This is a genomic window from Pseudomonas sp. IT-P44 (genome assembly GCF_949768225.1).
GTDB lineage: Bacteria > Pseudomonadota > Gammaproteobacteria > Pseudomonadales > Pseudomonadaceae > Aquipseudomonas > Aquipseudomonas migulae.
Genome location: NZ_CATKQM010000010.1, coordinates 1 through 112,850, shown reverse-complemented (window position 1 = coordinate 112,850; position 112,850 = coordinate 1). Strand labels below are relative to the sequence as shown.

The 112,850-nt window shown below is 57.8% G+C and carries 107 protein-coding genes and 6 pseudogenes (1 of these 113 running past the window's edge); 44 read left to right on the top strand and 69 right to left on the bottom strand.

The window, feature by feature from the left end:
• Nucleotides 1-1,186, top strand: partial view of an RHS repeat-associated core domain-containing protein gene (locus tag ACM6IO_RS05755; protein ID WP_414911119.1) — the 3' end only. 1,691 nt of this gene lie to the left of the window's left edge; only the last 1,186 of its 2,877 coding nucleotides appear in the window; its start codon lies off the left edge, out of view; it ends in the stop codon at nt 1,184-1,186.
• Nucleotides 1,187-1,232: 46 nt separating this feature from the next.
• Here ACM6IO_RS05755 and ACM6IO_RS05750 read toward each other — a convergent pair.
• Nucleotides 1,233-1,463: pseudogene (locus ACM6IO_RS05750) on the bottom strand (ABC transporter permease); the annotation flags it as partial.
• A 125-nt stretch (nt 1,464-1,588) separates the two neighbouring features.
• Here ACM6IO_RS05750 and ACM6IO_RS05745 point away from each other — a divergent pair.
• On the top strand, nt 1,589-4,378 hold the full coding sequence (locus tag ACM6IO_RS05745) for an RHS repeat-associated core domain-containing protein (RefSeq protein WP_414911118.1): 2,790 nt from the start codon (nt 1,589-1,591) through the stop codon (nt 4,376-4,378).
• A gap of 77 nt (nt 4,379-4,455) precedes the next feature.
• Here ACM6IO_RS05745 and ACM6IO_RS05740 read toward each other — a convergent pair.
• Nucleotides 4,456-4,686, bottom strand: a pseudogene (locus tag ACM6IO_RS05740) (ABC transporter permease); the annotation flags it as partial.
• Between the two features lie 125 nt (nt 4,687-4,811).
• On the opposite strand from ACM6IO_RS05740, the gene ACM6IO_RS05735 reads away from it, so the two are divergent.
• Complete coding sequence (locus tag ACM6IO_RS05735) at nt 4,812-7,505, top strand: RHS repeat-associated core domain-containing protein (RefSeq protein ID WP_414911117.1); 2,694 nt, start codon at nt 4,812-4,814, stop codon at nt 7,503-7,505.
• Between the two features lie 73 nt (nt 7,506-7,578).
• On the opposite strand, the gene ACM6IO_RS05730 is transcribed toward ACM6IO_RS05735, so the two are convergent.
• The 11 genes from ACM6IO_RS05730 to ACM6IO_RS05680 all read right to left on the bottom strand — a co-directional run bounded on the left by ACM6IO_RS05730 (nt 7,579) and on the right by ACM6IO_RS05680 (nt 19,244).
• Nucleotides 7,579-8,223: a methionine ABC transporter permease gene (locus ACM6IO_RS05730; RefSeq protein ID WP_008032501.1), complete on the bottom strand. Its 645-nt coding sequence runs from the start codon at nt 8,221-8,223 to the stop codon at nt 7,579-7,581.
• The gene (locus ACM6IO_RS05725) at nt 8,213-9,334 is read right to left on the bottom strand and encodes a methionine ABC transporter ATP-binding protein (RefSeq protein WP_414911116.1); all 1,122 of its coding nucleotides are present in this window, start codon (nt 9,332-9,334) and stop codon (nt 8,213-8,215) included. Before ACM6IO_RS05725 ends, ACM6IO_RS05730 begins: the two co-directional genes overlap by 11 nt.
• 2 nt (nt 9,335-9,336) lie before the next feature.
• A complete protein-coding gene (locus tag ACM6IO_RS05720) occupies nt 9,337-10,146 on the bottom strand; it encodes a MetQ/NlpA family ABC transporter substrate-binding protein (RefSeq protein ID WP_414911115.1) in 810 nt (269 codons plus the stop codon).
• A gap of 120 nt (nt 10,147-10,266) precedes the next feature.
• Nucleotides 10,267-11,625 carry an LLM class flavin-dependent oxidoreductase gene (locus ACM6IO_RS05715; RefSeq protein WP_223452788.1) on the bottom strand — a complete coding sequence of 453 codons (1,359 nt, stop codon included), beginning with the start codon at nt 11,623-11,625 and terminating at the stop codon, nt 10,267-10,269.
• On the bottom strand, nt 11,625-12,818 hold the full coding sequence (locus tag ACM6IO_RS05710) for an SfnB family sulfur acquisition oxidoreductase (RefSeq protein WP_223415274.1): 1,194 nt from the start codon (nt 12,816-12,818) through the stop codon (nt 11,625-11,627). Before ACM6IO_RS05710 ends, ACM6IO_RS05715 begins: the two co-directional genes overlap by 1 nt.
• Nucleotides 12,819-12,841: 23 nt before the next feature.
• Nucleotides 12,842-14,083: an SfnB family sulfur acquisition oxidoreductase gene (locus ACM6IO_RS05705; protein ID WP_192417251.1), complete on the bottom strand. Its 1,242-nt coding sequence runs from the start codon at nt 14,081-14,083 to the stop codon at nt 12,842-12,844.
• 389 nt (nt 14,084-14,472) lie between these two features.
• Nucleotides 14,473-15,237, bottom strand: a complete 765-nt coding sequence (locus ACM6IO_RS05700; protein WP_414911114.1) for a hypothetical protein — start codon at nt 15,235-15,237, stop codon at nt 14,473-14,475.
• Between the two features lie 475 nt (nt 15,238-15,712).
• Entirely contained in the window at nt 15,713-16,468 is a 756-nt protein-coding gene (tcyN, locus tag ACM6IO_RS05695) for an L-cystine ABC transporter ATP-binding protein TcyN (protein ID WP_192226725.1), read from the bottom strand.
• A 4-nt stretch (nt 16,469-16,472) separates the two neighbouring features.
• A complete protein-coding gene (tcyL, locus tag ACM6IO_RS05690; RefSeq protein WP_008032482.1) occupies nt 16,473-17,138 on the bottom strand; it encodes a cystine ABC transporter permease in 666 nt (221 codons plus the stop codon).
• Nucleotides 17,138-17,938, bottom strand: coding sequence for a cystine ABC transporter substrate-binding protein (gene tcyJ / locus ACM6IO_RS05685; RefSeq protein WP_008032479.1), 801 nt, complete (start codon nt 17,936-17,938; stop codon nt 17,138-17,140). Before tcyJ ends, tcyL begins: the two co-directional genes overlap by 1 nt.
• A gap of 313 nt (nt 17,939-18,251) precedes the next feature.
• Entirely contained in the window at nt 18,252-19,244 is a 993-nt protein-coding gene (locus tag ACM6IO_RS05680) for a D-cysteine desulfhydrase (RefSeq protein WP_008032477.1), read from the bottom strand.
• A gap of 192 nt (nt 19,245-19,436) precedes the next feature.
• On the opposite strand from ACM6IO_RS05680, the gene epsC reads away from it, so the two are divergent.
• Nucleotides 19,437-20,363, top strand: a complete 927-nt coding sequence (gene epsC, locus ACM6IO_RS05675) for a serine O-acetyltransferase EpsC (protein WP_008032476.1) — start codon at nt 19,437-19,439, stop codon at nt 20,361-20,363.
• Nucleotides 20,364-20,790: 427 nt separating this feature from the next.
• Nucleotides 20,791-22,746: a choline transporter BetT gene (betT, locus tag ACM6IO_RS05670; RefSeq protein ID WP_192227008.1), complete on the top strand. Its 1,956-nt coding sequence runs from the start codon at nt 20,791-20,793 to the stop codon at nt 22,744-22,746.
• Between the two features lie 2 nt (nt 22,747-22,748).
• Here betT and ACM6IO_RS05665 read toward each other — a convergent pair whose 3' ends face one another.
• Nucleotides 22,749-23,009 (bottom strand): hypothetical protein, encoded by a 261-nt coding sequence (locus ACM6IO_RS05665; RefSeq protein ID WP_008032471.1) that lies wholly within the window; start codon nt 23,007-23,009, stop codon nt 22,749-22,751.
• A gap of 149 nt (nt 23,010-23,158) precedes the next feature.
• A complete protein-coding gene (locus ACM6IO_RS05660) occupies nt 23,159-23,899 on the bottom strand; it encodes an SDR family oxidoreductase (protein WP_414911113.1) in 741 nt (246 codons plus the stop codon).
• A gap of 127 nt (nt 23,900-24,026) precedes the next feature.
• Here ACM6IO_RS05660 and ACM6IO_RS05655 point away from each other — a divergent pair, with 127 nt between their 5' ends.
• Nucleotides 24,027-24,917, top strand: a complete 891-nt coding sequence (locus ACM6IO_RS05655; protein ID WP_008040163.1) for a LysR family transcriptional regulator — start codon at nt 24,027-24,029, stop codon at nt 24,915-24,917.
• Nucleotides 24,918-25,051: 134 nt separating this feature from the next.
• On the top strand, nt 25,052-26,089 hold the full coding sequence (mgrA, locus tag ACM6IO_RS05650; RefSeq protein ID WP_414911112.1) for an L-glyceraldehyde 3-phosphate reductase: 1,038 nt from the start codon (nt 25,052-25,054) through the stop codon (nt 26,087-26,089).
• 134 nt (nt 26,090-26,223) lie between these two features.
• On the opposite strand, the gene tauD is transcribed toward mgrA, so the two are convergent.
• The 7 genes from tauD to ACM6IO_RS05615 form a co-directional block, all read right to left on the bottom strand.
• Nucleotides 26,224-27,066 carry a taurine dioxygenase gene (gene tauD, locus ACM6IO_RS05645; protein ID WP_207285582.1) on the bottom strand — a complete coding sequence of 281 codons (843 nt, stop codon included), beginning with the start codon at nt 27,064-27,066 and terminating at the stop codon, nt 26,224-26,226.
• A 55-nt stretch (nt 27,067-27,121) separates the two neighbouring features.
• The gene (gene tauC, locus ACM6IO_RS05640) at nt 27,122-27,955 is read right to left on the bottom strand and encodes a taurine ABC transporter permease TauC (RefSeq protein ID WP_008032267.1); all 834 of its coding nucleotides are present in this window, start codon (nt 27,953-27,955) and stop codon (nt 27,122-27,124) included.
• A complete protein-coding gene (gene tauB / locus ACM6IO_RS05635) occupies nt 27,952-28,746 on the bottom strand; it encodes a taurine ABC transporter ATP-binding subunit (protein WP_008040159.1) in 795 nt (264 codons plus the stop codon). Before tauB ends, tauC begins: the two co-directional genes overlap by 4 nt.
• 16 nt (nt 28,747-28,762) lie before the next feature.
• Nucleotides 28,763-29,740, bottom strand: coding sequence for a taurine ABC transporter substrate-binding protein (gene tauA, locus ACM6IO_RS05630; RefSeq protein ID WP_008032265.1), 978 nt, complete (start codon nt 29,738-29,740; stop codon nt 28,763-28,765).
• Nucleotides 29,741-29,985: 245 nt separating this feature from the next.
• Nucleotides 29,986-31,569, bottom strand: a complete 1,584-nt coding sequence (gene gshA, locus ACM6IO_RS05625; protein WP_192226737.1) for a glutamate--cysteine ligase — start codon at nt 31,567-31,569, stop codon at nt 29,986-29,988.
• Nucleotides 31,570-31,862: 293 nt separating this feature from the next.
• Nucleotides 31,863-32,246, bottom strand: coding sequence for a PaaI family thioesterase (locus tag ACM6IO_RS05620; protein WP_008019061.1), 384 nt, complete (start codon nt 32,244-32,246; stop codon nt 31,863-31,865).
• Nucleotides 32,246-34,570 carry a Tex family protein gene (locus tag ACM6IO_RS05615; protein WP_414911111.1) on the bottom strand — a complete coding sequence of 775 codons (2,325 nt, stop codon included), beginning with the start codon at nt 34,568-34,570 and terminating at the stop codon, nt 32,246-32,248. The genes ACM6IO_RS05620 and ACM6IO_RS05615 overlap by 1 nt, the downstream gene beginning before the upstream one ends.
• Nucleotides 34,571-34,930: 360 nt before the next feature.
• On the opposite strand from ACM6IO_RS05615, the gene ompR reads away from it, so the two are divergent.
• Together ompR and ACM6IO_RS05605 are read left to right on the top strand one after the other, a co-directional pair.
• A complete protein-coding gene (gene ompR / locus ACM6IO_RS05610) occupies nt 34,931-35,671 on the top strand; it encodes a two-component system response regulator OmpR (RefSeq protein WP_008032260.1) in 741 nt (246 codons plus the stop codon).
• Between the two features lie 103 nt (nt 35,672-35,774).
• Nucleotides 35,775-37,088, top strand: coding sequence for an ATP-binding protein (locus tag ACM6IO_RS05605; protein WP_192226739.1), 1,314 nt, complete (start codon nt 35,775-35,777; stop codon nt 37,086-37,088).
• 142 nt (nt 37,089-37,230) lie between these two features.
• On the opposite strand, the gene rimK is transcribed toward ACM6IO_RS05605, so the two are convergent.
• A complete protein-coding gene (gene rimK, locus ACM6IO_RS05600; RefSeq protein WP_007949201.1) occupies nt 37,231-38,136 on the bottom strand; it encodes a 30S ribosomal protein S6--L-glutamate ligase in 906 nt (301 codons plus the stop codon).
• Entirely contained in the window at nt 38,133-38,579 is a 447-nt protein-coding gene (locus ACM6IO_RS05595; RefSeq protein ID WP_177318178.1) for an ATP-dependent zinc protease, read from the bottom strand. The genes rimK and ACM6IO_RS05595 overlap by 4 nt, the downstream gene beginning before the upstream one ends.
• A 247-nt stretch (nt 38,580-38,826) precedes the next feature.
• Between ACM6IO_RS05595 and ACM6IO_RS05590 the strand changes: the two genes are divergently transcribed.
• Nucleotides 38,827-39,234, top strand: a complete 408-nt coding sequence (locus ACM6IO_RS05590; RefSeq protein ID WP_008025063.1) for an RNA-binding S4 domain-containing protein — start codon at nt 38,827-38,829, stop codon at nt 39,232-39,234.
• Nucleotides 39,235-39,395: 161 nt separating this feature from the next.
• Here ACM6IO_RS05590 and ACM6IO_RS05585 read toward each other — a convergent pair.
• Nucleotides 39,396-39,636, bottom strand: a pseudogene (locus tag ACM6IO_RS05585) (phosphoesterase); the annotation flags it as partial.
• Nucleotides 39,637-39,739: 103 nt separating this feature from the next.
• On the opposite strand from ACM6IO_RS05585, the gene hslO reads away from it, so the two are divergent.
• Complete coding sequence (gene hslO, locus ACM6IO_RS05580; protein WP_414911110.1) at nt 39,740-40,642, top strand: Hsp33 family molecular chaperone HslO; 903 nt, start codon at nt 39,740-39,742, stop codon at nt 40,640-40,642.
• A gap of 179 nt (nt 40,643-40,821) precedes the next feature.
• Entirely contained in the window at nt 40,822-42,363 is a 1,542-nt protein-coding gene (locus tag ACM6IO_RS05575) for a phosphoenolpyruvate carboxykinase (RefSeq protein ID WP_008025058.1), read from the top strand.
• Between the two features lie 46 nt (nt 42,364-42,409).
• Here ACM6IO_RS05575 and ACM6IO_RS05570 read toward each other — a convergent pair whose 3' ends face one another.
• The 8 genes from ACM6IO_RS05570 to ACM6IO_RS05535 all read right to left on the bottom strand — a co-directional run bounded on the left by ACM6IO_RS05570 (nt 42,410) and on the right by ACM6IO_RS05535 (nt 49,147).
• A complete protein-coding gene (locus ACM6IO_RS05570; protein ID WP_414911109.1) occupies nt 42,410-44,545 on the bottom strand; it encodes a DEAD/DEAH box helicase in 2,136 nt (711 codons plus the stop codon).
• Nucleotides 44,542-44,907: a Hachiman antiphage defense system protein HamA gene (locus ACM6IO_RS05565; RefSeq protein WP_414911108.1), complete on the bottom strand. Its 366-nt coding sequence runs from the start codon at nt 44,905-44,907 to the stop codon at nt 44,542-44,544. The genes ACM6IO_RS05570 and ACM6IO_RS05565 overlap by 4 nt, the downstream gene beginning before the upstream one ends.
• An 8-nt stretch (nt 44,908-44,915) precedes the next feature.
• A complete protein-coding gene (locus ACM6IO_RS05560; RefSeq protein ID WP_414911107.1) occupies nt 44,916-46,199 on the bottom strand; it encodes a dsDNA nuclease domain-containing protein in 1,284 nt (427 codons plus the stop codon).
• Nucleotides 46,200-46,789: 590 nt separating this feature from the next.
• Nucleotides 46,790-47,278: a helix-turn-helix domain-containing protein gene (locus ACM6IO_RS05555; protein WP_414911106.1), complete on the bottom strand. Its 489-nt coding sequence runs from the start codon at nt 47,276-47,278 to the stop codon at nt 46,790-46,792.
• An 82-nt stretch (nt 47,279-47,360) separates the two neighbouring features.
• Nucleotides 47,361-47,714 (bottom strand): DUF1493 family protein, encoded by a 354-nt coding sequence (locus ACM6IO_RS05550; protein ID WP_414911105.1) that lies wholly within the window; start codon nt 47,712-47,714, stop codon nt 47,361-47,363.
• 32 nt (nt 47,715-47,746) lie between these two features.
• A complete protein-coding gene (locus tag ACM6IO_RS05545; protein ID WP_414911104.1) occupies nt 47,747-48,070 on the bottom strand; it encodes a YhfG family protein in 324 nt (107 codons plus the stop codon).
• 84 nt (nt 48,071-48,154) lie between these two features.
• Nucleotides 48,155-48,451, bottom strand: a complete 297-nt coding sequence (locus tag ACM6IO_RS05540) for a hypothetical protein (protein WP_414911103.1) — start codon at nt 48,449-48,451, stop codon at nt 48,155-48,157.
• Between the two features lie 420 nt (nt 48,452-48,871).
• Nucleotides 48,872-49,147, bottom strand: coding sequence for a hypothetical protein (locus ACM6IO_RS05535; protein WP_008025051.1), 276 nt, complete (start codon nt 49,145-49,147; stop codon nt 48,872-48,874).
• Between the two features lie 297 nt (nt 49,148-49,444).
• On the opposite strand from ACM6IO_RS05535, the gene ACM6IO_RS05530 reads away from it, so the two are divergent.
• From ACM6IO_RS05530 to ACM6IO_RS05515, 4 genes are all read left to right on the top strand, one after another.
• On the top strand, nt 49,445-49,948 hold the full coding sequence (locus ACM6IO_RS05530) for a hypothetical protein (RefSeq protein WP_008040133.1): 504 nt from the start codon (nt 49,445-49,447) through the stop codon (nt 49,946-49,948).
• Between the two features lie 313 nt (nt 49,949-50,261).
• Entirely contained in the window at nt 50,262-52,196 is a 1,935-nt protein-coding gene (locus tag ACM6IO_RS05525; protein ID WP_414911102.1) for an ATP-dependent DNA helicase RecQ, read from the top strand.
• A gap of 238 nt (nt 52,197-52,434) precedes the next feature.
• Entirely contained in the window at nt 52,435-53,661 is a 1,227-nt protein-coding gene (locus tag ACM6IO_RS05520) for a 3-hydroxyacyl-CoA dehydrogenase NAD-binding domain-containing protein (protein WP_414911101.1), read from the top strand.
• 174 nt (nt 53,662-53,835) lie between these two features.
• Nucleotides 53,836-54,267: an acyl-CoA thioesterase gene (locus tag ACM6IO_RS05515; RefSeq protein WP_192226755.1), complete on the top strand. Its 432-nt coding sequence runs from the start codon at nt 53,836-53,838 to the stop codon at nt 54,265-54,267.
• Between the two features lie 70 nt (nt 54,268-54,337).
• On the opposite strand, the gene ACM6IO_RS05510 is transcribed toward ACM6IO_RS05515, so the two are convergent.
• The 4 genes from ACM6IO_RS05510 to ACM6IO_RS05495 all read right to left on the bottom strand — a co-directional run bounded on the left by ACM6IO_RS05510 (nt 54,338) and on the right by ACM6IO_RS05495 (nt 59,342).
• Nucleotides 54,338-54,823, bottom strand: coding sequence for a glycine zipper domain-containing protein (locus ACM6IO_RS05510; RefSeq protein ID WP_008025043.1), 486 nt, complete (start codon nt 54,821-54,823; stop codon nt 54,338-54,340).
• Between the two features lie 351 nt (nt 54,824-55,174).
• The gene (locus tag ACM6IO_RS05505) at nt 55,175-57,523 is read right to left on the bottom strand and encodes an FdhF/YdeP family oxidoreductase (protein WP_008025041.1); all 2,349 of its coding nucleotides are present in this window, start codon (nt 57,521-57,523) and stop codon (nt 55,175-55,177) included.
• Nucleotides 57,520-58,359, bottom strand: a complete 840-nt coding sequence (gene fdhD / locus ACM6IO_RS05500) for a formate dehydrogenase accessory sulfurtransferase FdhD (protein WP_192226757.1) — start codon at nt 58,357-58,359, stop codon at nt 57,520-57,522. Before fdhD ends, ACM6IO_RS05505 begins: the two co-directional genes overlap by 4 nt.
• Nucleotides 58,360-58,454: 95 nt before the next feature.
• Entirely contained in the window at nt 58,455-59,342 is an 888-nt protein-coding gene (locus ACM6IO_RS05495; RefSeq protein WP_008025038.1) for a LysR family transcriptional regulator, read from the bottom strand.
• Nucleotides 59,343-59,477: 135 nt separating this feature from the next.
• On the opposite strand from ACM6IO_RS05495, the gene lysM reads away from it, so the two are divergent.
• Nucleotides 59,478-59,918 (top strand): peptidoglycan-binding protein LysM, encoded by a 441-nt coding sequence (lysM, locus tag ACM6IO_RS05490; RefSeq protein ID WP_414911100.1) that lies wholly within the window; start codon nt 59,478-59,480, stop codon nt 59,916-59,918.
• Nucleotides 59,919-60,043: 125 nt separating this feature from the next.
• On the opposite strand, the gene yrfG is transcribed toward lysM, so the two are convergent.
• On the bottom strand, nt 60,044-60,706 hold the full coding sequence (gene yrfG, locus ACM6IO_RS05485) for a GMP/IMP nucleotidase (protein WP_414911099.1): 663 nt from the start codon (nt 60,704-60,706) through the stop codon (nt 60,044-60,046).
• Between the two features lie 90 nt (nt 60,707-60,796).
• Here yrfG and nudE point away from each other — a divergent pair, with 90 nt between their 5' ends.
• Together nudE and cysQ are read left to right on the top strand one after the other, a co-directional pair.
• Complete coding sequence (gene nudE, locus ACM6IO_RS05480) at nt 60,797-61,363, top strand: ADP compounds hydrolase NudE (protein ID WP_008040117.1); 567 nt, start codon at nt 60,797-60,799, stop codon at nt 61,361-61,363.
• On the top strand, nt 61,360-62,187 hold the full coding sequence (gene cysQ / locus ACM6IO_RS05475; RefSeq protein ID WP_192417226.1) for a 3'(2'),5'-bisphosphate nucleotidase CysQ: 828 nt from the start codon (nt 61,360-61,362) through the stop codon (nt 62,185-62,187). The genes nudE and cysQ overlap by 4 nt, the downstream gene beginning before the upstream one ends.
• Before the next feature lie 131 nt (nt 62,188-62,318).
• Here cysQ and ACM6IO_RS05470 read toward each other — a convergent pair whose 3' ends face one another.
• The 7 genes from ACM6IO_RS05470 to rfbB are packed head-to-tail and all read right to left on the bottom strand — an operon-like array spanning nt 62,319 to nt 69,416.
• Entirely contained in the window at nt 62,319-62,774 is a 456-nt protein-coding gene (locus ACM6IO_RS05470) for a thioesterase domain-containing protein (RefSeq protein WP_414911098.1), read from the bottom strand.
• 31 nt (nt 62,775-62,805) lie between these two features.
• Nucleotides 62,806-64,200 carry a sigma-54-dependent transcriptional regulator gene (locus tag ACM6IO_RS05465; RefSeq protein ID WP_414911097.1) on the bottom strand — a complete coding sequence of 465 codons (1,395 nt, stop codon included), beginning with the start codon at nt 64,198-64,200 and terminating at the stop codon, nt 62,806-62,808.
• Nucleotides 64,197-66,005, bottom strand: coding sequence for a sensor histidine kinase (locus ACM6IO_RS05460; protein ID WP_032832528.1), 1,809 nt, complete (start codon nt 66,003-66,005; stop codon nt 64,197-64,199). Before ACM6IO_RS05460 ends, ACM6IO_RS05465 begins: the two co-directional genes overlap by 4 nt.
• 36 nt (nt 66,006-66,041) lie before the next feature.
• On the bottom strand, nt 66,042-66,911 hold the full coding sequence (gene rfbD / locus ACM6IO_RS05455; protein WP_192227010.1) for a dTDP-4-dehydrorhamnose reductase: 870 nt from the start codon (nt 66,909-66,911) through the stop codon (nt 66,042-66,044).
• An 8-nt stretch (nt 66,912-66,919) separates the two neighbouring features.
• Nucleotides 66,920-67,465: a dTDP-4-dehydrorhamnose 3,5-epimerase gene (rfbC, locus tag ACM6IO_RS05450; protein WP_008040112.1), complete on the bottom strand. Its 546-nt coding sequence runs from the start codon at nt 67,463-67,465 to the stop codon at nt 66,920-66,922.
• On the bottom strand, nt 67,465-68,337 hold the full coding sequence (gene rfbA, locus ACM6IO_RS05445; RefSeq protein WP_008040111.1) for a glucose-1-phosphate thymidylyltransferase RfbA: 873 nt from the start codon (nt 68,335-68,337) through the stop codon (nt 67,465-67,467). The genes rfbC and rfbA overlap by 1 nt, the downstream gene beginning before the upstream one ends.
• Nucleotides 68,334-69,416, bottom strand: coding sequence for a dTDP-glucose 4,6-dehydratase (gene rfbB / locus ACM6IO_RS05440; protein ID WP_008040110.1), 1,083 nt, complete (start codon nt 69,414-69,416; stop codon nt 68,334-68,336). The genes rfbA and rfbB overlap by 4 nt, the downstream gene beginning before the upstream one ends.
• Before the next feature lie 177 nt (nt 69,417-69,593).
• Here rfbB and ACM6IO_RS05435 point away from each other — a divergent pair, with 177 nt between their 5' ends.
• The 4 genes from ACM6IO_RS05435 (at nt 69,594) to ACM6IO_RS05420 (ending at nt 75,258) form a co-directional block, all read left to right on the top strand.
• The gene (locus tag ACM6IO_RS05435) at nt 69,594-72,506 is read left to right on the top strand and encodes an aminotransferase (protein ID WP_414911096.1); all 2,913 of its coding nucleotides are present in this window, start codon (nt 69,594-69,596) and stop codon (nt 72,504-72,506) included.
• 301 nt (nt 72,507-72,807) lie between these two features.
• Nucleotides 72,808-73,686 carry an N-carbamoylputrescine amidase gene (gene aguB, locus ACM6IO_RS05430; protein WP_223434907.1) on the top strand — a complete coding sequence of 293 codons (879 nt, stop codon included), beginning with the start codon at nt 72,808-72,810 and terminating at the stop codon, nt 73,684-73,686.
• A 4-nt stretch (nt 73,687-73,690) separates the two neighbouring features.
• The gene (aguA, locus tag ACM6IO_RS05425) at nt 73,691-74,797 is read left to right on the top strand and encodes an agmatine deiminase (protein ID WP_414911095.1); all 1,107 of its coding nucleotides are present in this window, start codon (nt 73,691-73,693) and stop codon (nt 74,795-74,797) included.
• A gap of 245 nt (nt 74,798-75,042) precedes the next feature.
• Complete coding sequence (locus ACM6IO_RS05420) at nt 75,043-75,258, top strand: hypothetical protein (protein ID WP_008040104.1); 216 nt, start codon at nt 75,043-75,045, stop codon at nt 75,256-75,258.
• Between the two features lie 224 nt (nt 75,259-75,482).
• Here the strand turns inward: ACM6IO_RS05420 and ACM6IO_RS05415 are convergent, their stop codons facing one another.
• The gene (locus tag ACM6IO_RS05415; RefSeq protein WP_223434905.1) at nt 75,483-77,576 is read right to left on the bottom strand and encodes a TonB-dependent receptor; all 2,094 of its coding nucleotides are present in this window, start codon (nt 77,574-77,576) and stop codon (nt 75,483-75,485) included.
• Nucleotides 77,577-77,834: 258 nt separating this feature from the next.
• Here ACM6IO_RS05415 and ACM6IO_RS05410 point away from each other — a divergent pair, with 258 nt between their 5' ends.
• The 8 genes from ACM6IO_RS05410 (at nt 77,835) to ACM6IO_RS05375 (ending at nt 85,465) form a co-directional block, all read left to right on the top strand.
• Nucleotides 77,835-78,506 (top strand): DsbA family protein, encoded by a 672-nt coding sequence (locus tag ACM6IO_RS05410; protein WP_414911094.1) that lies wholly within the window; start codon nt 77,835-77,837, stop codon nt 78,504-78,506.
• Nucleotides 78,507-78,524: 18 nt separating this feature from the next.
• Nucleotides 78,525-78,920: a nuclear transport factor 2 family protein gene (locus ACM6IO_RS05405; protein ID WP_414911093.1), complete on the top strand. Its 396-nt coding sequence runs from the start codon at nt 78,525-78,527 to the stop codon at nt 78,918-78,920.
• Between the two features lie 240 nt (nt 78,921-79,160).
• Nucleotides 79,161-80,447, top strand: coding sequence for an OprD family porin (locus ACM6IO_RS05400; protein WP_192226780.1), 1,287 nt, complete (start codon nt 79,161-79,163; stop codon nt 80,445-80,447).
• A 286-nt stretch (nt 80,448-80,733) separates the two neighbouring features.
• Nucleotides 80,734-81,747: a 2-keto-3-deoxygluconate permease gene (locus ACM6IO_RS05395; RefSeq protein WP_192226783.1), complete on the top strand. Its 1,014-nt coding sequence runs from the start codon at nt 80,734-80,736 to the stop codon at nt 81,745-81,747.
• Nucleotides 81,744-83,024 carry a four-carbon acid sugar kinase family protein gene (locus tag ACM6IO_RS05390; RefSeq protein WP_414911092.1) on the top strand — a complete coding sequence of 427 codons (1,281 nt, stop codon included), beginning with the start codon at nt 81,744-81,746 and terminating at the stop codon, nt 83,022-83,024. The genes ACM6IO_RS05395 and ACM6IO_RS05390 overlap by 4 nt, the downstream gene beginning before the upstream one ends.
• 5 nt (nt 83,025-83,029) lie before the next feature.
• Nucleotides 83,030-84,031, top strand: a complete 1,002-nt coding sequence (gene pdxA / locus ACM6IO_RS05385; protein WP_032828579.1) for a 4-hydroxythreonine-4-phosphate dehydrogenase PdxA — start codon at nt 83,030-83,032, stop codon at nt 84,029-84,031.
• A gap of 55 nt (nt 84,032-84,086) precedes the next feature.
• The gene (locus ACM6IO_RS05380) at nt 84,087-84,860 is read left to right on the top strand and encodes a DeoR/GlpR family DNA-binding transcription regulator (RefSeq protein ID WP_192226787.1); all 774 of its coding nucleotides are present in this window, start codon (nt 84,087-84,089) and stop codon (nt 84,858-84,860) included.
• Nucleotides 84,861-85,117: 257 nt separating this feature from the next.
• Nucleotides 85,118-85,465: a type II toxin-antitoxin system RelE/ParE family toxin gene (locus ACM6IO_RS05375; RefSeq protein WP_414911091.1), complete on the top strand. Its 348-nt coding sequence runs from the start codon at nt 85,118-85,120 to the stop codon at nt 85,463-85,465.
• On the opposite strand, the gene ACM6IO_RS05370 is transcribed toward ACM6IO_RS05375, so the two are convergent.
• Nucleotides 85,462-85,785, bottom strand: a complete 324-nt coding sequence (locus ACM6IO_RS05370; protein WP_414911090.1) for a helix-turn-helix domain-containing protein — start codon at nt 85,783-85,785, stop codon at nt 85,462-85,464. The genes ACM6IO_RS05375 and ACM6IO_RS05370 overlap by 4 nt on opposite strands.
• 226 nt (nt 85,786-86,011) lie before the next feature.
• Here ACM6IO_RS05370 and ACM6IO_RS05365 point away from each other — a divergent pair, with 226 nt between their 5' ends.
• From ACM6IO_RS05365 to ACM6IO_RS05355, 3 genes are read left to right on the top strand one after another with little or no spacing between them, the layout of a single operon-like run.
• On the top strand, nt 86,012-86,233 hold the full coding sequence (locus tag ACM6IO_RS05365; protein ID WP_008025002.1) for a tautomerase family protein: 222 nt from the start codon (nt 86,012-86,014) through the stop codon (nt 86,231-86,233).
• A complete protein-coding gene (locus ACM6IO_RS05360) occupies nt 86,230-86,886 on the top strand; it encodes a DsbA family oxidoreductase (protein ID WP_223415901.1) in 657 nt (218 codons plus the stop codon). The genes ACM6IO_RS05365 and ACM6IO_RS05360 overlap by 4 nt, the downstream gene beginning before the upstream one ends.
• Before the next feature lie 42 nt (nt 86,887-86,928).
• On the top strand, nt 86,929-87,639 hold the full coding sequence (locus ACM6IO_RS05355) for an SDR family NAD(P)-dependent oxidoreductase (protein WP_008024998.1): 711 nt from the start codon (nt 86,929-86,931) through the stop codon (nt 87,637-87,639).
• A gap of 109 nt (nt 87,640-87,748) precedes the next feature.
• Here ACM6IO_RS05355 and ACM6IO_RS05350 read toward each other — a convergent pair whose 3' ends face one another.
• The gene (locus ACM6IO_RS05350) at nt 87,749-88,111 is read right to left on the bottom strand and encodes a DUF6124 family protein (protein ID WP_414911089.1); all 363 of its coding nucleotides are present in this window, start codon (nt 88,109-88,111) and stop codon (nt 87,749-87,751) included.
• Between the two features lie 502 nt (nt 88,112-88,613).
• Between ACM6IO_RS05350 and ACM6IO_RS05345 the strand changes: the two genes are divergently transcribed.
• Both ACM6IO_RS05345 and ACM6IO_RS05340 read left to right on the top strand, forming a co-directional pair.
• Nucleotides 88,614-88,856, top strand: a complete 243-nt coding sequence (locus ACM6IO_RS05345; RefSeq protein WP_414911088.1) for a CopG family transcriptional regulator — start codon at nt 88,614-88,616, stop codon at nt 88,854-88,856.
• 4 nt (nt 88,857-88,860) lie between these two features.
• Nucleotides 88,861-89,130, top strand: a pseudogene (locus ACM6IO_RS05340) (type II toxin-antitoxin system RelE/ParE family toxin).
• A 406-nt stretch (nt 89,131-89,536) separates the two neighbouring features.
• Here ACM6IO_RS05340 and ACM6IO_RS05335 read toward each other — a convergent pair.
• From ACM6IO_RS05335 to ACM6IO_RS05250, 18 genes are all read right to left on the bottom strand, one after another.
• The gene (locus ACM6IO_RS05335; protein ID WP_414911087.1) at nt 89,537-91,081 is read right to left on the bottom strand and encodes a hypothetical protein; all 1,545 of its coding nucleotides are present in this window, start codon (nt 91,079-91,081) and stop codon (nt 89,537-89,539) included.
• Between the two features lie 130 nt (nt 91,082-91,211).
• On the bottom strand, nt 91,212-92,300 hold the full coding sequence (locus tag ACM6IO_RS05330; RefSeq protein WP_414911086.1) for a hypothetical protein: 1,089 nt from the start codon (nt 92,298-92,300) through the stop codon (nt 91,212-91,214).
• A 499-nt stretch (nt 92,301-92,799) separates the two neighbouring features.
• Entirely contained in the window at nt 92,800-93,168 is a 369-nt protein-coding gene (locus ACM6IO_RS05325; RefSeq protein ID WP_414911085.1) for a hypothetical protein, read from the bottom strand.
• Between the two features lies 1 nt (nt 93,169).
• Entirely contained in the window at nt 93,170-93,667 is a 498-nt protein-coding gene (locus ACM6IO_RS05320) for a hypothetical protein (protein WP_093543069.1), read from the bottom strand.
• A gap of 298 nt (nt 93,668-93,965) precedes the next feature.
• On the bottom strand, nt 93,966-94,241 hold the full coding sequence (locus ACM6IO_RS05315; RefSeq protein ID WP_093543067.1) for a hypothetical protein: 276 nt from the start codon (nt 94,239-94,241) through the stop codon (nt 93,966-93,968).
• Nucleotides 94,238-95,218, bottom strand: a complete 981-nt coding sequence (locus tag ACM6IO_RS05310) for an integrase domain-containing protein (protein ID WP_414911084.1) — start codon at nt 95,216-95,218, stop codon at nt 94,238-94,240. Before ACM6IO_RS05310 ends, ACM6IO_RS05315 begins: the two co-directional genes overlap by 4 nt.
• 904 nt (nt 95,219-96,122) lie before the next feature.
• Nucleotides 96,123-97,451 carry a tyrosine-type recombinase/integrase gene (locus tag ACM6IO_RS05305; RefSeq protein ID WP_414911083.1) on the bottom strand — a complete coding sequence of 443 codons (1,329 nt, stop codon included), beginning with the start codon at nt 97,449-97,451 and terminating at the stop codon, nt 96,123-96,125.
• 321 nt (nt 97,452-97,772) lie between these two features.
• A complete protein-coding gene (xerC, locus tag ACM6IO_RS05300) occupies nt 97,773-98,921 on the bottom strand; it encodes a site-specific integrase (protein WP_414911082.1) in 1,149 nt (382 codons plus the stop codon).
• Nucleotides 98,918-99,121 (bottom strand): hypothetical protein, encoded by a 204-nt coding sequence (locus ACM6IO_RS05295; RefSeq protein WP_367242386.1) that lies wholly within the window; start codon nt 99,119-99,121, stop codon nt 98,918-98,920. Before ACM6IO_RS05295 ends, xerC begins: the two co-directional genes overlap by 4 nt.
• Nucleotides 99,122-99,228: 107 nt before the next feature.
• On the bottom strand, nt 99,229-99,471 hold the full coding sequence (locus ACM6IO_RS05290) for a hypothetical protein (protein ID WP_414911081.1): 243 nt from the start codon (nt 99,469-99,471) through the stop codon (nt 99,229-99,231).
• Nucleotides 99,464-100,159: an HNH endonuclease signature motif containing protein gene (locus tag ACM6IO_RS05285; RefSeq protein WP_414911080.1), complete on the bottom strand. Its 696-nt coding sequence runs from the start codon at nt 100,157-100,159 to the stop codon at nt 99,464-99,466. Before ACM6IO_RS05285 ends, ACM6IO_RS05290 begins: the two co-directional genes overlap by 8 nt.
• Nucleotides 100,156-100,419 (bottom strand): hypothetical protein, encoded by a 264-nt coding sequence (locus tag ACM6IO_RS05280; RefSeq protein ID WP_414911079.1) that lies wholly within the window; start codon nt 100,417-100,419, stop codon nt 100,156-100,158. Before ACM6IO_RS05280 ends, ACM6IO_RS05285 begins: the two co-directional genes overlap by 4 nt.
• Nucleotides 100,420-100,517: 98 nt before the next feature.
• Complete coding sequence (locus tag ACM6IO_RS05275; RefSeq protein ID WP_414911078.1) at nt 100,518-100,808, bottom strand: hypothetical protein; 291 nt, start codon at nt 100,806-100,808, stop codon at nt 100,518-100,520.
• 5 nt (nt 100,809-100,813) lie between these two features.
• A complete protein-coding gene (locus ACM6IO_RS05270) occupies nt 100,814-103,516 on the bottom strand; it encodes a toprim domain-containing protein (protein ID WP_414911126.1) in 2,703 nt (900 codons plus the stop codon).
• Entirely contained in the window at nt 103,516-103,767 is a 252-nt protein-coding gene (locus ACM6IO_RS05265) for a hypothetical protein (RefSeq protein ID WP_414911077.1), read from the bottom strand. The genes ACM6IO_RS05270 and ACM6IO_RS05265 overlap by 1 nt, the downstream gene beginning before the upstream one ends.
• A 73-nt stretch (nt 103,768-103,840) precedes the next feature.
• Nucleotides 103,841-104,206 (bottom strand): hypothetical protein, encoded by a 366-nt coding sequence (locus ACM6IO_RS05260; RefSeq protein ID WP_414911076.1) that lies wholly within the window; start codon nt 104,204-104,206, stop codon nt 103,841-103,843.
• Nucleotides 104,203-104,682 carry a YmfL family putative regulatory protein gene (locus tag ACM6IO_RS05255; RefSeq protein WP_414911075.1) on the bottom strand — a complete coding sequence of 160 codons (480 nt, stop codon included), beginning with the start codon at nt 104,680-104,682 and terminating at the stop codon, nt 104,203-104,205. The genes ACM6IO_RS05260 and ACM6IO_RS05255 overlap by 4 nt, the downstream gene beginning before the upstream one ends.
• Before the next feature lie 29 nt (nt 104,683-104,711).
• Nucleotides 104,712-104,912, bottom strand: a complete 201-nt coding sequence (locus ACM6IO_RS05250; RefSeq protein WP_052966984.1) for a DNA-binding protein — start codon at nt 104,910-104,912, stop codon at nt 104,712-104,714.
• An 87-nt stretch (nt 104,913-104,999) separates the two neighbouring features.
• Between ACM6IO_RS05250 and ACM6IO_RS05245 the strand changes: the two genes are divergently transcribed.
• On the top strand, nt 105,000-105,368 hold the full coding sequence (locus ACM6IO_RS05245) for a helix-turn-helix domain-containing protein (protein ID WP_414911074.1): 369 nt from the start codon (nt 105,000-105,002) through the stop codon (nt 105,366-105,368).
• Nucleotides 105,369-105,471: 103 nt separating this feature from the next.
• A complete protein-coding gene (locus ACM6IO_RS05240; protein WP_414911073.1) occupies nt 105,472-105,657 on the top strand; it encodes a hypothetical protein in 186 nt (61 codons plus the stop codon).
• A gap of 52 nt (nt 105,658-105,709) precedes the next feature.
• On the opposite strand, the gene ACM6IO_RS05235 is transcribed toward ACM6IO_RS05240, so the two are convergent.
• From ACM6IO_RS05235 to ACM6IO_RS05225, 3 genes and pseudogenes are all read right to left on the bottom strand, one after another.
• Nucleotides 105,710-105,967: an ogr/Delta-like zinc finger family protein gene (locus ACM6IO_RS05235; RefSeq protein WP_414911072.1), complete on the bottom strand. Its 258-nt coding sequence runs from the start codon at nt 105,965-105,967 to the stop codon at nt 105,710-105,712.
• A gap of 65 nt (nt 105,968-106,032) precedes the next feature.
• Nucleotides 106,033-106,968 (bottom strand): phage portal protein, encoded by a 936-nt coding sequence (locus ACM6IO_RS05230; RefSeq protein WP_414911071.1) that lies wholly within the window; start codon nt 106,966-106,968, stop codon nt 106,033-106,035.
• Between the two features lie 115 nt (nt 106,969-107,083).
• Nucleotides 107,084-108,887: pseudogene (locus ACM6IO_RS05225) on the bottom strand (terminase large subunit domain-containing protein); the annotation flags it as partial.
• A 163-nt stretch (nt 108,888-109,050) separates the two neighbouring features.
• Here ACM6IO_RS05225 and ACM6IO_RS05220 point away from each other — a divergent pair.
• From ACM6IO_RS05220 to ACM6IO_RS05195, 6 genes and pseudogenes are all read left to right on the top strand, one after another.
• Nucleotides 109,051-109,959 carry a GPO family capsid scaffolding protein gene (locus tag ACM6IO_RS05220; RefSeq protein WP_414911070.1) on the top strand — a complete coding sequence of 303 codons (909 nt, stop codon included), beginning with the start codon at nt 109,051-109,053 and terminating at the stop codon, nt 109,957-109,959.
• 1 nt (nt 109,960) lies between these two features.
• Entirely contained in the window at nt 109,961-110,983 is a 1,023-nt protein-coding gene (locus ACM6IO_RS05215; protein WP_414911069.1) for a phage major capsid protein, P2 family, read from the top strand.
• Nucleotides 110,980-111,693: a phage terminase small subunit gene (gpM, locus tag ACM6IO_RS05210; RefSeq protein WP_414911068.1), complete on the top strand. Its 714-nt coding sequence runs from the start codon at nt 110,980-110,982 to the stop codon at nt 111,691-111,693. The genes ACM6IO_RS05215 and gpM overlap by 4 nt, the downstream gene beginning before the upstream one ends.
• 100 nt (nt 111,694-111,793) lie before the next feature.
• A complete protein-coding gene (locus tag ACM6IO_RS05205; RefSeq protein WP_414911067.1) occupies nt 111,794-112,255 on the top strand; it encodes a head completion/stabilization protein in 462 nt (153 codons plus the stop codon).
• Nucleotides 112,252-112,734, top strand: a complete 483-nt coding sequence (locus tag ACM6IO_RS05200; RefSeq protein ID WP_414911066.1) for a hypothetical protein — start codon at nt 112,252-112,254, stop codon at nt 112,732-112,734. Before ACM6IO_RS05205 ends, ACM6IO_RS05200 begins: the two co-directional genes overlap by 4 nt.
• Nucleotides 112,731-112,850: pseudogene (locus ACM6IO_RS05195) on the top strand (phage tail protein); the annotation flags it as partial. The gene ACM6IO_RS05200 and the pseudogene ACM6IO_RS05195, both read left to right, overlap by 4 nt.

Genomic DNA, 112,850 nt, shown 5'->3' with positions numbered 1-112,850 from the left:
CGGCATGCTGACCCAGGAACACTATTATCCCTTCGGCGGCACCGCATGCTGGGCTGGTAAAAATACGTTGGTGGCGAAGTACAAAACGATTCGCTATTCCGGCAAAGAGCGGGATGCAACGGGGCTTTATTGCTACGGCTATCGATATTACGCGCCGTGGTTACAGCGGTGGACAAGTCCAGATCCCGCAGGTCATCTGGATGGGCCTAATCGTTACGCAATGGTGGGTAACAACCCGATCAACTTCATTGATAGATTCGGGTTGGAGGGAGAGCAGGTTCAGGGCACTCAAATGTTGGGAGGCGTCATCATTATGGTCTTGTTCGCCCTGATCGGAGCAGGATCGGGTGGGATAGACGGGAATGCTCAAATGGGGTCGTCAGTTGGAGCCTTGGTGGGCGGTGCGCTGTTTGCAATCATGCGTTGGCACGAACATCAGCAATCAAGACCGGAGGCTAGCGCTATAAAAGAAGAGGAGAAGGAGAGAAATTCAGGTGAAAGGTTTAGACGTTCCGTACGCGAGCTCGCAAAGAACGCAAATTTGACGGCGGGCGAAACCGGCAGGTTTGTGGATTTCGCATACGGGCGGCGAAATGTTTCAAACGACTTTAGTCTCATGCTTTTCGATAATCGTGCAGGGAAAATTTATGGATATGCAGGTCCCACAGCAACGGCTGATCAGGCTGATCAGGTCCTGAGATCGGATAACAATCCCGAACGTGGGTTAAGGAAAATTGGCCACAGCACGGTGTTACTTCGAGATAAGTCGAGAGAAAGCTCGTCAACCACATCGGCCCTTACCGACCCGAACCAATTTGATTCAGGCAGTTTTGTACCTGTTTCCGGTCGACGAAAGGGGCGCAGCACTTCGCAGTCTGGTTCAGGATTGGCCCAACTTCCAAATGCGGCGTCCGCACCCGACCAGCGATGGATAATTGATACAAAAGAGGTAGATAGGATCCTGAATGACGCATCTGATTCTGACAGGGAAATCGTCGAGTCGGCGATCAGTGATTTGCGCGCAGGTCGTACGAAAGCGCTCCACTGGCACCGCCATCGCGGTGGTTTATGGTCTGCAGACTTGAGTGGATATCACGGCAGTAGGGGGCGTGGAGTCTACAGATTGATGCTCAGCCATCAGGGAGGTCTTAACTATAGAGTCGAGCGCGTGCAGAATCCTCACTAGGTTCATTGCGGTGATCAGGAAGTCGGCTTCCTTGCCTGGTCCCTGCTCAGCGCTTATTCAACCCCCGAGCCAACCGATCCCCACCCAACTGAATCACCGCCACCAACACCACCAGCAACACAATCACCGTCAACATGATCTGGCTATCAAACCGCTGATACCCATACCGATAAGCAATGTCCCCCAACCCACCCGCACCAATCGCCCCGGCCATGGCCGACGAGTTGATCATGGTCACCAAGGTGATCGTGAAACCACCGACAATCCCCGGAAAAACGGAATCGAGCGAAACAGGTTCAACGAACACACCCAACGGTGAGGTTACCTGTTACTTCTGCCAGTATCGGTTGGGCCAAGAAAGGCTCAGTCTTACCTCGACCCGAGCGAAGGACCGTCGAGACCGTGAACGCTCACCCACACACGCCGACCCTGTCGGTCATGGACCCGCGAGCCTTGGCGATTCGCGAGGTGGGCTATTGCCGGCACCCGGACGAGAACGTCATTGCTTCGCGCATCACCCGGCAGGTTTTCGATGCTGCGGGGCGTTTGGTCGAGTCGTCGGATCCCCGTTTATGGGCGTCTGCGCAGAAGCCGAATTTGACGACAATCCATGGGTTGAGTGGCCAATCGTTGCTGACGGACAGCGTCGATGCCGGCTGGCAACTGAGCCTGTTGAATCAGGCCGGTTCGCTGCGATCGTTCTGGGACGCCAGAGGCAGTCAGCGTCACATCGCCTATGACGATCAGCAACGTCCGATAGCCGTTACGGAACAGACCGCCGAAGCATTACCGCGTGTGGTCGAGCGATTGACCTACGGCGGCTCTGCCCCGGCATTCGCAGTGCATAACCAATGCGCAGCGGTGATCCGTCATGACAATCCAGCCGGTACCCGCTTCGTCACCGACTTCGGTTTGGCCGGTTCGCAATTGACTGAAAACCAATGCTTCCTGATCGACCTTGAACCACCCGATTGGCCCAGCGAGGTAGAGGCCCGGGACGCGTTGCTGGAAGATCAGTCGTTCGTCACGCGGCACGTCTTCTCTCCCACGGGCGAGATTCAGCGCCAGACCGATGCCATGGGCAATCACCGTACCTTTGCCTATGACGTGGCAGGCAAGCTGAGTGAGACCTGGCTGCTGATGGCTGGAGAGGGCAGACAACCACAACAGCTGGTCAGCGACATCCGCTACAACGCACACGACCAGATCGAAAGTGAAACGGCCGGCAATGGCGTTCAAACGCGAGCCGAGTACGACGCCGAGAACGGTCGTTTAATACGATTGGTGGCGGCAGTCGGGAATGAAGATCCCGTTCAGGACCTGAATTACACCTACGATCCGTTGGGCAACATCACCGAACTGGAAGACAAGGCCCAAGCCGTTACCTGGTTCAACAACCAGCGCATCGAACCGATCAATCGTTATCGCTATGACAGCCTGTCCCAACTGGTCGAAGCCAGCGGCTGGGAAGTCGCCAACCCGAGTCACGGACCGGCGTTGCCGGACTTGCTGCCCACACCGCTGGACCCCAATCAGCGGCGCAACTACACCCAGCGCTTCGAGTACGACGCGGCGGGCAATCTGATCACCCGCCAGCACAGTGGTGCACCGGGTTTCTCGATGTTCACCTCCACCCGCAGCAACCGCAGCCTGGCGCAGCGGGACGACGGGTCGCTGCCGGGGGAATCCGACATCGATTCAGGCTTCGATGCCTGCGGCAATCAGCTGGAGTTGCAGCGCGGCCAAGCCATGACCTGGGACATCCGCAACCAATTGAGCCGGGTGACGTTGGTCAAACGCATCAGTGGGTCTGACGATTACGAATGCTATGCCTACGACCGCCCCGGTCATCGGCTGCGCAAAGTGCATTGCAACCAGGCCAGTGGCCGGACAGGGCGTACTGAAGTCCGCTACCTGCCCGGCCTGGAACTCCACCGCCAGTCCGATGGCGAAGAGCGCCATGTCATCAGCATCGAAGCCGGCCGTTGCAGCGTTCGGGCCTTGCACTGGCCCGAAGGAGCGCATGCCGATCAATTGCGTTACAGCCTCTGCAACCACCTCGGTTCCAGCACGTTGGAGCTGGATCACGAAGCCGGCGTGCTGACCCAAGAGCACTATTACGCCTTCGGCGGCACCGCATGCTGGGCCGGTAAAAGTGCGTTGGTGGCGAAGTACAAAACGATTCGCTACTCGGGTAAAGAGCGGGATTCAACGGGGCTTTATTACTACGGCTATCGATACTACGCGCCGTGGTTGCAGCGTTGGATATGCCCAGACCCGGCAGGAGACAAGGATGGGCTGAATCGCTATGCGATGGTGAGGAACAACCCGATTAATTTCTACGACTGGCAAGGCACGTTATCGATTCCAGTCGATGTTTTTATCGACGATATCGTCAACCCAATGAGTAAAACCATTGGCACGGGATGGTTCGAGGAGCTGATTTGGAATGATGAGAAAAACACGTTCATGAGTACCGGCCCGGTTCATGGTCGAGGTATGAAGGTGTTCGAGGGTGAAAATTCCGAGTGGTACCCATCATCTTTCGGACATGCCATTGCTGCATTTCGTGACCAGAGCGGCAAGCTACGTCTGTTTGCCAATATGTATTTTCAGCACATGGGCATCCAGCCTGGCATGGGACTTCCAGAGTTCGCGGGGCTGTTGAAAATTGATAAACAGGCCCCTTCAAAATTCGTCATCAACAATCATTCCGGCCACTACAAACCCGAATCCTCAATTGACGTTGAGGCGATGATTCGCGAGATTGCTCCGCAGCAACAGTCAGTGAGCTATGCCCCGATTCCCGAGAGCTCGTCGTTTGATTCAACACTTCGAATCAATTCTATTGACTCGCCCGAAACGTATGCGCGCCTGGTGAACACGTACAAGCGAGATTTCAATGGCTTGATCACCTACCTCAAAGAACAAGGTGTCTGGGAAGCCGCCAAAGCGAAATTTGGAGAAAGTGATGGCCGGAGCATCATTTTCAAGATGGAGGCTAAAGGGATGACTGCCCGGCAGATCTACAATGAAGAATCTATGTTGGGACTTGCCAAACCATTGGCTGAGCCCGTGCAACCGTCCATTGGCACCAGCCGAGTCACACGTCCACTCGTTCAGAATAAGACCAAAAAAACTTCATTTTTCCGATCTCTTGGCCACCGATTGAGTCAGCTATATACGAAGTGACAGCTAGTTATTTATTGCTTGAACGGGAGGGGCAGGTGTTTGCGAACTGCTCCCCTCGTTGAGGTCATTCATTTGCTTCAGCGCTTGTTCAACCCCCGAGCCAACCGATCCCCACCCAACTGAATCACCGCCACCAACACCACCAGCAACACAATCACCGTCAACATGATCTGGCTATCAAACCGCTGATACCCATACCGATAAGCAATGTCCCCCAACCCACCCGCACCAATCGCCCCGGCCATGGCCGACGAGTTGATCATGGTCACCAAGGTGATCGTGAAACCACCGACAATCCCCGGAAAAACGGACTCGAGCGAAACACGTTCAACGAACACGCCCAACGGTGAGGTTACCTGTTACTTCTGTCAGTATCGGCGCGGCCCAAAAAGGCTCAGTCTTACCTCGATCCGAGCGAAGGACCGTCGATACCGTGAACGCTCACCCACACACGCCGACCCTGTCGGTCATGGACCCGCGAGCCTTGGCGATTCGCGAGGTGGGCTATTGCCGGCATCCGGACGAGAACGTCATTGCTTCGCGCATCACCCGGCAGGTTTTCGATGCTGCGGGGCGTTCGGTCGAGTCGTCGGATTCCCGTTTATGGGCGTCTGCGCAGAAGCCGAATCTGGTGACGGTCCATGGGTTGAGCGGCCATCCCTTGCTGACGGACAGCGTCGATGCCGGCTGGCAACTGAGCCTGTTGAATCAGGCCGGTTCGCTGCGTTCGTTCCGGGACGCCAGAGGCAGTCAGCGTCACATCGCCTATGACGATCAGCAACGCCCGATAGCCGTTACGGAACAAGCCGCTGACGCACTACCGCACGTAGTCGAGCGATTGACCTACGGCGGCTCTGCCCCGGCATTCGCAGTGCATAACCAATGTGCAAAGCTGATCCGCCATGACAACCCGGCCAGTACCCGCTTCGTCACCGATTACGGTTTGCCCGGTTCGCAATTGGGTGAAAACCAACGCTTCCTGATCGACCTTGAACCACCCGATTGGCCCAGCGAGTTAGAGGCCCGGGACGCGTTGCTGGAAGATCAGTCGTTCGTCACGCGGCACGTCTTCTCTCCCTCGGGTGAGATTCAGCGCCAGACCGATGCCATGGGTAATGACCGGACCTTTGTCTACGACGTGGCGGGTAGGCTGAGTGAGACCTGGCTGCTGATGGCTGGAGAGGGCAGACAACCGCAATGCCTGGTCAGCGACATCCTCTACAACACACACGACCAGATCGAAAGCGAAATCGCTGGCAACGGTGTGAAAACGCAAGCCGAGTACGGTGCCGATGACGGTCGGTTGATTCGGTTGATGGCCGCCCTCGGAAGTCAGAAGACGTTGCAGGATCTGAATTACACCTACGATCCGGCGGGCAACATCACCGAGCTGGAAGACAAGGCCCAAGCCGTTACCTGGTTCAACAACCAGCGCATCGAACCGATCAATCGTTATCGCTATGACAGCCTGTCCCAACTGGTCGAAGCCAGCGGCTGGGAAGTTGCCAACCCCAGCCACGGTCCGGCGTTGCCGGACTTGCTGCCCACACCGCTGGACCCCAATCAGCGGCGCAACTACACCCAGCGTTTCGAGTACGACGCAGCGGGCAATCTGATCACCCGCCAGCACAGTGGCGCGCCGGGTTTCTCGATGTTCACCTCCGCCCGCAGCAACCGCAGCCTGGCGCAGCGGGACGATGGTTCATTGCCCGGTGAGCCGGAAATCGAGTCAGGCTTCGATGTCTGCGGCAATCAGCTGGAGTTGCAGCGCGGCCAAGCCATGACGTGGGACATCCGCAACCAGTTGAGCCGGGTGACTCTGGTCAAGCGTGAAGACGACCCCGACGATTACGAATGCTACGCCTACGACCGTCCCGGTCATCGGCTGCGCAAAGTGCATTTCAACCAGACCCGTGGCCGCACAGGGCGTACTGAAGTCCGTTACCTGCCCGGCCTGGAACTCCACCGCCAGTCCGATGGCAAAGAACACCATGTCATCAGCATTGAAGCAGGACGCTGCAGTGTTCGCGCCTTGCACTGGCCCGAAGGCGCGCATGCCGATCAATTGCGTTACAGCCTCTGCGACCACCTCGGTTCCAGCACGTTGGAACTGGATCACGAAGCCTGCGTGCTGACCCAGGAATACTATTACCCCTTCGGCGGCACCGCATGCTGGGCGGGGGAAAGCGCCTTGGTGGCGAAGTACAAAACCATTCGCTACTCGGGCAAGGAGCGGGATGCGACAGGACTTTATTACTACGGATTCCGGTATTACGCGCCGTGGTTACAGCGATGGATTTGTTCCGATCCTGCGGGATTAATTAATGGTCCGAACCTTTACTGCATGCTGGGAAATAATGTGTTGCGTTTTAAAGATGCAGGCGGTTTGGTAAAGGTTGATTCGGTCAATATGCAGTTGCAAAAAATTCAAGGCCTTCCAGAACTTCTCTATTCGCAGGATCATATTGATAACGCATCTCTCGTTACGGATCTTTCCAGGAGTAATGAAGTGAGCTTGTTGGATATTGATGGTTATAGGGTTGTGTATAAAAACTATGCTGAAATGTGGACGCCTGATGACGAAATGGAATTGCAGCGTATCAGGGCCAATAATGAGGTATTTGCTTTTAGGCTAAGTGAGCAGTTGGGGCTGGATTTTGTTCCTGAAACTGCACTTGTGCAGGAGCGGAGGCGAGCAGTTGTCTCGCGTTACATCCAGCCAGTAATGGACAGGTCTGCTTGTTCAATGGGTTTCAATAGAGAGAAAACAAGCTTGTATGTTTTTGATTATTTGATTGATATTCGTGATCGAGATAATGAAGGATCGAACGTTGTTTTTGATGAGGCCGGAAAATTTTACGCTATTGATCATGAGCAAATACTTGGCCTTGGTTCGGCTGACTCAAGGCCGAAAGGCCCAGGGTTAGAGCTCGGAGATGCCCACCTTTCGATATTTTTTGAAAATTCCATCGTCGTGGAAAAATTTAATGAGACCGACTGGCCCGCTTTTTATGATGAGCACACCAACGGGCTTGATGTCGCCGATCCTCTCGAGATTCAACGTTCAAAAAATGCATTTTTAGCAAGAGTTGATAGGGTCCGTACTTGGCTTTCTACTAGTCCTTAGATTCCAGCAGTATTAACTTCTTGGCATCGAGAACTCGCTGGCTAAAAGCGCTTTCGCACTTTTAGCTTCTCGCCTAGCGCTTGTTCAACCCCCGAGCCAACCGATCCCCACCCAACTGAATCACCGCCACCAACACCACCAGCAACACAATCACCGTCAGCATGATCTGGCTATCAAACCGCTGATACCCATACCGATACGCAATGTCCCCCAACCCACCCGCACCAATCGCCCCGGCCATGGCCGACGAGTTGATCATGGTCACCAAGGTGATCGTGAAACCACCGACAATCCCTGGCAGCGCTTCCGGCAACAACACATGCCAGACAATGTGCCAACGCCGGCATCCCATCGCCTGCGCTGCTTCGATCAAACCGTAATCCACCTCACGCAAACTGACTTCCGCGATACGCGCAAAGAACGGCGTGGCCGCAATCGTCAGCGGGACCACGGCCGCCCATACGCCATAAGTGGTGCCAACGATCAACCGGGTAAACGGAATCAACGCCACCATCAAAATCAAAAACGGAATCGAGCGAAACAGGTTCACGAACCCACCCAAGGCGCGGTTCAGCGCCGGTGCTTCGTAGATCCCGCCCTTGGAGCTGGTAACCAGGATCACTGCCAGCGGAATCCCCGCCAGCAGCGCAATCAATGACGACACGCCAACCATCAAAAACGTGTCGATGAAGCCTTGCAGCAACCGATCAAACCACATAACCCAGCACCTCCACCTGTTGCGCCCAGTTGCCGGCGCGCTGGCGCAGTTCTTCCGCGCCCAGCGGCGAACCGGTCACCGCCAGCAGCAATTGCCCCAGCGCATGGCCCTGAATCCGTTCCACGCCACCTTGCAACAAGCGCACGCGACCGCCGAGGGCGGCGAACAGCGCGGCCAGATCCGGTTCGTCGGTGGCGCTGCCGGTGAATTGCAAACGCAGGACCACGGCGGCGTCGGACGACTGTGGTTGCGTCTGGAGACGACTTTGCAGCTCCTGCGGCAACGCGTGTTGCAACGGCGCCAGTAAGGTTTTGCTGACCTCATGCTGCGGGTTGCCGAAGACTTCCCACACCGGGCCTTGCTCAACGATGCGGCCATGCTCCAACACCACGACGCGGTCGCAGATGTCGCGGATCACCGCCATCTCGTGAGTAATCAGCACGATGGTCAGGCCCAGACGCTGATTGATCTCGCGCAGCAGGCCGAGGATCGATTGCGTGGTCTCCGGGTCCAGCGCCGAGGTGGCCTCGTCGCACAACAGAATCTCCGGGTCGTGCACCAGCGCGCGGGCGATGCCCACGCGCTGTTTCTGCCCGCCGGAAAGCTGCGCCGGGTAGGCCTTGTGCTTCTCTTGCAGGCCGACCAGTTCCAACAGCTCACGAACTTTCTGCTCGCGTTTCTCCTTGGGCACGCCGGCGACTTTCAGCGGCAACTCGACGTTCTGCCAAACGGTCTTGGCCGACATCAGGTTGAAGTGCTGGAAGATCATGCCGATGCGCCGACGCAGCGCCACCAGGCGGTCTTCATCGAACTCGCCGATGTCCACCTGATCGATCAGCACACGTCCCGTGCTCGGTTGTTCGAGACGGTTGATGGTGCGGATCAGTGACGACTTGCCGGCACCGCTGCGGCCGATGATGCCGAACACTTCACCGCGCTGGATGGCCAGGTCGATGCCGTGCAGCGCCGCCACCGGACCTTGCTGGCCGTTGTAGGTTTTGCCCAAGCCGATGAAGCGCACGTGAGCACGGTTCAGGTCGGGGTGCAGTTCGGTCTGTTTAGCTTGCTGAGGCTCTGGAATATCCAGTCGCCGTTGGATCGCGGCCGTCATTCTCAGCTTTCCCAACCGGCTTGATAGAGTTTGCCGTGGGCCTTATCCAACGCTGCGCGAACGGCTGGCGAATGCTGGTAGATGTCGACGAATTTGATCAGGCGCGGGTCGGCTTTGTTTTTCGGCTGGATCACGAACTGGATCACGTATTCCTTGTGATCGAGGCCGTCGAACAGCAGCGCGGAACCTGCATCGAAGGTCTTCGCCAGGCGGATGTAGGCCGGGTAGCCCTGGACCAGATCGGCGTCGTCATAGGCGCGTACCAGTTGCACGGCTTCAACTTGCAGGATTTTGATTTTTTTCGGGTTGGCGATGATGTCTTCTTCGGTAGCCTTGTAGCCGACGCCCGGCTTGAGCGTGATCAGGCCGGCCTTGGCCAGCAGTTGCAGGCCGCGACCGCTGTTGATCGGGTCGTTGGCGATGGCGACGCTGGCGCCTTCCGGCAGTTCGTCGAAGCTTTTGTATTTTTTCGAGTAGAGGCCGACGTTGTTGATGATGCCCGGCGCGAACGGCACCAGGTCAAAACCGGCGGCAGCCTTGGCGTTTTCCAGGAACGGCACGTGCTGGAAGTAGTTCACGTCGATGTCACCGGCGGCGAGGCTGACGTTGGGCGCGATCCAGTCGGTGAACTCGACGAGTTCGACTTTCAGGCCTTGTTTGTTGGCTTCTTCGACGGCGGCTTCCAGCGGGATGGCGAAGGCGGCGGTGGTGCCGACTTTCAGCGGCGCGTCGGCGGCGAAGGTGATGGAGCTGAAGAGGCCGAGGGCCAGGGCCAGTGCTTTGACTGGGTGAGAGAGGTAGTTCTTGGTCATGATGTTTTTTCCAGTCAGTGCATAAATTTGGGGTGTTTGGTCGGGCCTCTTCGCGGGCAAGCCTCGCTCCTACAGGGGATTGCAGTGCCCCTGTAGGAGCGAAGCTTGCTCGCGAAGCTTTTAACGGCGAAACGCGGAGCCGGTGTGTTGCTCAGGCAAATGCGCCTCTGCGTGAAACAGCTTCTCCCGCAGGCTGCCGTCGTCATAAGCGGTCTTGTACGACCCACGCCGCTGCAACTCGGGAATCACCAGTTCGATGAAATCCACATAGCTTTCCGGCGTGACAATTCGTGTCAGGTTGAAGCCATCCAGCCCGGTTTCGGCGATCCAGGATTCCAGCTCATCGGCCACTTGCTCAGGTGAACCGACCACCGTGATGTAGCGGCCACCGAGCGCGTGTTGCTCAAGCAATTTGCGCCGGGTCCAGTCGTTGTTTTGCAGGTTTTTGGTTGCCGATTGAATCGCGTTGCTCTTCACGTACTGGATCGGTTCGTCGATGGCGTACTCGGAAAAATCGATCCCGGTCGATGCCGAGAAATGCGCCACGCCGGCCTCGGCACTGGCGTAGCTCAGGTATTCGGCGTGCTTGGCCCAGGCCAGCTCTTCGGTGGCGCCGACGATCACGTTCAGCCCCATGAACACCTTGATGTCCTCAGGATTGCGCCCGGCTTCAACGGCGCTGGCGCGCACCTTGTCCACCTGAACCCTGGTCGACGGTTTGTTCTGGCCGCTGATGAACACACACTCGGCATGGCGCCCGGCGAACAGCAAACCGCGATCCGAACTGCCGGCCTGGAACAGCACCGGCGTGCGTTGTGGCGAAGGTTCGCAGAGGTGATAACCCTCGACTTGATAGAACTCGCCCTTGTGTTCGACCTTGTGCACTTTCTCGGGTTGGGCGTAGATCCGCTGCTGCGGATCGTTGAGCACCGCGCCGTTTTCCCAACTGCCTTCCCAGAGTTTGTAGAGCACTTCGAGGTATTCGTCGGCCTGGTCGTAACGACGGTCGTGCTCGACTTGTTCGCTCAGGCCCATGGCTTTGGCGGCGCTGTCGAGGTAGCCGGTGACGATGTTCCAGCCGACCCGGCCGCGGCTCAGGTGATCGAGCGTCGACATGCGTCGGGCGAACAGGTACGGCGGTTCATACGTCAGGTTGGCGGTCAGGCCGAAACCGAGGTTTTTCGTCACCGCCGCCATCGCCGAGACCAGCAGCAGCGGGTCGTTGACCGGCAGCTGGATCGATTCTTTCAGCGGCACGTCCACCGAGTTCTGGTAGACGTCGTACACGCCGACGATGTCAGCGATGAACAAGCCGTCGAACAAACCGCGCTCCAGCAACTGCGCCAGTTCGGTCCAATACTCGATGGTCTTGTATTGAGTCGAGGTGTCCCGTGGGTGCGTCCACAACCCATGGTTGATGTGCCCGATGCAGTTCATGTTGAACGCGTTGAGCAGGATCTTCTTTTTCTCACCAGCCATCAGATGGTCCCTCGCAACGGAGGGTTTTCATCGTTGAGGTAGTAGTTGCCCACGGCGTGATACTTCCAGCGCACCGGGTCGTGCAGCGTGTGCACCCGAGCGTTGCGCCAGTGGCGATCCAGTCCGTGTTCGATCAGGGTCGCCTGGCTGCCGGCCAGTTCAAACAGCGTGCTGCCGGCGGCAAGGGAGATTTCAGTGCTGATGGCGCGGGCTTCGGCGACGGCAATCGACGCGGCGGCAACGGTCTGTGCGTTGGTGTCGGCTTGAGCCTTGTCGAGGAATTCGCCGGAGCGCTCCAGCAAGGCTTCGGCGGCGTGCAGGCGGATGCTCAGGTGGCCGAAGCTCTTGATGGTCAACGGGTCGTCGATGGCTTTTTCGTGTGTGGCGTCGATCCATGGACGGGTTTTGGTCCGCACGAAATGCAGCGCGTCTTCATAGGCGGCGCGTGCGATGCCGGTGTCTATGGCGGCGTGAAGAATCTGTGCCAACGGGCCGACCGGAGTCGGGCGTTCGAAGGCGCTTTGAAACGGGATCACGTCTTCGGCGGCCACAAAGACGTCTTCGAACACCACCGAACCGCTGCCGGTGGTGCGCTGGCCAAAACCGCTCCAGTCGTCGATGACCGTCAGCCCTTTGCTGTCGCGCGGAACGAACGCCAGTTGCTGCACACCGTTTTCATCCACCACCGAGGTCGGGATGCGTTGCGCGTAGATCGCGCCCGTTGCGTAGAACTTGCGGCCGTTGATGCGATAGCCGTCACCGTCGCGGGTCAGACTGGTGACGCGGTCGTGGGCGGTTTTGGTGCCGAGTTCGGCGAGTGCATTGCCGAAACGCTGGCCGGCCAGCACTTCTGCATAGAGACGTTTTTTCTGCTCGGCGCTGCCGTTCACGCGCAGCACTTCGAGGGCGTAAAAATGGTTCTGCGGAATTTGTCCGAGGGAGCCGTCCGCCTGGGCGATCAAGGCGATCACCTTGGCCAGCGTGACGTTGGAAACCCCGGCGCCGCCGTACTCTTTTGGCACGCTGATGCCCCACAGACCCGAGCGGGAAAACACTTCCAGTTCCGGGTGCGGCAAACGGCGTTCACGGTCGCGCAGGGCGCTGTCGCGTTTGAAGTCTTCGGCCAGGTCACTGGCGACGATCAGGGCTTGCTCATCGCTGGTTATGACCGCGACGTGGTGAGAAATTGTCATGTGTTTCTCCAGGTGTCTGGTCGTTAAATCCAGGAGTGGCGAGCGGGGAGCGTGCCGTTGAGGTGATAGGCGCCGACGGCGTGATACTTCCAGCGCACCGGATCGTGCAGCGTGTGCACGCGGGCGTTGCGCCAATGGCGGTCGAGGTTGAATTCGGCGAGGGTGGCGCGGCTGCCTGCCAGCTCGAAGAGCTTTTCGCTGGCCTGCAGCGAGATCTCGGTGGTCAGCACCTTGGCTTCGGCCACGGCAATCGAGGCACGGGCGGCGGACTCGGCGGTAAGCGGCGCGGCGTTGACCTGATCGAGTACCTGTCCGGCTTTGCGCAGCAGCGCTTCAGCGGCGTGCAGTTCGATTTTCAGTTTGCCGATGTCGGCGATCACATAAAGATCATCGCTGGCGCGTTCGACCTTGGCGTCGATCCATGGGCGGGCGCGGGTTTTCACGAATTCGATGGCGTCGTCGATGGCGCCGCGAGCGATGCCGGCGTCGATGGCCGCTTGAATCAGCTGCGAGACGGCACCCTGGATGTTCGGCTTGTCGTTGATCTTCCAGTTATCCACCACCAGCTCGGCGTCGACCCGCACGTTGTTGAGCAAAATGGTGCCGCTGGCGGTAGTGCGCTGGCCGAAACCGGACCAGTCATCAACGATCCGCAAGCCCGGTGTGCCGCGACGGACGAAGGCCAGTACTTGCTTGCCGTCGTCGTTCAGCGCCTTGACCGCCACCCAGTGGGCGAACAGGGCGCCGGTGGAGTAGAACTTCTGCCCGCTGATGACAAATCCGTCGCCGTCGGCGGTGATCCGAGCCTTGAGTTCCAGGGTGTTCCTGGTGCCGCGCTCCGGCCCGGCATTGCCGATGCGCCAACCTTCGAGCACGCTTTTGAACAGCTGTTTTTTCTGCGCTTCGGTCGCGCTGCCGAGCACCAGGTTGAGAATGCCGAACTGGTTCTGCGGGATCTGTCCCAGTGCCGGGTCGGCTGCGGAAATGATCGCAAAAACATCGGCCAGGGTGACGAACGAAACCTGCGGGCCGCCGTATTCGCGCGGGATGGCAATGCTGCCCAGGCCGCTGCGGGTGAACTGTTCGATTTCCGACCAGGGCAGCTTGCGCTGACGGTCGCGTTTAGCCGCTTGTTGGCGGGCGACCTGCGCCAGCTCATGGGCGGCCTTGATGGCTTGTGCGTCGTTGCGCAAAACCTGAGCGGGCAACAACAACGGGGCGATGTCCAGATCACTCTGGACGATTGCATCTGCCAGACTGGACATCAGTGCCGCTCCTTGGCTGCTGCACGCAATGCCCTGGCGATCTGCACTGGGGTGATTGTGTTCCGGACCATACCTACCTCACATCTCATGGAACGCCGCGATGGATGCGGCGAAGTAAAAACAAGAATGTCCGGTGGTCCGGTTTATATACCCTAAGCGTGTATAAAAATTAAATAAACTAACTTTTAGGAATATGGATAGAAGTGTGTCGTGAGCAACTGTACGCAGGGCAACACTTTGTTCTTGTAGCAACAGAAACACCCAGCGGTCGGCTTTTGTAGGAGCGAACGGTGCGGCGATCCGACTTGCTCGCGAAGGCGTAAGTTCTGACACGACGCGTTATCGTTTTTCGCGAGCAAGCTTCGCTCCTACAGGGGATGGTATGGATCTCAATTTTTTCGGGATTCTGCGGCCATAAGCACTTCCCTCTGCGGGATTTTGAGATAGGGATTGGCACAACCAATCTTCAACGTACGCGCCGGCGCCCAGCGAGAGTTGTTACCCACGCGGTCGAGGATGCAGTAGGTCACTTCCAGCCGCAGGTCTTCGCCGGCTTCAAGAATGATCGCCGGCGGCACCCAGACCTGAATCGGCTGGCCCACATCGCCGGCCTTGAGCCGTGGCAGGTCCATGCGCACATCGCCCCAGCGCAGGGTGATTTCATCGTCGATGGCCATGTTCAGGTACGGCTCGATGGTCAAGGGAACGCCGCGCTTGATCTGGTTCGGGTTGACGCCCTGACGGCGGATGGTTTCGGGAATGCTCACCGGCGCCAGGCTCTGGATTTCATCGCCGTACAGGGCAGAGGGCTGGCCTCCCGGGCAGTCGAGCTTGACCTGCACGCAGGTTGTCGGTGACAGCGCTGGCCCATGGCCGACCTGCATCAGCCGGTAGTGAATGCGAGAGGAGCCGTTGGCGATGAAGCTTTGCGGCACGCGCAGGCTGACGGATTTGCCGACGTCCAAGGGGTTCAGCACCCTGGAGGCCACGTAGCAGTTGTCCCAGAACAGTTCGATCAAGTCGCCTTCGTCCATGCCGGGATAAGGCGCGACGGCAATCAGCAGGTGAGAAGCCGAGGTGATGTTGATGCCGCTCCGGTGGGATTGCTCCACGGTCGGTGCCGCAAGTTCGGGTTTTTTCGAAATATGTTTCATGGGTTTCTCCTTGAAGTCTTGCAGCGAAGTCCGTTTCTGAAAGAACTGATTGGCCGAGCCACAAACGACTCATTACTTGCGTATGAACAACGATTGAACGTGATGAGTTCGTTTGCCGGAGACTAGATAAGAGTGCGCTGGAATAAGTGTCAATAGAGTTGGTTAGTTAAGTAACGAATCTTTCGTTATTCAGAAAGCTCCTACGCTTTCAGGTCCGGAAGCCCCATCGACTTGTCGAACATACCCACCGAATCAGCGTTTTTTTGCGGTGAGAGGTGCCGGTTGTTCGTATGGCAATGCGCAAGTGTTTTGTGGATTTTAGGCGAGGATAATCTGTCGCAGGACATATATATGTACCGCACGCGATTATTGAAAGAGGGATAAATTGTAAGAGTGGTTTGAGTGGCGGTTGAAGGGGGTATGAAGTTTCGATGTAACTTCCATCCGTGGAAGTTTATGTCGCTGTTATGGCTGCTCAGTGTTGAGCGTTGTTCAGGAACTTGCTGAGAAACTGTTTTGTCCGTTCTTCTTTCGGATGGGCAAACAATTCTTTTGCTTCGCCTTGCTCGACGATCACACCCTTGTCGAAAAACACCACGCGGTTGGCCACGTCGCGGGCAAAGCCCATTTCGTGGGTCACGATGACCATGGTGCGCTTCTCCTCGGCGAGGCTGCGGATGGTCGCCAGCACTTCACCCACCAGCTCCGGATCGAGTGCCGAGGTGGGTTCGTCGAACAGAATCACTTCCGGTTCCATCGCCAGCGCACGGGCAATCGCCACACGCTGTTGCTGTCCACCGGAAAGACGTCGCGGGTACGCGTCTTCCTTGCCTGCCAGGCCAACCCTGGCCAGCAGCTTTTTACCCAGGGCAACGGCTTCGGCGTGCGCGATCTTCTTGACGATGATCGGGCCTTCGATGACGTTTTCCAGGGCGGTGCGATGCGGGAACAGGTTGAAGTTCTGGAACACGAAGCCGACGTGCTGACGCAAGCGCCGCACCAGGCCCTGCTGCTGGTTCAACGGGCGGCTGCCATCGATCTCGATGTCACCGACCTTGATCCGGCCGCTGGAGGGTTCTTCGAGAAAATTCAGGCAACGCAGGAACGTGGTTTTCCCCGAGCCGCTCGGCCCGATGATTGCCACTACCTCGCCTTCCTTCACTTCCAGATCAATGCCGTTAAGCACTACTTGACCCTTGAACTGCTTTGTCAGTTTTTCCACGACAATCATGGGGTCAGGACTCCTGGTCGTGCCGATTGACCCGCTCTTCCAGCTTGTTCTGCAGGTGCGAGAGCACCGTGGCCAGAACCCAGTAGATCAGCGCGGCGGCAAGATACATGGTGAAAATTTCGAAAGTCCGGGCGGTAATCAGCTGCGCCTGACGGAACAGTTCCGGCACCTGAATGGTGGCGGCCAGCGCCGTGTCCTTGACCAGCGAGATGAAGCTGTTGCCCAGCGGCGGCAATGCCGTGCGCATCGCTTGCGGCAGGATGGCCCGGCGCAATGTCTGCGCGCGGGTCATGCCGATACTCGCGGCGGCTTCCCACTGGCCACGCTCGATGGAGCTGATCGCGGCACGCAGGATTTCGCAGGCGTAGGCGGCCATGTTCAGCGAGAAGCCGATCAGGGCCGCCGGCAGCGGATCAAGTTCGATACCCAGTTGCGGCAAGCCGTAATAGATCACGAACAGTTGCACCAGCAACGGCGTGCCGCGAAAGAACGACACGTAGATGCGGGCCAGCCAGCTCACCAGTTTGAAGCGCGACAGGCGCATCAACGCCAGGCCGAACCCCATCACCAGGCCGAAAAACATCCCGCCCAGGCTGAGGATTACCGTGTAGTACGCGCCCTTCAGCAGGAAGGGCGCGGAGTCCAGCGCAAGTTGGAAAGCTTCTCCCATTATTTGGTGACGTCAGCGCTGAAGTATTTTTCCGAAAGCTTTTTCAGCGTACCGTCGGCACGCAGCTTGTCGATGGCCTTGTTCACCGCTGCCAGCAACTCAGGCTCGCCTTTGCGCAGGGCAATGCCGGCTTCCTGGCGGGAGAACGCTTCGCCGGCGGCGGAAGTGTCCTTGGCCTTCTTGGCGTATTCCAGTGCGGCGAGGCGGTCGATCAGGATGGCGTCGGTGCGGCCGTTACGCAGGTCTGCGAACTTGCTCGGATCATCTTCGTAGGTGCGCACATCAGCGGTCGGCACGTTGGCTTTAACCCACTGCTCGTAGTTGGTGCCCAGGCCTACGCCGACTTTCTTGCCAGCCAGGTCGGCGGCAGACTTGATGTTCAGCTCGGCAGCTTTTTTGGTCAGCACCAGCGCCTGAATCCCGGAAATGGTGTACGGCTCGGAGAAGTCATACTTCTTCTTGCGCTCTTCGGAGATGGTCACCTGGTTGACCACTGCGTCCAGACGCTTGGATTCCAGCGCCGCGAGGATGCCGTCCCATTTGGTCGGTTGCAGTTTGACCTTCACGCCCAGCTCTTTGGCCAGGGCTTCGGAGAACTCGACTTCGAAGCCGGTCAGTTTGCCGTCGGCGTCAACGAAGCTGAACGGTGGGTAAGTGCCTTCCAGGCCGACGTTGATCACGCCAGCGTCCTTGATTTTTTGCAGCTGCTCACCGGCAACCGCTTGCCCCAGCAGACCGGCGCTTAGCGCCAGGCCCAGCGAACCCACCAGCAGATTTCGACGTAGTGCGGAAAAATTCATGACAAGCCCCTGTGATTTCTTATGAAGACGCTTTTAGGAATGTTGGCAAAATCGGGATTTGGACGACTGCGATATCCTGCCCTAAAGCAGCGTATGCGTCTCGCTGCAAATTCGCCTGCGGCGTGACTATATGACGGTGCTTATAGATAGGAAAATAATAAATATTGCGTTTGTTATTCTTTAAAGGAATATGTGTCAGGTAGACCGCTATCGCCAGCAAGCCGGCTCCTACAGGGTTTGTGTCGGACTATAAATTTCTTAACGACACGAACTTGTAGGAGCCAGCTTGCTGGCGATAGAGCGCAAAGCGCTCTTAAAAAGCCGAATCGTAGGCAAACAACGCCGGCGCCCCACCGGTGTGCAGGAAAATGATCGGCCCCTCATCAAAACGCTGACGCCCAATCCCGTCCAGCAACCCCGCCATCGCCTTGCCGGTATACACCGGGTCCAGCAACAAGCCTTCCTGGCTCGCAACCAGTTTTACCGCCGACAACGTCCCGGCATTAGGCTCGCCATAGCGCGGGCCGAAATATTCGTCCCACAACTCAACCTTGAAACTCGCTGGCAGGCTGACGCCCAACAGTGCTGCGGTGCGCTCGGCGAGGCCTTGAACCTTCGGCCGCTGATCTTCTTCGCTGCGCGAAACCGTCACGCCAATCACTGGCAAATCCGGCAGTGCTTCGCTCAACGCGAGCGCCAGGCCGCTGTGGGTCCCGGCGCTGCCCGATGCCAACACGACGGCGGCGAAAGTCAGGCCGGTGTCCTTGATCTGTTCGGCCAATTCCAGCCCGGCGCGAACATAACCCAAGGCGCCCAACGCATTGGAGCCTCCAATCGGCACCAGATATGGCTTTTTGCCGTTGCTGCGCAGGCGTGCGGCCAATGCTTCCAGTTGCTCGTCAGCGTTGTCGAGGTTGTCCACCAACTCGACCTTGGCATCGAACAGGTCAAGCAGCAGCCGATTGCCGTTGCCGACATAGTTGGCGTCTTCGGTGCCCAGAGGATTTTCCAGCAACGCTACGCATCCCAGGCCCAGTTTGGCGGCGAGGGCGGCGGTCTGGCGCACGTGGTTGGATTGCAGCGCGCCGGCGGTGATCAGCGTGTCCGCGCCCTGGGCCAGCGCATCGGCTCCCAGGTATTCGAGTTTGCGCAGCTTGTTGCCGCCCATCGCCAGCGGCGTCAGGTCATCGCGTTTGACGTACACGTCGCGGCCCAGCCAGGCCGACAGGCGTTCGAGTTTTTCCAGAGGGGTCGGGTGGCCGAGCAGATCGAGGCGGTCAAAACGGGCGAGCTGTTGTTTGATCATGGGTCCGTACTGGCGGTGAGAGATGTCAGGACTATAGGCACGCCCAAATGCATGGGCAACCGGCAAGATTACTTATAGCCAAAAGTGCTGAGCACAGCACAATCAGTTCTTAATTCGGTTTCCAGACCTTGCCGTAAAGTAATCGCCGTCAGTGCGGCCAGACAGTCCGGCCGCCCGTGTGGAGTTTTTACCGTGAGCGAGCGTTCCAGCCATTGGCAATTGCAGACCATCGTCAGCCAACTGCGCACGGCGCGTGACGAGTGGCGTGCACAAAACGGCCGCGCCAGCGGCGAGCAGGGTGGCCGCGAGTTGCCTTCCCGAGCGGCCATGGCGGAGATTCTTGAAGCGTTGTGCGGGGCGTTGTTCCCGATGCGCCTGGGGCCGGTCGACCTGCGTGAAGAGAGTGAAGATTTCTACGTCGGTCACACGCTGGACGTCGCGTTGAATGCATTGCTGGGACAGGCACGGCTCGAACTGCGTTACGCCGCCCGCCACAGTGCCTCGGCCGACACTGAAGTCGAAGCCAAAACGATCCAGATCATCCAGGACTTCGCACTCGCCCTGCCGGGCCTGCGCAGCCTGTTGGACACCGATGTGCTGGCGGCCTATCACGGTGACCCGGCGGCCCGCAGCGTCGATGAAGTGCTGCTGTGCTATCCGGGGATTCTGGCGGTGATTCACCATCGCCTCGCCCACCATTTGTACCGTGCCGGGCTGCCGCTGCTGGCGCGGATCAGCGCAGAAATCGCGCACTCGGCGACGGGTATCGACATTCACCCGGGCGCGCAGATCGGCCGCAGCTTTTTCATTGATCACGGGACGGGTGTGGTGATCGGTGAGACCGCGATCATCGGCGAGCGTGTGCGGATTTATCAGGCCGTGACCCTGGGCGCCAAACGCTTCCCGGCGGATGAAGATGGTCAGCTGCAAAAGGGCCATCCACGGCATCCGATTGTTGAGGACGATGTGGTGATTTATGCCGGCGCGACCATCCTGGGGCGGATCACCATCGGCAAGGGTTCGACCATTGGCGGCAATGTCTGGCTGACGCGCAGCGTTCCGGCAGGGGCCAACCTGACACAGGCGAATTTGCAGCATGATGATGGGACGCAGAAGTAAGGCCCGAAAGCTTTAGCGGCCTTCCAGACGCCTTCGCGGGCAAGCCTCGCTCCTACAGGTTTTGTGTCGAACAATAGATCTATGAACAACACAAAACCTGTAGGAGCGAGGCTTGCCCGCGAATGGTTTCAAGCCGATCCGAGACAATGGTATCCACCCAATTCCCCCCTGAACAAATCCCCCAAAACCCCACGTCATACCCATCCTTGAGCTAGCGTACGAACACGACCGCCGAGCCCTGCGATTAGTCCTTAGCCCCCTATCCATGTTTAACTTGAACGCTCATTCAAGTTAAACCGTCGGTTTGCTGCCCGCTCACAACAGGAGGCTTGCCCTTGCCGAGTCCGTTATTGATTGCCCGGTTTCACCCCCTCGAGGTGCACCTTTCATGAGTGCATCGTCCACCCCCGCCAGCGGCCAGATCCGCATGAATCCGCCGGTGTTTTACTTCTCGGCGACGTTTATTTTTCTGTTCGGTATCGTCGTTATTGCCATGCCTGAACAAGCCGGCGCCTGGTTGCTGCAAGCGCAAAACTGGGCGGCCAATACGGTCGGCTGGTATTACATGCTCGCGATGACGCTGTATCTGGTCTTCGTGGTGGTCACCGCCTTGTCTGGCTACGGCAAGATCAAGCTCGGTGCCGACCACGACGAGCCCGAATTCAGTTACCTGTCCTGGGCCGGCATGCTGTTCGCCGCCGGGATCAGCATCACGCTGTTCTTCTTTTGCGTGTCCGAACCACTGACCCATCTGTTGCAACCGCCGCAAGGCGAGGCCGGGACAGCGGACGCGGCGCGCCAGGCGATGCAGATTCTGTTTCTGCATTGGGGCCTGCACGGCTGGGGCGTGTTTGCCTTCGTCGGCATGGCGCTGGCCTACTTCGCTTACCGCCATAACCTGCCGCTGGCCTTGCGTTCGGCGCTGTACCCACTGATCGGCAAACGCATCAACGGCCCGATCGGTTATGCGGTGGATGGCTTCGGCATCATCGCCACGGTGTTCGGCCTCGGTGCCGACATGGGCTTCGGCGTGTTGCACCTCAACTCGGGTCTGGACTACCTGTTCGGCATCGCTCACACCCAGTGGATTCAGGTCGGCCTGATCACGCTGATGATGGGCGCGGCGATCATCGTCGCAGTGGCCGGCGTCGATAAAGGCGTGCGGGTGATGTCCGACATCAACATGCTGCTGGCCTGTGCGCTGCTGCTGTTCGTGTTGTTCGCCGGCCCTACGCAGCACCTGCTCAACACCTTGATCCAGAACCTCGGCGACTACCTCGGCGCCTTGCCGATGAAAAGTTTCGACCTCTACGCCTACGACAAACCCAGCGACTGGCTGGGCGGCTGGACGGTGTTCTACTGGGCGTGGTGGATCGCGTGGTCGCCATTCGTGGGTCTGTTCATCGCGCGGATTTCCCGTGGCCGTACCATTCGCGAATTCGTCTTTGGCGTGCTGTTGATCCCGCTCGGTTTCACCCTGGCGTGGATGTCGATTTTCGGCAACAGCGCCATCGACCAGGTGCTTAACCACGGCATGAGCGCGCTCGGCATGTCGGCCATCGACAACCCATCGATGACGCTGTACCTGCTGCTGGAAACCTACCCGTGGAGCAAAACCGTGATTGCGGTCACGGTGTTCATCAGCTTCGTGTTCTTCGTCACCTCGGCCGATTCCGGCACCGTGGTGCTGTCGACACTCTCGGCCAAGGGCGGCAACCCGGATGAAGACGGGCCGAAATGGCTGCGGGTGTTCTGGGGCGCGATGACCGCGCTGGTCACCAGTGCGCTGCTGTTTTCGGGCAGCATCGATGCGCTGAAGTCAGCGGTGGTGCTGACTTCGTTGCCGTTCTCGATGATCTTGCTGCTGATGATGTGGGGCCTGCACAAGGCGTTTTACCTAGAGTCGCAGAAGCAGATCGCGCAGCTGCATTCCCTGGCGCCGGTGTCCGGATCGCGGCGCGGCGGTTGGCGTCAGCGTTTGAGTCAGGCGGTGCATTTCCCGTCGCGGGATGAGGTCTATCGCTTCCTCGACACGACGGTGCGCCCGGCGATTGAAGAGGTGTCGGCGGTGTTCGTCGAGAAGGGTTTGAACGTGATCACTCAACCCGATCCGGCGAACGACAGCGTCAGCCTGGAAATCGGTCACGGCGAGCAGCATCCGTTCATCTATCAGGTGCAGATGCGTGGCTACTTCACGCCGTCATTCGCCCGTGGCGGCATGGGTCCCAAGCAACTCAACAATCGCCGTTATTATCGGGCCGAAGTGCACCTGAGCGAGGGCAGTCAGGACTACGATCTGGTGGGTTACACCAAGGACCAGGTCATCAACGACATCCTCGATCAGTACGAGCGGCACCTGCAGTTTTTGCACCTGGTGCGTTGAGCTCAGGCCTCGCTGCTCATCACCATGAACAACACCAGCGCCGCCACCGGGATGCTGAACACGATGCTGCCGACCACCAGCTCCGTGGTCACGGACTGGCCGGCGGTGACCACGCCGATGGCGCCGTTGATCATCGTCAGGGCCAGCCACAACACGATGAAGCTGTAGGTCAGCGTCTGGCGGCTGAAGCCGATGTTCTCGCCGATGAACAGCATCAGCGCCAGGAGGACCAGGCCGAAGGTGATGATGATCGTGGTGTGCATGATGCGTTCCTCCCTTCAGAAGTGTGTTGCGTTTGAGGCTGCCTTCGCGGGCAAGTCGAATCGTCGCACCGCTCGCTCCTACAGGAGTGACACCAAACTGTAGGAGCGAGGCTTGCCCGCGAAGGCGTCAATCCTGCCTACATAGCAGCTTAAACCAACCCGCCATTCACCCGCAGAATCTGTCCATTGACCCACGCCGAATCCGGGCCGACCAGGAAAGACACGACACGCGCGATGTCTTCCGGCTGCCCCAGGCGTTCCAGCGGCGGCATCTTGGCGAAGGTCTGGATTTGCTCTTCACTCTTGCCGTGCAAAAACAAATCGGTCGCCACCGGGCCAGGCGCAACGGCGTTGACGGTGATGTTGCGACCGCGCATTTCCTTGGCGAACACCTGAGTCAGGGACTCCACCGCGGCTTTGCTGGCGATGTACACGGCGTAGCCCGGCAGGTTCATGCCGACGGTGCTGCTGGAGAAGTTGATGATCCGGCCGCCACTGTTCAAACGGGTCGCCGCTTCACGCAACGTATTGAAAGTGCCGCGAGCGTGAATGTTGAAGTTCTGGTCGAACAGTTCGTCCGTGTGCTGCGCCAGCGGCATCACTTTGAGGATGCCGGCGTTGTTGATCAGCACATCGACTTTGCCCAGTTGCGTTTCGGTTTCGTCGAACATCCGGCGTACATCGTCGGCATTGGCCACGTCTGCCTTGATCGCTATGGCTTGATGGCCGGCCTGACGCAGTTCAACGACCAGCTTTGAGGCTTCAGTGGCGCTGCTGGCGTAGTTGATGGCGACGGCGAAACCTTCGCTGGCCAGTTGTTTGGCGATCACGGCGCCGATGCCGCGGGAGGCGCCGGTCACGATCGCAACTTTCGAAGTTTGAGTAGTCATGGCGGTGAATCCTTTGAGGGGGTCCGTTTGGGGTGAAGCCAGACTCACATGTTTACTCAGGCTGATAAATGCACGAGAGTTGCCTTGACTGTTCAATAATCGCCAACAATCAAAGGTCGCGAACGCCATGGATCAAGTCAAAGCGATGAAGGTGTTCGTGCGGATCTACGAGCGCAGCAGCTTCACCCTGGCCGCCGAAGACCTGAACCTGCCACGGGCAACCCTGACCCACACGCTGAACCAGTTCGAAGCCTGGCTCGGTACGCGTTTACTGGAGCGCAGTACGCGTAAGGTGCGTCCTACGCTGGACGGCGAGGCGTACTACTTGCGCTGTGTGCAATTGCTGGCGGAACTGGAAGAAGCTGAACTGGCTTTTCGCAGCGTCGCGCCGAAGGGACGATTGCGGGTGGATTTGCACGGCACGCTGGCCAAGAGTTTTGTCATCCCCGCCTTGCCGCAATTCATGGAGCGCTATCCGGACATCGAACTGTCCATCAGCGAGGCCGACCGCTTTGTCGACCTGATCGCCGAAGGCGTCGACTGTGTGCTGCGCGCCGGCACACTCGGCGACTCGGCGCTGATTGGCAAACGTGTCGCCAACCTGCGCCAGATCACCTGCGCCAGCCCGGCTTACCTGCGCAAATTCGGCGAGCCAAAATCCCTCGAAGACCTCAAACATCACCGCGCGGTGAACTACGTCTCGCGCACCACGGCGAAGTTGTTCCCGTTCGAATTCATGGTCGATGGCGAGTTGCAGGAAGTCGCCATCGAGGGCGCGATCTCGGTGTTCGGCGCAGAAATCTACGCCGCCTCGGCCATTGCCGGACTGGGCTTGATCCAGTGCCCGCATTACCGAATGGAAACGCAGATCGCCCAAGGCCTGGTGCAGGAAGTCCTGATCGATACACCGCCGCCACCGATGCCGGTTTCAGTGTTGTATCCGCATAACCGACACATGTCGCCACGGGTTCGGGTGTTTGTGGATTGGTTGGGTGAGGTGTTTGCCGGGGCGCGTTAGCCCCTCGAATCGAAAATATGTGAAACGTTTCAGCATTTCCTCAAGTCCGAGGTTTATCGACGTTTGTCTGGGCGTATGCTGGGCAACTTGCGAAGCAGTCGATACCAACTTCAAGACAGACAAGAGAGGATTCGATGACCTACACCGCTGCCGAAAACCGCTACGACTCCATCCCTTACCGCCGCGTCGGTCGCAGCGGTCTGGTGTTGCCGGCGTTGTCCCTGGGCCTGTGGCACAACTTCGGCGACAGCACGCCGATCGACACCCAGCGCTCGTTGCTGCGCACGGCGTTCGATCTGGGGATCAACCATTTCGACCTCGCCAATAACTATGGCCCGCCGTACGGCAGCGCCGAGACCAACTTCGGGCGTTTGCTGCGTGAAGATTTCAAGCAGTATCGCGACGAGCTGATCATCTCGAGCAAGGCGGGTTGGGACATGTGGCCCGGTCCTTACGGGCAGGGCGGTGGTTCGCGTAAATACGTGCTGGCCAGCCTTGATCAGAGCCTGCAGCGTCTGGGCCTGGATTACGTGGATATTTTCTACTCCCACCGTTTCGACGCGGACACGCCGCTGGAAGAAACCGCCAGCGCACTGGCCACGGCGGTGCAGCAGGGCAAGGCGTTGTACATCGGCATCTCGTCGTATTCCGGGGTGAAAACCCGTGAGATGGCGGCGCTGTTGCAAGAGTGGAAAGTGCCGTTGCTGATTCACCAGCCGGCCTATAACCTGCTCAATCGCTGGGTGGAAAAGGATCTGCTGGATGTCACCGACGAGCTGGGCACCGGCGTGATTGCGTTCACGCCGTTGGCGCAGGGCCTGTTGACCGACAAATACCTCAACGGCATTCCGAAGGATGCACGGGTCAATCGTCCGGGCGGCGGTTCGTTGCAGTCCTCGCACCTGTCGGAGGCCAACATCGCCCATGTGCGTGGGCTCAATGAGATTGCCAAGCGTCGCGGCCAGAGCCTGGCGCAACTGGCGTTGGCGTGGACGCTGCGCGACCCTCGGGTGACTTCGGCGCTGATCGGCGCGAGCCGGCCGGAGCAGATTATCGAGAACGTCGGGGCGTTGAAGAATCTGAGCTTCAGTGCGCAAGAGTTGGCGGAGATTGACCGGTTTGCCCAAGAGGGCGGGATCAATCTTTGGGAGAAGCCTTCGACTGCGGAGTAAGCGTTCGCGCCGGTTTATCTGGCGCCTGCTATATCGCCTTCGCGAGCAAGCCCGCTCCCACATTGAACGCGGTCTAATGTGGGAGCGGGCTTGCTCGCGAAGAGGTCATCAATGTCAATAAAGAACTCCGGGGCTCACCGAAAAAACGGCACATCCCCCAACACCGTCGCCCGCTGCATCACCCGCCGTGCCGGCCGGTAGTCATCCACCGCGTAATGCTGCGTCACGCGGTTGTCCCAGAACGCGATGTCGTCCTGCTGCCAGCGCCAGCGAATGGTGAATTCTGGCCGCGTGGAATGGGCGAACAGAAACTTCAGAATCGCCTCGCTCTCAGTCTCCGACAGCTCATTGATCTTCGACGTAAACCCTTCACTGACGAACAACGAACGGCGCCCGCTCACCGGGTGCGTACGAATGACCGGGTGCGACAACGGTGGATTCTTGCGGCGAGCCTCTTCCCACTGAGTCAATGCTTCAGGCGTGTTGCCATAGCGTTCCAACGGAAACGAACGGGTGAAATCGTGCGTCGCCGTCAGCCCTTCCAGCAGACTTTTCATCGGCGCGGACAGCGCCTCATAGGCCGCAATGCCGCTGGCCCACAACGTGTCGCCGCCAAACTCCGGCAACAGTTTTGCGCTGAGCACTGCGCCCATCGCCGGGGTCGGCAGGAAGGTCACGTCGGTGTGCCAGATCGCGTTGTCGCGCACGTCGGTGACGGCGGTGTCGAGGATCAGCACTTCCGGCTGTTCCGGCACATTCGGGTAGATCGGGTGAATGTGCAGGTCGCCGAAGTTGGCGGCGAAACGCGCCTGTTGCTGCGGCGTGATCGGCTGGTCGCGGAAGAACAAAACCTGATGCTTGAGCAGTGCCTGCTCGATGGCATCACGCTGTTCCAGGTTCAATGGCTGACTGATGTCGATGCCGCTGATTTGCGCGCCGAGGGCGGAGCTGAGGGGGACGATTGTCAGGTTGCTCATGGTGGTTCTCTTCAATCCGGGGTGCCGATCTGTCGGCATGGTCAATGACAAGTCTTTAGTGAGCCTGGCCGTGCCACGGCACCAGTTTGCGTTGCAGCGCACGCAAGCCCATCTCCATGGCGAAGGCGATCAGCGCAATCACCAGAATCCCCAGCACCACCACATCGGTGACCAGGAACTGTGCGGCCGACTGCACCATGAAGCCTAGGCCGCTGGTGGCGGCGATCAGTTCGGCGGCGACCAGCGTTGACCAGCCCACGCCCAGACCGATGCGCACACCGGTCAAGATGTCCGGCAAGGCACTCGGCAAAATCACATGGCGAATCAACTGCGCCCGGGTCGCGCCCAAAGACTGTGCGGCGCGCAATTTGGCCGGGTCGACGGTGCGCACGCCAGTCGCGGTGGCGATGGCGATCGGGGCGAAAATCGCCAGGTAAATCAGCAGGACTTTTGACAATTCACCAATGCCGCACCAGATGACAATCAGCGGCAGATAGGCCAGCGGTGGAATCGGGCGGTAGAACTCGATCAGCGGATCGAGAATGCCGCGCGCAATACGGTTGTGACCGATGGCGATGCCGACCGGCACGGCGGTCAGCACGGCAAAACCAAGGCCCAGGCCGATGCGGCTGAGGCTCGCGCCCAAGTGCTGCCACAACGTCGAATCCATGTAGCCGGTGGTCACCAACAACCAGCCTTTTTGCAGCACGGCGGACGGTGGCGGCAGGAACAGCGGTTCGATCATTCCTGTGGCGGTAACGGCCCACCACAGGGCAACCAGCGCGACCAGGGTCAGCACGCTGATCCAGCGAGTACTGAGGCTGCGCCGAACAGGAATCACCGTCGAACCCGGTTTCACCGTCACGGCCGGAATTTCATAGCTGCTCATGCGCGCTCCTGCCGCGTGGCGGCGCTGCGTTGGGAGAACACTTTGGCGAGTACGTGTTCGCGGGTTTCGATAAAGCGCGGGTCGGATTTGATCGCCCGTGCGGACTCGCCGGCGGCGTAACGCTGACCGAAATCCAGGCTCAGGCGCTCGACGATTTGCCCGGGATTTGGCGCCAGCAGAATCAGGTCTGTGGCGAGAAATACCGCTTCTTCAATATCGTGGGTAATCAGGAATACGGGTTTGGCGGTGCGCTGCCAGACTTGCAGCAGCAGCTCCTGCATCTGTTCGCGGGTGAAGGCATCGAGGGCGCCGAAAGGTTCGTCCATCAGCAATACGCGAGGGTCGGCGGCGAGAGCACGGGCGAGACCGACACGCTGCTTCTGGCCACCGGACAGCTGCCAGATCCGCCGATTTTCGAAACCGGAAAGGTCCACCAGTGCAAGCATTTCCCGAGCGCGGATTTCTCGTTTGTCCCGGGAGACACCGGCCAGTTCCAGACCGAAACCGACGTTGGCCAACACGTCTTGCCAAGGCAGCAGCGCGTCGTCCTGAAACACCACGCCGCGTTCGGCGCTCGGGCCTTTGACCGGCACGCCATCGAGGGTGATGCGCCCGGCGCTGGGCTCGACGAAACCGGCAATCAGGTTCAACAGCGAAGTCTTGCCACTGCCGGACGGGCCGAGGGCGACCAGCAATTGCTGGGGCCCAAGGCTCAAGGAAATATCCGCCAATACCGGTTCCGGGCTGCCGGGGTACTGTGCGCTGATGCGCTCCAGCTGTAGCAAGGCCATCGCAATTAACTCCCGATCAGTTGGTGATGAACTTGGCGCTGACGTACGGCGCGTAGTCCGGCAGCACGGCCTCGACCTTGCCTTGTTCTTTCAGGAACACGGCGGTGTCGGTGATGGCTTTGGTGGTCGGCGCGCCGAGGGTGATCACCTGGTCAGCCGCCAGCGGGTAGACGTTGCCTTGCAGCAGCAGCGGAATGTCGCTGGCCTTGGCACCGGACAGCTTCACCAACTTGTCGACGTTGGATTGATTGGCGAGCCAGGCTTTAGGGTCTTTGCGGTAATCGGCGTAGGCGTCGAGGGTGACTTTGGCGAACGCGGTGACGATTTCCGGGTGCTTCTCGGCGAAGTCTTTACGCACGATCCAGGCATCGAACGTTGGTGCGCCGAACTTGGCCAGTTCGCCGGAGGTGATCAGCACTTTGCCGTTTTCCTTGGCCACGCCGAGCGCGGGGTCCCACACGTAGGTGGCGTCGATGTCACCGCGTTTCCATGCGGCGATGATGGCTGGCGGGGCGAGGTTGAGTACGGTGACTTTCGAAGGGTCGATGTTCCAGTGTTTCAACGCGGCGAGCAGGCTGTAGTGGCCGGTGGAAACGAACGGCACGGCGATTTTCTTGCCGATCAGGTCTTGCGGCGTCTTGATCCCGGAGCCGTCGCGGGCAACCAAGGCTTCAGCGGCACCGATCTGGGTGGCGATGAGGAAGGTTTCAACCGGGACTTTGCGGGTGATTGCAGCCGTCAGAGGGCTGGAACCGAGGTAGCCGATCTGCACGTCACCGGAAGCGATGGCGGCGATGATGTCGGCACCGTTGTCGAATTTGCGCCAGTCGATTTTGGCGTTGGTGGCTTTTTCGTAGGCGCCGTCGGCCTGGGCGACTTTCGCCGGGTCCACGGTGGTCTGGTAGGCGACCGTCACGTCAGCCGCCTGGGCAAAGAAACTCGCCGCAGCCAAAGACGCGGCCGCCAGGAGGCGAAGAGGGAAATGCAGTTTCATTGGGAAGCTCCTTTTCAGGCGGACCGAGAGTCGGCGTGAAAAAGAGACTAAATGATATAAGAATCCGAAAATAAATAACTTTTTCGAATGAGCTTATGAGCGGAAAATTCTAAGCAAGACCGCGGCGCAGCCTTCGCGAGCAAGCCTCGCTCCTACAGGTTGGGGATCGAGTCACAACTGGGTGACCGACACAAAACTGTAGGAGCGAGGCTTGCCCGCGAAAAGATTCGAAGGACCTTCAGAGGTTAGTTGCTGATTGCCAAAATGCTTGCCTGATATGAGCCGACAAACACATCGAAATCGCCGACTTCGTTCTGCTCCAGCTCCACTTGCTCAGCCAGCGAGGAGCGCGCGCGCTCTTCAAATGTTGCCTGGTCTTCGCTGCTCAACGGCTCGCTGCGGAAATATTCCGCATGGGCCTGGCTCTGGCGCAGGGAGAACTGGCTGAAGCTTTCCTTGTGTTCGGCCATTGCGGCCAGCACTTGGGCCGATGGCGTCAGGGACGAATCCTTGACCTTGGCCAGTTGCGCGTCCAATGCCTTGCTGTGCGCATCACCGCCATGGCTCTGATCCAGCAACGCCGCCAGTGGCGCAATCTTCTCCAGCAACTCGCCCGCCCACTCTTTCAGGTCAACCGGTTGACCGTCGCGTTGCAGTTGCAGGCCCGGACGGCGACCCTCCTTGACCACGCTGAGGAAGTTCGATGTCGCGTTGCCGCACGAATTACTGGTCAACAGCGGGCTGTCGTTAAGCGCGCAGTACAGCAGGAACGCATCCAGGAACCGCGACTCGGTCAGGTCGATGCCCATCGGCAGGAACGGGTTGATGTCCAGGCAACGCACTTCGACGTACTGAATGCCACGGGCCACCAGCGCCTGGATCGGCCGTTCGCCGGTGTAGGTCACGCGTTTCGGGCGGATGTTGGAGTAGTACTCGTTTTCGATCTGCAGGATGTTGGTGTTGAGCTGAACCCACTCACCGTCCTGGTGCGTGCCGATTTCGACATACGGCGCATACGGTGTGGCCACCGCTTTGCGCAGGCTGTCGGTGTAGCTCGCCAGGTCGTTGTAGCACGGCGTCAGGCCGGCCTGGGCGTTGCTCTGGTAACCCAGATCGCTCATGCGCAGGCTGGTGGCGTACGGCAGGTACAAGGTGTCCGGGTCCAGCTGTTCCAACTGATGCGTGCGACCGCGCAGGAAACCGGCGTCCAGCGCTGGCGAAGCACCGAACAGGTACATCAGCAGCCAGCTGTAGCGGCGGAAATTACGGATCAGCGCGATGTAGGCCGACGACTGATAGTCGCGGTCAGTACCGACAAAGCCTTCCGCCTGCTTGAGCAGCGGCCAGAGCTTCTCCGGCAGGGAGAAGTTGTAGTGAATCCCGGCGATGCACTGCATGGTCTTGCCGTAGCGCAGGGCCAGGCCCTTGCGGTAGACATACTTGAGCTTGCCGATGTTGGAGGTGCCGTAATAGGCGATCGGAATATCTTCCTCGGCCGGCAACGGGCACGGCATCGATGGACTCCACAGGTACTCGTTGCCGAGCTTGCTGTAGGCAAAACGGTGAATCCTGTCCAGGCTCGCCAGGGTGTCGGCCGGGTCGGGCAGGGCGGGCGTGATGAACTCCAGCAGCGACTCGGAATAGTCGGTGGTGATTTGTTCGTTGGTCAGCGCGGAACCCAATTCTTCCGGGTGCGGCGTTTGCGCCAGGCGACCTTCGCCGGTCACGCGCAGGCATTCACGTTCGATGCCGTGAAGGCACTGTTCGAGCAGAGAGAGGTTAGCGCGCTCGCCGAGCAGAGCCAGGCGGCGGTTGAGAAGTTCGCTCAAGTTGGATTCCTTCACGCGTCAGTCGCCCCAATATGGGGGTGGGCAGGACGGTCTACAAGGGTGAAGTTGAAACTGGCGTTTTCGCCTGGTTTGGGAACCCCTCGGGGCTGTTGTCAGCCGGCCAAGGTTTGATCGCCGCAATCCCTTGTGGGAGCGGGCTTGCTCGCGAAAGCGGTGTATCAGGCAACATTGAAGTCGTCTGACACTCCGCTTTCGCGAGCAAGCCCGCTCCCACAGGGAACTTCGACGCTATGGTCTCAGCGCCGAAATTACCTCAAATCGATGACGGCTAGCTACAGGACTGCGAACGTGCCTTGTGCTTTTGCGACGAGTTTGTCGCCCTGCATCACGTCGGCTTCGACCACCAGCGTGCGGCGGCCCGGGTGGATCACCCGCGCCGTGCACATCACCTCACCGTCGGAAACGGCGCGGATGTAGTTGATCTTGCACTCGATGGTCGCGCTCTGCTGGTCAAAGCCGTGGGTGCTGGAACAGGCCAGCCCCATGGCAATGTCCACCAGGCTGAACAGGGCCCCGCCGTGCAACTTGCCGCCGCGATTGCGCAGTTCGGGTTCCAGCGCCAGGGCGACTTGCGCCACCCCGGTTTCCAGGCTGTGCAAGCGACAGCCCAGCAGCTTGAAAAACGCGCTTTCGGTCAGCCCGGCCGGGATTTCCATCAGCGTTTCTTCAACTGCTTGGCGTTAGCGAACAACGAAGCCATGGCGTTGTTGGACGGGGCCGCCGCCGTGGTTTCCTTGCGCGGTGCAGTGTTCTGGGACTGGCGCGGTGCCGACCCCGGACGCGCACCACGGGCACCGTCGATTTTCTCGCCCGGGGTGTCGCTCATGCGCATCGACAGACCGACGCGTTTACGCGGGATATCGACTTCCATGACCTTCACTTTCACTACGTCACCGGCCTTCACCGCTTCACGCGGGTCCTTGATGAACTTCTCCGAAAGCGCAGAGATGTGCACCAAACCGTCCTGATGCACGCCGATATCGACGAACGCACCGAAGTTGGTCACGTTGGTCACGACGCCTTCGAGGATCATGCCCAGTTGCAGGTCCTTGAGGTCTTCGACGCCTTCCTGGAACTCGGCGGTCTTGAACTCAGGACGCGGGTCGCGGCCAGGTTTTTCCAGCTCTTGCAGGATGTCGGTGACCGTCGGCAGACCGAAGGTTTCGTCGGTGTACTTCTTCGGATCAAGACGCTTGAGGAAGCTCGCGTCGCCGATCAGCGAGCGAATGTCGCGGTCGGTTTCAGCGGCGATGCGTTGCACCAGCGGATAGGCTTCCGGGTGAACCGCAGACGAATCCAGCGGGTTGTCGCCGTTCATCACGCGTAGGAAACCGGCCGCCTGTTCGAAGGTTTTTTCGCCCAGACGCGCCACTTTCTTCAACGCTGCGCGGGTCTTGAACGCGCCGTGCTCGTCACGGTGGCTGACGATGTTCTGCGCCAGGGTCGCGTTGAGGCCAGAGATACGGGCCAGCAGCGCCACGGAAGCGGTGTTCACGTCGACGCCGACGGCGTTCACGCAGTCCTCGACCACAGCGTCCAGGCCGCGCGCCAGTTTCAGTTGCGACACGTCGTGCTGGTACTGGCCGACGCCGATGGATTTCGGATCGATTTTCACCAGTTCGGCCAGCGGATCCTGCAAGCGACGGGCGATGGACACCGCGCCACGGATCGACACGTCGAGGTCCGGGAATTCCTTGGAGGCCAGTTCCGACGCCGAGTAAACCGATGCACCGGCTTCGGAGACCATGACTTTGGTCATCTTCATGGCTGGGTATTTTTTGATCAGCTCAGCAGCCAGCTTGTCGGTTTCGCGGCTGGCGGTGCCGTTGCCGATGGCGATCAGGTCCACCGAGTGCTTGGCGCACAGGGCCGCGAGAATCGCCAGGGTCTGATCCCACTTGTTGTGCGGCACGTGCGGGTAAACCGTGGCGTGATCCAGCAGCTTGCCAGTGGCATCGACCACGGCGACCTTGCAACCGGTGCGCAGGCCCGGGTCGAGGCCCAGGGTGGCACGCGGGCCGGCCGGAGCCGACAGCAGCAGGTCGTGCAGGTTGTGCGCGAACACGTTGATCGCTTCGGTTTCCGCGCCATCGCGCAGTTCACCCAGCAGGTCGGTTTCGAGGTGGGTGTAGAGCTTGACCTTCCAGGTCCAGCGCACCACTTCGCCCAGCCATTTGTCGGCAGCGCGGTTCTGGTTCTGGATGCCGAACTGCTGACCGATCATGCCTTCGCACGGGTGCATGGTGCCCGGCAGTTCGTCGCCGACTTTCAGCGCGGAGCTGAGAATGCCTTCGTTGCGGCCACGGAAAATCGCCAGCGCGCGGTGCGACGGCATGCTTTTCAGCGGTTCGTCGTGTTCGAAATAGTCGCGGAACTTGGCGCCTTCCTCTTCCTTGCCGGCGATCACGCGGGCACTGAGGGTGGCTTCCTGCTTCAAGTAGTTGCGCAGCTTGTCCAGCAGGCCAGCGTCTTCGGCGAAGCGCTCCATGAGGATGTACTTGGCGCCTTCGAGGGCCGCCTTCACATCGGCCACGCCTTTTTCGGCGTTGATGAAGCGTGCGGCTTCGGTGTCCGGGGTCAGCGAGGGATCGTTGAACAGGCCGTCGGCCAGCTCGCCGAGGCCGGCTTCCAGGGCGATCTGGCCCTTGGTGCGGCGCTTCTGCTTGTACGGCAGGTACAAGTCTTCGAGGCGGGTCTTGGTGTCGGCGAGCTTGATGTCGCGCTCCAGCTGCGGGGTCAGTTTGCCCTGCTCCTGGATGCTGGCGAGGATGCTGATGCGCCGTTCGTCGAGTTCTCGCAGGTAGCGCAGACGCTCCTCCAGATGACGCAACTGGATGTCATCGAGGCTGCCGGTCACTTCTTTCCGGTAACGGGCGATGAAGGGAACGGTAGAGCCTTCATCGAGTAGCGCGACGGCCGCTTCGACCTGTTGTGGGCGTACGCCGAGTTCCTCGGCGATGCGGCTGTTGATGCTGTCCATAAAACCACCTGACAAATTGTGAAAGCAGGCTCGCGGGCGCGGGGATAAAGGCTCGGCGAGTCTGGTTGAGCGGCCTGGCCTGCGCCGCTACCTGGATCAACAGGCATCCCGTTGACCCGTGAAATCGAACAATTACTGCCGTGGCGATGAAAATAAAAAGCCGCCGCGACGGTAACGATCAGACGTTGCCTGACACAAAAGGCCGCGCATTATAACCAGCGTTCTGTCATTCGGGGGCATCACAGGCTGTAGGCACAATGCCCGGATTTCTGGCGGTGAAGGAAAAATCTGCTAACAATGCACACGGTGCGTATAACGGCAGCTACGCCATAATGCGCGCCGAGATCAAAGGAGCATCCAATGAGCAGCACTGCAAACATTGCTGAAGGCGAAAAAATTCTTATCGTTGACGACGATCCGGGGCTCAGCAGCCTGCTGGAACGCTTTTTCGTCAGCAAGGGCTACCGCGCCCGCGCCGTACCGAACACCGAACAAATGGACCGCCTGCTGGCGCGTGAAGTGTTCAACCTGGTCGTCCTCGACCTGATGCTGCCCGGCGAAGACGGTCTGACCGCCTGCCGCCGCCTGCGCGGCGCGAACAATCAGATTCCGATCATCATGCTCACCGCCAAGGGCGACGAGCTGAGCCGCATCAAGGGCCTGGAACTGGGCGCCGACGATTACCTGGCCAAGCCGTTCAACCCGGATGAGCTGATGGCTCGCGTCAAAGCGGTCCTGCGTCGCCAGTCGGCGCCGGTGCCGGGTGCGCCGGGCAGCGAAGACGAAAGCGTGACCTTCGGTGACTACGAACTGTCGCTGGCGACCCGCGAACTGAAACGCGGTGATGAGGTGCACATGCTCACCACCGGTGAGTTCGCGGTACTCAAGGCCCTGGTCATGAACGCGCGTCAGCCACTGACCCGCGACAAGCTGATGAACCTGGCCCGTGGCCGCGAGTGGGATGCCCTGGAGCGTTCCATCGACGTGCAGATTTCCCGTCTGCGCCGGATGATCGAGCCTGATCCGTCCAAGCCGCGTTACATCCAGACTGTCTGGGGCGTGGGCTACGTGTTCGTTCCGGATGGCGCCGCCACCAAGTGATCGGCGATTTGTAGGAGCGGGTCGTGCGGATGATGTTGTCCGCAGACTCGCGATCCGCAATATGCGAGCATCGCTCGCTCCTGCAAGTGTGTAGCGGTTATTCATGAAAACCCCGGTTTGGTTCCCCCAGAGTTTCTTCTCCCGCACCCTGTGGCTGGTGCTGATTGTCGTCCTGTTTTCCAAGGCGCTGACCCTGGTTTATCTGTTGATGAACGAAGACGTGCTGGTGGATCGTCAATACAGCCACGGCGTCGCCCTGACGCTGCGCGCCTATTGGGCGGCCGATGAAAACAATCGCGACAAGATTGCCGAAGCCGCGACCCTGATCCGGGTGGTGGGCACTGGCGTGCCGGAAGGCGAGCAACACTGGCCTTACAGCGAGATTTATCAGCGGCAGATGCAGGCCGAACTCGGCGCCGACACCGAGGTGCGATTACGCATGCACTCGCCGCCGGCGCTGTGGGTCCGGGCGCCGAGCCTGGGCGATGGCTGGCTGAAAGTGCCGCTGTATCCGCATCCTTTGCGCGGCCAGAAAATCTGGAACGTGCTCGGCTGGTTCCTTGCCATTGGCTTGCTGTCCACCGCCTCGGCGTGGATCTTCGTCAGTCAGCTCAATCAACCGTTGAAGCGCCTGGTCTATGCCGCCCGCCAACTTGGCCAGGGCCGCAGCGTACGTTTGCCGATCAGCGACACACCGAGCGAGATGACCGAGGTGTACCGCGCGTTCAACCAGATGGCCGAAGACGTCGAACAGGCTGGCCGCGAGCGTGAGCTGATGCTGGCCGGGGTGTCCCATGACCTGCGAACACCGCTGACTCGTTTGCGCTTGTCACTGGAACTGATGGGTGACCACAGCGACCTGACGGACGACATGGTCCGCGACATCGAGGACATGGACGCGATTCTCGACCAGTTCCTCGCGTTCATCCGCGATGGCCGTGATGAATCGGTGGAAGAGGTGGACTTGAGCGATCTGGTCCGCGAAGTCGCCGCGCCGTTTAACCAGAATGAAGAGAAAGTACGCTTGCGTCTGGAGCCGATTCAGCCGTTTCCGCTGCGTCGCGTGTCCATGAAACGGTTGCTGAACAACCTGATCGGCAATGCGCTGCATCACGCTGGCAGCGGTGTTGAGGTGGCGGCTTATGTGTCCGGGGATGTCAGCGCCCCGTATGTGGTGCTGAGCGTCATGGACCGTGGGGCGGGGATTGATCCGTCGGAGCTGGAGGCGATCTTCAACCCGTTTACCCGTGGGGATCGTGCTCGCGGTGGCAAAGGAACCGGGTTGGGGTTGGCGATCGTGAAGCGGATTGCTTCGATGCATGGCGGGAATGTTGAGTTGCGCAATCGTACTGGCGGTGGGCTGGAAGCGCGGGTTCGGTTACCGCTTGGATTGATGTTGCCTCGGGATGCGGTTTAACAACTGAAATCTTCAGTGGGGCTGATGGCCTCTTCGCGGGCAAGTCGAATCGTCGCACCGCTCGCTCCTACAGTGATCACAAATCCATGTAGGAGCGAGGCTTGCCCGCGAAGGCGGCATCACTGCCGCCACATATTCAGAATCAGCCCTTACCTTTGGTCCGAGTCATATTCGGCCCACCATTCTTCTCAAGATGCTCAATGATGATCCCCGCCACATTCTTCCCGGTGGTGGTTTCAATCCCCTCCAGCCCCGGCGATGAATTCACTTCCATCACCAACGGCCCGTGATTCGAACGCAGAATATCCACACCCGCCACCGCCAGTCCCATCACCTTCGCGGCGCGTAATGCAGTCATGCGTTCTTCCGGCGTGATCTTGATCAGGCTGGCGCTGCCACCGCGATGCAGGTTGGAGCGAAACTCCCCAGGCTTGGCCTGACGCTTCATCGCCGCAATCACCTTGTCGCCGACCACGAAGCAGCGAATGTCCGCACCGCCGGCTTCCTTGATGTATTCCTGAACCATGATGTTCTGCTTGAGGCCCATGAACGCCTCGATCACCGATTCCGCCGCCGTTGCGGTTTCGCACAGCACCACGCCGATGCCCTGGGTGCCTTCCAGCACTTTGATCACCAGCGGCGCGCCGTTGACCATGTCGATCAGGTCGGGAATGTCATCCGGGGAGTGGGCAAACCCGGTGACCGGCAAACCGATCCCGCGGCGCGAGAGCAATTGCAGCGAACGCAGTTTGTCCCGCGAGCGGGCAATGGCCACCGATTCGTTAAGCGGGAACACCCCCATCATTTCAAACTGACGCAGTACCGCGCAGCCATAGAACGTTACCGATGCACCGATCCTCGGGATCACCGCGTCGAAACCTTCCAGCGGCTTGCCGCGGTAGTGGATCTGCGGTTTGTGGCTGGCAATGTTCATGTAGGCGCGCAGGGTGTCGATCACCACCATTTCATGGCCACGCTCGGTACCGGCTTCGACCAGACGACGAGTGGAATACAGACGCGGGTTCCGCGACAGCACAGCGATCTTCATGCAACACCTGTGGAGGAGGTAGATACCGGGAACACCGGCTTGTCTTGTACATACTTAATGCCCGGATTGACCACCAGTTGGCCGTCGATCAGGGCTTTGGAACCGAGTAGCAGGCGATAACGCATGGACTTGCGGCAGGCGAGGGTGAACTCGACGGGCCAGACCCGATCACCGAGGGCCAGGGTGGTGCTGACCACGTAACGCTTCTGCGCCTGGCCGTTGGAGCTCTTGATGGATTTCATCGTCACCAGCGGTGCTTCACAGCGTCGGTGTCGCAACTGCACTACCGTGCCCAGGTGCGCGGTGAAGCGCACCCACTGTTCGCCGTCGCGCTCGAACGGCTCGATGTCAGTGGCATGCAGGCTGGAGGTGCTGGCACCGGTGTCGATTTTTGCCCGCAGGCCCGCAACTCCCAAACCCGGGAGCGCCACCCACTCGCGCAGACCGACAACGGTCAAATGGTCAAATGTCTTCAAAGGTACTCAACCGGTGGATACCGCTGGGGCCGCACGCGGCCGGATTCGCGGTATTCACGCAGAATAATGGTTAAAAGGCGACAGATATCTACAGCCCGGAATTCCACCCCTGCAAGCGAGGTGTGGCGTGCGCATTGTAGTACGGGTCGGTGGAAATCCTGGCACGACAGAAACGGTAGTACAGTTCACCAATATTTCAGAATGAGGAAATTCCATGGCACAAAAAAGCGAAGAGGACGACAAGGTCCGTCTCGATAAGTGGTTGTGGGCCGCGCGTTTTTATAAAACACGTGCCTTGGCGAAAGCGGCGATTGAAAGTGGCAAGGTGCATTGCCGGGGTGAGCGTTGCAAGCCGGGCAAAGAGCCGCGGATCGGCGACGAGTTTCAGATTCGCGCAGGGTTCGAGGAGCGTACGGTGGTGGTCCAGGCGTTATCGATCGTGCGCCGTGGTGCGCCGGAAGCTCAGACCTTGTACGCCGAAACCGAAGCCAGCATCGCCAAGCGCGAAGCGGCTGCGGCGATGCGCAAGGCGGGCTCGCTGGGCGTGAGCACCGACGGCAAGCCGAGCAAGAAGCAGCGGCGGGATCTGTTTAAATTTCGTGGGAGCAGCAACGACGAGTGAGGCTGTTGCTTCTGCGTTGTCTGGGCTGACGTCTTCGCGGGCAAGCCTCGCTCCCACAAGGAATACGCATTTCAATGTGGGAGCGAGCCTGCTCGCGATCGAGTGCGCAGCACTCGCCAGCCATCCCCGGATTCAGGCACTACGCACCACACTTATCCGACCAGCAGTATCCCCCAGACCACCGCATCGAACGAACGCAGACTTGCAATTACCCGAATGCGCAGCCATATCGGGAGAATCGCCACCGGCGAATCGAGTGGATGGAAAGCCACTCGTCGAAAATCACACACAGCCTCTGACCTGTAGGCCATAACCAGAAGGCCAGCAGCACCCGCGGCACGAAATTGCACAGCGCCACCGGCAGACGTTCCACCTTGCTTGGAACAAAACCGGATTGTTCATAAAATGCCTCCCTTGGCTGAACAGTGCGCACCAAAACGGTGCTACAGAGGCGCGATTTTCTCGTTTGTAACCTTTTTATCATTTACTTCAGATACCCAGACCTATGACCGATCTACCGGATACCGACTACACCCAACGCTTCATCTTCGATGACAGCGACACCCGCGGCGAGCTGGTTTCGTTGGAGCGCAGCTACGCCGAGGTCCTTGCCAAACACCCGTATCCGGAGCCGGTCGCGCAACTGCTTGGCGAACTGATGGCCGCCGCGTCGTTGCTGGTCGGCACCTTGAAGTTTGATGGTCTGCTGATTCTTCAGGCGCGGTCCGACGGCCCGATCCCGTTGCTGATGATCGAATGCTCCAGCGAACGTGACATCCGTGGTCTGGCCCGTTACGAGGCCGACCAGATCGCCCCCGACGCCACCCTCGCCGACCTGATGCCCAACGGCGTATTGGCGCTGACCGTCGACCCGACCGTGGGCCAGCGTTATCAGGGCATCGTCGACCTGGATGGCGAAACCCTGTCGGAGTGCTTCACTAACTACTTCGTGATGTCGCAACAGGTGGGCACACGTTTCTGGCTGTACGCCGATGGCCGTCGCGCCCGCGGCCTGTTGCTGCAGCAACTGCCCGCCGACCGCCTGAAAGACGAAGAAGAACGCGCCGCCAGCTGGCAGCACATCACCGCGTTGGGCAGTACCCTGACCGCCGATGAATTGCTCGGTCTGGACAACGAAACCGTGCTCCATCGTCTCTACCACGAAGAGCAAGTCCGGCTGTTCGATGTGCAGAAATTGCGCTTCCGTTGCAGCTGCTCGCGCGAACGTTCTGCCAATGCTCTGGTCAGTTTGGGTCTGGAAGATGCGCAGAGCCTGGTCGTCGAACACGGTGGCAACATCGAGGTCGACTGCCAGTTCTGCAATGAACGTTACCTGTTCGACGCCGCCGATATCGTTCAATTATTCGCCGGTGCGGGCGTCGAGACGCCGTCAGATACCCGTCACTAAAACGGTTCAGCGCAGGTAAATTCACTGGAAAGTGCCGGAATAACGCCGTTACGACGGGAGGGCCCTACTTTTTTTGGGCGTTTCTGGCATAATCCGGCCCACTTTTTTCGCGGTAGTAGTGCACGACTTTCTACTACAAAACGTTTGGAGCACTCGGCCACTGGCCGACGGGGAACCTCATGACGCAAGCCAATAACGCCGTGTACACCGATCTGAGTGTTGATGATCTGGTTAAAGAAGCCCTGAATCGCGGTGAAGGCGAGCTTGCCGATACCGGCGCGCTGGTTGTTCGCACCGGTCACCGTACCGGTCGCTCGCCAGTCGATCGTTTCATCGTTGAAGAGCCGACCACCCAGGCCGCTATCGCCTGGGGCCCGATCAACCGCAAGTTCCCGGCCGACAAGTTCGATGCCCTGTGGGCTCGCGTCGAGGCCTTCAACAACGCGCAAGATCATTTCGTTTCCCACGTGCATGTAGGCGCGGCCGAAGATCACTACCTGGCCGTGAAGATGACCACCCAGACTGCCTGGCAGAACCTGTTCGGTCGTTGCCTGTTCATCAACCCGGCCCAGTACAACCCGGCGGGTCGTGCTGAGTGGCAAGTGCTCAACGTTGCCAACTTCGAGTGCGTGCCAGAGCGTGACGGCACCAACTCCGACGGTTGCGTGATCATCAACTTCGCACAGAAGAAAGTGCTGATCGCCGGCATGCGTTACGCCGGTGAAATGAAGAAAGCCATGTTCTCGGTGCAGAACTTCCTGCTGCCGGCCGCTGACGTACTGCCGATGCACTGCGCCGCCAACATCGGCGAAGCGGGCGACGTGACCCTGTTCTTCGGCCTGTCCGGCACCGGTAAAACCACCCTGTCGGCCGACGAAAGCCGTTACCTGATCGGTGACGACGAACACGGCTGGGGCGAAGGCGTTGTCTTCAACATCGAAGGCGGTTGCTATGCCAAGTGCATCGACCTGTCCGAGAAGAACGAGCCGGTCATCTGGAAAGCCATCAAGCACGGCGCAGTCCTGGAAAACGTCGTGATCGACGACGCCAAGCACGCCGACTACGCCGATGTCAGCCTGACCCAGAACAGCCGCGCCGCCTACCCGCTGGAGCACGTTGCCAAGCGTTCCGAGAAAAACCTCGGTGGCGAGCCAAACGCTGTGATCTTCCTGACCTGCGACCTGACCGGCGTACTGCCACCAGTGTCGATCCTCAGCGAAGAACAAGCGGCCTACCACTTCCTGTCCGGCTACACCGCACTGGTGGGCTCGACCGAAATGGGTTCCGGCAGCGGCATCAAGTCGACCTTCTCCACCTGCTTCGGCGCACCGTTCTTCCCGCGTCCGGCCGGCGAGTACGCAGAACTGCTGATCAAGCGCATCCGCGGCTTCGGCTCCAAGGTTTACCTGGTCAACACCGGCTGGACCGGCGGCGGCTACGGCGTCGGCAAACGCTTCAACATCCCGACTACTCGCGGCGTGATCGCAGCGATCCAGAGCGGCGCGTTGATCGGTGCTGAAACCGAACACCTCGACACCATCAACCTCGACGTGCCACTGGCCGTACCGGGCGTTGAAACTGGCCTGTTGAACCCACGTAACACCTGGGCTGACAAGGCTGCTTACGATGAAGCGGCTAAAGCACTGGCCGGGTTGTTCGTTGAGAACTTCAAGAAGTTCGAAGTGAGCGACGCGATCAAGGCTGCTGGGCCGAAATTGTAAGAGTTGGTTTGATGTAATGAAAAAGCCGCCCTTTGGGGCGGCTTTTTTATACTAGAGAATTTCTAATAAAAGTTTTTTCAATGTCTGTAAGTTTTTTGCTGTTTCTGAAGTGAAGTCGTATAAATCTGGCGAGAGTATCTAAGCTGCAGTTTGAAAGTTTATCTGTAACTAATTTTTCAAGTGTTTGAATAGGAACTCCCATTTCTTCAATGGCAGAAAAATTCGCAGGCAAGTGTCGATTTTCGAACGTAGAGGCAATTGCTGAATAATCAGCTTCTTCGTTTATTTTTTTTGATTTTGCGACAAGATTTACTAAGTCTTGAGTTAGGAATAGTACCTTGGGTAGGGTATACCCATATAAGCTTCTCACAATTTTAAGCTCTTTATCTATTGCCTCCGAGCGAGACTCTCGACTTTGATGATTTTTCTTTATCCATTCCAATTGCTTACGCATATATTTCTGATGCGTACCCGCCAATATATATGAATAAAGTAACCCGCTTAGCATTTGTTTGTCTGTGCTAAGCCCGATGTGTCTCAAAGACTTTGAATAAAGAAGGCAGAGTATGTCAATTATAACGTACATTGCTTTTTGTTCGACGTTTCGCTTGAAGCACATTGTTCTAAGTTCGTTTGTACTCAGCGAGTTGATGGCTTTATAAGCTATTTCAAGATCTAAGGAGTTTATATTACAATGTTTTTTTATGAAATCTCTGCTGAGTAGGCTTGAGTTCATATGTTGATCTAGACGTTCTTTTGAGTCTTCTGTTACATGCTCATTTTGAACGCCTGCGAGCAGATTGAGAGGTGTGCTTGTATCTTGAAGGCCCAAAGGTATATCTACTACTCGAGTTTCTACTTCTTCCTTGGGAATACGCTCCAAGCAAAATACATTTCCAATGAAGTGAACATTCATCCGGCCTGCGCGACCTTTTATATTGTTATGAGTAAAGCGGTCGATTTTATTGTTACCATTACGATTGTCGTAGATGACAACGTTTTTCGCGACTGTATTTACACCCTCGATTATGGTTGAGGTACAAATTAGTATTTTTAGTTTTTGTGTATTAAATAGATCGACGGTACGCTGCTGAATAGCTCGCGGGAGAGCTCCGTGGTGAATTCCAATCCCTTGTTTTAATGATGAAGCATAATCCCAGTCAGGATCGTAGTTTTCATCCACCCAATCAGAATAGTCTGTAGATGTGTCACTTTTCGGTAGTATTTTTAACAGCGCCTTCGCTACTTTTCCAGCTGATTTCGGAGACTTGCAATAGATAATGGTTTGGCCATTGTGTTCTTTTAGGATTTTTAGTAGTTGTGCATTTTTTTCTTCGGTTGAGTCTGGAGCGATATTATACTCAAAGACGTTTAGCGCTACAGTGTTAAACTCCGACGGGATAAAGTAATAGCCTTTTGATATATTTGAAAGCCCTCGAATCTCGTCTATATTTGGGCCAATCATGTAAAATTGCTTTGAATTGGAGATGAGTTTGCTAAGTGCTATATTTAGTGAAGTAACGCGCTCTTCATCATCATTTCTGACCGCTAGCTTATAAAACTCATCAATAATGAATATGTCCACATTCTCAATATCGGTGCGCTCATTTACTCGTTCCTGAGTAAGAATATATATCGAATTTTCTTTATGCTGTTCTTGAGTATTGTGATGGATTATTTGGTATGTTTTTGCGAAACGTTTCGCTATTCGACGCCTGGTTTCGTCAATTAAAGCAATTGTTGGAACTACCAAGACAATTTTATTGAATTTTTTACTCGCAATGAGAGAGTCGACTATCGCACTTTTTCCCATGCTAGTCGGAGCACTCAAAACTACGTTGTGTCCTTGAGTTAGTAAGTTATAAATTTTGAACTGGGCAGCGTGAAAGATAAAATCGGTATCAATATTTGTTTTATATACATCAAGAATGAAGTTTTCTTCGAGTGTGTGTTTGGAGAACTCGCTGTTAAGATAAGGAAATAGCCCTGATTTCCTTACTAAGTCGCGAAGTAGTTGCTCGCAACTTGAGAATCGCCTTTTTTCGGCCAAGGCTCTAATTATAAGTTCTCTACCGTACTTTTCTTGAACAGGGTTGGAAAGGAAAGCATTCGCTTTTTTTAAATAATTAAAAGGGGATAATTCCTTGGTGTTGAAAAGTTCAGGTGCGCTTATAGTTTTCATCGTATGTTTACCAGTAGTTCGTCCTTGATCCTGCTAAGCATTGTGTTGATACATGGTGATGGATACAGATAAATACTGATGTTCAGCTGGTCAAAGTAGGGGTCGAATTTTACAATGCTCGAGAGTAATGTTGAAAAATGCTTCTTAGATTCAAGGGTTATATTGTTCTTGTAGTCTTGCTCTTCGTCTTCGGTTAAATGATCTGAGTTATATCCTAGAAAAATTAAAAATCGGAATCGGTCCGAAATTTCGCTAAAGGGAATACTCGAATCTAAAAGTTTATTGATGTCGTGCTTTATTATGTAGTTATCTTGCTTGACTTCAAGAATCTTTTCTCGGCTTTTGTCGAATCCTTCGGACAAAAGTAGATCTAAGTCGTCGCATATTTTTTTATTGAGTTTGTGATGTCGGTATCGGGGACTAGGCAGCTAAATCCCATCCATAGTTCATCTGGCTTATGAAGGTGCCTTATGATGTGGACATTCTCAAAAAATTTCAGATCTGATGTTCCGTCGATATACAATATTGCTGGTATAGGCTGGCTCTTGGTTTGATGGCGAATAATTGAATGTAATAGAAGTTGGCCTGCAAGACTATCGATGTTTTCGCAGTTTTGCTCTATTCGACTTGCAAGTGATACAAATTTCGCATCAAGATTCAGCCCATTTATGTCCGCCAGCTCATTTGGTCTTAATAATATTTCTGGGAGCCATACCTTGAATTTTTCCGCAATATAACTATATCGATATTTGCCCCGCTGGTAGCCTTGGTAATATCCGTTGCCAAGTTTTTTGGTCTCTTGGAGATCGTTTAATTTAACAAGTTCAAGCAGTATCGGTGAAAGATCTTCCGTGCGATATATTTTTTTATGAAGGTGTGATTTATTATTGATATTATTTATTTCGTTATGGAACCATTCAAGAAAATCTTCACGAAGATACGATTTGTCAGTCGCTGTATTTATTTTTCTTGAAATTGCACTCTTCTTTGTTACTGTACAAAGTATGTCATTAAGAATGCTGCTTACGTCTGATTCGGGGTTTAAATAAATTCCTTCGTCAATAGATGCTTTGTTAATAGCGCTTTCTGCTTCCAGTTGGATTTCATGAAGTGAAGGAATTACTTCCCATACCGCATTGTCTACCCAGTATTCAGCATTGTTTCCATTTGGTGATGTGAAAGTGCCTAATTTTTTAGAGAAGGAGTTTATTAGTTTTTCTCGGCCTTCTTTATCTGCCCTTTTATGAGGAAGGATAGTAAGATATATCAAGCCTGCATTGACTGCTCTAGGAGTAAGAATTCTAAAGCGCGCAGGAATTGTAGGGGTGTTATCGCCCCCCAAAGATTTATGCAGTATTGAATCCTGTGGCTTTGGAGTTCCTCTGCTACTACCTTTTTTTAGTGGAGTGGTTTCGTAGAATTCAGTAATTGTCCATTTAGAGTCTTTATCGGTAGTTTTAACTTGTACGTATTCGATGTACTCATCATAGACTAGGTCTATATCATCTGTTACTTCGAATCTTACTGCTTTTAGCCTTTTATCTCTGAGCATTTTTAGCAGATAAAGCGCTGCCGCGTAATCTTGGTATAAAAAGCCTGATTTTGCTCCAACTCCACCGGAGTCGCTCGCTGTCATTTGGTTGGACGATGACATATTTTTGCCTTTAGGTTGCGACTATAGTTAATGCTGTATCGGTATTTTTTATATTAACTATCAGTAGTTTCAAGCGGCCTATATTTTCAGTATATGGACCTGAAATTACCGGGTTATGCTTCAAGCTGTCGCGGATGTCCACATCATTTCCTTCCTTGGTTATAGCTAGTGAATCGCTCATGCTGCTCGCATGATTTTCGAATGAAGATAATTGGCAGAATAGACTGCATAAAGGCAAGTTGCCAGCATTGAGCTAATTTTTATGCTAGGACTTTAGTCGCAAAAGATGGATGCACTCGCGCCATAAGAGGTCCAGGGGTTTAGCGAAATTTCAAGGGGGCACCTTGGATATCAACCATTTGAACGTGCCTACAAGAAAAATTTTCAGTTTTGGTTGGGCATAACTAGGAAAAAATAGCGCCGGACTAAATGCTTCCATTCGGGGGGCGAGGGTGGCGGCATTTTTACCAGTTTTTGGTGTGGTGGGAGAATGCTAAAGGAGCTTCCGACTGGAAGTAGCGATAGGGGTCGTAGGTGTCGGCGAGCGGTTCTGCAGCGTTAGCACCATGCTCATGCGAATATTTTGCTCGTTATGTGTTGGGCTCGGTCTTCTTTTTCCTCACCAATAGCTCGGATAACGAGTGGGTATTGATGGGAAAGGATTGAATGATGCTCGTGCTCAGACTCGGCTTTCTAATGACGCACTCTGTCCTCGAGCCAGTTGGTTCGCTTGCTTTAGTGGCGCTCAAATTCAGTTTACGCCCGGTTTTTTTAGCCTTTGGACTCGAGGTGCGGGTTAGTTGAGCGTCCTGCAGTTGACGTCCCATGTCATCAGTAGAGCCGACCTTGTTCAAGTCCTGCTCCAGACCTAATACATGCATCACGGACAGATAAGCACCCATCGTCACTCCCGCACCACCACACTCGAGAGAGCGCAATGTCATGACTGACATCCCGGCCCGCTCAGCCACTTGTTTAGCCGTAAGCCGTCTACGCAAACGAGCCAGTTTGAGGCGTTCACCGAGGTCGGTAAGCAGTCGTGCAATACGCGGAAGAAGTGGCGCTGTTTTTCTAGCCATGGAGCCAATATTCCTTCACTTTTGAGGTGCTATCGCCAGAATAATTGCAGATATGCGAGGCGTTACAGGCACGGCATGTGCTCTATTGGTTTCCCAGTTCCTGCGTATCCCAGCGTTGCGCTTTGATCGCGCGGTAAAGCATTCCGATAGTCAACGGGACCTTGTCGCCGCGACCCTTTGCTCTGCGTTTCAAGAACACATCAAACCCTTCCGGCTGAAAGTAGCGATAGGCATCGTAGTCCACGAAGTCGACCCCGAACTGTTCTTCCAGCGCCTCCATCAAATGCCGGGCGTCAGCGCCGTCGCAGCCTAGGTCGAAGTTGATCGAGGTGGTGAGGCTGATGGTTTTGCGTTCGGGCAGACCAAGTTCTTCGTGCAGCAGCTGCATGAGCAGGTGCATGGCGTGATCGTCGGGGAAGTTGGGGGCGAGGTTCATTGCGGGGACGTCCGATTCGGCTTGGGCGGATCTTATTGGTCGTCAGGCTCGCTGGGAAGAACGGGAGCAAACTGTTGCAGTTTGTCTTGTCGGTATTTTGCGAGTGCTTCTTCTCGTGTCAGAAGCGGCTTGGTGAGATCTGCCGGTGAGGTGTCGAAGCCTGCCAGACGCAGGCTCGCCAGGTAGTTTGAGCGGCGGACTTTTTCGTAGTGCGCTTGTTTTTGATTAAAGGTTAATTCACTCATCACCATCGTCAGTGCATCAACGTTGTACTCCCGGGAAGGCTGACGTTCGCCCCGTAGGATCTCGTTCGTCTGTTGCACACTTTCCATCAGCTCATCAAACAATTTGCTCATGGTTATCTCCGGTGTTCGATGGCGGCATTCAGCGCGGTTTGACCGTTCTCACGCAGAGCATGAGAACGATCTGTTCACTCGACGTCAGGCAGGGGCTTTCCAGCCCATCATGCGTTGTTGGGCGACTTTGAGCAGGTCGCAGCCGTCCTGGGTCAGAAGGTAGAGCGCGTGGGTGATGTGGGGGATGTCTTCTAGATCGCCTTGCTCGAAGGTTTGGCAATGCAGGGTTCGGAGCAACTCACTGGAGGCTCGGATGCGCTGGAGGGCGGCTTCGAGGATGTCTTGCGGGTTGGCTTCTGTGTCGATAATCAGGGGTGGGGAATCGGTGAGGTTGGTTTGGAGTGGGCGGTAGCGATCGGTGAGCGGGTTCCAGGTATTCATTTGAATTTTCTCTTTTATGTAGCTGAAGACCCGCCACTATCGTGACCAAACGATGGGTGGCGGACTGTGTTCAGGTTGGTCAACCAGGGAGAGAAAACCCGGGTACGCAGAAGCGTCCCAAACACAGCCGCCATAAAGCGTGCCGACACAAAAGAAGTCGGCAGCATACAAGGGCATGCATAAGTTTTCTCTCAAATTCAGGTGACCAAACCTGAGTCGCTGAATTGGCAGCGACGGTCCGACTATAGGTGCGAGCCACCGGTTGGCGATAGGCGACAAGGTGTCTTGTGTTGTAGGACCGGGATGAAGCTTTGATAGGGCGTTGCCTACGGAGTTATCTCCAGCTGAAGTTTTTAGTCAGGTTCACCGCGTTATCGTTCTTCGCGGGCAAGCCTCGCTCCTACAGAGGGGCTGGGGGCATTAGCCGGCGGTGAGCTTTGGGAGGCGTTGGCGGGCGATGTCGAGGAGTTCGTTGCCGTCCTGGGTCAGCAGGTAGAGGGCGTTGACGATGTTGGGGATGTCGCTTGCATCTGCTTGTTTGAAGCACAGGCAATACAGGGTTTCGAGCAGGTCGCTGGCGGCGTGGATGCGTTGGCGGGCGGCGTCGAGGATTTCGTGTGGGTCGGCCTCGGTGTCGATGACCAGGACCGGGGTGTCGCTGTAGCTGCTTTTGAGGGGGCGGTAGCGGTCTTGCATCGGGGGCAGTCCTTTGGGAAGTCGAGCAGGCCGACACACTGTTTCAGCCGCGCCGAAAACTATGAAGGGGACGGCGGGCTGCGGCAATACAGCCGCAATCGACAGAATGTGTAGGGGATTTACTGGTCTTCGGGCATTGGCCCTACGTGATTCCCGAGGTTTTTTTCACCGAAACCCCTACTGGTGAAATTTCCTACGTGTTTATCAGGCGCGACGCAGTAAACCTCTGTATGGTGCGCGCCAGAATCTGTAGGGCATTTCGAAAATGCCTGGTTAGGCACTTAAAGGGAATTAGGTATGCAGTGGCTACGTATGGCCTCGGTTTTGTTGTTGTGGGCGGGTGTTTGTCGTTTGACGGGCGCGGCCGACGCTGGCAGTTCGATGATGCTGGCCAACATGGCCCGCACCGGTTGGCCGGATGCCCTCACCACGCAGGCGAACATGGACACCGCGTCCCGTGCGGAGGTGTTGATGTTCGGCAAGGCGTTGCTGGCCAGCGAATCGCTGGACGAACAGGGGCTGAAACAGCGTCTGGGCGTGCAGGCATTGAAGCTCAAGTCTGTGCGACAAGTGCGTGACGGGTTGTGGGATCGGTTGCTGACCACCTACCGCAACGCCAGTCAGAACTGCGACGGCGAACCGTTCTGCCCGCGTGTACGAAGCGTCGCTGATTTGCGTCAGTTGGCGGCGGCGTTCACCGGCGAAATCAGCCCGGCCCATGCGGTGTGGGCGAGCAAGAGCCAGGTGTTTCATGAGCAGATGTTGAATGAACAGCTGCGGGTGGCGGTGTTGGTGCCCTGAGCTCGTCAGTGTTTTTGTGGTGATCTTGCTGGCCTCTTCGTCGGAACGCCGCCCGGAGCAAGCCCGCTCCCACAGGGGACTTGGGTCGTACACAAAATCCGGGTTCACTGACGATCAACTGTGGGAGCGGCGGTGCGACGATTCGACTTGCTCGCGAAAGCGATCTGTCAGCCACTACAGTCCTCAAACCCAGCAATCCCCCTGCGCCATCCGCTGTATCATCCCGTATCGTTTTTGCCCCCGACCTTTTCTCGACTCGCTGCGATCACCGGCTAGGCTTTGGGCTTCGCAGCGGTCAACGGAGTGACAGCTTATGCACAACACCCTGGAACAGGTTTTCGGTTATCCACAGTTTCGACCCGGCCAGGAGGCGGTGGTCAGCGCGGTGATGGCCGGGCGCTCGGCGGCGGCGATTTTCCCTACGGGTTCAGGCAAGTCCCTGTGTTACCAGATGTCGGCGGTGTTGCTGCCGCACCTGACGCTGGTGGTCTCGCCGCTGCTCGCGTTGATGCAGGATCAATTGGCGTTTCTGCAGCGCCATGGCATTTCGGCAGGCAGTATCGATTCGGCTCAAAGCCGCGATGACGCCGGTGACGTGATGGCCCGCGCCAAGTCCGGCGAATTGAAGATTCTGATGATTTCCGTGGAGCGCCTGAAGAACGAGCGCTTCCGCAATTTCTTGCAGCAAGTGCCCATCTCGCTGCTGGTGGTGGACGAGGCGCATTGCATCTCGGAGTGGGGCCATAACTTCCGCCCCGACTACCTCAAACTTCCGGATTACCAACGCCAGTTCAACATTCCTCAAGCGCTGTTGCTGACCGCCACCGCGACCCCGAAAGTGATCGCCGACATGGAGGCGAAATTCGCCATTGCCCCGCATGACGTGGTGACCACCGGTTTCTACCGGCCGAACCTCAACTTGTTGGTGGAACCGGTGCGTGGTCAGGACAAACGGCGACGCTTGGTCGAATGGATGAGCGAGCGTCCCAACCAGCCGAGCATCGTCTACGTCACGCTGCAGAAAACCGCTGAACACATCGCCGAACACTTGAATCGCAACGGTATTCAGGCCGAGGCCTATCACGCCGGCTTGCCCCACGAACAACGCGAAGCCATTCAGAAACGCTTCATGGGCGGCCAGTCCAATTGCATCGTCGCCACCATCGCCTTCGGCATGGGCATCGACAAGAGCGACATCCGCAATGTGGTGCATTTCGACCTGCCCAAATCCATCGAAAACTACAGCCAGGAAATCGGTCGCGCCGGGCGTGACGGGCAGCCATCGGACTGCCTGGTACTGGCCAACCGCGACAGCCTCAACGTGCTGGAAAATTTCGTCTACGGCGACACGCCGGAGCTGGAAGGCATTCGTCATGTGCTCGACGAATTGCAAGCCGCCGTGCCCGAGGGGCATTGGGAATTTCTGCTAGGGCCGTTGGCCGATCAGAGCAACATTCGCCAGTTGCCGCTCAAGACCTTGCTGGTGCAATTGGAGCTGCGCGGGATCATCGCCCCGCGTTACGCCTATTACGCTGAATATCGCTTCAAGTATTTGCTGGAGCCGGAAGACTTGCTCGCCCGCTTCGAGGGCGAGCGCAGGGATTTCGTCGCGGCCATCATCCAGACCTCCAACCGTGCGCGGACCTGGGCGACGGTGAACTTCGATGCGCTGTACGAGCAGCATCAAGCCGAGCGCAATCGGGTGGTCAAGGCGTTGGATTACTTCCAGGAAAAGGGTTGGGTCGAGCTGGAAAGCAAGCAGATGACCGAGGTCTACAGCCTGCTGCAAACGGAGTTCGATATTCAGGCGCTGAGTGCCGAACTGCATGATTGTTTCACCCGGCACGAACGCACCGAGATCGCGCGGATTCACGCCATGCTGGACCTGTTCGCCACTGACCACTGCCTGGGTAATCGCCTGGCCGAATACTTCGGTGACGAAAACTCGCCGCAGCAGTGCGGGCATTGTTCGGTGTGTCACGGGCACGTGGCGCGGCTGCCCGCACCGCCGGAGTTGCCGACGCTTGTGGATAAAAACTTCGAGGCCCTGTGTGGTGGTTTTATCCACAGGCACGAGCAGCACACCGGCAGCATTCCTCCCGCTGAGCGGGTGACACGGTTTCTGTGCGGGATCAGTGTGCCGCTGTTCACCAAGCTCAAGGCTCGGTCGATTCCGGGGTTTGCGGCGCTGGAAGAGTATCCGTATGGCGAAGTACGGACTTGGGTTGAGCAACACCTCTCAGGCTGAACCGTACCCCTGTAGGAGCCGGCTTGCTGGCGATTAGGCCATCAGCCATTGCGGTGACCTCGGGGACGCCTTCGCGGGCAAGTCGAATCGTCGCACCGCTCGCTCCTACAGGGATGTCAGTGTCTGGCGGACGTGCATCCATCCGCTGAATGTCCCCCATCACAGGAATAAATTTCAAAAAAGCCGGGTGGCTGACTATGGTGGGGTCTGTCTTTGGATCGCCAATAAGAGAACAACCATGAGCCAGACACCGTTCAACATTCAGCGCGCTGCCGTCATCGGTGCGGGTACCATGGGCCGTGGCATTGTCATGTGCCTGGCGAATGCCGGGGTGCCGGTGCAGTGGGTCGATAACAATCCGCAGATGCTTGAGCAGGCACTGGCCACCGTGGCTGAGACCTACGCGCACAACGTGCGGCAGGGACGGATTGATCAGGCTGAAGCGGATGCGCGCATTGCACGGGTCACGGCGGCTGCCGATTACGCAGCGATCCGCGAGGTCGATCTGGTGATCGAGGCGGTTTACGAAAACCTCGAGCTCAAGCAGAGAATCTTCCGCGAGCTGGATGGCCTGCTCAAGCCCGAAGCCATATTGGCCAGCAACACGTCGGCGCTGGATATCGACGCCATTGCCGCCGCCACCCGCCGCCCGAAACAAGTCCTGGGCCTGCACTTCTTCAGCCCGGCGCACATCATGAAACTGCTGGAAATCGTTCGTGGCGCACAGACTTCACCGGCGGTGCTGGAAGCTGCGCTGGACCTGGGCAAGCGCATGGGCAAGGTCAGCGTGGTGTCGGGCAACTGCGAGGGCTTCATTGGCAACCGCATGCTCAAAACCTACGTGCTGGAAGCACGCAAGATGCTGCTTGAAGGCGCTTATCCCTATCAGGTGGATGCGGCGTTGCAGGGGTTCGGTTTCGCCATGGGGCCGTTCCGCATGTACGACGTGGTTGGTATCGACCTCGAATGGCGGGCTCGGGAGCTGGCGGGCAAAGGGCAGGATGCGCCGCAGGTTCAAGTGGATAACCGTCTGTGCGAACTGGGCCGTTTCGGGCAGAAGAGTGGCAACGGTTATTACCATTACGAAGCGGGCAGTCGCCAGGCTGAGCACGATGTGCAGGTGGATGCGCTGGTGCTGAAGGTCAGCGAAGGATTGGGTTTCCAGCGTCGCGAGATCGGGCCTGAGGAGATTCTGGAGCGCTGCTTGCTGGCACTGGTCAACGAGGGGGCGAAGATTCTTCAGGAAGGGATTGCGGCGTCGGCGCATGACATCGATCTGGTGTACCTCAACGGTTATGGTTTTCCGGCGGACAAGGGCGGGCCGATGGCCTGGGCGGATCAGCAGGGGTTGACGGATATTCATCAGCGGCTACTGCAGCTGGAAACCAAACAGGGTGACCACTGGCAGCCGGCGCGGTTGATTGGGGAGTTGGCGGCGGTGGGCAAGGGGTTTTCCGACCGTTGATTGAAATAGTGCCTCTGATGGCCTCATCGCGAGCAAGCCCGCTCCCACACTGGATTTGCGTCGTGTACAAATTCTATGTGCGTGAAGATCAAATGTGGGAGCGGGCTTGCTCGCGAAGAACGATTACGCGGTTTTAACCTTAGACTGGCCATCCAGCTCAAGGAACCACCATTGATGTCCAACCCCATGCCCCAACGCACCGACTACCCGCACTTCCAGCCCATCACCACGCGCTGGCACGACAACGATGCCTACGGTCACGTCAACAACGTCACCTACTACAGCTTCTTCGACACGGCGGTGAACACCTACCTGATCGAAGTCGGCGGCCTGGATATTCATGACGGCGAAGTCGTGGGTTTTGTGGTGAGTTCGGCTTGCGATTATTTTGCTTCAATCGCTTTCCCCGACCGGATCGAGATCGGTTTGCGCGTGGGTAAGTTGGGCAACAGCTCGGTGCAATACGAATTGGCGGTGTTCAAGGCCGGTGAAGACGAAGCCTGCGCCGCGGGGCGTTTCGTGCATGTGTTTGTGGATCGGGTGTCGAATCAGCCCGTGGCGATTCCTGCCGGGTTGCGCGGTGCGCTGGAGCGATTGGTGGTTTGAGGGGCAAAAAAAATCGCAGCCCTTGGGCTGCGATTTTTTTGATCTACCGGTAAACGAGGCGATTCAAGCCTCAGTCGTGATAGCGATGTTTGTGCTTGCGGTGGCCATAAGCATGGCCGCGACCCGGATGGTCATCCCGGTAATAGCGACGATCACCATGACCGCGATAGGAACGACGATCATCGTCATCATCATCGCTTTTGTTGCCCATGTAGTTACCCAGCGCGCCACCGGCGCCGCCGCCTGCTGCGGAGCCGATCAGGCTGCCGGTGGTGCCGCCCATGCTGCGGCCGACCACGTTACCGCCTGCTGCGCCCAACGCACCGCCAATGGCCGCTTCGCCACGGCTGCGTTTGTCTGCGCCGACTGCGCTACCACCCGCGCCGCCCAGGGCCGCGCCAATGGTTGAACCTGTGTTGCCGCCTAGCGATTGACCGACGACCGAGCCCAAAACCCCGCCCAATGCGCCGCCCACACCTGCTTCGGTGGTGCCTCCGGCAGAAGCGAAGCCACTGACCAGGCCAAGGGACAACAAGAGAATCGAGGAGAACTTCATTTGAGGAACCTCAAGGGGATGACGGCGCGATCCTGAGGCTGTGTCGTAAGGCTGACAATCGAAATCCGACGAGTAACACGACTTCAGCACATTTCTATAAGTTACTGTTTTTTAGCTGGAACTTAAGTGTTTTTCGCCGGTCTTTAGCTACTTCGGAATGGCCGTTTTTGTGAAAAAACGGCCTTTTTTGTGGGCGATTGGAAAGTAATCGGGCGGTGCGGATACAGGTGTAGTCGTGTCGGATGCCTTCGCGGGCAAGCCTCGCTCCTACAGGTTTTGCCGTGACCGTGAGATCACTACTGATCTGTAGGAGCGAGGCTTGCCCGCGAAGAGGCCAGACCTGCTGCCGAGTTAAGCAGACTTCGCCAAAATCAACCCGATCTCACTCGCCGCTTCCAACCGGATCGCCACAAACTTCGACGTCGGCGTATGGCTGCCATCCCCAGTGCTCTCCAGCGGCACCAGCGGATTCACTTCCGGGTAGTACGCCGCCGCTTGCCCCGCAGGAATATCAAACGCCAGCAGTGTGAAGCCTTTCACCCGACGCTCACGGCCATCATCCCAGATCGAAACGATGTCAGCCTTCTGCCCCGGTTTGAACCCCAGTCGAATAATATCCGCCTCGTTCACAAACAACACATCACGCTGACCTTTCACGCCGCGATAACGGTCGTCGAGGCCATAAATGGTGGTGTTGTACTGATCGTGGGAACGCATCGACTGCATGATCAGGTCCGGCAACACGCCTGTGGAGCGCGTGCGCTCGTGCACCAGGTCCTTGGGCAGGACGTTCGCACGGAAATTCGCCCGGCCCGACGCGGTGTTCCAGCGACGGGAACCGGCACTGTTGCCGAGGTAGAAGCCGCCCGGATTCTTGATCTTCTCGTTGAAGTCCTTGAAGCCCGGAATCGTATCGGCAATCAGGTCACGGATGCGCGAGTAATCGGCCACCAGCCAGTTCCAGTCCACCGGTTTGCTGCCCAGGGTCGCGGCGGCGATACCGGCGATGATCGCAGGCTCGGAGCGCATCTGGTTCGACAACGCCTGCAACTGGCCGTTGGAGGCGTGGACCATGCTGAACGAATCTTCCACGGTCACCGCTTGCGGGCCTTCGGTCTGGATATCGATGTCGGTGCGGCCCAGGCACGGCAGGATCAGTGCTTCCTTGCCGTGAGCCAAATGGCTGCGGTTGAGCTTGGTGCTGATCTGTACGGTCAGGTCGCAGTTGCTCAGAGCCTGGAAGGTGCGCGTGCTGTCCGGAGTGGCCTGGGCGAAGTTACCGCCCAGAGCGATGAACACTTTTGCACGACCTTCGGCCATGGCATGAATCGCCTCGACCACGTTATGACCGTTTTCGCGCGGCACCTTGAACTGGAAGCGACGTTCCAGGGAGTCGAGGAACGCCACCGGCGGACGCTCGTTGATGCCCATCGTGCGGTCGCCCTGCACGTTACTGTGGCCACGCACCGGGCACAGGCCGGCACCGGGGCGGCCAATGTTGCCGCGCAGCAGCATCAGGTTGGCGATTTCCTGGATGGTCGCGACCGAATGGCGATGTTGGGTGATACCCATCGCCCAGCACATGATCACGTTCTTGCCTTTGGCATACATGCGCGCCGCTTGCTCGATTTCCACGAGGGTCAGGCCGGACTGCTCGACGATCTGCTCCCACGGCGTATCGTCGACGGTACCCAGGTACTCCAGCACGTTGACACTGTGTTCATTGAGGAAGTCGTGGTCGAACACGGCAGGCTCACCGGCTTTCTGCGCGTCGCGCTCCCATTGCAGCAGGAATTTCGCCATGCCGCGCAGTACCGCCATGTCGCCGCCCAAGGCCGGACGGAAATAGGCGGTGTTGGTCGGTTTGTCGCCGTTGGTGAGCATTTCGATCGGGTGTTGCGGGTGCTGGAAACGTTCCAGGCCGCGTTCTTTGAGCGGGTTGATGCACACCACTTGCGCGCCACGTTTCACGGCTTCACGCAGCGGCTCGAGCATCCGTGGGTGGTTGGTGCCGGGGTTCTGGCCCCAGACGAAAATCGCATCGGCGTGTTCGAAGTCGTCGAAGGTCACGGTGCCTTTACCGACGCCAACGCTCTGCGCCAACGCGACACCGCTGGCCTCGTGGCACATGTTCGAACAGTCGGGGAAATTATTGGTGCCGTAGGCGCGCACGAACAATTGATAGAGGAAAGCCGCTTCGTTGCTGGCACGTCCCGAGGTGTAGAACTCGGCTTGGTCCGGGCTCGACAAACCGCGCAGATGTTTGGCGATCAGGGTGAAGGCCTCATCCCAGCTGATCGGTTGGTAGCGATCGGTTTCGGCGTTGTAGCGCATCGGCTCGGTCAGGCGCCCCTGATATTCAAGCCAGTAATCGCTTTGCTCCAGCAGCGAGGTGACGCTGTGTTTGGCGAAGAATGCCGGGTTAACGGCCCGTTTGGTCGCTTCCCAGTTCACCGCTTTGGCGCCGTTCTCGCAGAACATCACCATGCCCTTTTCCGGCGAATCGCCCCAGGCGCAACCCGGGCAGTCGAAGCCGCCGTTCTGGTTGGTCTTGAGCATGATGCGCAGGTTTTTCAGCGCGTTGTCGCTGGTCAACCAGGCCTGGGCGACGCTGATCAGTGCGCCCCAGCCACCGGCTGGGCCCTTGTAGGGCTTGTAGCGGGGGACGGGTTTCTGGTCGGCTTGACGGTGTTGACTCACGCTTGATTCTCCAAAGCCGGGCTGTAGACCCGCGGCGCATTCTTCTGTGGCAGATGGATAAGGTTCAGGTTGTGACGACGGGCCCATTGCACGGCAAGGCCCGTGGGCGACGACAGGCTGACCAGGGTCTGGATGCCTGCGCGCAGTACTTTCTGGATCAATTCGAGGCTGCAACGACTGGTGACAATCGCCAGGCCGCCAGTGGTCGGGATCTTTTGCCGGATCAGCCCGCCAATCAGCTTGTCGAGCGCGTTGTGCCGGCCAATGTCCTCGCGGCCCAGCAGCAATTCGCCATGAGCGTTCATGAACACCGCCGCATGCACCGCGCCGCAATGCTGGCCGAGTGGCTGGAACGCGCCGATACGCTGGCGCAAACCGTCGAGCCATTCGGCGGGCGGCAATGGCGCACCGGGCAACACTTTGAGGTCCGGCAAGGCCTGCTCGACCGCTTCCACGCCGCAGAGCCCGCAACCGCTGGTGCCGGCCAGTTGCCGACGCTGTTGCTTGAGGTTCCAGAAGGCGCGGTTGGCGATGGTCACTTGCGCGTACTGCGCCGACCCCGAACCGCTCAGTTGCAGGTCATAAATGTCGGAGGCGTCTTCGATGATGCCGCTGCCGAGGCTGAAACCGACGATGAAGTCTTCCAGGTCCGTCGGCGTCACCAGCATCACTGCCTGACTGATACCGTTATAGGCAATCGCCAACGCAACTTCCTCGGCGAGCGCGGTGCTGGCCGATTCGGTGTATTGAAAATCGCTGTAACTGTACGTTTGGCTGGCGGCGGGCGCGGGCGCTTCGAGGGCTGGCGCCGCGCAAACAGGACGCTTGGCGTTCATGGGGGCATCACCGACGGTTTAGTCAGCTTTAAGCCTATGCGCGACAAGTTGTCGCGTCTAATCGCTATTACTGATCTGCCGATAGATGGCGTCGATCAAGAGCTTGTCATTGATTGTTGATAGATCGCGAAACAGGCCTCCGCCAACGCCGAGCGCGGTGCGCTGCGCCGCATGATCAGCCCCAGCCGGCCGAGGGTCTGGGCGTTTTCGATCGGTTGCAGGCGCAGATGGTCAGTCAGGTTTTCCAGGCCGCCTTCGAGCGGCATCACGGCGCAACACAACCCGCCATGAACAGCTTGTAACAGTTGATGCACGGCATCGGTTTGCAACAACGGCTGCGGAGTAAGGCCGCGGCTGTGGAAATTGTGGTCGATGGACTGGCGGAAATGCATGCCGCTGGTGAGCATGCCCAGTGGCAGTTCGATCAGCGACTCCCAGCTCAGCGGCGCCTCGCCGAACGTGAAGAAGCGCTGGTCGTAGAGCAGGCCCATGCGGGTTTCGCTGAACGCCAGGGAATCGAAACGTTCGGCGTCCAGACGCTCCAGGTACGACACGCCAAGATCCAGGCGATTGTTCGCCAGTTGTTCGAGGATCTGTTCGGAGCTCAGCGCCGAGAGTTCGAAGCGCAGGTTTGGGTGTTCGCCGTGCAAGCGTTGCAGCAGCGGCAGCGGGTCGAAACTCGACAACGGCACCACGCCCAGACGCAGCGTACCGACCAGGTTACCGCGACAGGCGGCGGCTTCGGCCTGCAAGCCGTCGTAGGCCGCGAGCACCGTGCGCGCCCACGCCAGCACCCGCTCGCCCGGCGCGGTGAAGCCTTCGAAGCGCTGGCCACGGTTGACCAACGGTAACTCGAGTTCTTCCTCAAGGCTGCGCAAGCGCATGGACAGGGTCGGCTGAGTGACGTGACAACGTGCAGCGGCCTGACCGAAATGCCGGGTTTCGTCGAGGGCGATGAGGAATTTCAGCTGCTTGATGTCCATCTTCGCTCCAGGGCGCGGGTAGGCCGGGATTCTAGCGCCTGGGGGCAAGCGGCGTCATTGGTCGGGTAGGAACCGGGTGTTGCAACCTTGGTCTAGGCTTTTGCGTCTGGAACCAAAAACCAAGGAGAGTGCACCATGAGTATTTTTAGCTTTGTGAAGGAAGCAGGCGAAAAGCTTATCGATTTGCTGACGCCGGGTAACGCCAATGCCAGCGAGCAGTTGAAGGAACACATCAGCAAGGTCGGCCTGGGCAATCCGAATGTGCAGGCGACGGTCGATGGCGACAAAGTCACGGTGACCGGTGAGGTGGCGACCCAGGAAGAGAAAGAAAAAATCCTGCTGGCCGTGGGCAATATCGCCGGTGTCGGCAGCGTGGATGATCAGATTACGGTGACCGGGCCTGTGGTCGTCGCCGCGAAATTTGTCACGGTTGTGAAGGGCGACACCCTTAGCGCGATTTCATTGCGCGTGTATGGCGATGCCAACAAGTATCAAAAAATCTTTGAGGCCAACAAGCCGATGCTCAAGGATGTGAACAAGATTTATCCGGGGCAGTCGTTGCGGATTCCTGAGTAGGGCGCAAGACCGCGTTATGGCCTTCGCGGGCAAGCCTCGCTCCTACAGGTTTTGTGTCGTTCACAAATAGTGTGTACGACTCAATCCTGTAGGAGCCGGCTTGCTGGCGATGCAGGCGACTCGGTCTAAAGCCCCGCAATCAACTCCCGATAATCAACCACCGCCGCAAACTCCGCCGTGTCCTTCGGCCCCTTGCGGCTGTCCGGCTCCTTCACCGCCAACAAATGCGCGACCCCAAAATCCCGCGCACTGCGCAGGATCGACAACGTATCGTCGATAAACAGACTGCGCGCCGGATCAAACCCGATATCCGTCTGCAATGCCTGCCAGAACTGCGGATTCTCTTTGGGAAAACCGTAATCATGCGAGCTGATCAACCGCTCGAAATACGGCGCCAGTTCAATTCGTTCCAGTTTCAGTGACAGCGAATCCCGATGTGCATTGGTGATCATCACCACCCGCTTGCCGGCCTGCTTGATCGCCGCAAGGAACGTATCCGCGTCCGGGCGCAACGCGATCAGGTGTGCGGTTTCAAGTTTCAGCTCGCGCACCGGCAGCTTCAGTTCGGCGCTCCAGAAATCCAGGCAATACCACTGCAACTGGCCGGCATGGCGTTCAAACAGCGGCTGCAATTCCATCTCGGCCATGGCCCGGCTCACCCCGTGCAATTCGGCGTAACGCTGGGGCAAGTGTTCCAGCCAGAAATGGTTGTCGAAGTGCAGGTCCAGCAGCGTGCCGTCCATATCGAGCAGAACGGTGTCGATGTCTCGCCAGGGCAGCAGGGACATAAAAAACTTCTCCAGCGGTAAAAGAGATATCCGAGGTCAACAATCAGGATAGGCCGGGTATAGTAACGCGTTCACGCCAAGGAGCTTTTCATGCGCCAGAAACCCACCATCCTCGCCCGCGAGATTGTCGCCACCAGCCGCTTGTTCTGCGTCGAAGAGCTGAAGTTGCGCTTTTCCAATGGCGTGGAGCGCACCTATGAGCGGCTGGTCGGCAAAGGCGCCGGGTATGGCGCGGTGATGATCGTGGCGATGCTCGACGCAGATCACGCGGTACTGGTCGAGGAATATTGCGGCGGCACCGATGAATACGAGATGTCGCTGCCCAAAGGCTTGATCGAGCCGGGTGAAGACGTGCTGGCGGCGGCCGAGCGTGAACTCAAGGAAGAAGCCGGGTATGGCGCGCGACAACTGGAACACCTCACCGAGCTGTCCTTGTCGCCGGGCTACATGAGCCAGAAAATTCAGGTGGTGCTGGCCACCGATCTGTACGAAGAACGGCTTGAAGGCGACGAGCCTGAACCGATGCGCGTGGACAAGATCAACCTGCGAGAGCTGTCGGCCCTGGCCCAGAACCCGAAATTCACCGAGGGCCGTGCCTTGGCGGCGCTGTACCTGACCCGAGATTTGCTGACTCAGCGCGGAGTGTTCCTGCCATGATTTTTCCTCATCCATTGATGGCGCCGGTGATTGAACTGGCATTGAAGGCTGGCGATGCGATCCTGCCGTTCTGGCGCACCGGCACGACCGTGACCGCCAAGGCCGACGATTCACCGGTCACCGCTGCCGACCTGGCCGCTCATCATCTGATTCTGGCCGGGCTGACCGCGCTGGACCCGAGCATCCCGGTGTTGTCCGAAGAAGATGCCAACATCCCGCAGAGCGTGCGCGCCGGCTGGCAGCGCTGGTGGCTGGTCGATCCGTTGGACGGCACCAAGGAGTTCATCTCCGGCAGCGAAGAATTCACCGTCAACATCGCGTTGATCGAGCAGGGGCGAGTGGTGTTTGGCGTGGTGTCGATGCCGACCAATGGACGCTTCTACGTCGGTGGTGCCGGTCTGGGCGCTTGGCGTGGTGATAAGGACGCCGAGCCGCTGCCGATTCAGGTTCGCACCGTGCCCGCCCCGGGCGAGGCCTTCACGGTCGTCGCCAGCCGTCGGCATTCGAGCCCTGAGCAAGAGCGCTTGCTCGCCGGATTGAGCGACAGCCTGGGTGAGCTGCAACTGGCCAACATCGGCAGTTCGCTGAAGTTTTGTTTGTTGGCGGAAGGGGCGGCGGATTGTTACCCGCGTCTGGCGCCGACTTCTCAGTGGGATACGGCGGCGGCCCAGGGTGTGCTGGAAGGGGCGGGCGGTGAAGTGCTGGAGTTGAGTGGCGTGCCGTTCAGCTATCCGGCGCGGGAGTCTTTGCGGAACGCGTTTTTCCTGGCGCTGCCAGCGAAAGCCGCCTGGCGCGAAAAACTTCTGAAGCTCGCCACCTTGTAGGAGCCGGCTTGCTGGCGATCCAGGCGATGCGGTGGAACAGATACACCGCGTTGATTGGATCGCCAGCAAGCCGGCTCCTACAAAGATGAGATCGTCCCACGCAGAGTGTGGGAACGATCAGCCGCTGAGATTTACCGATGCAGGACGTACTGCCCGGTAAACCTCACGGCGTCATCATCGCTATCGGCATTCACAATCCGCGAATGCAGCGTCAACCGCGCTCTTCCATAGCGCTGATACATCGCCAAAAACTTCTTCCATACCGCCGCACTCGGCGCCTGGCAAATCGCGGTCGCGTCCATGGTCACCGGCAGTGGATAGCTGATTTGCCCTTCGTGAATCACGATGTGCCCGTCTTCAATGCCTTCTTCGCGCAAACGCAAATGCAGCCAGCCCCAACCCGCCAGTACCGCGCCGCAGTACAGGCTGCCGCCGAACATGGTGCTCTTGTGATTGACGTTGGCTTCCAGCGGCAAGTGCAGGCGCAGTTGCTGGTCGTGCCAGTCGAGCACTTTGATGCCCATGGCTTGCGTCAGGGGAATGTCGCGATGGAGGACTGATTCCAGGTGACGACTGTCGCGGTTCATGCAGGGCCCCTTGTTTGAAGTGATGACGGATTCAATCGAGTTCGTCGGTGTGGCTACTGGCGCCGCTGTCGGCGAAGTTGAGGCCGTGCTTGCGCAGTTTGTCGTGCAAGGTTTTGCGCGGAATGCCGAGGGCTTCGGCGAGGCTGCGCACCGAGCTGTGAGAGCGCGCCAGTTCGGCGGCAATCAGCGTTTTCTCGAAGTTTTCCACCTGCTCGCTCAAGCCACCGCTGACCGCTTCAACCGTTGTGCCCGCCGTGCCATCCGGCGCACTGTTGTCCAGCGCCAGTTCCAGGCCCAGGGCAAAACGCTCGGCGGCGTTTTGCAATTCCCGCACGTTGCCCGGCCAGGTGTGACGCAGCAGCAGCGCCCGTTGCCCCGGTTGCAGTTCGTGGGGCGGCAAGCCATGGCGAGCACTGGCCTCATCGGCAAAGTGCTGGAACAGCATCAGCGCATCTTCACCGCGTTCGCGCAGCGGCGGAATGCGCAGCGGGGCGACGTTCAGGCGGTAATACAAGTCGGCGCGGAAGCGGCCCTGATCGGCAGCCTGGCGCAGGTCTTCCTTGGTCGCGGCGATGATGCGGATGTCCAGTGGGATCAACTGATTGCCGCCCAGACGCTCGACTACACGTTCTTGCAGCAAGCGCAGCAATTTCACCTGCACGTCCAGGCTCATGCTTTCGATTTCATCGAGGAAAACCGTGCCGCCGCTGGCGAATTCGAACTTGCCGATACGGCGCTTCTGCGCACCGGTAAACGCGCCCGGCTCGTGACCGAACAACTCGCTTTCCACCACGGATTCGGCCAGAGCCCCGGCGTTGATCGCCACGAACGGGCCGTTACGCCGGTTCGATAAATCGTGCAGCGCCCGCGCCACGACTTCTTTGCCGGCGCCGGTTTCGCCGAGGATCAGTACATCGGCCTTGGTCGCCGCCAGTGCGCCGATCTGCTCGCGCAGACGCAGCATTGGCGCCGATTGCCCGACCAGCCTTGTGCTCAGTTCATTGCGGTCGCTGAGGGCCAGACGCAAGCTGCGGTTGTCCAGCACCAGTCGACGCAGGGCCAACGCGCGGCGCACGCTGTCGAGCAAGGCGTCGCTGGCGAAGGGTTTTTCCAGAAAGTCGTAAGCGCCAGCGCGCATGGCTTGCACCGCCAGCGGCACATCGCCGTGACCGGTGATCAGCAGCACCGGCAGTTCCGGGTCCTGGGCGTGCAGTTCAGTCAGCAGTTCGAGACCGTCCATGCCGGGCATGCGGATATCGCTGACCACCACGCCCGGCCAGTCGCGCTCCAGTTGCCCGGCCAGGCCCTTGGCTTCGGCGAGCGGCAGGATTTTCAGGCCGGCCAGATCCAGCGTCTGGCTCAGGGCCTGGCGCAGATGGGGATCATCGTCGATCAGCACGACCTGGATGCGGTTGTCGATGGTCATGCACTTCGGTCCTCGGACGGTTGCAGGCTCACGCCCGGTGCGCCTGCGCGCAGTTTCAGGGTAATCAGGGCGCCGCCTTCCTTGTGGTTGGCGAACGACAGTTCACCGCCGAAGGCGCGCATCAGGGTTTCGCAAATCGCCAGCCCCAGACCGAGCCCCTGCGTGCGGGTCTTGGTGGTGTAGAAGGGCTCGCTGGCGCGGCCAAGGGCCTCCATGCAAAAGCCGGGGCCGTTGTCGCGAATGTACAGATTGACGCCGTCGGCGGTGGATTGGGCACTCAACCAGAGTTTACGCGGCGGGCCTTTTTCCGTCAGCGCATCCAGTGCGTTGGCCAGCAGGTTGCCGAGCACCTGGCGCAGACGGGTTTCCCCGGCCTCGACCCACAGCGTGGCGGCGGGCAAATCGCGGATCAGCTCGACTTCCATGCTCCGCCGACGCTTGGCCAACAGCGCCAGCGCGTCGTCGAGCGCCGGTTGCAACGCGACGCTTTCCGGCGCGTGGCGATCACGTCGTGCAAAGGCGCGCAGGTGCGCGATGATCGAGGCCATGCGCCCGGTCAGTTCGCTGATCAGTTTGAGGTTGCCGCGCGCATCGTCGGTGCGCTGATGATCGAGCAGCACTTCGGCGTTTTCCGCGTAGCTGCGGATGGCGGCCAGCGGTTGATTCAGTTCATGGCTGATGCTTGCCGACATGGTCCCGAGCGCCGACAACTTGCCGGCCTGCACCAGGTCATCCTGGGCGCGTACCAGTTCCTGCTGGGCGTGTTCGCGCTCCAGCACTTCCTGTTTCAGTCGGCGGTTCAGGCCTTCAAGGTCGCTGGTTCGTTCAGCGACCCGGCCTTCCAGTTCGCGCCGGGCCTTGGCTTCGAAGGCGATCCGTTCAAGGTAGTGACGGCGCCGTTGCATCATCAGGCCGAGCAGCAGCATCAACACCAGCAGCGTCGCGCCGCCGATGGCGACCACCGTGCGCACCGGGCGATCAATCAAAGTGCGCGGTGCAAGAATGCTGACGCTCCAGCCGGTTTCGTCGATCTGCCGGGTCTGGGTCAGCCAGGCGTCAGGATTGAGATTCAACGGTTTCGGGTCGCGGGTTGGATAGGGTTGAATCGCGGTGATTGCCTCGCGCTCGCCCTCGCCCAGTGGCCGGGTCGCGCGGAATCGCCACTCTGGCCGCGAGGTGAGGATGACCACGCCGTTGTGGTCGGTGACCAGCAGTTGTTCCGGGGTTTTACCCCAAAGGCTTTCGGTGTGGTCCAGGTCGACCTTGACCACCAGCACGCCGAGGATTTTTTCGCCGTCGCGCACGGCCGCCGCAAAGAAGTAACCGCGTTTGGCCGAGGTGGTGCCCAGCCCGAAAAACCGCCCGAGACGCCCGGCCATGGCTTCGCTGAAGTAGGGGCGAAACGAAAAATTCCGGCCGACGAAGCTGTCATGTTTGTCCCAGTTGGACGCCGCAAGGGTCTTGCCGGTGGTGTCCATCAGGTACATGACTTCGGCACCGGTCTGCGCGCTGATGTTCTTCAGCAGGCGGTTGGCATTGCCTTGGGTCACACCGTCGTCGGGGGCCCCGAGCGTGGCGCGCAGGGCCGGCAGGTCGCCGAGGATCTGCGGCAGCACTTCATAACGGTGCAGGGTGCCCAGCAGGTTGGCGACGTACAAGTCGAGGGTCTGCCGGTTCTGCCCGGCCAGTTCGCTGCGGTAATAACGCTCGGCCAGATGCTCCAGCGGCCACAGCAACGGCGCCAGGCACAGCGCCAGCAGGGCGAGGCTACGCCAACGGGGTCTGCGGGGGAGGGTCGGAGTCATGAGCATCAGGCGCCTGAGGGTACAGGCGCATTATGCCTAGGCTTGCCCGGCAAGACACTCGCGCAGCGCGGTTTGCCAGTCTGGCTGACTGACGCCCCATTCGCGGAGCAGCCGACTGCAATCGAGGCGCGAGTTCAACGGTCGGGCGGCAGGCGTCGGGTATTCGCTGGAAGGGATGGGCAACAGGTGTGCGCAAGGCTTGCCCTGTTTGCGCAGCGCTTCTCCGATGGCCTGGGCGAAACCGAACCATGAGGTTTCACCTTGAGCGGTCAGGTGATAAGTGCCCCAGGCGCCCCGCTCACCGGCCTGCCAGCGCTCGATCAGCGCGAGGGTGCTGTTGGCGATCGTGCCGGCCCAGGTGGGCGCGCCGATCTGATCGGCAACGATGCGCAACTCGGGTTTTTCTTGCAGCAGACGCTGCATCGTCAGCAGGAAATTGCTGCCACTGGCCGAGTAGACCCAACTGGTCCGCAGAATCAGATGCATGCCCCCCACCGCCGTGATGGCTTGTTCGCCAGCCAGTTTGCTCTGGCCGTAGACCCCCAGCGGCTTGGGCGCGTCGGCTTCGTTGTAAGGCTCGCCCTTGCTGCCGTCGAACACATAATCGGTGGAGTAGTGAATCAGCGGGATGCCCAGCGCCAGTGCTTCTTCGGCCAGAATTCCCGGGCCCGTCGCGTTGATGGCGAACGCCAGCTCAGGTTCGCTTTCTGCCCGATCGACCGCCGTGTGAGCGGCGGCGTTGATGATCAGGTCGGGACGAACGCGCCGGACCTGCTGACGAATCTGCTCCGGTTGAGCCAGATCGAGTTGATCGCGCCCCAGCACCATGAGTTCATCAGCCGCGCTCAAGCGACGCTGCAGTTCGCGTGCGACCTGGCCGTGCTGGCCAATGATGAGAATTCGCAAAGGGATTTTCATGGAAGCAGTTCAGATTCCTGCCAGCTTTTACCGTGTTGGTCCTTTTCTGACAGTTGAGGCGCTTCTTCCAGTTCCCAGTCGATGGCCAGTGTCGGATCGTCCCAGCGAATGCAGCGATCTGACGCCGGGTCGTAATAGTCGGTGGTTTTGTAGAGAAACTCGGCGTACTCACTGAGTACCAGGAAGCCATGGGCGAAGCCTTCCGGTATCCACAACTGACGATTGTTCTGTGCGGACAAACGCACACTGGCCCAGCGTCCGAAGTTTGGCGAACTGCGGCGGACATCAAGGGCCACATCGAGTACTTCCCCCGCAGTCACCCGAACCAGCTTGCCCTGGGTGTGTTGCACCTGATAGTGCATGCCACGCAGCACGCCTTTTCGCGAACGCGAGTGGTTGTCTTGAACGAACGCTTTCTTGAGGCCGGTGGCGTTTTCAAACTCACGGACATTGAAGCTTTCATAGAAAAACCCACGTTCGTCACCAAAGACCTTCGGCTCGATAATCAGCACACCTGGTAACTGGGTGGGGGTGACTTTCATTACGCTTCTCCGGCAATCGTATAGAGATACTGGCCATAACCGGTCTTGCCGAAATACTTCGCTCGCTCAAGCAAGTGCTCGCGATCGATCCAGCCATTCATGTAGGCAATTTCTTCGAGACAGGCCACTTTCAGTCCCTGGCGGTGCTCGATGGTTTGCACGTATTGCGACGCTTCAAGCAGGCTGTCGTGAGTGCCGGTGTCGAGCCAGGCGAAACCGCGGGTAAAGCGCTCGACCTGAAGTTTGCCGCGTTGCAGATAGGCGTTGTTCACATCGGTGATTTCCAGCTCGCCGCGCGGTGACGGTTTGACGGCCTTGGCAATGCGGATAACGTCGTTATCGTAGAAATACAGCCCGGTGACCGCATAGCTGGACTTTGGCTTGAGCGGTTTTTCTTCGATCGAGATGGCGCGGCCTTCTGCGTCGAAGTCGATCACGCCAAAGCGCTCCGGGTCCTTGACCCAATAGCCGAATACCGTCGCGCCGCTGGTTTGCTGCGCCGCTCTTTGCAACTGGCCACCGAAGTGCTGACCGTGGAAGATGTTGTCACCGAGGATCAGGCACACCGGGTCGTCGCCGATGAATTCCTCACCAATCAGAAACGCCTGGGCCAGGCCATCCGGCGTAGGCTGTTCGGCGTAGCTGAAATGGACGCCGAACTGACTGCCGTCACCCAGCAGGTTGCGGTACTGCGGCAGATCCTGCGGGGTGGAAATCACCAGGATTTCCTTGATGCCAGCCAGCATCAACACCGAGATCGGGTAGTAGATCATCGGCTTGTCGTAGATCGGCAACAGCTGTTTGGAAACGCCTAGCGTGATCGGGTGCAGGCGCGTGCCCGACCCTCCAGCCAACACAATTCCTTTCATCATGCGAGTAACTCCTTGATATCGGTGGAGCCTAGTCGTTCACCCTGATAACTGCCATCTTGAACGCGGCGGCACCATTCCAGGTTTTCCAGATACCACTGAACGGTTTTGCGCAGGCCGGTTTCGAAGGTCTCTTCCGGCACCCAACCCAGGTCGCGCTCGATTTTTCCGGCATCGATCGCGTAACGCAGATCGTGCCCGGGGCGGTCCTGGACGAAGGTGATCAAGTCGGCATATCGGGTAACACCGGCTGGTTTGACCGGGGCAAGTTCTTCGAGCAGGGCACAGATGCTGCGCACCACGTCGATGTTCGTTTGTTCGTTGTGTCCGCCAATGTTGTACGTCTCGCCGACGACACCTTCGGTGACTACTTTGAGCAACGCTCGTGCGTGATCCTCGACGAACAGCCAGTCGCGGATCTGCAGGCCGTTTCCGTAGACCGGCAGCGGTTTGCCGGCCAGCGCGTTGAGAATCACCAGCGGAATCAATTTTTCGGGGAAGTGGAACGGGCCATAGTTGTTCGAGCAGTTGGTCAGCAATACCGGCAGCCCGTAGGTGCGCTGCCATGCGCGGACAAGGTGGTCCGAGGCCGCTTTGCTGGCGGAGTACGGCGAGCTTGGCGCGTACGAAGTCGTTTCGGTGAACAGATCATCGACACCGTGCAGGTCGCCGTAGACTTCATCGGTGGAGATATGGTGGAAGCGGAAGGCGCTTTTTTCCGGCTCGGCCAGCGTGTGCCAGTAGGCGCGAGTGGCCTCCAGCAGGCTGTAGGTGCCGACGATATTGGTTTGAATGAAGTCCGAAGGCCCATCGATGGAGCGGTCGACATGGGACTCAGCCGCCAGGTGCATGATGGCGTGTGGCTGGAAACGTGTCAGTACGGCGCTCACGGTGGCTTGGTCGACAATATCGGCCTGCACGAACTCGTAGCGAGTGTCGGTGGCAATGCTGGTCAGCGATTCGAGATTGCCCGCATAGGTCAGTTTGTCCAGGTTGAGCACTTCATGCTCGGTGTGCCGAATCAGCTGGCGAACCAGGGCAGAGCCGATGAAACCGGCGCCGCCGGTGATAAGAATACGCATGTGGGCCAGCCTTTTTTTCCGTCAGACGATATAGCGAAGATCATAGCTTGTCGGCAGGAGAGTGGTGGTGCAAGAGGGTTGTGTCTGCAATTTGGGTTTTGTGGCGTAAACAGGGGGTTGATTATCGACCGATGCGGTGGCGATATAAGCGCCTAATAAAATTTCAGGGGTTGTTGTATGCCGCTCGCCACGTTGATTCATCGCGCCAGTTTGCCCAGCCCGCAAGTGTCTGCGGAGCAAGCGCTTGAGCTGCTCGAGGGGCATTACGGGCTGAGCGCAAAGCTGCAGGCGCTCGGCAGCCAGCAAGACCTCAACTTCCGCGTTGACAGTAAGCATGGGCGTTTCGTCCTGAAAATCTGCCGGGGCGACTATTCGGTGCTGGAGCTGCAAGCCCAGCATGCCGGGCTCAAGCATCTGGCCGAACACTCCGGTGTGCCGGTGCCGCGAGTGATTGCCGCGCAAAGCGGCGCCGACCTGCTGTCACTGGAAATCGACGGGCAAGCGGTGCACGTACGCCTGCTCGAATACATCGAGGGCCAGTCATTAACACATCTCGATCATCTGCCCGGATCCGTGGTGGCCGGTTTCGGCCGGCTCTGCGGCGAAATGGACCTGGCGCTGGCCGCTTTCGATCATGCGGGCCTTGAGCGCACCCTTCAGTGGGACGCCCGCCACGCGAATGCGTTGATCGCGCATTTGCTGCCGGTGATTGAAGATGACCGACAACGCGCGTTGATCGCCGAAGTGGCCGAACAGGCCGAGCGGCATTTGCAGCCGCTGGTGGACAAGTTGCCGGTACAGGCCATTCACATGGATATCACCGACGACAACGCGGTCTGGCAGCGCGATGCACAACGCCAGTGGCAATTGCAGGGCGTGATCGATTTCGGCGATCTGGTCCGCACGTGGCGCATTACCGACCTGTCGGTGACCTGCGCGGCGCTGCTGCACCATGCCGGTGGCGATCCGTTCTACATTTTGCCGGCGGTTCAGGCTTATCACGCGGTCAATCCGTTGCAACACGAAGAGCTGCTGGCGCTGTGGCCATTGATCGTTGCGCGGGCGGCGGTGCTGGTGCTCAGCGGCGAGCAGCAGGTCAGCATCGACCCGGGTAATGCCTACAGTCGCGACAACCTGACCCATGAGTGGGAGATTTTCCGCGTGGCCACGTCGGTGCCGTTGGCGTTGATGGAAGCGGCGATCCTCACCTCGGTCGGCCACAGCCTGCCGGACATCGGCAGCGAAGGTTTCGCACCGCTGCTGCCGAGCCTGGTCGGGCGTGAATTTGCCTTGATCGATCTGGGTGTATTGAGCCCGCATTTCGAGGCCGGTAACTGGGAACAGGAGGGGATCGATCAGCGTCTGTTGAGCGAAGCGGCTGCGGCCCACCGCTTGGCAGCGAGCCGTTACGGACAATACCGTTTGTCCCGCACCCGCCCGGACAGTGCGACGGAACCAGACACCTGCCCGTTGCACGTCGAGCTGCGGGTGCCTCATGGCACTGCGGTCGAATCGCCGTTTGCCGGGGTTGTGCATCAACCGGCGTCGGGTGTGCTGCAACTGGACGGCCCGCAGTTGAGCGTGCGGTTGTGGGGCGTGACACCGTCGCTGCACACTGGTGCGGCACTGGTCAAAGGCCAGGTGTTGGGTTCGGTCAGCGGCCCGTTGCGGGTGCAGTTGTGCCGAGGCGCGGCGCTCGATGCGCCGTTGTTTTGCACGCCTTCGCGCGCGGCCGCCTGGCAAGCGTTGTGCCCGTCGCCGGCAGCGTTGTTGGGGCTGGCGTGCGATGCCGAGGCAGAGCTCGATGCGCAGACTTTGCTGGCGCGCCGCGACGCCAGTTTCGCCCGAACGCAGAAGCACTATTACGTCGACCCGCCGCGCATCGAGCGTGGCTGGCGCAATCACTTGATCGACATGCAGGGTCGCTCCTACCTCGACATGCTCAACAACGTCGCGGTGCTTGGCCACGGTCATCCGCGCATGGCCGCGGTCGCCAGTCGTCAATGGTCGCTGCTCAACACCAACTCGCGGTTCAACTACGCAGCGGTTGCCGAGTTTTCCGAGCGCTTGCTGAAACTGTCGCCGGAGGGCATGGACCGGGTGTTCCTGGTCAACAGCGGCAGCGAGGCCAACGACCTGGCGATCCGTCTGGCGTGGGCCTACAGCGGTGGTCGCGACATCATCAGCGTGCTGGAGGCGTATCACGGCTGGACCGTGGGCGCGGACGCGGTCTCGACCTCGATCGCCGACAACCCCAAGGCCTTGAGCAGCCGTCCCGACTGGGTGCACCCGGTGACAGCGCCGAACACCTATCGCGGCGAATTCCGTGGCCCGGACAGTGCGCCGGATTATGTGCGCAGCGTCGAACACAACCTGGCGAAAATCGCCGAGCAAGGTCGCCCGCTGGCCGGTTTCATCTGCGAGCCGGTGTATGGCAATGCCGGTGGTATTTCGCTGCCGCCGGGTTACCTGAAACAGGTCTATGCAATGGTTCGTGCGCAGGGCGGCGTGTGCATCGCCGACGAAGTGCAGGTGGGTTACGGACGCATGGGCCATTTCTTCTGGGGCTTCGAAGAACAGGGCGTGGTGCCGGACATCATCACCATGGCCAAAGGCATGGGTAACGGCCAACCGCTGGGCGCGGTGATCACCCGTCGGGAAATCGCCGAAGCGCTGGAGGCCGAGGGCTACTTCTTCTCGTCGGCGGGTGGCAGCCCGGTCAGTTGCCAGATCGGCATGGCCGTTCTGGATGTGATGGAAGAGGAAAAACTCTGGGAAAACGCCCAGGTGGTGGGCGGGTATTTCAAGGAGCGTCTTGAGGCGCTGATCGACAGTCATCCGCTGGTGGGCGCGGTGCACGGTTCCGGTTTTTATCTGGGCGTCGAGTTGATCCGCAACCGTGAGACTCTGGAACCGGCAACCGAGGAAACGACGGCGCTGTGTGACCGGTTGCGGGAGCTGGGGATTTTCATGCAGCCGACCGGTGATTTCCTGAACGTCCTCAAGATCAAACCGCCGATGGTTACGTCGCGCCAGAGTGTGGATTTCTTTGTCGACATGCTGGCGAAGGTGCTCGCCGAGGGGTTGTAAACGCATAACCCCTGTGGGAGCGGGCTTGCTCGCGAATGCGGTGGATCAGCTGACATTTTTGTTGATTGATACACCGCATTCGCGAGCAAGCCCGCTCCCACAGGGGGATAATGATTAGTCGATTGTTATCGGGTTTAAGCGCTGTTGTTTTCGACAGAAGGAAGATTAATCGCTTTTAAAGCCGATTTTTATCGGCTATAAAGTCGCCATTGCCGCGGCGTGTCTCTTCACGTCCGGCGCTTCCCTTTCTGTCATCGGTCGATGCCAAACTCGACCCACAGCACTTGCCCGGAGATGATTCATGAGCCGTATCGTTACCGTCGCCGCCACCCAGATGGCCTGTTCCTGGGACCTTGAAGCCAACCTCGAAACCGCTGAAAGGCTGGTCCGTGAGGCTGCGGCCAAAGGCGCGCAGATCATCCTGATCCAGGAACTGTTCGAGGCGCCGTACTTCTGCCAGAAGCCGAACCCGGATTACCTGCAACTGGCCACGACGGTTGAAGACAACGTCGCCATCAAGCATTTCCAGAAAGTCGCCAAAGAACTGCAAGTAGTGCTGCCGATCAGCTTCTACGAACTGGCCGGCCGCGCACGTTTCAACAGCATTGCGATCATCGATGCCGACGGCTCCAACCTCGGGATTTATCGTAAAAGCCACATCCCGGACGGCCCTGGCTATCACGAAAAGTATTACTTCAACCCGGGCGATACCGGCTTCAAAGTCTGGAACACCCGCTACGCGAAAATCGGCGTAGGCATCTGCTGGGATCAGTGGTTCCCGGAATGCGCGCGCAGCATGGCGTTGCTGGGTGCGGAAATTCTGTTCTACCCGACCGCCATCGGCAGCGAGCCGCACGACAAGACCATCTCGTCCCGCGACCATTGGCAGCGTGTGCAACAGGGCCATGCCGGTGCCAACCTGATGCCGCTGATCGCCAGTAACCGCATCGGCAATGAGGAGCAGGACGGGTACGACATCACCTTCTACGGCTCGTCGTTCATCGCCAACCAGTTTGGCGAGAAGGTTCAGGAACTCAACAAAACCGAAGAAGGCGTATTGGTTCATCGTTTCGACCTCGACGAACTGGAGCACATTCGCAGCGCGTGGGGCTCGTTCCGTGATCGCCGCCCGAACCTATACAATGCGCTCAAAACCCTCGACGGTTCCCTGGAGTCCTGACCGCATGACCACTTTAAACAGCACCCCGCGCGCCGACGGCTTCTACATGCCCGCCGAGTGGGCGGCACAAACCCAAACCTGGATGATCTGGCCCGAGCGTCCAGACAACTGGCGCCTGGGCGGCAAACCGGCGCAAGCCGCACACGTGGCGGTGGCCAAGGCCATCGCGCGTTTCGAACCGGTGACCGTGGCGGTGTCCGCCGGCCAATACGAAAACGCTCGGGCGCGTCTCGATGTGCCGAATATTCGTGTGGTCGAGATGTCCAGCGACGACGCCTGGGTCCGCGACACCGGCCCGACATTCGTCATCAATAACAGCGGTGAAGTCCGCGGCGTGAACTGGGATTTCAACTCCTGGGGCGGTTTTGACGGCGGGTTGTATTCGCCTTGGAACCGCGACTCGCAGGTCGGCGGCAAGATCCTCGAGATCGAGCGCAGCCCGCGTTATCGCACCGAGGGATTTGTGCTCGAGGGCGGTTCGATTCACGTGGATGGCGAAGGCACGCTGATCACCACTGAAGAATGCCTGCTCAACCGCAATCGCAACCCGCACATGAACCGCGTGGAAATTGAAGCGATGCTCAGCGCGAATCTGGCTGTGGATAAAATCATCTGGCTGCCGGACGGTTTGTTCAACGACGAAACCGACGGCCATGTGGATAACTTCTGCTGCTACGTGCGACCGGGCGAAGTGTTGCTGGCCTGGACCGACGACCCGCAAGACCCGAATTACCCGCGCTGCCAGGCGGCGATGAAAGTGCTGGAAAGCAGCACCGACGCCAAGGGTCGCCCATTCAAGGTGCACAAGATGCCGATTCCGGGGCCGCTGTATGCGACCGAAGAAGAGTGCGCCGGTGTCGACCCGGTGGACGGAACTCAGGAGCGCAATCCGACCGTGCGTCTGGCCGGTTCCTACGTGAACTTTCTCATCGTCAACGGCGGCATCATCGCGCCAAGTTTCGACGACCCGCTGGATGGTCCGGCCAAAGAGATTTTGCAGAGCCTGTTCCCGCAACACGAAGTGGTGATGGTGCCGGGCCGCGAACTGTTACTGGGAGGCGGTAACATCCACTGCCTTACCCAACAACAGCCCGCGCCGCACAAGGAGTGAGTGGGGTTGTAACAGCTTGAGTTGATTGCTAAATCGCTCAGGCAAACGTTTTCCCCGTACGCCTCGCAGAAAGCCCGCAGCCCGTCAGGACTGCGGGCTTTTTTTGTATCCGCTCGTCGACCATCCAGACACATTGGCACAGCTCTTGTATCTCACCAGGTGTAGACAGGGAGGGGGAGGACTTCGATGTTCTGTCATAAACCTTGGATAAGTTAGCCGCTCACAAACCAGGAGAGAGCGCGGAAATGAACGCCGAAATGAATGTGGTGAGCGAGCGGGCATTGCATCCCCTGGCAGTAAAGAACAGCGATTCGCTCCAGATTCTGGCGCACTGGTTGAAGTCCAATGGAACGCGTCAGATCAGGGAACCTGATCCGCGCCGGATGATGATCGAGCGTTACCCCGCTGGTTTATTCAGCGAAGCGGAACTGGAAGCGTTGTGGGATGTGATGGAAGGATAAGAAGAAAAACAACGGATTGATAAAAGCGCTGCCGGGAGGGCGGCGCTTTTTTATGGGTGATGGTTTTGTGGGAATTACGCAGACCCCCGTGTAGGAGCCGGCTTGCTGGCGATAGCGGTCGTCCGGCCAGCAAATACGTTGACTGTTACACCGCTATCGTCGGAACGCCGCCCGCAACAAGCCGGCTCCTACACGGGGCGGCGTGATGTCGGAGTCCGGGGTGTTTAGAAGCTGTAAGTCCCGGTTACCACCACGCTGCGCGGTTCACCCGGCTGAATCTGCGCCGCGCTGGTGGCCGACGAGTAATAGGTTTTGTCGCTGATGTTGTTCAGCGCCGCACGCAAATCCCAATCCTTCTGACGGAACCCGGCCAACGCATCCCAACGGCCATAACCCGGTAGCACGGTGGTGTTGAGGTTGTCGGCGTAGCGCTGGCCGACCAGGGTCAAACCGGTTTCGGCGTACCAGCCCATTTCCGGTTTCCAGGTCAGGAACAGGCTGCCGTTGTGCTTGGCCACGTTGCTGATGCGCTTGCCTTCAAAGCCGTTGTTGTCCTTCTCGACCGTCGCGTCCTGAACGCCCACGCCACCGCGCACGTACCAGTTGCCGACAATCTTGCCGGTGCCGGTCAGCTCGATCCCGCGGGAACGTTGTTTACCGGTAAGCAAGGTAATGGTCGGGTTGAGCGGATCGCTGGTGCGACGGTTGTAGAGCTCCAGTTCGTAGATCGCCAGTGTGGTGCTCAGGCGATCGTCGAGCCAGTCGCTCTTCACGCCGATTTCCTTCTGCTTGGTCAGCTCGGGGCTCAGGTCGTTGGTGTTGCCGGCAGCGCCAGGCGTGATGCCGATCAAGCCACCGCCCACCGGGGAAAAGGTCTTGGTCCATGACGCATAGAAGGAGTGATTCTGCAGTGGCGTCCAGACCAGTCCTACACGTGGGCTGGTGCTGTGGCTGTCGCGGTCCTCGGAAATGTCCCGCAGGTTGTTGGTCGATTCGATGTCGAAGGTGTCGTAACGCAGACCGCCCAACAGTTGCCATTCATCGTTCAGGCGCAGTTGGTCCTGCACGTACACCGCACGGCTTTCGACTTCAGTGTGGTTGTCGCTGGACACCTGCATGCGTCCGGTGTGACGCAAATTGCGATTAGGGTTGTTCAGGTTCAGCGCCGGAACGGGCCGACTGCCGGGGCCGGTCGTGGCGGCGGTGTACAGGATCGGGTCGCGGCGCTGGCTGCCGATTTCGATGCCGGTCAGCAATCGATGCTCAAGGCCAAAGGTATCGAAACCACCCTCCAGCTCAACGTTGTTAAACACGTTGCGGGTATTCAGGTCCTGCTGCCAGTGCTGGCGCGTGACCGAATTGGTCGCCGGGGTGTAGCCGATCAGGTAGGTGTTGTCGAAATCGCTGTTGAGCTTGAACACACCCAAGGTCTGACGCAGTTGCCAGTTCTCGTTGATGTCATAGCTGAGTTTTGAGCGCAGGGATTGCGACTTGTCATCGATGAAATCGTTATCGCTGCCGTAGGTCGTATCCCGTCCGACATCGGCCGGGCGTCCGTTGACACCGGGAATTCCGCGATCCGGCGTACGGTTGTAGCGGCTGTATTCGTACTGCACCAACCAGTTGAGGTCGGGTGTCAGTTGCCAGCTCATCGACGGCGCGAACAACTGACGATTGCCGCTGACGCCATCGCGGAAACTGTTCTGATCCATGTTGCCCATGTTCAGACGCAGGCTGATGTTCTCGCTGGGGTCAGTGCTCAGGTCCGCGTAAAGGCTGCGCAGATCGTTGCTGCCGCCCTGGGCTTCGATGGTCGAACGGCGGCCGAACTCCGGCAGCTTGCTGACCCGGTTGACGATCCCGCCCTGACTGCCACGGCCGTACAACACCGCCGCCGGCCCCTTGAGGACTTCGATGCGCTCGATGTTGTGCAGGTCGCGCACGTACTGGCTGTCGTCCCGAATACCGTCCAGGTAAAAGTCGTTGCTGGCGTCGAAACCGCGAATGCGCAAGCTGTCGAAGCGGGTGTCGGCGCCGCTGCTGACGTTGGGCATTCCGCTCAGCGCCGTGCCCAGATCGTTGGTCCCGTAATCGACGACGTTCGAGGTTTTTATCGAGTCGATGGCTTGTGGCACGTAGCGTACCGGCGTGGCCGTGCGGGTCGCTGTGCTGGTTTCTTTCACACGTGGATCGTCAGCCTCTGCTTCGGCGCTGATCGAAGTAGCCGGCAGGGTTGTAGGCGCGGCGTAGGTAAAACCGGCAGATAGCAAGGCAGAGAGCCCAAGACTGAAGGGCGTAAGACGAAAAGGGGCAGGCATTAAGGACGCATCCGTAGGATTTTGGGTAGTATCGTGAAGGGTGCGAATGGTAATGCTTGCTATTTACTTCCGTGAATTATTCCTGAGAAGTTCCTTTGTTTGATTGTTTCAATTTGTGTCGTAGTTGTTACAGAAAGGATTTTCAGCATTCGACCGATTCATGAAACAGACTGAAAGCCATTCCGGCGTTTTTCAGAAACTGTCGCAGGGCTAACCTGCCGGCATTGATTTTTCCTGACTTTTCGCCGGAGCCTTCCCATGATCCTTCACTACATTTACGACCCGTTGTGCGGCTGGTGCTACGGCGCAAAACCACTGGTGCAAGCCGCTCAGGCCGTTCTGCCGGTGATTGCCCATGGCGGCGGCATGATGACCGGCGCCAACCGCCAGAGGGTCTCGCCACGTTTGCGTGACTACGTGATGCCCCACGACCGGCGCATCGCCGAGTACACCGGTCAGCCATTCGGCGAAGCGTATTTCGAAGGGTTGCTGCGCGATGAAACGGCGGTGTTCGATTCCGCTCCGCCGATTGCCGCCGTGCTCGCGGCGCAGCAGGTCGCTGGCCGTGGACTGGAGTTGTTGGGCCGTTTGCAGAGCGCGCATTACGTGGAAGGGCGGCGTATCGCCGATGAAGCCGTATTGATCGAACTCGCCAATGACATCGGCCTGGAAGCCGAAGCCTTTCAGTCAGCGTTTGAAAACGCCGATACCGATCGCCACATCAAAGCCAGTCGCGCCTTGTTGGCCAACGTCGGCGGCCATGGTTTCCCGACCTTCGCCCTGGAGCAGGATGGCCAGTTCACGTTGATCGACATCAGCCCGTGGCTGGGCAAGCCGCAAGCCTTCGCGGCATGGCTGAGTCAATCGCTTCCCGCAGACGCCGCGACATCCGAGTTTCAAGCCTGCGGCCTCAACGGCTGCGCCCACTGAATTCTCCCGGAGCCTCTCATGGATAACCTGAGCCTGATCAAAAGCACCTACGAAGGCGCCAACTCCCAGGAAAATGCGCGCAACACTGCCGCAGCCCTGGCCGATGACGTTCGCTGGACCGAAGCCGCAGGCTTTCCCTACGCCGGCACCTACGTTGGTTTTGACGCCATCGTCGAGAATGTCTTCAAGCGTTTGGCCACCGAATGGGAAGGTTTTCAGCTGAAGATCGAGGACTACGTCGCACAGGGAGACAAGGTGTTTGCCTACGGCAATTACAGCGGAATCTACAAAGCCACCGGCCGGTCAATGAATGCTCGCGTCGCCCATTTGTGGACCATCGCCAATGGCAAAGTTACCCATTTTGAACAATTCGTCGACAGCCACACCGTGCAGCTGGCAATCGCGGACAAGTAATTTCTTAGACGATTTTCACCTAATCACAGACGATTCATGAAATTGACACATGGTTAAGGGCGCGGATAGGATTCGCCCCAACGCCTGTGGCTAACCGCCATGACTCAAAAAAATAAAAAGGCCCGCTCCGCGATTTATCGTGGGCGGGCCTTTTTGTTTTCGGGTGAAAAAAGAGTGCGATAGCGCCGTTTCAGCCGTTCGACACAGCGCGTATCAACCCGAAATAAGGAAAAGAACAAAATGTTGAATAAGCGAATCAGCCTGATCGCTCTGGGGATGTTGAGTGCGACACAGGCCATGGCTAACGACCAGGCCGAATCCAAGGGTTTTGTTGAAGACAGCAGCCTAAAAGTGCTGCTGCGCAACGCCTACATCAATCGTGACTACAAAGACGGTCGTGCGGACAAAGCCGAGTGGGGCCAAGCGGCCATCGGCACGTTCTCGTCCGGTTTCACCCAAGGCACCGTCGGTGTGGGTGTGGACGCGTTCGGTCTGTACGCACTGCGTCTGGATGGCGGCAAGGGTCGCACCGGCGCGCAAGGCATCGACTTCTTCAAGAAGGGCGACAGCGGCAACGCGGCTGACGACCTGTCGAAGGGCGGCGCAGCGGTCAAATTCCGTCTCTCCAGCACCACGCTGACTTACGGTGACCAGATGCCGGCCCTGCCGGTGTTGAGCTACGACAACGTGCGCCTGCTGCCGGAAAGCTATACCGGCACGCTGATCACCTCCAAGGAGATCAAAGGCCTGGAACTGAACGCCGGTCGCTTCACCGCCGAATCGCGCAAAAGCGCGGAAGGCCGTGACAGCGGTGGCTTGAAGTCGATCAACGTATTGGGCGGTAGCTACCAGTTCACCGAGCAGTTCAAGGCGGCGGTGTACGCGTCCGACGTTGAAGACGTGTTGAAGAAGCAATACGTGAACGCCAACTACGTGTTCCCGATCGACAAGGATCAGTCCCTGACCCTCGACTTCAACGGCTACCGCACCAAGCTGGACGATTCCTACGTCCGCGAAAGCGGCGCCACCGGCGACGACAACAAGATCTGGAGCCTGGCAGCTACCTTCGCCACCGGCCCGCACTCGTTCACCGTCGCTCACCAGCGCAGCACCGGCGACAGCAACCTGGGCTACGCCTACGGCGGCTATCAGAAGGATCAAGGTCGCGTCGGTGACGGTGGCAACACCATCTACCTGGCGAACTCCTACTGGTCCGACTTCAACGCTGAAGACGAGCGCAGCTGGCAGGTCGGCTACGGTCTGGACTTCAGCACGTTCGGCGTTCCGGGCCTGAGCTACAACGTGGCTTACGTGCGCGGCGACAACATCACCACTTCCACCAGCGAAGGCGGTACCGAGCGCGAAATCTTCAACCAGTTCAAATACGTCGTGCAAAGCGGCCCGGCCAAAGACCTGAGCGTGAAACTGCGCAGCTCGATCCTGCGTGTTTCGCAGAAGTCGAGTGAGTACAACGTCAGCGGCAACGAAGTCCGTGTGTTCGTCGACTACCCGATCAACATTTTCTGATGATCGGTTGCAGTATCGAGGCCTGATTAGAGGCTGAGAACGAAGAAGCCCCGACTGGTTCGGGGCTTTTTTGTGGGCGGCGCGAGGCTCTAGGTCGTGGCAAGTGCGTCAGGTGCTCAACGACTACCGACGCAAAATGATCAAAACGAGCATCCATAATGATTGATTTGCGCAATCTGTAAGGGTGGCATAAGATTATTTTGACTGAATCAATCACTGCTGTGATCGGTTCAGTCAGTTTCGAGGTGAAACACGTCTTACCCCACAATTATAAAAGGAGACCCTCGTGGCCCAATTTCCTATCAAGCGCACCATAGAACGCATTCCGGGCGGCATGATGATCGTGCCCCTGCTGATCGGTTCGCTGGTCGCCACCTTCATGCCTGATACGCCCAAGTTTTTCGGCTCCTTCACCAACGCGCTGTTCACCGGGGCCTTGCCGATTCTCGCGGTGTTCTATGTGTGCATGGGCGCGAGCATCAACATCAAGGCCACGCCTTACCTGCTCAAGAAGGGCGGCACGCTGCTGATTACCAAAGTCGGCATCGCCGTGCTCATCGGTATCGTGCTCGGGCATTTCCTGGGTGAACAGCCGATTTCGTCGGGCCTGTTCGCCGGCATCTCGACGCTGGCGGTGGTCGCCGCGATGAACGACACCAACGGCGGCTTGTACATGGCGCTGATGGGGCAGTACGGTCGCTCCGAAGATGTCGGTGCCTACTCGGTCATGTCCCTGGAATCCGGCCCGTTTCTGACCATGGTTACCCTCGGCATCGCCGGCCTGTCGGCGTTCCCGTGGCCGACACTGGTGGGCAGCATCCTGCCGCTGGCGCTGGGCATGTTGCTGGGCAATCTCGACCGCGACATGCGCGACTTCCTGGCCAAGGCCGTTCCGGTGATGATCCCGTTTTTCGCTTTGGCGCTGGGCGCAAGTCTGGATCTGCACAACGTCTGGCAGGCTGGCTTGCTCGGTCTCGGCATGGGTGTTGCGGTGGTCGTGTTGACCGGTATTCCGCTGTTTTTCGCTGATCGTTTGACCGGTGGCACGGGCGTCGCCGGTGTCGCTGCGGCTACCACCGCCGGGAACGCCGCAGCCGTTCCTGCGCTGATCGCGGCGGCTAATCCGGTGTACGCCGAAGCGGCCAAGAGCGCGACCATATTGGTAGCCGCCTGCGTGGTGGTCACCGCGATTCTTGCGCCGATACTCACTGCCGCCGTCGCCAAGCGCGTACAAAAGCGCAACCCTGTCGTCGTCTCTGAGCAGGAGATCGAACCTCAAAAGCAGGAGGCGTTGCGATGAGGATTCTGATCATCGCCGATGATCTGTCCGGCGCGGCGGATTGCGCCATTGGTTTCGCGAGTGTGGGGCTGCAAACGGTGGTCACGCTCGATCCGCTGAACGACTCGGCCGATGCTCAGGTGATCGCTGCTGATACGGACACTCGCCGCCTCTCTGCGGCGCAGGCTGCCGAGCGCACCGTTGCCGCGTTCAAGGCGCTGCATCAGCCTGGGCAGCGGTTGTACAAGAAAATCGATTCGACCTTGCGCGGTAACTGGGCAGCGGAAGTCGCTGCCCTGCAACCCTTGGCCGGCCTGGCGATCGTCGCCCCGGCATTCCCTGCTACGGGGCGCACGTTGCGCGGCGGTCGGGTCTTCGTGAACGGTCAACCGCTGGAAACCACCGATACCTGGAAGCTCGAAAACGCTGATCGCCCAGCTGATGTAGAAGCGATGCTCATCGCCGCCGGCCTAAGCACCGCGAAGCTGGACCTCGACACTTTGCGCGGCAACGAAAATGCGCTCGCGCAGCACATCACCGAAGTCGCCCGTAGCGGCACGCAAGCGCTGATTGTCGATGCACAAATCGAAGACGATCTGCTGACCCTCGCTCGCCTGACCGCGTCGATGGATCAGCCGCTGTTCTGGATCGGTTCGGGAGGCCTGGCGCGGGAAATCGCCAGCCTTCCGGATTTTTCAGAAACACGGTTCACGGCCATCGAACCGACTGCGCAGGAAAAAAACCAGGCGCCGATTCTGATCCTCGTCGGCAGCCTGTCCGGCGTCTGCGAGCGGCAATGCGCACTGCTCAAGGAGCGCGGCGGTGTCAGCGAACTGGTTGTCCCGCCTGAGGTCCTTCGCCAAGGTAAAACCCATGGCGACTGGGCGATGTGGCAAGCACGCATTGGCGAGCAACTCGACGGCTGGAGTGACCTGCTGCTGCGCATCGGCCGCGATGACGCGTTCGATCCGCAAGAGGGCGCGCAACTTTCAAGCATGCTGGCTGTGCTGGTCGAACCGCACTTCGCCAAGGTCGGCGGCCTGATCGCCACCGGCGGCGAGACGGCCCGGGCCATATTGACCACTGTCGGCATCGACAGCCTGCAACTCATCACCGAAATCGAGGCCGGCGTTGCCTTCGCCCGCCCGACTGTTTCCCGGCAAGGCCATCGTCCCGGCATCGTGACCAAGGCCGGCGCGTTCGGCACCGATCACGCTTTGTATGCGGCATGGCAACACCTGAGCGACAGCGCCGATCGCTCCTCGCCCCAACGCACACGAATCCAAGGACTCGAATGAACACTATGAGCAATTACCTCCCTATCATCGGCATCACCATGGGCGACGCCTCGGGTGTCGGTCCGGAAATCGTGGTCAAGAGCCTGACTCACGACATCGTCTATCAACAATGCCGACCGCTGGTGATTGGTGATGCACGCCGTCTCGAACAAGCCAATGTGATCGTCGGCGGCAGCGCCAAAGTGCGCCGCATCAAGGACGCTTCCGAGGCACGCTACGAGACCGGCGTGATCGACTGCATCGACCTCGACCTGATCCCCGACGACCTGCCATTCGGCGAACTCTCGCCCATCGCCGGTGACGCCGCTTACCAATACATCGCCCGTGCCGTGGAGCTGGCGCAGGCCAATCAGATTGACGCGATCTGCACCGCGCCACTGAACAAGGAAGCGCTGCACGCCGGTGGCCACAAATACCCTGGCCACACCGAAATGCTCGCGCACCTGACCAACGTCGATGAAGTTTCCATGATGCTGGTGGCACCGCAGCTGCGGGTAATTCACGTCACGACGCACATCGGCATCATCGATGCGATCCGCAAGATCGAGCCGGGCCTGGTCCAGCGCACCATCGAGCGCGGCAACGCGACGCTGATCAAGGCCGGCATCGCCCGCCCGCGCATCGGCGTGTGCGGGATCAACCCGCATGCCGGTGAAAACGGCCTGTTCGGTTATGGCGAAGAAGAAGAAAAAATCATCCCTGCGGTGAAGCTGTTGCAGGAACGCGGCCTCGACGTCACTGGCCCGCTGCCGGCCGACACCCTGTTCTTCCGCGCCGGGCGCGGCGACTTCGATCTGGTGGTCGCGATGTATCACGACCAGGGCCACGGCCCGGTCAAGGTGCTCGGCCTGGAAGCAGGCGTGAACGTCACCGTCGGCCTCGACGTGATCCGCACTTCGGTCGACCACGGCACCGCATTCGACATCGCCGGCAAAGGCATCGCCGATGAGCGCAGCCTGCTCGAAGCGCTGCGCCAGGGCGCGGAACTGGCTACGCGACGAGGATGAGTCGCAGGGGCGCTGTCGTGTAAGATCGACCACCGTCCACCGTGCGAGACCCGCCATGAAAGCCTCCGAACGCCACCGCGCCATCCTCGACCTCGTACGCATCGGCGATGCCAACGTCGAGCAATTGAGCGCGGCCCTCGGCGTTTCCGAAGCCACGGTGCGACGCGACCTGACCATGCTCGCCAAACAACGGCACCTGGTGCGCACCTACGGCGGCGCCACCGCCGTGGTCGGCGTGCATGAACCGGAAGCCTCCCTCGAAGAACGCAAAACCAGCCAGTGGGAACAGAAAGACGCCATCGCCCAAGCGGCGGCGGCGCATGTCCAGGACGGCGACACCGTCCTGCTCGACGGCGGCACCACCTGTGCCGCGCTGGCCCATCACCTGTGCTCGCGACAAGACGTGCACGTGGTCACCAACAACCTGCTGGCAGTGATGACCCTGGCCAATGCGCCGGGCATTCGCCTGACCCTGATCGGCGGTGACTTGCGCGGGTCGAGCATGAGCACATTGGGGCCGTTGGCGGAGTTGACCTTGAGCCGGTTGAGCGTCGACAAAGCCTTCCTCGGCGCGGACGGCGTGGTCGCGGAATTTGGCTTGTGCGAAGCGAGTGCGCAGCAAGCGTATCTCAAGGAATGCATCATCAAACGGGCTGCGCAGATTGTGGTGCTCGCCGACACCGACAAACTCGGCCGTGCGCGGCAACAGCACTGGACGCCGATTGAGCGGGAGTGGCGGTTGATTACCGGGGCTACCGCCGATGAAGCTGCTCTCGCACCGTTTCACGCCCTCAAGCAAATCACCGTCGAAACCGTGATCGTCGATTAAACCCCGAACGTGTAGGAGCCGGCTTGCTGGCGATGGCGTCTTCGTAATCGCCATCGCCGGCAAGCCGGCTCCTACAAAAAGCGATTCCCAAGACGTGTCGCAAAAAGTGAAAAATTGCGCCACGTAACAAGGCGGACTACTTCAAAAGAGGCTGAGTCCTACTGCGGAAACAGCCAGCGATAACTACTAAACAGCGCCCATCAATCGTCTACTGAGACGTTCGGAAAGCAGCGCCTGTTGCAGGTAGGAATCCACTTTTGAAGAGATTTGCTTTTGTAAATGAAGCGGCAACTCGTGAGTACAAAGACTTGCCGAGCTGGGTACAGGATGAGTTCGGGAAAGACCTGATGCGCGTGCAACACAGCGCAGATCCAGAACTGGCAATCAAGCAGCTCAGTTCGGTTGGAGCGGGCGCCATTGAGTTGATCATCAACGGTAGCCCTGCATACCGCTGCATTTACATCGCAAAGTATGCGGACACCATTTTCGTCCTTCATTCGTTCGTGAAAACCACGAACAGAACAGATCGTCACGCAATGGCCGTCGCGCAAGATCGGTTGAAAGAACTGAAAAGAGAGCTTCGGAAAATGGGGTTCAACGTCTAGCCAGCGTGAGCTTGTGAAATGACGATTTGTGGCAAGGCTCCGGGCTCGTTGGACGGCAATGTAAACGTGGTGCGCAAGCCCAGTTTATCCAGCATGTCCATCATTGCATCGATGGTGAATTTCTCGATTTTGCCAGTGGCTAGTTCTGAAATGCGTGATTGGGTAACGCCGAGCCTGGCTGCGGCCTCGCTCTGTTTGAGCCCTAGTTTTTTGATGCAGTCAGTGATGAACATCGACAACTCCATTTTCAAGGCCATTTTGCTGGCGACTTCCTCGTCATGCGTGACGTGGAATGGGCTGTCGAAGAATTGAATTGTCATGAAGCTCCACCTCTTCCCAAGTGATATCTAAAATTTTCGATAAAGAGAGGTTAGCCGATTGACGATTTTTGATCCAAGCATTTTTTCTGGCTGCGCAGCACTACCCATTACACCACGTAACTAATGATGTTCCCGCCCCCACCTTTATCCCCACCCCCCAACCTCCTACATTGAGCTCCAACACCTACCCATCATCCCGATGAGCAGGTCACTGGAGATCTTCCTCATGCCTTTTGTAAGCGTACGCATTACCCGCGATGGCGTTACCTCTGAGCAGAAAGCTCAGGTGATCGCTGAAATCACTGAAACACTGGAACGCGTCCTCAAGAAGGACCCGCACCTGACCCACATCGTGATCGAAGAAGTCGACACCGATAACTGGGGCTATGCCGGGATCACTACCACCCAGTACCGCAAGCAACTGGCTGAGAAGGAGGGCAAGTCGTGACTGCGTCGGTCTCCATCGATTTCGTCTCCGACGTGGTGTGCCCTTGGTGTGCATTGGGCGCGACGGCGTTAGAGCAGGCGATTGAGAACGTGGCGGGTGAAGTTTCGGTGGAGCTGACCTACAAGCCGTTTGAGTTGAACCCGAACATGCCGCCTGAAGGCGAGAAAGCCGTCGAGCACTTGATGCGCAAATACGGGCGCACCGCTGAAGACGTCGCCTCCGGCAAAGCGATGCAGATCGCTCGTGGTGAAGCACTCGGTTTCAAGTTTGACCTGGAGAAGCGCACCCACTTCTACAACACCTTCGATGCTCACCGCCTGCTGTTGTGGGCGTTACAGGAAGGGCGGCAAGTTGCGCTGAAGAAGATCCTGCTACGCGGTTACTTCACCGACGGCCAGAACCCGAGTGATCGCGAGACGCTGGTTCGACTGGCAGCCGAAGCGGGTCTGGATGCAGCGGCGGCGCAAGAGGTGTTGGCGTCCGGAGCGTTCGCCAAAGAAGTGCGTGAGCTGGAAGCTTTTTACCAGCAGCACGGCATCAATTCGGTACCGGCCATGATCCTCAACGGTCGGCACCTGGTGTCCGGTTCGCAGTCGGTCGAGTACTACGAGCAAATGTTGAGACAAATGGCGAAGGAACCCGCCGAAGCCTGATTCATTACTTTTCAAACCATCATTTATTAGTAGAGGTTCGTCATGAGCAATTCGAAAAAAGTCATCGTAATTACTGGCGCTTCCCAAGGTCTCGGCGCCGGCATGGTTAAAGCGTTCCGTGATCTGGATTACAAAGTTGTCGCCACTTCGCGTTCGATCAAGCCATCCACCGATCCGGACATCCTCACCGTGGCCGGCGACATCGGCAACCCGGAAGTCGCTCAACAAGTGATCCGCGAAGCCATCGCACGTTTCGGCCGCGTCGACACCCTGGTCAACAACGCCGGTATTTTCGTCGCCAAACCGTTCACCCAGTACACCGCTGAAGACTACGCCAATGTGCTGTCGGTGAACCTGAACGGCTTCTTCTACATCACCCAACTCGCGATCACCGAGATGGAAAAACAAGGCAGCGGCCACGTCGTCAACATCACCACCAGCCTGGTCGACCACGCTATCGACGGCGTGCCATCGGTACTGGCTTCGCTGACCAAAGGTGGTTTGAACGCGGCGACCAAATCCCTGGCCATCGAATACGCCAAGCGCGGGATCCGGGTGAACGCGGTCTCCCCAGGCATCATCAAGACGCCGATGCACGGTGAAGAAACCCACGCAGCGCTGGGCGCTCTGCACCCGGTCGGGCACATGGGCGAGATCAGCGACATTGCTCAGGCGGTTGTTTATCTGGATAGCGCCAACTTTGTTACTGGTGAAATCCTGCATGTGGATGGTGGGCAGAGCGCGGGTCACTAAGGCCGGCTTTTCCAAACTGTGGAAACAACAAAGCCCTCGTATGAGGGCTTTGTTTTGCAGAGTCGAAAATAAATCCGACTCCTGTTTGTTGTTTTTTATGTGCCGCGTTCTAATCAATCGGGTCGAGTTGGTCTAGTGCCCGGTTCACCGAGATCTCCGCCAGCATGATGATTTGGTGAATACCCAGCAGGGAGTTGCGACTAGTGCCCGTCTCTCGGTCTGCCACATCCATGGTGATAACACTGGCGGATGCCAGTGACTCGCTTACACAACCCAGCAGGGTTTGAACGTCGACTTCCGGGTTGACGGTGTACATCGTGCAAGGCGTGCGCGGGGTGGCTTTGATGTCCGCGAAGGAGCTGTGGCGATCATCGTCGTCGCGGTTGGTCGCTTCGTCGGGCTTTTGTGTACTGGGGCTTTCGTTCGGAGATGCGTTATCAGCATCCGGGGGATCAGGGGTCACTTTACGCATGCGATTATTCCCTATTGGTTGCCAACCCCTTCCGCTGCTAAACGCAAAGGGTGGCAGCTGCACGCAGGTTAGCAGACCGGGGAATATCGCAAAGCCGGCGCGCCCGAAGGCGCCCTACGTACAGCCACCATCAAACCGTAGGCATGGAAAACACCTGTGGGATGGATGCACGTGCAAGCGATAAACCGCGAGCTGCTAAACCCGACCACTGATGAGCAGTGGCAGGTCAACGATAGAGCCCGGGCAATACCCGCACAAGCCGGCGGAGTCTGGCGTACCTGTAGGCAATGCCGCAAGGTTTTGTAGCTTTCAGGAAGTGACGCGAATCGGCGTTAAACAAGCACCTCTAAACAAGCTCTACATCCCACGTACAAGCCTTTCAAGGGAGTATTTCCACCGAGCGATTAGGAAATCTCCGACGACTTTCCACCGATTGAACTGTATCGGTGTGCTCGGGCGACGACGGTATGATGCCCAACCAACGTTCACTATCAAGGCAACCGTGACCGAAGTATCCCTGAACCTGCTGGAAGACCTTTCAAACGCTCTCGCCGATCTGGCCAGGATGAATGGCCAAAGTGTGAGCCACTTGACGATGGACGTTCTTCGCGACTACATCGAGCACGAGAGGACACTGACTGCACAGATCGAACTGGCGGTAGAGGAGGCAGATCAGGGTAAGTTCGCTTCCGATGATCAGGTAGCGGCGATGCGCGCCCGACGCTGGAGCAGGAATGCAGGTTGAGTAGCTGGAAAAAGCCCTCAAAAACCTGAAAGACGAAGCGAGCAACATTGCTCTTGAAAACCCCAAGGCGGCTGACGACCTCTCCGATGCGATCTTTGCCAGCGTAGACAAGCTGGCCGAATTTCCAGCCATGGGCCGTGAAGGTCAAGTCAAAAATACGCGCGAATGGGCCGTGCCCAACTGCTCCTATCTCATTCCTTAGCGACTGCGCGGTGATCGCCTCCAAATCCTTGGGATGTTTCACACGCAGCAACGTCCGCGTACCAAGTGGTGAGAGCTATCCCCAGAAAAAACAAAGCCCTCGTATTTCTCGAAGGCTTCGTTTTATATGGTGGCACCAGACGAACGGTATGCATCGGGGAGGCCAGGTATTCCGGGCGTCTGGATTTCGGTGGAGAATTCGGCGTACCCCAACTAGTAACTATAAATAAATCAGCTAGTTATGGCGTTCGGTGGAATCGAATCGGGATTTTTGAAATGTCAGTACGTTGTCGGTCTGCAAGTAGTTCAGAGCCGCATACGGAATGATAAACCTTTTGAATTCGAACGTTGTCGATCATCCCCTCCGTAGAGAATAGGCAGGAATCCGCCAAAAGCTGCGGTGGCGACAGGCAACAGACGGCAAGAAGCGGGCGTTGACTTCAGCGCTACATTTGATTCTCCGCAGCGGCAAACCAGCATCACTTTTTTCGATTAGCTCTTCTAGCTTGCTTCTGGTTTTTGTTTCTGGACTTCTTGGCCTTCCCTTGTTTTTTTAGAGCAAGCTCAGAAACGATGTTGGTGTCGGATTGGTTTTCGCGCGCAACAGGAAATTGATAGCTCCTGCTTTCGGCTGGATTTGAGGACTCAGCATAGATCCTAAGCTCAGCTCGCAGCCTCTCTACCTGGACTCGCTCATCCTCTGTGTACTCATCGTGCATGTATACACACAGATCCTCAGAGCCACCCTGGTAATCCTTCAATGGATGATCGAACCCGAGAGCGACGATGATTTTAGCTTGAGTAAATTTCAGCTTCGCGCATTGTGCATACGACAGCAGCATGCTGCACCGATATCTTCTGTACTCCTCATATGTCTGCCCTTCAAGCTTGGGGCATACCAAGAAAATATAGAGGAGACTTGGGGCTTGCCGGGTAGTCAGGGTACGAGCTCTTCGCACGTAATGCCCAGCCTTCGCCAGATCAATCATCTCGAAGAAGTTGCGGACAAGCTCGCGCCTCATGAACCTGGTTTCCGAGGCCATCAGCCGAAGAGCAAGCTCTGTTTCGTGGTTCTTCTGATCGGTACCCAGTTCAGTGAGCGCTGGATCTCCAATGGCGATAAATTTTTCGATTAATGCATCCCAAAAACCACTTTTCCTATTCTGGGCATGCATCTCCCTATACTCTGGCCGCGTTCGTAAGCCTGAGTATAGGGTCTCGTCGAAGGTAATGAGCTGGGGCAAACTTTCGGTGCGAGGGATGAATGAACTTTCATTCTCATCCGAATGCATGAGGTAAGCTGCTATGAGCTGCTCTTCCCCTGCACTGAATACAGTCGTGTTCGGATTGAGTAGAAAGGCCTTGCGCGCGCTTATGTAATCGATGAAGTCCTTCACCGTACTCATCTCGCTCATCAACACTTCAAGCGAGAGCTCGTCAAATACGTGGACAAATTCTTTATTCGGATCTAAAGGTCCAGTGGTAAACGGGATATCAGAGTAGGCATTGTGATCCTCCCCCGTTTTGATCATGAGTGACCCAACACTACCTGGAAAATGCTTCGCACAAGTCTCGGCACTCCCGCGAGTGATAGCAACAAGATGAAAGTGCACCCTCGAAATGTCGGGAATCTGCACAGGAAGAGGCCGGGTGCATTTTGAGTCCAAAAAGATCCTTTGAGGAAACCTCTCAAGCCAGCTTTTTGCACCGTACAACTGTTTCGCAGAGCTCGATACAGCACGTTTGTACCACCGTTTCCACGCAACGGAGGTGTCGACTTCGGATTGGTAGATAATGTGCTTGTCTGAAAAAATTACAACATCATCTCCAAACACCACCATTACGTCTGCGAATTCCTTCGCGCTACCTTTTCCATCGCGCATATCTTGGTCGGTGTGCAGGTTGGCATGGGCCCACAAACTCAAGAATGACTTCCGACACAGTCTCATCAGCAACCGTTCGGACTCGTTGACCCCTTCTGCATCCGATATATCGAAAACACCTAATCTTTCCGAGCTAGACATTGCCATCCTCCTTACCTGTTAAGAAAAATCTAACAGAATTAGCGACGTGGAGTAATGGCAATTTGTCGCACCGACGAAACTGAAGACAGCCCGTTGAGGGTGGTCTTCGACAAAACCAAGGGAGACTCAGCTAGTAGAGAGTAATCATTCGTAGAAGGCGATCATCAGGCTTGTATTCAAGAGCAACATTCATGCGGGCCGGTTGACCTGGAACGGACCGCGGAACCTCAAGCACGACATTGAATGTCTTCACATCGTGATCCTTCATGTAGCGAAGATTGTAAATGTAACTAGCTTCAATTTTTGATCGAATTAAATTTACCAATTGTTCTTTTTCGGCCCCAACGAGTCCTCCCTTAATTAGCTTACCTGCTTTTAGTAAGTAATCGTACTTGGCGTCCTCTATGAGGATGTCCATGCCAGCCAGCGGTGATACCGTACTCGCAATTGCATTAAGAGAAAAATGCGTATCTGTCTCAAATTCAGGAAAAGTTGGTCGTTCGATTTTGTAGCTAAGGAAGTGGCTAAAATCATGTAATTGGATACTTCGTATCCGAAAACCAAGGTCCTCAAATGGATATAAGGTTATGTTGATGTCCTCATCATTGGACCGATCATCCTCATGAGCGAGAAGTATCACGCTCTCACGCTTTATACAAAGATTGACTAAAATAGTAGAAAGGTAAGACTTTGCTGTTGAGGTATAAGTGGTCGGAATAAAACCTAAATACGCAGGAAACGATTTAAGCCCTTCATGGATTCGCTTTAGAGAAGTGTCGGTGATATTCGTTAAATATACGCAAAAGAGAAGATTGCTATGTTGATACTCAAATGATCTGACTAGAATTAAATTCTCTTGAAGAAGATTGAAGACGAACTCTTGCTTTTCATTGTCCGCAACTAGATCTCCAGCGAGGATACTTTGAGTGCTTTTAGGATCCAGCAAAGGTAGAATTTGATGCATTACCTCACGACCATAGCTGCTAGATTCTATCGTAGTTGAATTGAAGATAAAACCTGCTTCGTTGCGATCCAGCGATGGAACCAGTGCAGTTTTTAGTTTTGTATAGTCTACCCCGCTCTTGCCAAGATCACGAACGGTACTACGAAACATTGACTGAATTTCAGCCATCATTCTTGGCTGAGAAATATTAAAGCTTTCGCTAACCACCTCAAGAAAAACATTACCTCTAGCATTCAGCGTGAAAATAGTGTCCATATAATAAAGACTCGTTGAAAGCGGGATTGACGCTCGTACCTTAAAGGCAGAGTAATTTCAGTAACGACCTATCGCTCCTGATACTATCATAGGCAACGATATCTAACTCTGGCTGGAAACGGACTTTTCACGAGCACAATAATAGTATTGTGGACGTCGGCAGGACATGTCGTGGGTATTTTCTCACGATCCAAATTGCATTTTTTGGAATTTTAGATTTTTCGCACCAACAACACTCGTTGCGACGTAAACTCATATGAAGTTAATCTGTATATTTTTTAGAGGTGTTTTTTTCAATATGATATTTTAATCACTCCCAGTTTCGTAGATGTCTCTAATAGTAGTTTCTGGATCTGGCCGCGTGAGTTTCCTCGTTAGCTACATAGGTATTGGTAATTCTGTTTAGGTCGCGTAGGCATATAAATACCTGGGAAGAGCAAGCTCTTCCGGTATATGCTCCAGAGCAGGTTTAATTCACCCTCACGGAATAAATAGCGCCTTATTTCTTACTGGCTCCTAAGGTTGGGATTACCAATTCTTTTATGATTTTCTCGGCCTGATCAATCTGGCCGGTGGAGGGTAATGGATCAAGTCCATTTTCAGCGGCGTCTATCTTATTCATCCAATCGGAATACTCTTCGTCAGTAAAATCCTTGGCGAGTTTACCTTGGTGTTTTTCAATAAAAACTATGAGTTTTTTGGTTAGTGCCTTCACTTCCTCACCAAGCTCTGCTTGTGGATAATCGTCAAAAATATCTTTTTGATAGTCATCATGTACAGCTTGCTTTAAGTATCGGCTCAAATAATAAAATGCCGATCGAGCTTCAGGTAAGGGAGTATTTAAAACTAACGACTTAAGCTCATTCATTTTAGCCAATCCTGATTATGTCAAATGCTGACTGAGGGAGATCTGAAAGTATATATTCATATGATAGTGGGTTTGCACGCTCTTTAACATCGACCTTTTTGTAGAATGGTACCGCTTCTAAACGCGATATTACGCAGAGCAATGGCTTGAACTGTTGATCTGTCGCCCTCTTAGAGATAGTAACAATTTCATCGTGAACCTCCTGTGTTATCTTTCCTAACCTTAGCATAATGCCCGCGCCATTTCTGATACCACGACGGTTTAGCTTTATTTTGGTATTGTGCAAATCTGCCCCGGCAATCTCTTTTTGCAACGTGTTGTAGATCTCAAGAGGAGACGAGCTTGGAGGAACAGTGAAGTGTGGAGACTGAAAATCCGAGCCGAAATAAGGCGTGCACCACATGTAATGTTTATCATCGTAGTATTTTTTATTAATATTGTACGCTAGCGCAGTCATGGTTGAATACAATATTGGATTTTGTATGTTGCTAAGTGACATGAGCTCTCCATAATAATTGTTTTGATAACAAGTCGTGCGCTTGAGCTAAGCTTTTCGGTTAAACGTAGATAGCGAAAATTGTTTCGTCTTGGCTATCTCCATAGAGCCCGGCAGCTAGCTCTTGACGACGTCAAGGGTAGCGTGGCACTCAGCAAAGATTCAATCGAGATAGTATTTTAGTCCAATGGTCTGGGGGACACTGCGGCCCGCTTCGGAGCGAAGGCGAGCCGTCTCGAACGCCAGCGTCCGGCCGGAAGTGACCTGGTGCGAACGCCCACAGCCGTTTTCTGACCTTCGTTTAGCGGTTGAACTGCCAGGGTTTTCCTAGACGATGAGTGAGTAATTGCATGGTCAGCAAATAGTAATAGCGCGTCGATTCGGTGCGCTGGTTTAGATGGTGATTCAAAAACCACGCAAGGTGTTTTCTCTGCCAAGTCCATGGATTGTCGCGTTGCCAGCGCTCAGCGATTGCTGTTTGGATAGCTTTCGCCTGACGAAGGTGGCGCTGGCGGGTGGTATGCGACCCCGTCAGGACGCCTGACAGGAACAGCTCCATATCGAATGCCTTGCTCATGTTCGACCGCCAATGTAAGCCGACACCACGACGATACGACCGTGCCCCAGCTCGCAGCTGACTTGGACTCGGGCCTCCTGATCAAGGCGTCGGTCGAACTGGTAGCAGTTGCCGCCATTGATGGGTGCGAGATGTCGAGTGATTTGCTCATAGCGTTCGCATGCATAGGCAGCCCGCAATTCGTGGAAACTTTTGAGGTTGTGCATATGGAGGATGTCCCGTGCGGGACGGACGATTCCCTGCACAAAATCGAGGTAGCTTTCGTTCGGTGCAAGCAGGTTGCGGCTACCGTCGGGCGAGACCTTTTCGGCAAACCTTAGGGCGTCACGAATATGATCATCTACCCTGATCCAGCGAGGTGCCGACGCACCTGAGCGGCCCCCTTTGGTGCCATCCTGGATGTTGATCTTGCCGTAGTGTTCGGCCTCACGTTTTAGACGCGGTAGGTCGGCCAAAATGGCCTCGCGTAAGCGCATACCGGTGGCTTGCGTCAAATGCGCGATGGCGGCGGCGCGCGCCTGCTGGTGTTCGCAAAGCACCTCTACGATCCGTTTCACCTGTTCGCGGTCTTGGCCTTGCGGAACTGAACGACGAACACTGGTGCGCCGCATTCCCAATGCCTTGCTCGGACTCACGACCTTCACATGCAGATCACCGCGAAGCGCAGCCATGGTCCGATTCACGCTGGACAACCGGTTTTGCGCGGTGGCGATGGCGAGCTCACCTTGTTCAACTTGCTCGCGCAGATGTCCGGCGTAGTCCAGCAAGGTCTGCCGATCAATTTTTCGCGCATCGTTAAACCCCGGCCCAGCCTCCGACCGACACCAGCGTACAAACGCCAGCCAGCGATCACTGTGTGCCTTGACCGTGCCGTAATGCCCGCCGCCAAACCGATCACGTAGCGCCTGTGGCCCGGCATAACTCAGTTGCCGTCCATAGCCAAAATTGCGCCCGTCACGTTTACCTACCAGTGCCATGATCAAACTCCTCTCGAAGCTAACCCTTAAAACCCTCCCCACGTCATCCCGCCAAGAATGTTGAGTGTTATCAGGGATCAAGGCCCCTGCGACCTGTGAGGGTTGTCCATTAACGCGGGACTGACGGCTCCTTACGACCGGGAGCTTGGGCATCTCATGATCTGGCCTCCTGAACACTTCCAAGAAAGTGGGCGGGTGGAGGCTGCGCTGGCTGACGAGACCGGCGCCGCGAGATCCTGAGTCGGGTGAAGGCAGTGATGCGATGACCGGGGCGTGCCTGACTGTCAGTCAGGTGCAGTCCATTCCCTGGGCTGCGGCACCATCATCTGCATCGCTGTTGCCGGTGACTTCGGTGTTTGTCACGCCGATTGTCACGAGGGGGAATGCCGCAAAGCCTTGTACGAGGAGGGCTGCAGCAGCGGTAGGAGCGCCCGTCTCTTTCCGGGAGAAAGAGACGGGCGCAGGTTGGCGCAGTGAAATGGCCAAGCGAATAGATTGCTGCAGGGCAGCTATAAAAGGGTATGAGTTGCCGCAGTGGGCACTCGGGTAGAAGTAGGCATCCATCACATCGCTGTGACCGTGCGAGCCGCCGGACGCTAATCGCACTTTGGGAGAACCACCACGGTGTGGCGTAGCCTTAAAGGTTCTGGCTACCTCGGTTGCTGTCAACGACAGCGCTTTGCCCGATCTTTTCTACGCCTGTGGATAATTTGGGTCAAGGCTCGAATTTTCGGGAATTCTGCGGCTGTGGATGAAATTATCCACCGGTGGAAATCTATGGTTTTCCACAGACAATTCGCGTGGGCTTTAGATTTTTTAAATGAGGTCCATCCAAGCAGGGCGGCTTTGCAGCCCCGCTTGGATGGACCCGCGTGGAAGGGCAGACTGCGGTGATCTCATTGGCTTACTCACGTTTGGATGCGCCACGTCTATGTTGCAGGGCGGTAATGTTGTCGCCGACCGGGTGAGCGAATTCGTGCGGCGTCACATGCCCATGGCGGTTGGCGTCGATGTAGTTGCTCCACCACGCCATGATCAACCTGCGCTGTTCGAGGAATTCGGCCTTGTGGATATACGCGGCGCGCACGCGGTTGCGTTCCTTGTGGCTCATTTGTCTTTCGATGGCTGCGTCGGTCCATAACCCGGACTCCAGCAGGGCGCTACAGGCCATGGTCCTGAAGCCGTGGCCGCACACGTCCTTGCTGGTGTCATAGCCGACGTTGCGGAGCATGGTGTTCACCGTGTTCTCGGACATGGGCTTCCAGTACTTGTGGTCTCCCGGGAGCACTAACTCTGAAAAGCGACTGAGGCTGCGCAGGCGCTCCAGTATTTCGATGACCTGCGGCGAGAGCGGGACCATTTGAATGTCTCCGTTCATCTTGGTCCCCCGTGTGGAGTTGCGTACACCTTCAATCGGTGCGCGCGTATCGGGGATTTCCCACATGGCGCGTTGGAGGTCGAATTCACTCCATCGAGCAAAGCGCAGTTCGCTGGAGCGGACGAACACATGCAGAGTCAGCAGCACGGCAAGGCGCGTCAGCTCGCGGCCGTTGTAGTTGTCGATACGGTGTAGCAGTTCGGGTAGGCGGTTGAGGGAGAGGGCCGGGCGATGGACTGTACGCGGCGCGTGAATCGAGCCTGCCAGATCCAGTGCAGGATTCATGGTGATCTGCCGAGCCCTTTTGGCCCCGCGCATGATGGTGGATAAGTAGTTCTGTACCCGTAACGCCACATCCATGGTGCCGCGTTCCTTGATGCGCTGGGTGATCTCTAGCAGGTCGTGGGTATCGAGTTCAGCGATGGGTCGTTGGCCGATCAGCGGGAAGACGTGGGTGCGCAGTCGGCTCATTACGGTTTTCGCGTGTCCTTCGGTCCAGCGGCGGGACATGTCGGCGTGCCACTCCAGGGCGACGGTTTCGAAAAGCAGTGCCGCCCGCAGGGCTACGATTTTGGCCTTCTTCTTTTCTTCCATTGGGTCGAGGTTGTCGAGCAGCAACGCCTTGGCTTCGTCTCGCTTACGTCGTGCGACGGAAAGGGTAACGATGGGGTAATTGCCGATGATGAGCGTACCTTCCTTGCCGTTGGGCTTGGTGTACTTCAAGCGCCAGGTCTTCACGCCATTGGGTTTGACGAAAAGGTACATGCCGCCACCGTCGAACAGTTTGTAGGCGCGCTCGCGGGTTTTGGCCGTGCGGCATTGCAGGTCGCTGAGAGGGATCGCTAGACGTGGCATAGGGGTACGCGCTCCTGACCGGAAAATCGCAGTACCCCTAACATACCCTCGGGGAAGGGGGATTTTGTTGGATCCCGACAGAGGGTCCTGGAACGAAAAAACCCGCCAAATGGCGGGTTTTCGGGGCTTCCAGAGCATTCAGTAGAATGCAATGGAGCCTAATGTGGTGCCGGCACCAGGAGTCGAACCCGGGACCTACTGATTACAAGGCAGGTGCTTCAAACATAAGAATCAATGACTTACGAGATTCCTTGTTACGTGCAGATGCGCCAGAGCCCGCATAGACGGCGGGCTCTGGGACGCTTGTTACGTGGGTTTTGCTCAATCTGCGGAGGGGGAAACGGTCGGTATGCTGTGATCGTAGACGTCCATCATCTTCGGGTCTCGGTGGCCACTGGCTTCCTGCTTATCCGCTCGCGTGCCGACGGTGTCAGTGATGCCGCGCCGTTTCAGATCGTGAAGGGCGAACCGCTGCTCCGCCGTGATGATGTCATCGGCGATCGCCAGGGTGATGAAGCGTTGCCAGGCCGTATCCAGGCTCGACTTGCGAAGTGGACCACCATGGCTGGCTACAATGATGTTTCTGCGTGATGGCGCGATCGGTATCGCGGTTTTGCGTTTGGCCCACACTTTGGTTCGGTAGGCCTTTGCGTAGTCCCATGCTTTGCGCAGGCGTGGCGTCCAGCGAACAATGTTGTCCCGGCTTCCTTTCCGGCGATTGGTCAGAATTCCGCTCTCCAACTCGTTGGCGTCGGTCAGGGTAACGACTTCAATACCTCGCAGCCTGCAGAGATAGGCCAACTCCATGACGTAGCCGAGGTATTCAGGGCAGCCACCCTTCTCGCCGCGTATAAGCAGTCCGCGCGCAATTGCCCGATCAATAAGGGTGTCCATAACGTCGTGGTTCGGTAGGCGGCGCTGCTTGCGCTCTACCGGAGCCTCAATGCCCAGGGCTGGGTTCACTTCCAGGAAGCCACGATTGCGACCCCACTGCAGTACGCGACGCAAGTAGCGCAGAGCGTGAGCAGCCTTGGATGGCGTGCCTTCGTCCGCGAGCCGATCAACGATCCGTTGCACCAGGGCAGAAGTGAATTTCCGAACAGCCAGATCCCCCAGCGGTTTGCCCAACTTGGTGGGAATGTTCAGGAGAACGTCGCGGGAGTAGCAGTAATCGTCATGAGTTTTTGAACTGAGCTTCTTATACCTATCGCTTTCGTGAAACTGCGTACAAACATAGCGCAGCGTTCCTCGGTCGACATTGGCAGTCTCGTCCATGATCTGGTGCAGCTCTGCCAGCGACACGCTAGCCGGCGCAATGTTGCGCCGGCGCTGTGTACCCGTCTCGTCACGATGAAGGGTGTACCAAACCCCTTCATTTCGCTGGTCAAAGTAAACGGCCGCTGGGAGAGCGGCCTGGTCGATATGGGTGGGGAGGTGCGGATTGTGCTTCCGCTTCCGGGCTTTCCTCATAGGATGTCGGCGTCGTATCGCTCTGCTGCTGCGGGCTTCATGCCTGCAGCCTGGTTGATGAGGTCCAGCGTTGTCCAAGGCCCGGTGCGGCCACGGAACAAGCGAACGCCCTGGTCGATCAGCGTTCTCTCGACGTCGGAGCGGCGCTGGTAGCCCGTGATGCGCTGCAGGTCTTCAAATATCAAGACATTGCTCGACATGGTATTCCTCTGCGGTATTGCGCCCCAGGCAGTGTAGTACTTGCACTGGGGCATTGTTGTTAGAACGTGGTGGACGGCTTACTGGCTGGCCGGCGTGGTCGAGCTGGTCATTGGCGTGTCACTCGAAGGTGGTTCGGCAGTTCCTTTTCAGACTCGATGAAGCCGGTGCTTTTGACGTCGCCGTCCATTGCCTTGATGAACATGACTTCCACCTTCGCGGAGTCCACCAGAACTTTCCCGACTTCGGCGATCGCCTTCGCACGCTCAATGTCCATCGGCTTGTCCTGGTCCTGAAGAGCTTCCAAGGTGGCAAACAGGTGGTTCCGAAGATCCGTCATTTTGTTATTCATGGGCAGCCTCGATTGCGCGCTTAAGTTTGCCGAGCTGGCGAATAGTGTTTTTGAGTTCTTCCGGGTAACGGTGAATGGTATTTCGCCGCATGAGTTCGCCCCGGGTGATCAGTTCAAGGTTCTCGATGGTGCAGTTGTTATGGTCCCCGTCTCTGAAAACCAGCAGGAAACCCGTCGCGATTGGCCCGTGGACCGCCTCCCAATTGCGTCGGTGTGTCCATTCCCAGGCATTCGGCTCGGCAACTTTGATTTTCAGGTATCCGTCTGTGGCCATGACTTCTGTTCCGATCGGGACATGGTTGTGCGGCAGCCGGCCTGTGGCGAATTGTGTTTCTGCAGATCTGCCACCGGCGGCGAATGGCTTACCCTTGTTCCAGGTCCCGTGTCCTTTTTGAAAGCGAGTGGCCACGCCCGGGTTGTTACTCCTGCGAAGACGACCGGAATGCTCGCTGGCCAGAAACTCGGCGCTGCGCTTCAATCCGAGCTCTTTCGCTTTGCCATAGATCGCTGACTTTGGACGGCCAAACGTTTTCTGGAGCTGAGTCATTGGCGTTTCGGAATACAGGGCGGCCAGGCGCGCCACCTCGGCCGTTGTCCAGAACCGCCGGCGGGTGGTCGACCGGCCTTGTTTCACATCAGCAGTGCTGGCTCTGGCACGCTCTAGTGCTTGTTGTGCAATCGGGTTCATACGTAAGTTCCAAACAGAGTGGGCTTGGCCAACAGCTGGGCCACCACAGCAGCCTCGGTTGCAGTGAGGTCACCGAGCAGGTGGGCCATGGTGGTTAGGGATTCGAGGCGGATCCGAGCGTCGGGCGTCTTGCGCACCTGGTAGTCAAAAAGTGCGGTACCGACGATGCGGATAGCCATCAAATGACGAGCCTGCTGCCCGTCGTCGGCCGGTGATGTGATAGCCTTCGGGGCGCTGCTGCTTTGGTGCTGTGCTTGCATGGTGTTGCCCTCAGTGGTGGTTGGTGTCGGGGAGGTGCGAACTCCTCGACACCGTTCATTGACCGGCACGTGCCGGCATCAATAACTGGTGGATCGGCTCATGCCTTACGCACCAGGTGAATTACCAAATCTTCAAACTCCCCCTCGTCATCACATGAATTCCACTCCAGGACTGCTTGCACTTGGTCCCGTGAACAGTCCATGACGAGAATTTCGCACTCACCGCGAGCGGCGCGCACTTCCAGAATCCCCAGTAGGCCGTCGACGGCATAGGCCTCGGCGTAGATGATCGGAAGGCCATCGGGCGTCTGCCTCAGTCCCGCTATCACGAACCCAATCAAGTCCGGTGAATCGACCGTCCAGGAACTGTTGATCACTTGAATCTGCATGGCGGTTACTCCCGGAAAATGAAGCACCGCATGGTGGAAGGGATGTGGGTGGTTGGTGCCATGTCCTGCTGCCGCGAGCGGATCACGCTTTCCACTCGTTTCTGAGTGTCCAGGCATTGGTGAGCACGGCAGTCTTTGAGCAGGCGTCGCAGCACGGCCAGGTCCGGAATGCGCTGGCGGTGTTCCAGGGCGACCTCGGCGAACTGGTTGAGGTTGATGGCAATCACGCCTGCCTTTTTGCTGTGGTTGACCATCGGAGCAGAAGGCAGCGATTCCAGGTAATCAAACACCTGCCAGAACTCGTTCACTTCCTTCGGATCGGTGCTGATCGCGGCCTGGCGCTCGTTGGCCGCTTTCAGGAGGTATTTGCGGCAGGCCTGGACCATGTGGTCTGGGATGGCGATGACAAGCTGCAGGCAGTCCAGCAGGGCCAGCATCATGCTGTGGTTCTTGATGACACGGTCGGAGGCCAGGTTACGGCTTGCCCAAAGCTCGGCGCGGTACTTGGGATAGAGTTCGGCGAAGCGCTTGAGCACCAGAGGTTCGGCGCGCATTGCCTTCACCATGAAGTGACTGACGTGTTCCAGTTCGGTCTGGACGATTGCATCAGCGGCTTTGCGGCTCTCATCGGTGATCACCGGCTTGAGAAACGGTAACCGGACGATTCGGCTGATGATTGCTTCGTGGCCGGTAACGATGGCGTTCTGAGCGATCACGATGGAAGCGCGAAACGGTGGCTCGTAGGTGTCGTTGCTGTTGGACTTAACGCCCCGGGTACGCAGGGTGCCGCCGCCATAGAAGTCCTTGAACTGGTCCCACTCGAAGGCCTTGGTATTGTCCTCGTTGGTGTTTCGGTCCGCCTCGAGGAGCACCAATGGCAGGTTGGCGACCTGGCCCATCGCCCGGCTCAAGCCCGAGAACGAGCTTTTGGCCGGGTCGAAGCCCTCATAGCTCCGGCCGAACAGCTTCCAGATGAATTTGATCAGCGTAGTTTTGCCCGAATCGGGCTCGCCCGACATTTCCAGGAACGGGAAGCTTTCATGCTCTGCCCTGATTTGCTCCGCGAACAGCGAGCCAAACCAGTAGGTGAGGGCCAGAATGCCGTTCTCGCCGAAGACGGTCCAAAGGTTCGGCAGCCAGTCTTCGCGATAGCCCTTGCTGTCCAATGCCATCTTGAGCTTCACCGACTTCATGAGGCACTTGACGCGCTGTTTGCCGAATTCGAAATACTCCTCGTCGTTGGCTTTGTAGATTGAACCGCCTTGAATGGCGACATCGTTGAAGATGTACGCCTTGTGATCGCGGCTGTAGCCCAGAAAGTCGATGGTTTCGACGGTTTTCAGGCCTTGGGTCTGCCGGATGACGATCTGATCAAGGTGTTTCTGAGTGCCCATCCATGTCCCACCAGAGAACATGAGTCGTGTCTTGAATTCACTGCTCGACGAAAGTTGTTTGGGCGTGAATGTCCAGTTTTCACCATCATCCTGATCGACGCCGGTAACGTGAATGTAGAACCATGCTTCGTTGGTAACGTCGTTCACCTGTTTGTAAAGCGCTTCAAACCGGCAGTTGGCGAGCAACTTAAGGCTGCAAACGTTCTGCAGCGCCTTGCGACGGGCTGCTTTGTCGTTGAGCTGCTGGTCTTCATGGTCCTCGCTGGTGGCCAGTGATTTCTGTTCCTCCTCAAGCTTCGACAGATCGAACTTTGCCCAGTAAGTCTGGTTGCCGAAGTTGAAGGCGAATTCTGGGAAACCTTCCTCCCAGGTGTAGATCAGCAACGCCTTCTCTTTCGGAGAGGGAGCCAGCAGCAATTCGCCCTCATGGCGCGCAGCATCCAAATCACGCTTACGCTTGTCGGTGCGGGCCTTTCCTTCTTCTTCGAACTGCCAGCGCTGGTGCAGGTCGTTCCAGTCGACTTTCTTATCCCGCTGCGGAATGAGCGCAGCCTTACACGTGAAGCCCATCTCTCGTGCCTGTTTCACCCAGCGCAACAGATAGCCGCGTGCAGTTGGTTCGTTGTCCAGGCCCCAGACCAGAGTGGGCAGATTTCCCGGACGCTGCTCGAGCAGCTGCTTCAACGCTTCGATCGGGAAGTTCACACTCGACATGGCTGACACCGCATCGACGGAGTTTTGCACCAGGGCAATTGCGTCAAAGATGCCCTCGACGATCCACAGTTCTTTGACGGTGGCCAGGTCTACACTCGGTGGGCACCACCATTCGCCCTGGGCGCTGTATTTGGGCTTGAAACGGGCCTTCATCTTGCCGAAGCGAGAAGGGCGATCGATCAGGCGTTCCCAATAGCCACCGTTCGGCAGGGTGAATCGAATCGTGGCGCTGGACTCGCTCGTTTCGTGGTTTACGTAGTTCTCTTGGGTGAACCAACCGGTCATATTTCCGGTGTTCAAGCCCCGGGCAAATTCCAAGTACGCACGGGCTGTTACGGTCGGGTCGTTGTCCGTTGCCGGCGCTCGCTTGCTCCAATCCTCGAACAGGTCCTCATAGATTTCTTTGACGTGCTCGATATGACCGCAGCGCTCAGGGCGACCACAGCGGATCTGCCAGGGCTTGTCGTGACGGGCATACAGTTCTTTCTTGTTGCAGGCAGGGCAAACGCCGCCTCGCATGTAGTTCGTGCCTACACGTAACTTCAGGCCGAAGTCGTCTTCCAGCCGCTGAAGTACTTGAGTTCGGATGTCTTCGTTCATCATGATTTTTTCGCTGCTTTAAGGCTGAGGCCGAGGCTTTGGGTGAGGGCGCCGATCAGGTGTTTCTGAGCGGCCATCACAGGACTGTTGGCAAGGATCGATCCGTGGCGCAGGCCATCGGGAATCATGCGGTACTGGTCTGCGTACCAGAGGTCATTGAGGCTGAGACGGTATTGTTCGCGCAGGTTGGCCAGGAGCGCTTGAGCCTGATCGGGCGTCAGTTTTGCGTTGATGTTCATGGCGTTTTCCATCGTCAAACCTCAATTTCGGGCGCAGCTCACCCAAACCCACGGCAGTGGGACAGGCGGATTTATTGGTTGGGAGTTACGGCGCGGCTACGCGGAAACGACCGTTGTCCGGTGCGTTGAGAATGCGTTCGTAGATCAAGCTGACTGGGACGGCCCACGCGTTGCCGGTGGCCGGGTCGATGATGACGGTGTGAGTCGACGTGCTGCTGACGATGTCCAGGCGCTGCCGATCGCAAACGGCGGTCATGTCACTGCAGGCCAAATGCACCAGTTTTTCAGCAGTCTGTGTGAGCACGTCATAATCGCTGACCAAGTGCTGCACGGCGCGGTCGAACAACTGTTGATCGTCGCCCAGGTGTTCGCAGTGGTGACGCTCCAAAAACACAAGCGCTGCTGCTTTGAGCACGTCCTGATATTCCTGTACTGCAGGCAACTGAGTCATTTCGATTTCCCCGCTTTCGACGCATGCAGTTGGATGACGGCCAGAACCTCGGCATGCCTGGCTGCCAGATGTAGCGTGTCGGCATGAAGGATTGCTTCAGCCTCGGCTTCGTTGATGGTCCCGTCTTTCAGTGCTTCGGCAATGAGGTGGTCGACGGTTCCCTTCTTCGCGGCGGCTTGGACGCACCGAGCGTACATTTCGACGTTGTCCAGCGAGTCAGGCTCAGCTACGGGAACAAACATGCCGCCAAACATGGCCGCAATGTATTCGGGTAAAAAGGTCGTACCGGCCCCGAGCTCGAGCTGATAGATCTGATCGTCTGTCAGTGGACGGCTGCTGTTGTTCTCATAGGCGTGGTTATCGAACTTCTTGAGTGACAGACCGATGCGAGCTGCTGCGCATTCGCGTCCGCCTGGGTAGGCGCAGATGATTGCGCTGACTACCTGACGCCGAGTCTTTAGAACTGAGCTTTTCATGTTCTGCTTTTCCCTGTGGCCCGGTGCCATTACTGTTCGATCACGCCGTCTTTGATGCCGAGTAATACGGCGGCGCGATGTGCCTCCCCCCGGCGACCTTTTTTACGACCGTTCAAAAGGTCGCTGACCAAATTCTTATTCAGTGAGTGGATCCGACAAAACTCCGCAATGCTCATTCCTTTGTGATCCAGGGCCTCACGGGCTTGCTCGGGTGTAAGGGTGGCGGGCATAGTGTTCGCTCGTGTGCGTTTGTGTGGGTTCGTGTTCGTACGGCGCTGATTATGACCAGTTTATTTGTCCTGTAAAGGGGCTAAAGTTTGAAAAAGTTGTCATCGAGTGAGATCTCGGAGTTGAGTGCGGGCGAGTGCTTGCGTGAAGAAAGGGTTCGATTGGGGCTTAAACAAGAGGAAATGGCTCAGATCGGGGGCGTAACCCGGAATACTCAAGGGAGCTACGAACGAGACGAGCGCCGCCCAGACACTGGCTATTTGAAAGCATTGAATGCCGTGGGTCTCGACATCCTCTACGTCGTCACCGGCGTCCGAACACCAGCTCCAGTTGGAGGGTTGAGCGAGGATGAGGAGGTGATGGTTAAGCGCTATCGCAGTATGCCGCCCGATGACCAAAAATCTGTGCGTCGCTTCTTGCAGGCGATCGCTGATGACGTAGCGAAAAACTCGAATTAACTTGTAACAAAGTATGTAGCACATTCGTCACCCCCTCGGTTTTAAAGCCGTTTCCCGTCCCGATAACGTCGATTCAGCAATGCACTTATATGGAGTAGTGAGCATGTTGGATCGCGGGAAAATTGATAACGGTCATGTCCAAACAGTTGAGTTTGAGTGGCACACCCTTTCAAAAATCGAACGTCGTCTGGTCGGGCTTTACCGTCAGTTGACCGAAGAGGACCGAAAACAACTACGGCGACTTACCGAGGCACTGGCGACGATTCCAGAGGAACCGGCAGTTGCTTGATCGCTCACTGATGTAACCGATCGCCGACCATACTGAGTCGGCGGTTTGCGCGTTACGCCACCGCCTGTGATCCCAGTTGCTCAAACAGCTCCCGCTGTTTTGTCCTGGGCATCTCCTTCAACCGGTCGAGCAGCATCCTTTCGAACGATTGAGCCGACGGGCTAAGCGTGTGAGAAAACGTTAACTCTGCAACCCATGTGTGCCCGCACTTTGCATCCAGGCACTGGCAGTAAAGCTTCACGAAATCCACGGAAAACTTCTCTCTTGAAGCGATTCGTCCTCTGTGTCCGCATTTGCATTCAACTCGCATTGTGTCCCTCCCCAGGGCAGCCAATCGCCACTATATTGCCACAATATGTAGTGGCAATCTCTTCGCTATGTACTGGATGTGGTGGAATCAACTGGTTCTTTCTGTTCCTTCCAGCTAATTCTCCTGTCTTGTCGCAGCGAGTCGTTGACCTGGTTGAACAGTTGACAGATCGGCCGGATCTCGTTGCTTGTGTAGACCCGATCGATCTTCTCGATATCGCCAAAGCCGGCGCTGTTTTCCGGGATGATGCCGGCCAGCGCGGGGTTCATGCGCCAAGCGGCGATCACGTCGTTGCGGGTGATGTTCTTGACCTTCTCCAGTTCGTCTTTCGCCTGGAAATCCCCGACCGGGATGATCTGCACCGCCTTTTCGGCGCCGCCTGGGATGTTCAGAAACAGCGAGCGGAAGTTACCCACGCCTTTGCTACCGGAGATCTGCTCGCGCAGGTTCTCTTCGTCCTTTTCCGTCAGGTTTGGATCGTTGGTGTAGAAGACGTAGCCAGCATGGGCACCGTTGGCGTAGTAGCGCCGGCGGAAGAGGGTGGCGGCTTCGTTGAGCAATAGCGCCTGCATGCCGCCGAGGTAGTCGGGAACGCCATAGATGTCCTGCTCGACGTCGTAATCCATGACGTGCTCGATTTCGTCCCGGTCAAACTCCATCTCTTTGCCGTCCGGCAACAACATCACATACCCGCCGTCGACCTTGACCCGCATGTTGATCGCGGGCAGGTGCTCCAGCTCCAGGATCTGGCCTAGCATGTTGGGTTTGCGATACAGGTACGCCTCGCCAAACACCACAAAATCCAGTCCAGCGCGGCCCATGGTGGCCACGCTGCAGCCCGGGGAAGGAATGAACTCGCGCAGCAGCAGGTTGCGTTTGAATTTTGGAATTGCACCATGGTGCGCATTGGCCCGCAGCAGCTTGGCCAGCCCCTGACGCGACACCGGTGGCTTGTACAGGCGGCCATCCTCCGACGCGAATACGCCCAGGTAGTTGCCCATGCTGCCGACCAGAACCTGTTCGGGATCCCCGAACGCGAATGCCCGCGTCGGTTGTTGGGGTTGAGTCGGTTGGTCTTTGACTGTTCGCTTCGTCATGGGGGCCTTTAGTTGCTGAACACGTAGCGGCTACGTTGTTTTTTGTCGGTGTTGAGGGGTTCGTTTGCCAGGGCGTGCATGATTGCCCAGGCCACGTCGGCGTGACCGGTGGCGTCGGTGCGCGATGCGCTGTAGGTGATCTGGCCGCTGCCGGTGGTGCCGCGCTTGATTGTCAGGAAGGCCTGGGCGATGTCATTCCAGCCGGCATCCCACTCGATCCGGCTGCCCACTATGGTGTCCTGCGCCTTGAGCACCAGGATGTTTTTGGTTTCCAGGCTGTAATGGATCGAGGTCGCACGCGGGTAGAAGTCGCGCACCAGGTCGAATACACCGTGTCCAATGCCGGTGGTGTCGATGCCGATGTGCTGGACGTTGAAACGCTCCGTGAGCCGCTTGATCTGCTCGGCCTGGTACTTGAAGGACTGCCCCCGCCAGCTGTGCTTTTCGAGGATCCGAAACTTACCTCCAGGCTCGAGTGGCGGCGCGATGACCACGCAGGTCGAATCGTCTCTGGTGCGGCTAGGGTCGTAACCGATCCAGACCGGGCTGTTGCCGAAAGGGCGCGGATCGTCAGGGTCGTAGTCGGTCCACAACGACAGGTCGGAGTAGCAGCGTTCGAGGTCGCTCAGGGCAAACACGCTCTGGGTGCTGTCGATGAATTTGCACATGAACAGCTGTTCAAAACGGTCGTCGTCGTACTCCAGCTGCAGCTGCTCGAGGTCGAATAGATCACAGCCGCCGGCGATCGCATCCTGGATGGTAATGACCTTGCGCCATTGGCCGTCAGGAGAGAGCGAACCGGCAGACGTTTGTTTGTCACTGGGCCACGGCTCTTTGGCTGCCTTGCGTTTGCTGTTGCGGAATTTTTCGCCGGTCCAGAACGGATAGGCCTGGTGCGACACCGCGCTGGGCGTCGAGAAGTAGGTTTTGCGCCACTTCTTATGGGTCGCCATGGCGCTGGCCACGGTGTTCAATTTTTCGAAGTCGCGGATCCAGAAATATTCGTCAACGTAAACGTGGCCATGGTGGCCCTGGGCGGTGCTGCTGTTGGTGCTGAGAAAGCGCAACTCGGCCCACGGCTTGCCGTCTTTGCTGAGCACGATCGGGTTGCCGGTCAGCTCCAGGCCAAACCATGCCTGAGCAAACGAGATGATGTAGCTACGGAAAATCTCGGACTGGGCGCGGCTGGCCGACAGGAAGATCTGGTTGTCACCGGTCAGCACGGCGTCCATGAATGCTTCGCCGGCGAAGTAGTAGGTCAGACCCACCTGGCGACTCTTGAGGATGTTCCGGATCCGACTCGTCAGCGGGTTGATTTTGGCGGCGTACAGCTCCTTCTGGTAGCCGTACATCTTGCTGATGAACTTGTCGAGAAAGTCCACTTCGGTCAGGCCGCTGACGTCGTTTTTAACCTTTTTCTCGCGCTTCTTCCCGCCCTTGTCGCCGCGATCACCTCGGTCCCGTCGCTCGCTGCGCTGCTCGTCACGACGGTGGCCACCGTCCTCCTGTGGATCATTTGCCGGCATCGGCGCGGGCTTGGCGCATTGCTTGGCCAGGCGTTCGCGGATGGTGGTCAGCCGGTCCAGTTCGTCCAGTTCACCTTTGGTAAGGGTGACCTGCTTTTCCAGCAGCAGGGTGATACGCCGACTCACGGCGATCAGCGGTTCTTCATCCGTCAGCATGTCCTCCCAACAGCCCTGGCGGATCCAGTAATAGACGATCCGAATGTTGGGCAGGTTGAGTTGCGCCTGAATTTCCTTGGCCTTACAGCGGCGCAGAAACAGGCGTTTGGCGGCTTCTTTAACTTCGGTCGAGTAGTACATGGGCCGCAGTCTATGCGGCGAAAACAGCGATAACGCGGGGTTAAATTCCGCGTTTCTCCTATATCGCGAAAATAGGAGAAACGCGCAATTGAACCGTTTGTTTAGGGCGGATGGGCTCCCTATCGTGGCGGCTCAAATCACCGATTGAGCGCAGTTAACGCCCATGCCCCGTTCCCTTGTTTCGTTCTGGAAACGTGTCGCCACCAGCGGCCCGACCGTTGATGGTCGCGTAATCCTTCCCCAGGAACTGCGCGATATCGCTGAGACCTACAGCACCGCGATCTATACGGCGACGATCTGGTGCGAGCACGAACGCTGGCCAGGTGCTCACGGCACTGTATTTGCCGTGCGCTTGGTTGAGGACGCCGCCGATTTGCAGCCTGGCCAAGTAGCGCTGGAAGCCCAGTTGAAGCCAAACGACAAACTGCTGTGGCTCAACGACCAGGGCGAAAAACTGTTCAGCAGCATCGAGATCACCCCGGACTTTGCCAACACCGGCAAGGCGTATTTGACCGGCTTGGCCGTGACCGATTCGCCGGCAAGCCTTGGCACTCAAGAACTCTACTTTTCCCGCAAGACTGGCCAGCCGGTGCATTTCGCGGCGGCTGTGCCCTTGGGGCAGCTGACGGAGGACGAGCCAGCGGGCGAGATCGGCAAGCTGACCAGCCTACTGACCCGGTTGTTCAGCCGCTTTGCTGTAGAGCCTTCCACCGAAACGACCCCCACCACCCCCACTGAGAATCCCCCTCCAATGGATGAAGCTACAGCCAAGGCTTTGAAGGCCTTGAACGAGCAGTTGGCGCTCGTCGTCGCCGGTATCGCCGCTGTGATCGAACCCGCCACCGTCGACGTCGTCGAGCCGGTTGTGACTGAAGTCGATGATGTCGCGACCGCTGTTGACGCCATCGTTGCCGAAGCCGAAGCGGATCGTGAATTCGCTCGCAAAGGCAACGAGAACAAACGTCTGGACCGCCTCGAAGCACTGCTTGAGAAAGCGTTCAGCACCACTACTGGTCGTGTTGTTCCGCGCACTACCGGCTCTTCCACCGAAACCAAAAAGCGGGTGCTCTGACATGGCTCAGTCCCTTAGCGCTCATGGCGCAAAGATGTATGCGCAACTGCAACTCGACATCGCCGAAACCTACGGTGTCGCGTTGTCCCGAAAGATGTTCAGCGTTGAGCCCACGATTGCTCAGGAGCTGAACGACGCGATCACTGCCAAGTCGGACTTCCTGCAGCGCATCAACGTCATTGGCGTGTCCGAGATCAAAGGTCAGAAGGTATTCCTGGGCGTATCTGGCCCGGTGACTGGCCGTACCAATACCGGCACGAAGGATCGCGAAGCCAGGGATGTGTCGGCGCTGAATGACAGCACTTATGAGCTGTCGTCAACAGAGTCTGATGTCAGCCTGTCTTACGCGAAAATTGACGCCTGGGCCAAGTTCCCGGAGTTCCATCAGAAATATTCTGCGGCCGTGCAAAAACAAATTGCGTTGGATCGCATCATGGTCGGCTTCCACGGCACGCATGCTGCCCCGCAGACCGATATCGTCGCCTTCCCGATGCTCCAGGACGTGAACAAGGGCTGGTTGCAGATCGCTCGAGACAAGATCCCCGAGCAGGTTCTGACCCAAGGCTTGGAGGCCGGCAAGGTGACCCTCGGTGAAGGCGGCGATTACGCAAACCTCGACGCCCTGGTACACGACACCAAGCAAATGGTTGACGAGCGTTTGCGTGATGGTGGTGACCTGATCGCGATTATCGGTTCTGACCTGTTGGCAGCCGATAAGGCGAAGTTGTACGCCAAGCAAGGCGACGTGCCGACCGAGAAAGAACGCATTGAAGAGGCTCAGGTCATTGCGACGTATGGCGGTCTGCCGAGCTTCAGCTTCCCATTCTTCCCAGTCGACACCGTGGTGGTCACCAGCTTTGACAACCTGTCGATCTATTTCCAGGACACGAGCTGGCGCAAACAGACCATCGACAATCCGAAGCGCTCCCGCGTCGAGGATTACAACAGCCGTAATGAAGGCTACGTGATCGAGCAGCTCGAGAAGTTCGCGATGACTGAAAACGTCGAGCTGGTGACTGCGTGAGCCTGGCACTGGAGCACAAGCGCCGCTTAATGGCCCAAGGGCCAACGGCTGTCGGAGTCAGTGCCGAGGTGGTCGTCTATTCGGCTGCCACCGCACTCAACAGCCCAGCCAACGCCAAGAAGCACCTGCAGCTGATGGTCGACGCGCTGAACATCGATCTGGAACGTGTCAGTTCCATCGACAACCACGAACTGCGTCGTCAGCTCAAGCGGGACGAGCTGCTGCCCAAGTACCTGGCCTATGTACAGCGTTACCGTGATTCCGAATTGAGTTTTCCGAACCCGGTAATGATGCAGGTCCTGGTCTGGCTGTTCGACACCACCCAGTTCGGCGCCGGTCTGGAGCTGGCCAACTTCGCTATGTCCCAGGGGCAGGAACTGCCGGAGCGCTTCAAGCGAAACGTGCAGACCTTCGTGGCGGATGAGGTGATCGACTGGGCCGAGTCTGAGTACAAGGCCAAGCGTAGCCCGGAACCGTACCTGTCCGACTTGCTGCCTTTGGTGGACGGTGAATGGAAGCTCTTTGAGCGCATTCCGGCCCGTTACCACAAGCAGATCGGGATTCTGGCCCTGGATCAGCGCGACTTTGCCAAAGCCATCACCCACTTCGAACGTGCCGAGGCGCTGTACGAAGGCATTGGCGTGGGCACGCGATTGGATGGGGCCCGCAAGGCGCTGGCAAAAGAACAGGCCGGCAACGGCACCGAATAACCGACTACCCCCCCCAGCGGGAAACTGTGGAAGTGAGTCAGCCATTTATGGCCGTCGATTCACCACCACCAGTTTTCCCGCCCTATTCGAGCGACCAGCAATGGGCTTTTCAGGTAACCCCACCAAGTTTGTGGAACAGCAGATCGAGAACGACGGCTTCTGGCCCGACCTTTCCCTGGCTGAGTTCCAGAAGGCCTATCGCCTTCCAGGGGAATACCTGGTCGAGACGCTGGTCGATGGTTTGATCACAGCTGTGGTCGAGGTCAATGCGGACCTGGCCGAACTCAAAGCCAGATGGCAGTCCGTAGGCGTGTCCAGCGTGGAATCTGCTGACCCAATGGTGCTGCCGGAGCGCACATTTCAAGCAGCGACGTATAAGCGCGCTGTGTATTGCCGCGCCAAGGCGAGTCTGCTGCCCCAGTTCGCGAGCGTGACCCGCCGCGAAAGCGCCGAGAACACTGGGAAAGAAGCCCCGGAACGATCGGAAACCTTTCTCGCCTTCAGCCAGGCCGCTGTGCGTTCGCTGCAAGGCCGTGGCCGTATTACGGCGGCGCTGTTATGAGCCAGCCAGTGAAAATCGCGTACCTGGAAATCTCGCCACGGATGACTGGCAAAACCACCCGGCTCTGCAAGCTCGCCAACGACCTTGCTGCGAGTGGGCAATCGGTCATTTATGTCTGCCTTCCACAACTGGCCCCAAGGCTTTGCCTAGACATGCCCAACGTTAACGTTGTGGCTGATGGTCAACCGGTGCCGGAGACGGTCGATCAGGAAAGCGCGATCTGGGTGTACGACGAATTCGACTGGCTTAAGTCCACCGTTGTGCGCTCAGGTGGTTACTACGCCACCACCGTGGCACGCCTGCGTGATCTCGATAACTACGCGCCTGACGACGTGCTGATGCAGTTGGTAGAGGCCAACGGCAATCGCGTGGAGCGACATCTGTGGCAGATCGACTATCGAGATTTTGTCAGTGCACACCGGGCGACCATGGCGCCTGATTCCTTTCGCATGAGCATGTTGGGGGAGTTTTTGTCGTGATCAAACTCCGCGCCCTGACCACCTACCTGATCGAGCGCCGCCTGGTCGAGCCTGAACAGCTCGACAGCTGGACCGACCAGGTGAACCTGGAACTGATCTGGAAGCCCGACGTCGGT

Excerpts from the sequence above, each read along its gene's own strand:
- ACM6IO_RS05730 (WP_008032501.1), bottom strand. The coding sequence starts at position 8,223 with ATGTGGTTTGATCGGTTGCTGCAAGGCTTCATCGACACGTTTTTGATG.
- ACM6IO_RS05725 (WP_414911116.1), bottom strand. The coding sequence starts at position 9,334 with ATGACGGCCGCGATCCAACGGCGACTGGATATTCCAGAGCCTCAGCAA.
- ACM6IO_RS05720 (WP_414911115.1), bottom strand. The coding sequence starts at position 10,146 with ATGACCAAGAACTACCTCTCTCACCCAGTCAAAGCACTGGCCCTGGCC.
- ACM6IO_RS05715 (WP_223452788.1), bottom strand. The coding sequence starts at position 11,625 with ATGGCTGGTGAGAAAAAGAAGATCCTGCTCAACGCGTTCAACATGAAC.
- ACM6IO_RS05710 (WP_223415274.1), bottom strand. The coding sequence starts at position 12,818 with ATGACAATTTCTCACCACGTCGCGGTCATAACCAGCGATGAGCAAGCC.
- ACM6IO_RS05705 (WP_192417251.1), bottom strand. The coding sequence starts at position 14,083 with ATGTCCAGTCTGGCAGATGCAATCGTCCAGAGTGATCTGGACATCGCC.
- ACM6IO_RS05700 (WP_414911114.1), bottom strand. The coding sequence starts at position 15,237 with ATGAAACATATTTCGAAAAAACCCGAACTTGCGGCACCGACCGTGGAG.
- tcyN (WP_192226725.1), bottom strand. The coding sequence starts at position 16,468 with ATGATTGTCGTGGAAAAACTGACAAAGCAGTTCAAGGGTCAAGTAGTG.
- tcyL (WP_008032482.1), bottom strand. The coding sequence starts at position 17,138 with ATGGGAGAAGCTTTCCAACTTGCGCTGGACTCCGCGCCCTTCCTGCTG.
- tcyJ (WP_008032479.1), bottom strand. The coding sequence starts at position 17,938 with ATGAATTTTTCCGCACTACGTCGAAATCTGCTGGTGGGTTCGCTGGGC.
- ACM6IO_RS05680 (WP_008032477.1), bottom strand. The coding sequence starts at position 19,244 with ATGATCAAACAACAGCTCGCCCGTTTTGACCGCCTCGATCTGCTCGGC.
- betT (WP_192227008.1), top strand. The coding sequence starts at position 20,791 with ATGAATCCGCCGGTGTTTTACTTCTCGGCGACGTTTATTTTTCTGTTC.
- ACM6IO_RS05665 (WP_008032471.1), bottom strand. The coding sequence starts at position 23,009 with ATGCACACCACGATCATCATCACCTTCGGCCTGGTCCTCCTGGCGCTG.
- ACM6IO_RS05660 (WP_414911113.1), bottom strand. The coding sequence starts at position 23,899 with ATGACTACTCAAACTTCGAAAGTTGCGATCGTGACCGGCGCCTCCCGC.
- ACM6IO_RS05655 (WP_008040163.1), top strand. The coding sequence starts at position 24,027 with ATGGATCAAGTCAAAGCGATGAAGGTGTTCGTGCGGATCTACGAGCGC.
- mgrA (WP_414911112.1), top strand. The coding sequence starts at position 25,052 with ATGACCTACACCGCTGCCGAAAACCGCTACGACTCCATCCCTTACCGC.
- tauD (WP_207285582.1), bottom strand. The coding sequence starts at position 27,066 with ATGAGCAACCTGACAATCGTCCCCCTCAGCTCCGCCCTCGGCGCGCAA.
- tauC (WP_008032267.1), bottom strand. The coding sequence starts at position 27,955 with ATGAGCAGCTATGAAATTCCGGCCGTGACGGTGAAACCGGGTTCGACG.
- tauB (WP_008040159.1), bottom strand. The coding sequence starts at position 28,746 with ATGGCCTTGCTACAGCTGGAGCGCATCAGCGCACAGTACCCCGGCAGC.
- tauA (WP_008032265.1), bottom strand. The coding sequence starts at position 29,740 with ATGAAACTGCATTTCCCTCTTCGCCTCCTGGCGGCCGCGTCTTTGGCT.
- ACM6IO_RS05620 (WP_008019061.1), bottom strand. The coding sequence starts at position 32,246 with ATGGAAATCCCGGCCGGGCTGACCGAAAGCGCGTTTTTCAAGCTGCTG.
- ACM6IO_RS05615 (WP_414911111.1), bottom strand. The coding sequence starts at position 34,570 with ATGGACAGCATCAACAGCCGCATCGCCGAGGAACTCGGCGTACGCCCA.
- ompR (WP_008032260.1), top strand. The coding sequence starts at position 34,931 with ATGAGCAGCACTGCAAACATTGCTGAAGGCGAAAAAATTCTTATCGTT.
- ACM6IO_RS05605 (WP_192226739.1), top strand. The coding sequence starts at position 35,775 with ATGAAAACCCCGGTTTGGTTCCCCCAGAGTTTCTTCTCCCGCACCCTG.
- rimK (WP_007949201.1), bottom strand. The coding sequence starts at position 38,136 with ATGAAGATCGCTGTGCTGTCGCGGAACCCGCGTCTGTATTCCACTCGT.
- ACM6IO_RS05590 (WP_008025063.1), top strand. The coding sequence starts at position 38,827 with ATGGCACAAAAAAGCGAAGAGGACGACAAGGTCCGTCTCGATAAGTGG.
- hslO (WP_414911110.1), top strand. The coding sequence starts at position 39,740 with ATGACCGATCTACCGGATACCGACTACACCCAACGCTTCATCTTCGAT.
- ACM6IO_RS05575 (WP_008025058.1), top strand. The coding sequence starts at position 40,822 with ATGACGCAAGCCAATAACGCCGTGTACACCGATCTGAGTGTTGATGAT.
- ACM6IO_RS05570 (WP_414911109.1), bottom strand. The coding sequence starts at position 44,545 with ATGAAAACTATAAGCGCACCTGAACTTTTCAACACCAAGGAATTATCC.
- ACM6IO_RS05560 (WP_414911107.1), bottom strand. The coding sequence starts at position 46,199 with ATGTCATCGTCCAACCAAATGACAGCGAGCGACTCCGGTGGAGTTGGA.
- ACM6IO_RS05555 (WP_414911106.1), bottom strand. The coding sequence starts at position 47,278 with ATGGCTAGAAAAACAGCGCCACTTCTTCCGCGTATTGCACGACTGCTT.
- ACM6IO_RS05550 (WP_414911105.1), bottom strand. The coding sequence starts at position 47,714 with ATGAACCTCGCCCCCAACTTCCCCGACGATCACGCCATGCACCTGCTC.
- ACM6IO_RS05545 (WP_414911104.1), bottom strand. The coding sequence starts at position 48,070 with ATGAGCAAATTGTTTGATGAGCTGATGGAAAGTGTGCAACAGACGAAC.
- ACM6IO_RS05540 (WP_414911103.1), bottom strand. The coding sequence starts at position 48,451 with ATGAATACCTGGAACCCGCTCACCGATCGCTACCGCCCACTCCAAACC.
- ACM6IO_RS05535 (WP_008025051.1), bottom strand. The coding sequence starts at position 49,147 with ATGCAAGACCGCTACCGCCCCCTCAAAAGCAGCTACAGCGACACCCCG.
- ACM6IO_RS05530 (WP_008040133.1), top strand. The coding sequence starts at position 49,445 with ATGCAGTGGCTACGTATGGCCTCGGTTTTGTTGTTGTGGGCGGGTGTT.
- ACM6IO_RS05525 (WP_414911102.1), top strand. The coding sequence starts at position 50,262 with ATGCACAACACCCTGGAACAGGTTTTCGGTTATCCACAGTTTCGACCC.
- ACM6IO_RS05520 (WP_414911101.1), top strand. The coding sequence starts at position 52,435 with ATGAGCCAGACACCGTTCAACATTCAGCGCGCTGCCGTCATCGGTGCG.
- ACM6IO_RS05515 (WP_192226755.1), top strand. The coding sequence starts at position 53,836 with ATGTCCAACCCCATGCCCCAACGCACCGACTACCCGCACTTCCAGCCC.
- ACM6IO_RS05510 (WP_008025043.1), bottom strand. The coding sequence starts at position 54,823 with ATGAAGTTCTCCTCGATTCTCTTGTTGTCCCTTGGCCTGGTCAGTGGC.
- fdhD (WP_192226757.1), bottom strand. The coding sequence starts at position 58,359 with ATGAACGCCAAGCGTCCTGTTTGCGCGGCGCCAGCCCTCGAAGCGCCC.
- ACM6IO_RS05495 (WP_008025038.1), bottom strand. The coding sequence starts at position 59,342 with ATGGACATCAAGCAGCTGAAATTCCTCATCGCCCTCGACGAAACCCGG.
- lysM (WP_414911100.1), top strand. The coding sequence starts at position 59,478 with ATGAGTATTTTTAGCTTTGTGAAGGAAGCAGGCGAAAAGCTTATCGAT.
- yrfG (WP_414911099.1), bottom strand. The coding sequence starts at position 60,706 with ATGTCCCTGCTGCCCTGGCGAGACATCGACACCGTTCTGCTCGATATG.
- nudE (WP_008040117.1), top strand. The coding sequence starts at position 60,797 with ATGCGCCAGAAACCCACCATCCTCGCCCGCGAGATTGTCGCCACCAGC.
- cysQ (WP_192417226.1), top strand. The coding sequence starts at position 61,360 with ATGATTTTTCCTCATCCATTGATGGCGCCGGTGATTGAACTGGCATTG.
- ACM6IO_RS05470 (WP_414911098.1), bottom strand. The coding sequence starts at position 62,774 with ATGAACCGCGACAGTCGTCACCTGGAATCAGTCCTCCATCGCGACATT.
- ACM6IO_RS05465 (WP_414911097.1), bottom strand. The coding sequence starts at position 64,200 with ATGACCATCGACAACCGCATCCAGGTCGTGCTGATCGACGATGATCCC.
- ACM6IO_RS05460 (WP_032832528.1), bottom strand. The coding sequence starts at position 66,005 with ATGACTCCGACCCTCCCCCGCAGACCCCGTTGGCGTAGCCTCGCCCTG.
- rfbC (WP_008040112.1), bottom strand. The coding sequence starts at position 67,465 with ATGAAAGTCACCCCCACCCAGTTACCAGGTGTGCTGATTATCGAGCCG.
- rfbA (WP_008040111.1), bottom strand. The coding sequence starts at position 68,337 with ATGATGAAAGGAATTGTGTTGGCTGGAGGGTCGGGCACGCGCCTGCAC.
- rfbB (WP_008040110.1), bottom strand. The coding sequence starts at position 69,416 with ATGCGTATTCTTATCACCGGCGGCGCCGGTTTCATCGGCTCTGCCCTG.
- ACM6IO_RS05435 (WP_414911096.1), top strand. The coding sequence starts at position 69,594 with ATGCCGCTCGCCACGTTGATTCATCGCGCCAGTTTGCCCAGCCCGCAA.
- aguB (WP_223434907.1), top strand. The coding sequence starts at position 72,808 with ATGAGCCGTATCGTTACCGTCGCCGCCACCCAGATGGCCTGTTCCTGG.
- aguA (WP_414911095.1), top strand. The coding sequence starts at position 73,691 with ATGACCACTTTAAACAGCACCCCGCGCGCCGACGGCTTCTACATGCCC.
- ACM6IO_RS05420 (WP_008040104.1), top strand. The coding sequence starts at position 75,043 with ATGAACGCCGAAATGAATGTGGTGAGCGAGCGGGCATTGCATCCCCTG.
- ACM6IO_RS05415 (WP_223434905.1), bottom strand. The coding sequence starts at position 77,576 with ATGCCTGCCCCTTTTCGTCTTACGCCCTTCAGTCTTGGGCTCTCTGCC.
- ACM6IO_RS05410 (WP_414911094.1), top strand. The coding sequence starts at position 77,835 with ATGATCCTTCACTACATTTACGACCCGTTGTGCGGCTGGTGCTACGGC.
- ACM6IO_RS05405 (WP_414911093.1), top strand. The coding sequence starts at position 78,525 with ATGGATAACCTGAGCCTGATCAAAAGCACCTACGAAGGCGCCAACTCC.
- ACM6IO_RS05400 (WP_192226780.1), top strand. The coding sequence starts at position 79,161 with ATGTTGAATAAGCGAATCAGCCTGATCGCTCTGGGGATGTTGAGTGCG.
- ACM6IO_RS05390 (WP_414911092.1), top strand. The coding sequence starts at position 81,744 with ATGAGGATTCTGATCATCGCCGATGATCTGTCCGGCGCGGCGGATTGC.
- pdxA (WP_032828579.1), top strand. The coding sequence starts at position 83,030 with ATGAGCAATTACCTCCCTATCATCGGCATCACCATGGGCGACGCCTCG.
- ACM6IO_RS05380 (WP_192226787.1), top strand. The coding sequence starts at position 84,087 with ATGAAAGCCTCCGAACGCCACCGCGCCATCCTCGACCTCGTACGCATC.
- ACM6IO_RS05370 (WP_414911090.1), bottom strand. The coding sequence starts at position 85,785 with ATGACAATTCAATTCTTCGACAGCCCATTCCACGTCACGCATGACGAG.
- ACM6IO_RS05365 (WP_008025002.1), top strand. The coding sequence starts at position 86,012 with ATGCCTTTTGTAAGCGTACGCATTACCCGCGATGGCGTTACCTCTGAG.
- ACM6IO_RS05355 (WP_008024998.1), top strand. The coding sequence starts at position 86,929 with ATGAGCAATTCGAAAAAAGTCATCGTAATTACTGGCGCTTCCCAAGGT.
- ACM6IO_RS05350 (WP_414911089.1), bottom strand. The coding sequence starts at position 88,111 with ATGCGTAAAGTGACCCCTGATCCCCCGGATGCTGATAACGCATCTCCG.
- ACM6IO_RS05335 (WP_414911087.1), bottom strand. The coding sequence starts at position 91,081 with ATGTCTAGCTCGGAAAGATTAGGTGTTTTCGATATATCGGATGCAGAA.
- ACM6IO_RS05330 (WP_414911086.1), bottom strand. The coding sequence starts at position 92,300 with ATGGACACTATTTTCACGCTGAATGCTAGAGGTAATGTTTTTCTTGAG.
- ACM6IO_RS05325 (WP_414911085.1), bottom strand. The coding sequence starts at position 93,168 with ATGAATGAGCTTAAGTCGTTAGTTTTAAATACTCCCTTACCTGAAGCT.
- ACM6IO_RS05320 (WP_093543069.1), bottom strand. The coding sequence starts at position 93,667 with ATGTCACTTAGCAACATACAAAATCCAATATTGTATTCAACCATGACT.
- ACM6IO_RS05315 (WP_093543067.1), bottom strand. The coding sequence starts at position 94,241 with ATGAGCAAGGCATTCGATATGGAGCTGTTCCTGTCAGGCGTCCTGACG.
- ACM6IO_RS05310 (WP_414911084.1), bottom strand. The coding sequence starts at position 95,218 with ATGGCACTGGTAGGTAAACGTGACGGGCGCAATTTTGGCTATGGACGG.
- ACM6IO_RS05305 (WP_414911083.1), bottom strand. The coding sequence starts at position 97,451 with ATGCCACGTCTAGCGATCCCTCTCAGCGACCTGCAATGCCGCACGGCC.
- xerC (WP_414911082.1), bottom strand. The coding sequence starts at position 98,921 with ATGAGGAAAGCCCGGAAGCGGAAGCACAATCCGCACCTCCCCACCCAT.
- ACM6IO_RS05295 (WP_367242386.1), bottom strand. The coding sequence starts at position 99,121 with ATGTCGAGCAATGTCTTGATATTTGAAGACCTGCAGCGCATCACGGGC.
- ACM6IO_RS05290 (WP_414911081.1), bottom strand. The coding sequence starts at position 99,471 with ATGAATAACAAAATGACGGATCTTCGGAACCACCTGTTTGCCACCTTG.
- ACM6IO_RS05285 (WP_414911080.1), bottom strand. The coding sequence starts at position 100,159 with ATGAACCCGATTGCACAACAAGCACTAGAGCGTGCCAGAGCCAGCACT.
- ACM6IO_RS05280 (WP_414911079.1), bottom strand. The coding sequence starts at position 100,419 with ATGCAAGCACAGCACCAAAGCAGCAGCGCCCCGAAGGCTATCACATCA.
- ACM6IO_RS05275 (WP_414911078.1), bottom strand. The coding sequence starts at position 100,808 with ATGCAGATTCAAGTGATCAACAGTTCCTGGACGGTCGATTCACCGGAC.
- ACM6IO_RS05270 (WP_414911126.1), bottom strand. The coding sequence starts at position 103,516 with ATGAACGAAGACATCCGAACTCAAGTACTTCAGCGGCTGGAAGACGAC.
- ACM6IO_RS05265 (WP_414911077.1), bottom strand. The coding sequence starts at position 103,767 with ATGGAAAACGCCATGAACATCAACGCAAAACTGACGCCCGATCAGGCT.
- ACM6IO_RS05260 (WP_414911076.1), bottom strand. The coding sequence starts at position 104,206 with ATGACTCAGTTGCCTGCAGTACAGGAATATCAGGACGTGCTCAAAGCA.
- ACM6IO_RS05255 (WP_414911075.1), bottom strand. The coding sequence starts at position 104,682 with ATGAAAAGCTCAGTTCTAAAGACTCGGCGTCAGGTAGTCAGCGCAATC.
- ACM6IO_RS05250 (WP_052966984.1), bottom strand. The coding sequence starts at position 104,912 with ATGCCCGCCACCCTTACACCCGAGCAAGCCCGTGAGGCCCTGGATCAC.
- ACM6IO_RS05240 (WP_414911073.1), top strand. The coding sequence starts at position 105,472 with ATGTTGGATCGCGGGAAAATTGATAACGGTCATGTCCAAACAGTTGAG.
- ACM6IO_RS05235 (WP_414911072.1), bottom strand. The coding sequence starts at position 105,967 with ATGCGAGTTGAATGCAAATGCGGACACAGAGGACGAATCGCTTCAAGA.
- ACM6IO_RS05230 (WP_414911071.1), bottom strand. The coding sequence starts at position 106,968 with ATGGGCAACTACCTGGGCGTATTCGCGTCGGAGGATGGCCGCCTGTAC.
- ACM6IO_RS05220 (WP_414911070.1), top strand. The coding sequence starts at position 109,051 with ATGCCCCGTTCCCTTGTTTCGTTCTGGAAACGTGTCGCCACCAGCGGC.
- ACM6IO_RS05215 (WP_414911069.1), top strand. The coding sequence starts at position 109,961 with ATGGCTCAGTCCCTTAGCGCTCATGGCGCAAAGATGTATGCGCAACTG.
- ACM6IO_RS05205 (WP_414911067.1), top strand. The coding sequence starts at position 111,794 with ATGGGCTTTTCAGGTAACCCCACCAAGTTTGTGGAACAGCAGATCGAG.
- ACM6IO_RS05200 (WP_414911066.1), top strand. The coding sequence starts at position 112,252 with ATGAGCCAGCCAGTGAAAATCGCGTACCTGGAAATCTCGCCACGGATG.